This window comes from Variovorax ginsengisoli (genome assembly GCF_030486595.1).
Taxonomy (GTDB): Bacteria; Pseudomonadota; Gammaproteobacteria; order Burkholderiales; family Burkholderiaceae_C; genus Variovorax; species Variovorax ginsengisoli_B.
Window position 1 is genome coordinate 56,401 of the sequence record NZ_JAUJZH010000012.1, and the last position, 111,834, is coordinate 168,234.

At 67.3% G+C, this 111,834-nt stretch carries 107 protein-coding genes (2 of these 107 cut by a window edge); 53 read left to right on the forward strand and 54 right to left on the reverse strand.

Annotated features, from left to right (window positions below; all coding sequences use genetic code 11):
• Both QZH52_RS17570 and QZH52_RS17575 read left to right on the forward strand, forming a co-directional pair.
• Window positions 1-701 carry the 3' portion of an Ldh family oxidoreductase gene (locus QZH52_RS17570; protein ID WP_301811344.1) on the forward strand. It extends 346 nt beyond the left edge of the window, so the window shows 701 of its 1,047 coding nt (coding positions 347-1,047); its start codon lies beyond the left edge, outside the window; its stop codon occupies window positions 699-701.
• A gap of 45 nt (window positions 702-746) precedes the next feature.
• Window positions 747-1,487, forward strand: a complete 741-nt coding sequence (locus QZH52_RS17575) for an ABC transporter substrate-binding protein (RefSeq protein WP_301811346.1) — start codon at window positions 747-749, stop codon at window positions 1,485-1,487.
• Window positions 1,488-1,539: 52 nt separating this feature from the next.
• Here QZH52_RS17575 and QZH52_RS17580 read toward each other — a convergent pair whose 3' ends face one another.
• The 3 genes from QZH52_RS17580 to QZH52_RS17590 form a co-directional block, all read right to left on the reverse strand.
• Entirely contained in the window at window positions 1,540-2,412 is an 873-nt protein-coding gene (locus QZH52_RS17580; protein ID WP_301811348.1) for a tripartite tricarboxylate transporter substrate binding protein, read from the reverse strand.
• Between the two features lie 156 nt (window positions 2,413-2,568).
• A complete protein-coding gene (locus QZH52_RS17585; protein WP_301811350.1) occupies window positions 2,569-3,423 on the reverse strand; it encodes a DeoR/GlpR family DNA-binding transcription regulator in 855 nt (284 codons plus the stop codon).
• Between the two features lie 27 nt (window positions 3,424-3,450).
• Window positions 3,451-4,818, reverse strand: a complete 1,368-nt coding sequence (locus QZH52_RS17590; protein WP_301811352.1) for a homoserine dehydrogenase — start codon at window positions 4,816-4,818, stop codon at window positions 3,451-3,453.
• Window positions 4,819-4,977: 159 nt separating this feature from the next.
• Between QZH52_RS17590 and otnK the strand changes: the two genes are divergently transcribed.
• The 4 genes from otnK to ybgF all read left to right on the forward strand — a co-directional run bounded on the left by otnK (window position 4,978) and on the right by ybgF (window position 8,585).
• The gene (gene otnK, locus QZH52_RS17595) at window positions 4,978-6,264 is read left to right on the forward strand and encodes a 3-oxo-tetronate kinase (RefSeq protein WP_301811354.1); all 1,287 of its coding nucleotides are present in this window, start codon (window positions 4,978-4,980) and stop codon (window positions 6,262-6,264) included.
• Window positions 6,261-6,911, forward strand: a complete 651-nt coding sequence (gene otnC, locus QZH52_RS17600) for a 3-oxo-tetronate 4-phosphate decarboxylase (protein WP_301811356.1) — start codon at window positions 6,261-6,263, stop codon at window positions 6,909-6,911. The genes otnK and otnC overlap by 4 nt, the downstream gene beginning before the upstream one ends.
• Before the next feature lie 62 nt (window positions 6,912-6,973).
• A complete protein-coding gene (locus QZH52_RS17605) occupies window positions 6,974-7,441 on the forward strand; it encodes a ferritin-like domain-containing protein (protein ID WP_301811357.1) in 468 nt (155 codons plus the stop codon).
• A gap of 271 nt (window positions 7,442-7,712) precedes the next feature.
• Complete coding sequence (gene ybgF / locus QZH52_RS17610) at window positions 7,713-8,585, forward strand: tol-pal system protein YbgF (protein ID WP_301811359.1); 873 nt, start codon at window positions 7,713-7,715, stop codon at window positions 8,583-8,585.
• 177 nt (window positions 8,586-8,762) lie between these two features.
• On the opposite strand, the gene QZH52_RS17615 is transcribed toward ybgF, so the two are convergent.
• From QZH52_RS17615 to QZH52_RS17625, 3 genes are all read right to left on the reverse strand, one after another.
• Window positions 8,763-9,437 (reverse strand): nitroreductase, encoded by a 675-nt coding sequence (locus QZH52_RS17615; protein ID WP_301811361.1) that lies wholly within the window; start codon window positions 9,435-9,437, stop codon window positions 8,763-8,765.
• A gap of 3 nt (window positions 9,438-9,440) precedes the next feature.
• A complete protein-coding gene (locus QZH52_RS17620) occupies window positions 9,441-10,418 on the reverse strand; it encodes a tripartite tricarboxylate transporter substrate-binding protein (RefSeq protein WP_301811364.1) in 978 nt (325 codons plus the stop codon).
• Between the two features lie 127 nt (window positions 10,419-10,545).
• Entirely contained in the window at window positions 10,546-11,526 is a 981-nt protein-coding gene (locus QZH52_RS17625) for a LysR family transcriptional regulator (RefSeq protein WP_301811366.1), read from the reverse strand.
• A gap of 117 nt (window positions 11,527-11,643) precedes the next feature.
• Between QZH52_RS17625 and QZH52_RS17630 the strand changes: the two genes are divergently transcribed.
• Together QZH52_RS17630 and QZH52_RS17635 are read left to right on the forward strand one after the other, a co-directional pair.
• Window positions 11,644-12,192, forward strand: coding sequence for a 4-hydroxylaminobenzoate lyase (locus QZH52_RS17630; RefSeq protein WP_301811368.1), 549 nt, complete (start codon window positions 11,644-11,646; stop codon window positions 12,190-12,192).
• Between the two features lie 47 nt (window positions 12,193-12,239).
• Window positions 12,240-12,566 carry a nitroreductase family protein gene (locus QZH52_RS17635; RefSeq protein ID WP_301811371.1) on the forward strand — a complete coding sequence of 109 codons (327 nt, stop codon included), beginning with the start codon at window positions 12,240-12,242 and terminating at the stop codon, window positions 12,564-12,566.
• 41 nt (window positions 12,567-12,607) lie between these two features.
• Here the strand turns inward: QZH52_RS17635 and QZH52_RS17640 are convergent, their stop codons facing one another.
• The 4 genes from QZH52_RS17640 to QZH52_RS17655 all read right to left on the reverse strand — a co-directional run bounded on the left by QZH52_RS17640 (window position 12,608) and on the right by QZH52_RS17655 (window position 19,233).
• On the reverse strand, window positions 12,608-17,434 hold the full coding sequence (locus QZH52_RS17640; RefSeq protein ID WP_301811373.1) for an NAD-glutamate dehydrogenase: 4,827 nt from the start codon (window positions 17,432-17,434) through the stop codon (window positions 12,608-12,610).
• Between the two features lie 593 nt (window positions 17,435-18,027).
• Window positions 18,028-18,465 carry a YeeE/YedE family protein gene (locus tag QZH52_RS17645; RefSeq protein WP_301811375.1) on the reverse strand — a complete coding sequence of 146 codons (438 nt, stop codon included), beginning with the start codon at window positions 18,463-18,465 and terminating at the stop codon, window positions 18,028-18,030.
• Window positions 18,466-18,475: 10 nt separating this feature from the next.
• Window positions 18,476-18,910, reverse strand: a complete 435-nt coding sequence (locus QZH52_RS17650) for a YeeE/YedE family protein (RefSeq protein ID WP_301811644.1) — start codon at window positions 18,908-18,910, stop codon at window positions 18,476-18,478.
• Window positions 18,910-19,233, reverse strand: coding sequence for an ArsR/SmtB family transcription factor (locus tag QZH52_RS17655; protein ID WP_301811377.1), 324 nt, complete (start codon window positions 19,231-19,233; stop codon window positions 18,910-18,912). Before QZH52_RS17655 ends, QZH52_RS17650 begins: the two co-directional genes overlap by 1 nt.
• 88 nt (window positions 19,234-19,321) lie before the next feature.
• On the opposite strand from QZH52_RS17655, the gene QZH52_RS17660 reads away from it, so the two are divergent.
• Complete coding sequence (locus QZH52_RS17660) at window positions 19,322-20,200, forward strand: MBL fold metallo-hydrolase (protein WP_301811379.1); 879 nt, start codon at window positions 19,322-19,324, stop codon at window positions 20,198-20,200.
• A gap of 125 nt (window positions 20,201-20,325) precedes the next feature.
• On the opposite strand, the gene QZH52_RS17665 is transcribed toward QZH52_RS17660, so the two are convergent.
• From QZH52_RS17665 to QZH52_RS38960, 5 genes are all read right to left on the reverse strand, one after another.
• The gene (locus QZH52_RS17665) at window positions 20,326-20,658 is read right to left on the reverse strand and encodes a copper-binding protein (protein WP_301811381.1); all 333 of its coding nucleotides are present in this window, start codon (window positions 20,656-20,658) and stop codon (window positions 20,326-20,328) included.
• Window positions 20,659-20,702: 44 nt separating this feature from the next.
• Window positions 20,703-21,203, reverse strand: coding sequence for a cupredoxin domain-containing protein (locus tag QZH52_RS17670; protein WP_301811383.1), 501 nt, complete (start codon window positions 21,201-21,203; stop codon window positions 20,703-20,705).
• 32 nt (window positions 21,204-21,235) lie between these two features.
• Window positions 21,236-22,603, reverse strand: a complete 1,368-nt coding sequence (locus QZH52_RS17675) for a multicopper oxidase family protein (protein WP_301811386.1) — start codon at window positions 22,601-22,603, stop codon at window positions 21,236-21,238.
• Between the two features lie 9 nt (window positions 22,604-22,612).
• Entirely contained in the window at window positions 22,613-24,019 is a 1,407-nt protein-coding gene (locus tag QZH52_RS17680) for a TolC family protein (protein WP_301811387.1), read from the reverse strand.
• Between the two features lie 432 nt (window positions 24,020-24,451).
• Complete coding sequence (locus QZH52_RS38960; RefSeq protein WP_366919305.1) at window positions 24,452-24,853, reverse strand: DUF2946 family protein; 402 nt, start codon at window positions 24,851-24,853, stop codon at window positions 24,452-24,454.
• A 279-nt stretch (window positions 24,854-25,132) separates the two neighbouring features.
• Here QZH52_RS38960 and QZH52_RS17685 point away from each other — a divergent pair, with 279 nt between their 5' ends.
• Window positions 25,133-25,693 carry a hypothetical protein gene (locus tag QZH52_RS17685; protein ID WP_301811389.1) on the forward strand — a complete coding sequence of 187 codons (561 nt, stop codon included), beginning with the start codon at window positions 25,133-25,135 and terminating at the stop codon, window positions 25,691-25,693.
• 123 nt (window positions 25,694-25,816) lie between these two features.
• Window positions 25,817-28,072, forward strand: a complete 2,256-nt coding sequence (locus QZH52_RS17690) for a copper-transporting P-type ATPase (protein WP_301811390.1) — start codon at window positions 25,817-25,819, stop codon at window positions 28,070-28,072.
• Between the two features lie 87 nt (window positions 28,073-28,159).
• Here QZH52_RS17690 and QZH52_RS17695 read toward each other — a convergent pair whose 3' ends face one another.
• Window positions 28,160-28,510, reverse strand: coding sequence for a copper-binding protein (locus QZH52_RS17695; RefSeq protein WP_301811391.1), 351 nt, complete (start codon window positions 28,508-28,510; stop codon window positions 28,160-28,162).
• 351 nt (window positions 28,511-28,861) lie between these two features.
• Here QZH52_RS17695 and QZH52_RS17700 point away from each other — a divergent pair, with 351 nt between their 5' ends.
• The 5 genes from QZH52_RS17700 to QZH52_RS17720 all read left to right on the forward strand — a co-directional run bounded on the left by QZH52_RS17700 (window position 28,862) and on the right by QZH52_RS17720 (window position 32,317).
• Entirely contained in the window at window positions 28,862-29,056 is a 195-nt protein-coding gene (locus QZH52_RS17700) for a hypothetical protein (protein ID WP_301811392.1), read from the forward strand.
• Between the two features lie 113 nt (window positions 29,057-29,169).
• Window positions 29,170-30,210 carry an L-glyceraldehyde 3-phosphate reductase gene (gene mgrA / locus QZH52_RS17705; RefSeq protein WP_301811393.1) on the forward strand — a complete coding sequence of 347 codons (1,041 nt, stop codon included), beginning with the start codon at window positions 29,170-29,172 and terminating at the stop codon, window positions 30,208-30,210.
• A 153-nt stretch (window positions 30,211-30,363) separates the two neighbouring features.
• The gene (locus QZH52_RS17710) at window positions 30,364-30,621 is read left to right on the forward strand and encodes a helix-turn-helix domain-containing protein (protein WP_301811394.1); all 258 of its coding nucleotides are present in this window, start codon (window positions 30,364-30,366) and stop codon (window positions 30,619-30,621) included.
• 81 nt (window positions 30,622-30,702) lie between these two features.
• Window positions 30,703-31,950, forward strand: a complete 1,248-nt coding sequence (locus QZH52_RS17715; RefSeq protein WP_301811395.1) for a M16 family metallopeptidase — start codon at window positions 30,703-30,705, stop codon at window positions 31,948-31,950.
• A 106-nt stretch (window positions 31,951-32,056) separates the two neighbouring features.
• On the forward strand, window positions 32,057-32,317 hold the full coding sequence (locus QZH52_RS17720) for a hypothetical protein (protein WP_301811396.1): 261 nt from the start codon (window positions 32,057-32,059) through the stop codon (window positions 32,315-32,317).
• A gap of 24 nt (window positions 32,318-32,341) precedes the next feature.
• On the opposite strand, the gene QZH52_RS17725 is transcribed toward QZH52_RS17720, so the two are convergent.
• Genes QZH52_RS17725 through QZH52_RS17770 form a run of 10 tightly spaced genes read right to left on the reverse strand, consistent with a single transcriptional unit; the run spans window position 32,342 to window position 42,258 of the window.
• Window positions 32,342-32,761 carry a DUF3830 family protein gene (locus QZH52_RS17725; RefSeq protein ID WP_301811397.1) on the reverse strand — a complete coding sequence of 140 codons (420 nt, stop codon included), beginning with the start codon at window positions 32,759-32,761 and terminating at the stop codon, window positions 32,342-32,344.
• 20 nt (window positions 32,762-32,781) lie between these two features.
• Complete coding sequence (locus QZH52_RS17730) at window positions 32,782-34,290, reverse strand: amidohydrolase family protein (protein WP_301811398.1); 1,509 nt, start codon at window positions 34,288-34,290, stop codon at window positions 32,782-32,784.
• Window positions 34,287-35,339 (reverse strand): ABC transporter substrate-binding protein, encoded by a 1,053-nt coding sequence (locus QZH52_RS17735; protein ID WP_301811399.1) that lies wholly within the window; start codon window positions 35,337-35,339, stop codon window positions 34,287-34,289. Before QZH52_RS17735 ends, QZH52_RS17730 begins: the two co-directional genes overlap by 4 nt.
• Before the next feature lie 44 nt (window positions 35,340-35,383).
• Window positions 35,384-36,163 (reverse strand): ABC transporter permease, encoded by a 780-nt coding sequence (locus tag QZH52_RS17740; protein WP_286530805.1) that lies wholly within the window; start codon window positions 36,161-36,163, stop codon window positions 35,384-35,386.
• Window positions 36,160-37,050: an ABC transporter ATP-binding protein gene (locus tag QZH52_RS17745; RefSeq protein WP_301811400.1), complete on the reverse strand. Its 891-nt coding sequence runs from the start codon at window positions 37,048-37,050 to the stop codon at window positions 36,160-36,162. Before QZH52_RS17745 ends, QZH52_RS17740 begins: the two co-directional genes overlap by 4 nt.
• Window positions 37,051-37,058: 8 nt before the next feature.
• Window positions 37,059-38,177, reverse strand: a complete 1,119-nt coding sequence (gene atzD, locus QZH52_RS17750; protein WP_301811402.1) for a cyanuric acid amidohydrolase — start codon at window positions 38,175-38,177, stop codon at window positions 37,059-37,061.
• Entirely contained in the window at window positions 38,174-39,634 is a 1,461-nt protein-coding gene (allB, locus tag QZH52_RS17755) for an allantoinase AllB (protein WP_301811404.1), read from the reverse strand. The genes atzD and allB overlap by 4 nt, the downstream gene beginning before the upstream one ends.
• Window positions 39,635-39,651: 17 nt before the next feature.
• The gene (locus QZH52_RS17760) at window positions 39,652-40,443 is read right to left on the reverse strand and encodes an SDR family NAD(P)-dependent oxidoreductase (RefSeq protein ID WP_301811406.1); all 792 of its coding nucleotides are present in this window, start codon (window positions 40,441-40,443) and stop codon (window positions 39,652-39,654) included.
• A gap of 22 nt (window positions 40,444-40,465) precedes the next feature.
• Window positions 40,466-41,509 carry an ABC transporter substrate-binding protein gene (locus QZH52_RS17765; protein WP_301811407.1) on the reverse strand — a complete coding sequence of 348 codons (1,044 nt, stop codon included), beginning with the start codon at window positions 41,507-41,509 and terminating at the stop codon, window positions 40,466-40,468.
• Window positions 41,510-41,511: 2 nt separating this feature from the next.
• A complete protein-coding gene (locus QZH52_RS17770; protein WP_301811409.1) occupies window positions 41,512-42,258 on the reverse strand; it encodes a cysteine hydrolase family protein in 747 nt (248 codons plus the stop codon).
• Window positions 42,259-42,490: 232 nt separating this feature from the next.
• On the opposite strand from QZH52_RS17770, the gene QZH52_RS17775 reads away from it, so the two are divergent.
• Window positions 42,491-43,414: a LysR family transcriptional regulator gene (locus QZH52_RS17775; RefSeq protein ID WP_301811411.1), complete on the forward strand. Its 924-nt coding sequence runs from the start codon at window positions 42,491-42,493 to the stop codon at window positions 43,412-43,414.
• A 34-nt stretch (window positions 43,415-43,448) separates the two neighbouring features.
• Here the strand turns inward: QZH52_RS17775 and QZH52_RS17780 are convergent, their stop codons facing one another.
• The 7 genes from QZH52_RS17780 to QZH52_RS17810 form a co-directional block, all read right to left on the reverse strand.
• Window positions 43,449-43,991, reverse strand: a complete 543-nt coding sequence (locus tag QZH52_RS17780; protein WP_301811413.1) for a M23 family metallopeptidase — start codon at window positions 43,989-43,991, stop codon at window positions 43,449-43,451.
• Window positions 43,992-44,003: 12 nt separating this feature from the next.
• A complete protein-coding gene (locus tag QZH52_RS17785; RefSeq protein ID WP_301811414.1) occupies window positions 44,004-45,020 on the reverse strand; it encodes a L,D-transpeptidase family protein in 1,017 nt (338 codons plus the stop codon).
• Between the two features lie 13 nt (window positions 45,021-45,033).
• Window positions 45,034-45,303 (reverse strand): hypothetical protein, encoded by a 270-nt coding sequence (locus QZH52_RS17790; RefSeq protein WP_301811416.1) that lies wholly within the window; start codon window positions 45,301-45,303, stop codon window positions 45,034-45,036.
• 129 nt (window positions 45,304-45,432) lie between these two features.
• A complete protein-coding gene (locus QZH52_RS17795; protein WP_301811419.1) occupies window positions 45,433-46,560 on the reverse strand; it encodes a PAS domain-containing sensor histidine kinase in 1,128 nt (375 codons plus the stop codon).
• 6 nt (window positions 46,561-46,566) lie between these two features.
• Window positions 46,567-47,373, reverse strand: coding sequence for an alpha/beta fold hydrolase (locus QZH52_RS17800; protein ID WP_301811422.1), 807 nt, complete (start codon window positions 47,371-47,373; stop codon window positions 46,567-46,569).
• Between the two features lie 130 nt (window positions 47,374-47,503).
• Entirely contained in the window at window positions 47,504-49,117 is a 1,614-nt protein-coding gene (locus tag QZH52_RS17805; RefSeq protein ID WP_301811423.1) for an FAD-dependent monooxygenase, read from the reverse strand.
• A gap of 7 nt (window positions 49,118-49,124) precedes the next feature.
• Entirely contained in the window at window positions 49,125-50,126 is a 1,002-nt protein-coding gene (locus QZH52_RS17810) for a tripartite tricarboxylate transporter substrate binding protein (RefSeq protein ID WP_436411598.1), read from the reverse strand.
• Window positions 50,127-50,170: 44 nt separating this feature from the next.
• Here QZH52_RS17810 and QZH52_RS17815 point away from each other — a divergent pair, with 44 nt between their 5' ends.
• Window positions 50,171-51,121, forward strand: a complete 951-nt coding sequence (locus QZH52_RS17815) for a LysR family transcriptional regulator (protein ID WP_301811426.1) — start codon at window positions 50,171-50,173, stop codon at window positions 51,119-51,121.
• On the opposite strand, the gene QZH52_RS17820 is transcribed toward QZH52_RS17815, so the two are convergent.
• The 3 genes from QZH52_RS17820 to QZH52_RS17830 all read right to left on the reverse strand — a co-directional run bounded on the left by QZH52_RS17820 (window position 51,118) and on the right by QZH52_RS17830 (window position 53,859).
• On the reverse strand, window positions 51,118-52,056 hold the full coding sequence (locus QZH52_RS17820; RefSeq protein WP_301811427.1) for a PDR/VanB family oxidoreductase: 939 nt from the start codon (window positions 52,054-52,056) through the stop codon (window positions 51,118-51,120). The two genes, QZH52_RS17815 and QZH52_RS17820, sit on opposite strands and share 4 nt — an antisense overlap.
• Window positions 52,053-53,279 carry a Rieske 2Fe-2S domain-containing protein gene (locus tag QZH52_RS17825; protein ID WP_301811430.1) on the reverse strand — a complete coding sequence of 409 codons (1,227 nt, stop codon included), beginning with the start codon at window positions 53,277-53,279 and terminating at the stop codon, window positions 52,053-52,055. The genes QZH52_RS17820 and QZH52_RS17825 overlap by 4 nt, the downstream gene beginning before the upstream one ends.
• 94 nt (window positions 53,280-53,373) lie before the next feature.
• Window positions 53,374-53,859, reverse strand: coding sequence for a MarR family winged helix-turn-helix transcriptional regulator (locus QZH52_RS17830; RefSeq protein ID WP_301811431.1), 486 nt, complete (start codon window positions 53,857-53,859; stop codon window positions 53,374-53,376).
• 249 nt (window positions 53,860-54,108) lie between these two features.
• Between QZH52_RS17830 and QZH52_RS17835 the strand changes: the two genes are divergently transcribed.
• The 7 genes from QZH52_RS17835 (at window position 54,109) to QZH52_RS17865 (ending at window position 61,031) form a co-directional block, all read left to right on the forward strand.
• Window positions 54,109-55,074 (forward strand): Bug family tripartite tricarboxylate transporter substrate binding protein, encoded by a 966-nt coding sequence (locus tag QZH52_RS17835; protein ID WP_301811434.1) that lies wholly within the window; start codon window positions 54,109-54,111, stop codon window positions 55,072-55,074.
• 154 nt (window positions 55,075-55,228) lie between these two features.
• Window positions 55,229-56,431 (forward strand): Rieske 2Fe-2S domain-containing protein, encoded by a 1,203-nt coding sequence (locus QZH52_RS17840; protein ID WP_301811437.1) that lies wholly within the window; start codon window positions 55,229-55,231, stop codon window positions 56,429-56,431.
• Entirely contained in the window at window positions 56,428-57,492 is a 1,065-nt protein-coding gene (locus QZH52_RS17845; RefSeq protein ID WP_301811441.1) for a Bug family tripartite tricarboxylate transporter substrate binding protein, read from the forward strand. Before QZH52_RS17840 ends, QZH52_RS17845 begins: the two co-directional genes overlap by 4 nt.
• Entirely contained in the window at window positions 57,489-57,986 is a 498-nt protein-coding gene (locus QZH52_RS17850) for a bacteriohemerythrin (protein WP_301811443.1), read from the forward strand. The genes QZH52_RS17845 and QZH52_RS17850 overlap by 4 nt, the downstream gene beginning before the upstream one ends.
• Before the next feature lie 10 nt (window positions 57,987-57,996).
• The gene (locus QZH52_RS17855; RefSeq protein ID WP_301811445.1) at window positions 57,997-59,412 is read left to right on the forward strand and encodes a 3-isopropylmalate dehydratase large subunit; all 1,416 of its coding nucleotides are present in this window, start codon (window positions 57,997-57,999) and stop codon (window positions 59,410-59,412) included.
• The gene (gene leuD / locus QZH52_RS17860; protein WP_301811448.1) at window positions 59,412-60,038 is read left to right on the forward strand and encodes a 3-isopropylmalate dehydratase small subunit; all 627 of its coding nucleotides are present in this window, start codon (window positions 59,412-59,414) and stop codon (window positions 60,036-60,038) included. The genes QZH52_RS17855 and leuD overlap by 1 nt, the downstream gene beginning before the upstream one ends.
• A gap of 39 nt (window positions 60,039-60,077) precedes the next feature.
• A complete protein-coding gene (locus QZH52_RS17865) occupies window positions 60,078-61,031 on the forward strand; it encodes a Bug family tripartite tricarboxylate transporter substrate binding protein (protein ID WP_301811451.1) in 954 nt (317 codons plus the stop codon).
• Here the strand turns inward: QZH52_RS17865 and QZH52_RS17870 are convergent.
• Complete coding sequence (locus QZH52_RS17870; RefSeq protein ID WP_301811453.1) at window positions 61,009-61,986, reverse strand: LysR family transcriptional regulator; 978 nt, start codon at window positions 61,984-61,986, stop codon at window positions 61,009-61,011. The two genes, QZH52_RS17865 and QZH52_RS17870, sit on opposite strands and share 23 nt — an antisense overlap.
• A gap of 114 nt (window positions 61,987-62,100) precedes the next feature.
• On the opposite strand from QZH52_RS17870, the gene QZH52_RS17875 reads away from it, so the two are divergent.
• Genes QZH52_RS17875 through QZH52_RS17885 form a run of 3 tightly spaced genes read left to right on the forward strand, consistent with a single transcriptional unit; the run spans window position 62,101 to window position 65,607 of the window.
• Window positions 62,101-63,309: a CaiB/BaiF CoA transferase family protein gene (locus QZH52_RS17875; RefSeq protein ID WP_301811455.1), complete on the forward strand. Its 1,209-nt coding sequence runs from the start codon at window positions 62,101-62,103 to the stop codon at window positions 63,307-63,309.
• The gene (locus QZH52_RS17880) at window positions 63,306-64,592 is read left to right on the forward strand and encodes a DUF1254 domain-containing protein (protein ID WP_301811458.1); all 1,287 of its coding nucleotides are present in this window, start codon (window positions 63,306-63,308) and stop codon (window positions 64,590-64,592) included. Before QZH52_RS17875 ends, QZH52_RS17880 begins: the two co-directional genes overlap by 4 nt.
• Window positions 64,593-64,629: 37 nt before the next feature.
• Complete coding sequence (locus QZH52_RS17885; protein WP_301811460.1) at window positions 64,630-65,607, forward strand: Bug family tripartite tricarboxylate transporter substrate binding protein; 978 nt, start codon at window positions 64,630-64,632, stop codon at window positions 65,605-65,607.
• A gap of 39 nt (window positions 65,608-65,646) precedes the next feature.
• Here the strand turns inward: QZH52_RS17885 and QZH52_RS17890 are convergent, their stop codons facing one another.
• Both QZH52_RS17890 and QZH52_RS17895 read right to left on the reverse strand, forming a co-directional pair.
• Window positions 65,647-66,750 (reverse strand): AraC family transcriptional regulator, encoded by a 1,104-nt coding sequence (locus tag QZH52_RS17890; protein WP_301811462.1) that lies wholly within the window; start codon window positions 66,748-66,750, stop codon window positions 65,647-65,649.
• Window positions 66,751-66,874: 124 nt separating this feature from the next.
• Window positions 66,875-68,656, reverse strand: a complete 1,782-nt coding sequence (locus QZH52_RS17895; protein ID WP_436411599.1) for a tannase/feruloyl esterase family alpha/beta hydrolase — start codon at window positions 68,654-68,656, stop codon at window positions 66,875-66,877.
• Window positions 68,657-68,977: 321 nt separating this feature from the next.
• Between QZH52_RS17895 and QZH52_RS17900 the strand changes: the two genes are divergently transcribed.
• Window positions 68,978-70,222 (forward strand): branched-chain amino acid ABC transporter substrate-binding protein, encoded by a 1,245-nt coding sequence (locus QZH52_RS17900; RefSeq protein WP_301811464.1) that lies wholly within the window; start codon window positions 68,978-68,980, stop codon window positions 70,220-70,222.
• Between the two features lie 34 nt (window positions 70,223-70,256).
• Window positions 70,257-71,033 (forward strand): SDR family oxidoreductase, encoded by a 777-nt coding sequence (locus QZH52_RS17905; RefSeq protein ID WP_301811466.1) that lies wholly within the window; start codon window positions 70,257-70,259, stop codon window positions 71,031-71,033.
• On the opposite strand, the gene QZH52_RS17910 is transcribed toward QZH52_RS17905, so the two are convergent.
• Entirely contained in the window at window positions 71,030-73,015 is a 1,986-nt protein-coding gene (locus tag QZH52_RS17910) for a helix-turn-helix domain-containing protein (protein ID WP_301811468.1), read from the reverse strand. The two genes, QZH52_RS17905 and QZH52_RS17910, sit on opposite strands and share 4 nt — an antisense overlap.
• 208 nt (window positions 73,016-73,223) lie before the next feature.
• Here QZH52_RS17910 and QZH52_RS17915 point away from each other — a divergent pair, with 208 nt between their 5' ends.
• Genes QZH52_RS17915 through QZH52_RS17945 form a run of 7 tightly spaced genes read left to right on the forward strand, consistent with a single transcriptional unit; the run spans window position 73,224 to window position 79,617 of the window.
• Window positions 73,224-74,015 (forward strand): SDR family oxidoreductase, encoded by a 792-nt coding sequence (locus tag QZH52_RS17915; protein ID WP_301811470.1) that lies wholly within the window; start codon window positions 73,224-73,226, stop codon window positions 74,013-74,015.
• 3 nt (window positions 74,016-74,018) lie between these two features.
• Window positions 74,019-74,960 (forward strand): branched-chain amino acid ABC transporter permease, encoded by a 942-nt coding sequence (locus tag QZH52_RS17920; protein WP_301811475.1) that lies wholly within the window; start codon window positions 74,019-74,021, stop codon window positions 74,958-74,960.
• 5 nt (window positions 74,961-74,965) lie between these two features.
• Complete coding sequence (locus QZH52_RS17925) at window positions 74,966-76,243, forward strand: branched-chain amino acid ABC transporter permease (RefSeq protein ID WP_301811651.1); 1,278 nt, start codon at window positions 74,966-74,968, stop codon at window positions 76,241-76,243.
• Window positions 76,240-76,995 carry an ABC transporter ATP-binding protein gene (locus QZH52_RS17930; protein ID WP_301811478.1) on the forward strand — a complete coding sequence of 252 codons (756 nt, stop codon included), beginning with the start codon at window positions 76,240-76,242 and terminating at the stop codon, window positions 76,993-76,995. The genes QZH52_RS17925 and QZH52_RS17930 overlap by 4 nt, the downstream gene beginning before the upstream one ends.
• A complete protein-coding gene (locus tag QZH52_RS17935) occupies window positions 76,992-77,714 on the forward strand; it encodes an ABC transporter ATP-binding protein (RefSeq protein WP_301811480.1) in 723 nt (240 codons plus the stop codon). The genes QZH52_RS17930 and QZH52_RS17935 overlap by 4 nt, the downstream gene beginning before the upstream one ends.
• Before the next feature lie 17 nt (window positions 77,715-77,731).
• Entirely contained in the window at window positions 77,732-78,673 is a 942-nt protein-coding gene (gene kce / locus QZH52_RS17940) for a 3,5-dioxohexanoate:acetyl-CoA acetone transferase (protein ID WP_301811482.1), read from the forward strand.
• Window positions 78,674-78,696: 23 nt separating this feature from the next.
• On the forward strand, window positions 78,697-79,617 hold the full coding sequence (locus QZH52_RS17945; RefSeq protein WP_301811486.1) for an SDR family NAD(P)-dependent oxidoreductase: 921 nt from the start codon (window positions 78,697-78,699) through the stop codon (window positions 79,615-79,617).
• On the opposite strand, the gene paoC is transcribed toward QZH52_RS17945, so the two are convergent.
• From paoC to paoA, 3 genes are read right to left on the reverse strand one after another with little or no spacing between them, the layout of a single operon-like run.
• The gene (paoC, locus tag QZH52_RS17950) at window positions 79,614-81,836 is read right to left on the reverse strand and encodes an aldehyde oxidoreductase molybdenum-binding subunit PaoC (protein ID WP_301811489.1); all 2,223 of its coding nucleotides are present in this window, start codon (window positions 81,834-81,836) and stop codon (window positions 79,614-79,616) included. The genes QZH52_RS17945 and paoC overlap by 4 nt on opposite strands.
• 3 nt (window positions 81,837-81,839) lie before the next feature.
• Window positions 81,840-82,784 carry an FAD binding domain-containing protein gene (locus QZH52_RS17955; RefSeq protein WP_301811492.1) on the reverse strand — a complete coding sequence of 315 codons (945 nt, stop codon included), beginning with the start codon at window positions 82,782-82,784 and terminating at the stop codon, window positions 81,840-81,842.
• Window positions 82,781-83,443 carry an aldehyde dehydrogenase iron-sulfur subunit PaoA gene (gene paoA, locus QZH52_RS17960; RefSeq protein ID WP_301811495.1) on the reverse strand — a complete coding sequence of 221 codons (663 nt, stop codon included), beginning with the start codon at window positions 83,441-83,443 and terminating at the stop codon, window positions 82,781-82,783. Before paoA ends, QZH52_RS17955 begins: the two co-directional genes overlap by 4 nt.
• A gap of 210 nt (window positions 83,444-83,653) precedes the next feature.
• Here paoA and QZH52_RS17965 point away from each other — a divergent pair, with 210 nt between their 5' ends.
• Window positions 83,654-84,580, forward strand: coding sequence for a YihY/virulence factor BrkB family protein (locus tag QZH52_RS17965; protein WP_301811499.1), 927 nt, complete (start codon window positions 83,654-83,656; stop codon window positions 84,578-84,580).
• Window positions 84,581-84,658: 78 nt separating this feature from the next.
• On the opposite strand, the gene QZH52_RS17970 is transcribed toward QZH52_RS17965, so the two are convergent.
• Window positions 84,659-85,198, reverse strand: coding sequence for a hypothetical protein (locus QZH52_RS17970; RefSeq protein WP_301811500.1), 540 nt, complete (start codon window positions 85,196-85,198; stop codon window positions 84,659-84,661).
• 126 nt (window positions 85,199-85,324) lie between these two features.
• Here QZH52_RS17970 and QZH52_RS17975 point away from each other — a divergent pair, with 126 nt between their 5' ends.
• The 4 genes from QZH52_RS17975 (at window position 85,325) to QZH52_RS17990 (ending at window position 88,035) form a co-directional block, all read left to right on the forward strand.
• Entirely contained in the window at window positions 85,325-86,221 is an 897-nt protein-coding gene (locus QZH52_RS17975; protein WP_301811503.1) for a hypothetical protein, read from the forward strand.
• An 81-nt stretch (window positions 86,222-86,302) separates the two neighbouring features.
• The gene (locus QZH52_RS17980; RefSeq protein WP_301811505.1) at window positions 86,303-86,632 is read left to right on the forward strand and encodes a hypothetical protein; all 330 of its coding nucleotides are present in this window, start codon (window positions 86,303-86,305) and stop codon (window positions 86,630-86,632) included.
• A 114-nt stretch (window positions 86,633-86,746) separates the two neighbouring features.
• On the forward strand, window positions 86,747-87,199 hold the full coding sequence (locus QZH52_RS17985) for a hypothetical protein (RefSeq protein ID WP_301811506.1): 453 nt from the start codon (window positions 86,747-86,749) through the stop codon (window positions 87,197-87,199).
• An 11-nt stretch (window positions 87,200-87,210) separates the two neighbouring features.
• Window positions 87,211-88,035 (forward strand): NAD-dependent protein deacetylase, encoded by an 825-nt coding sequence (locus tag QZH52_RS17990; protein ID WP_301811509.1) that lies wholly within the window; start codon window positions 87,211-87,213, stop codon window positions 88,033-88,035.
• Between the two features lies 1 nt (window position 88,036).
• Here QZH52_RS17990 and QZH52_RS17995 read toward each other — a convergent pair whose 3' ends face one another.
• The 5 genes from QZH52_RS17995 to QZH52_RS18015 all read right to left on the reverse strand — a co-directional run bounded on the left by QZH52_RS17995 (window position 88,037) and on the right by QZH52_RS18015 (window position 93,506).
• Window positions 88,037-88,696: a DUF1488 family protein gene (locus QZH52_RS17995; protein WP_301811511.1), complete on the reverse strand. Its 660-nt coding sequence runs from the start codon at window positions 88,694-88,696 to the stop codon at window positions 88,037-88,039.
• A 120-nt stretch (window positions 88,697-88,816) separates the two neighbouring features.
• Window positions 88,817-89,023 carry a hypothetical protein gene (locus QZH52_RS18000; protein ID WP_301811514.1) on the reverse strand — a complete coding sequence of 69 codons (207 nt, stop codon included), beginning with the start codon at window positions 89,021-89,023 and terminating at the stop codon, window positions 88,817-88,819.
• A gap of 85 nt (window positions 89,024-89,108) precedes the next feature.
• Window positions 89,109-91,577 (reverse strand): response regulator, encoded by a 2,469-nt coding sequence (locus tag QZH52_RS18005; protein WP_301811516.1) that lies wholly within the window; start codon window positions 91,575-91,577, stop codon window positions 89,109-89,111.
• A complete protein-coding gene (locus tag QZH52_RS18010; protein WP_301811519.1) occupies window positions 91,574-93,277 on the reverse strand; it encodes a SpoIIE family protein phosphatase in 1,704 nt (567 codons plus the stop codon). The genes QZH52_RS18005 and QZH52_RS18010 overlap by 4 nt, the downstream gene beginning before the upstream one ends.
• A gap of 58 nt (window positions 93,278-93,335) precedes the next feature.
• Entirely contained in the window at window positions 93,336-93,506 is a 171-nt protein-coding gene (locus tag QZH52_RS18015) for a hypothetical protein (protein ID WP_301811522.1), read from the reverse strand.
• Between the two features lie 276 nt (window positions 93,507-93,782).
• Between QZH52_RS18015 and QZH52_RS18020 the strand changes: the two genes are divergently transcribed.
• From QZH52_RS18020 to QZH52_RS18035, 4 genes are all read left to right on the forward strand, one after another.
• A complete protein-coding gene (locus QZH52_RS18020) occupies window positions 93,783-94,085 on the forward strand; it encodes a helix-turn-helix domain-containing protein (protein ID WP_301811523.1) in 303 nt (100 codons plus the stop codon).
• Window positions 94,085-95,416 carry a HipA domain-containing protein gene (locus QZH52_RS18025; protein ID WP_301811525.1) on the forward strand — a complete coding sequence of 444 codons (1,332 nt, stop codon included), beginning with the start codon at window positions 94,085-94,087 and terminating at the stop codon, window positions 95,414-95,416. The genes QZH52_RS18020 and QZH52_RS18025 overlap by 1 nt, the downstream gene beginning before the upstream one ends.
• A 97-nt stretch (window positions 95,417-95,513) precedes the next feature.
• Window positions 95,514-96,386, forward strand: coding sequence for a carbonic anhydrase (locus QZH52_RS18030; protein ID WP_301811526.1), 873 nt, complete (start codon window positions 95,514-95,516; stop codon window positions 96,384-96,386).
• Between the two features lie 49 nt (window positions 96,387-96,435).
• Entirely contained in the window at window positions 96,436-98,082 is a 1,647-nt protein-coding gene (locus QZH52_RS18035) for a mechanosensitive ion channel family protein (RefSeq protein ID WP_301811529.1), read from the forward strand.
• A 15-nt stretch (window positions 98,083-98,097) separates the two neighbouring features.
• Here the strand turns inward: QZH52_RS18035 and fabI are convergent, their stop codons facing one another.
• The 5 genes from fabI to QZH52_RS18060 all read right to left on the reverse strand — a co-directional run bounded on the left by fabI (window position 98,098) and on the right by QZH52_RS18060 (window position 103,926).
• A complete protein-coding gene (fabI, locus tag QZH52_RS18040; protein WP_301811532.1) occupies window positions 98,098-98,877 on the reverse strand; it encodes an enoyl-ACP reductase FabI in 780 nt (259 codons plus the stop codon).
• A gap of 11 nt (window positions 98,878-98,888) precedes the next feature.
• Window positions 98,889-100,070 carry an acetate/propionate family kinase gene (locus tag QZH52_RS18045; RefSeq protein ID WP_301811535.1) on the reverse strand — a complete coding sequence of 394 codons (1,182 nt, stop codon included), beginning with the start codon at window positions 100,068-100,070 and terminating at the stop codon, window positions 98,889-98,891.
• 61 nt (window positions 100,071-100,131) lie between these two features.
• Window positions 100,132-101,067, reverse strand: a complete 936-nt coding sequence (locus QZH52_RS18050; protein ID WP_301811537.1) for a phosphate acetyltransferase — start codon at window positions 101,065-101,067, stop codon at window positions 100,132-100,134.
• A 61-nt stretch (window positions 101,068-101,128) separates the two neighbouring features.
• The gene (locus tag QZH52_RS18055) at window positions 101,129-103,354 is read right to left on the reverse strand and encodes a TerB family tellurite resistance protein (protein WP_301811539.1); all 2,226 of its coding nucleotides are present in this window, start codon (window positions 103,352-103,354) and stop codon (window positions 101,129-101,131) included.
• Window positions 103,354-103,926, reverse strand: a complete 573-nt coding sequence (locus QZH52_RS18060) for a GNAT family N-acetyltransferase (protein WP_301811542.1) — start codon at window positions 103,924-103,926, stop codon at window positions 103,354-103,356. The genes QZH52_RS18055 and QZH52_RS18060 overlap by 1 nt, the downstream gene beginning before the upstream one ends.
• A gap of 201 nt (window positions 103,927-104,127) precedes the next feature.
• Here QZH52_RS18060 and QZH52_RS18065 point away from each other — a divergent pair, with 201 nt between their 5' ends.
• The 7 genes from QZH52_RS18065 to QZH52_RS18095 all read left to right on the forward strand — a co-directional run.
• Window positions 104,128-104,376 carry an RNA recognition motif domain-containing protein gene (locus QZH52_RS18065; protein ID WP_286520646.1) on the forward strand — a complete coding sequence of 83 codons (249 nt, stop codon included), beginning with the start codon at window positions 104,128-104,130 and terminating at the stop codon, window positions 104,374-104,376.
• Between the two features lie 9 nt (window positions 104,377-104,385).
• The gene (locus tag QZH52_RS18070; RefSeq protein WP_301811549.1) at window positions 104,386-105,432 is read left to right on the forward strand and encodes a hypothetical protein; all 1,047 of its coding nucleotides are present in this window, start codon (window positions 104,386-104,388) and stop codon (window positions 105,430-105,432) included.
• A 25-nt stretch (window positions 105,433-105,457) separates the two neighbouring features.
• Window positions 105,458-105,856, forward strand: a complete 399-nt coding sequence (locus QZH52_RS18075) for a response regulator (protein ID WP_301811551.1) — start codon at window positions 105,458-105,460, stop codon at window positions 105,854-105,856.
• A gap of 154 nt (window positions 105,857-106,010) precedes the next feature.
• Window positions 106,011-108,074 carry an ATP-binding protein gene (locus tag QZH52_RS18080; RefSeq protein ID WP_301811554.1) on the forward strand — a complete coding sequence of 688 codons (2,064 nt, stop codon included), beginning with the start codon at window positions 106,011-106,013 and terminating at the stop codon, window positions 108,072-108,074.
• 43 nt (window positions 108,075-108,117) lie between these two features.
• Window positions 108,118-110,379, forward strand: a complete 2,262-nt coding sequence (pflB, locus tag QZH52_RS18085) for a formate C-acetyltransferase (protein ID WP_301811558.1) — start codon at window positions 108,118-108,120, stop codon at window positions 110,377-110,379.
• A gap of 18 nt (window positions 110,380-110,397) precedes the next feature.
• The gene (gene pflA, locus QZH52_RS18090) at window positions 110,398-111,255 is read left to right on the forward strand and encodes a pyruvate formate-lyase-activating protein (protein WP_301811562.1); all 858 of its coding nucleotides are present in this window, start codon (window positions 110,398-110,400) and stop codon (window positions 111,253-111,255) included.
• Between the two features lie 42 nt (window positions 111,256-111,297).
• Window positions 111,298-111,834 carry the 5' end (the start) of an aspartate:alanine exchanger family transporter gene (locus QZH52_RS18095; protein WP_301811565.1) on the forward strand. Its footprint extends 1,056 nt past the window's final position, so 537 of the gene's 1,593 nt are visible here — the first part of the coding sequence; the start codon lies at window positions 111,298-111,300; its stop codon lies off the right edge, out of view.

Genomic DNA, 111,834 nt, shown 5'->3' on the forward strand with positions numbered 1-111,834 from the left:
TTGCCTTCGCACGCGGCAGCAACCATTTCGGCCCAGTCTCGCCGTACTCGCTGATCGCAGCAGAGGCCGGGTTCGCCAGCATCATCGGCAGCAACGCCACCACCACCATCGCGCCATGGGGCGGCAGCGATGCCCGCCTGGGCAACAGCCCGGTTGGCTTTGGTGTGCCGAATCCCGGCGGCAAGCCGTTCCTGCTCGACATGGCCATCAGCGTTGCCGCCCGCGCCAAGATCCGCAACGCCCTCAAGCGCGGGGAATTGATTCCCGACACATGGGCCACTGACAAGGGCGGCCGGACCACAACGGATCCGGCGGCGGCCCTGGACGGTTTCCTGCTTCCTATTGGTGGCCACAAAGGCTACGGCCTCGCGCTGCTGGTCGACCTGTTCGCCGGCCTCCTGTCCGGCGCTGCCTATCTCACGCATGTGAAGTCATGGGTCGATGCGCCTGACGAGCCACAGAACCTCGGGCACTTCTTCATCCTGATCGACACGCGGCGCCTCGGGTCCACCGGATGGCTGACCGAGCGAATGAACGACTTCGCGGCGATCCTGCATGCCAGCCCCCCCGCAGAGGCGTCGCGACCCGTCCTCGTGCCAGGCGAGATCGAGTTGAACAACCTCGCGCGTCATCGGCGCGATGGCCTTGCACTCGATCCCGCGGTGCTGACCTTGCTCGAAGAGTACGCGGCCAAGGCATAGGCAGTCGGGCAGGTCTGGCGTTCTCACTTTTGAAAGGCCCCTCTGATGACAATTTCGCCTGAGATTCGTTCTGCGCTTGCGCCCACTGGCGTGCTGCGCGCCTCCATCAATCTTGGCAATCCAATCCTGGCACGGTGGGATGCAGGCCAGAACCTGGCAGCCGGTGTATCGGTCGACCTGGCCACCGGACTCGCAGGGCGCCTGCAGGTCGAACTCCGGCTCGTAGTGTTCGACGCCGCCGGAAAATCGGTGACCGCTGTCACTGGCGAGCAGGCTGACGTTGGCTTCTTTGCCGTCGATCCGCTGCGCGGAGAAGGTCTCCTGTTCACGGCACCCTACATCCTGATCGAGGGCAGTTACCTGGTTCGAAATGACTCCAGTATCGAAAGCAACGAGCAGGTGGATGTCGAAGGCGTTCGGATCATGGTCGGCAAGGGCAGTGCATACGACCTCCACTTGAGTCGCGAACTCAAGAATGCCCAGCTCGTTCGCGCAAACACGTCACCTGCCGTTGTGGACGAGTTTCTCGCGCAGAAGGTTGACGTAGCCGCGGGCGTGCGTCAGCAGCTTGCCTCAGACTCAGCGAGGTTGAATGGGCTGCGACTTCTGCCTGGCAGGTTCATGGTGATTCAGCAAGCGATGGGAACACCGCGCAGCAGGGGGATTGAAGCGGCCAACTATCTGCGCGAGTTCGTCGAAGATATGAAATCTTCAGGATTTGTTGCCGACGCCATGGCTCGCCATGACATCAAAGGTGCACTGGTTGCGCCGCCGCAATCGGATTGAGTGCTCGCAGCGTCCCGCGATTTCTCGTCAACCCGGATACTGTCAAACTGTGTCACTCTGGTCGAATATTGCCGTCGCGAACGACCTTGCCCATGCGCTGTGCCTGCTGCTGGATGAAGGTTGCGACGTCACCGGCCCCGCCCGTGAAGGGCTCGCCTCCAACGCTGGCGATCTTCTCCCTCACTTCCGGCGCGTCCAGCGCGGCTTTGAGCGCTTCGGTCAGCTTGACGACGATCGCAGGCGGCACACCCGCTGGCAGGAACATGCCGTTCCATTCGTATGCCTCTGCGTTGGCGACGCCCGCTTCGGCCAGCGTGGGCACATCGGGAAGGGAAGGCGATCGACGCGAGGCCATAACCGCCAGCGGACGCAGTTTGCCCGCCTTCATGTTCGAAAGCGACGACCCGATGTTCGCCACATACACGGGCACGTGGCCGCCCATCACGTCCGCCATCGCCGGGCTGCCCCCCTTGTAGGGCACATGGACCATCTGCACCTTGGCCTGCTGCAGGAACTGTTCGGTCGCCAGATGCTGCGTCGAGCCCGTGCCCGGTGACGCGTAAGAGATGCTGCCTGGCGCCGATCGTGCCTTCTGGACGAGGTCCGAAACGCTCTTCGCTTCGAAGCCCGGCGTGACCACCAGGACCAGGGGGAAGACGCCGAGGATGCCGACTGGCGTGAATGCCTTGGCCGTGTCGTAGGGCAGCTTGGGGAACAGCGATGGGTTGATGGCGTAACCGCCGCCATCCACCATCAGCGTGTAGCCGTCGGGCTTGCTGCGCGCAACGACCGCCGCCCCGATCTGCCCGGCGCCTCCGCCGCGATTCTCGATCACGACGGGCTGGCCCAGCGTGGCCGCCATTTTCGGCGCGACCAGTCGCGCCAGCATGTCGGCTGCGCCCCCTGCGGGGTAGGTGACGATCAAGGTGATCGGCTTGGTCGGCCAGGCATCCTCGGCGTGGCCGGCGAATGGCACCGCGCAGAGCGCGGCCAGTGCGAATGAATGGAGCTTGATACGAAGTGTCATGGTTGCCTCGGTTTTTTGGGGCCGCTCTGCTTTGGCGCTTCGCGGAGTTGGGAGTCAGGAAGGTCTGTCGGGTTCAATGAGCGCGATGTCCAGATCGAGCCCGGTTTCCCGGATTCGGAGCACGGCGGCATCCGACAGCCCGTTGTCTGTCACGACGACATCGAATTCATCCAGCGATGCCACGCGGTAGGTTCCATAGGTCCCGTACTTTGCACTGGTCGCCACGAGGACCCGCTGCGACGCGATCTCCATCGCTGCGCGCTTGACCTCGATCTTGGGCGCGGAAGGCGTCGTCACCCCGCGCTCCAGATCCCAAGAGCTGGCCGACAGGAACGCGAGGTCCGCCACCAGGCGGCGCAGCGTGGCCGCTGCCAACGGCCCGACGCTCGATCGGTTGGAGTGATCCAGGACGCCGCCCGTATGCACGACAGTCACCTGGGGCGAGTCGGCCAGCGTGAGTGCAATATGAAAATCGTTCGTGATCACCGTCATGTCGGCCAGTCGCACGATGTGAGGGACCAGGCAGGCCATCGTCGTGCCGGCGTCGAGGTAGACCGTCATTCCCGGCTTCAGCAATCGGGCGACGTGCGCTGCGATGCCGCGCTTTTGTGGTTGCTCGGTGACGGACTTGGCCTGGTGGCTGGGCTCGGTGACGAGGTGACTTGCAATCCGCACACCACCCGGGATCGCATACACACGACCGGACTCTTCCAGTGCCGCGACGTCACGACGCACGGTCATGTGGGAGCAGCCGAGCAGTTCCGTGAGCTGGTGGACGCTGAGCACCTGGTGCTTGTGCAGTTGCCGCACGATCATCTCTCGCCGCTGGTCGGGAATGAGCGTGGCGCCACGGGCGCTCTTGTCTTCCAGCGCGGGGCTGCGATCGCCGATGTCGAGGGGGAGTTCCATGGTTCGGATCGGGATGTGAGGGGTGGATCACCGCAAGCCGGCCAGCCAGGCTTCGCGCAGCGCCGGGTCATCGCCTGCGATGTCTTCGAGCAGGATCAAATCGCCGGCTCGAACGTCGCGCGCCGTCCGGGCGTGCGCTGCCAGGTAGAGAGGCGCGACGTTCGCGGGCGCGTTGGCGCGCACCAGCAGCACCGGCTTCACGCCGGTCACGTCGTGATGGTGGCCGCCCATGCGCAGCATCGTGCCGGCGGGGATCGTCTCGATGGCGCGCCCGGCCAGGATGGCATGCTGGGCTGGGTGATCACTGCCGGAAGCCCGGCCATGCAGGACGGCGTTGAGCAGGCTGATCGGCGTCTCGACACCCATGAAGTGGTAGGGGAGGTACATGCATGCGTAGCGGCCATTGCGGCTCACCACATGGCCCTTCTGCGCCAGCATCTGCCAGGTCGGGCCGTCGCCGGTGCGAACGACGACGAACACGCCACCGGCGAAGCTGGCTTCGCCGGGCAGGCGCAGCACGTTGAACACGTCGATCACGCCCGGTCGCTCGATGATGCCGCCGTCCGCGCGCAGGGCGTAGATGTCAGCCAGCTCGGCGATGCGGGCGACCGGATAGTGCATGGCCTCCACGTCGGCGACGAGGCCGGTGTTCGACGCCACCACGGCCATCTCGCAGTAGTCGGCCGTGGCGCTGGTCTTGAGCGTCTGCAGCGCCGCGCGGCGCGCGGCAAGCGTGGCGGGGATGTCGTCCCCGAGTATCAGCAGATCGGCCAGGGCCGCGGCGGAAACGGTTTCATCGAGCTGGCGCACCATGCCGGTCTGAGGGTCGAAGACGATGTCGTATTCACCCGACTTCCCCGCAGCGATGATCTCGAGGCCGAGTGTGCGCGCCCAGCTGACCCAGCCGATGAGGTTGGCCGGCTGGTCGCCATCCGCGGTGGTGTAGACCACGCCTCTGGACGCAGCCAGGCGCGATAGTGTCACGCCGGCAACGGTATCCACCTCCTTGCTGACCATCGCGACGTGGCGACCCGCGTCGATCGCTTCGCAGGCGACCCGATAGCCCACCTTGGGATTGCCGGTCGCCTCGACGAGGATGTCGTGCGGCACATCGCGCAGCAGCGCGGCATCGGCGACCAGACAAATGGCATCAGGCGGCGTGGCGGCCACTTCCTCAGCGCTGCTGCATTCGCGCAGGCGGGCGGCGGGGAAGCCGAGCTCCTCGCACAGCGCTCGCAGGCCCGGGAGATCGAGGTCGCACAGCGCGGCCGGCACCAGCCGGGGCATGCGTCGGGTCTGGGCAAGCAAGGTGCGGGCGAAGCCGCCTTTGGCGCCTGTCAGCGTGTAGCGCACTTCGCGATCAGGTTGGTCGGCGAAAAGGAGCTCGAAATTCATGGGTGTGTTCCTTGGAAGAGCAGGGGCGAGGCGCTTGGTGGTCATTATTCACAAAAAATCACAAGACGGAACAGTAATTCCCCGATGTTGTTCAAATTTGTGAATCGTAGTACCATTTCTTCACATTCTTGAATGGCGCGTACCAGCGTGCACAACCACATGGAAAAGCTTCGCCCCCTGCTGGGCTGTATCGCCGATGACTTCACCGGTGCCACCGATCTGGCGAATATCCTGGTCCGCGGTGGCATGCGCACCGTTCAGACCATCGGCGTGCCGTCAGAAGACCTGGCCGCCTCCCTCGATGCCGATGCGATCGTCGTCGCGCTGAAGTCGCGCACCGCGCCTGTCGAGCAGGCCGTATCCGAAAGCTTGCAGGCCCTCCGGTGGCTGCAGGGTCGGGGCTGCCGGCAATTCTTCTTCAAGTACTGCTCCACCTTCGACTCCACGTCCGCCGGCAATATCGGGCCCGTGGCCGAGGCCTTGCAGGCGGCGCTGGCCGCCGATTTCGCGATCGCCTGCCCGGCCTTTCCGGCAGCCGGACGCACGGCGTACATGGGGCACCTTTTCGTCCAACAGCGCCTGCTCAGCGAATCGGGCATGGAGAGGCACCCGCTCACCCCGATGCGCGATCCGGACCTGGTGCGCTTGTTGCAGGCTCAATCCCGGTCGAAGGTCGGGCTGATCGCCCACCCCGACGTGGCCGGCGGGGCCGCGGCGGTTCGCGAGCGGATCGCCGCGTTGCGCAGCCAGGGCGTGCGGCTGGCCATCGCCGACGCCATCTCGGACGCCGATCTGATCACGCTCGGCGAAGCCTGTGCGGACGCTCCCCTCGTGACGGGCGGCTCTGGCATGGCCCAGGGCCTGCCGGCCAATTTCCGTCGGAGCGGGACGCTGCCCGACGCCGACGCCTCGCTCCTGCCGCGCATCGCCGGCCCGGCCGTCGTGCTTTCGGGCAGTGCATCCGTGGCGACCAATGGCCAGGTCGCTGCCTGGCTTCGCGGCGGGCGCCGGGGCTTTCGCATCGAACCGCTCGCCCTGGCGCGCGGGGAATCGGTTGTGGCTGCGGCGCTCGACTTCATCGATGCAGGAGAGACGACGCTCGTCTATGCGACCAGCGGCGCCGATGAAGTGCGCCGGGTGCAGGCGGAACTCGGCGCGGCGCATGCCGGGGCACTGGTCGAGCAAGCCCTGGGGCAGATCGCGGCCCGGCTGCGCGAGCGGGGCACGCGTCGCTTCGTCGTGGCCGGCGGCGAGACCTCGGGCGCGGTTGTCCAGGCCCTGGGGCTGAGGGCGTTGCGGATCGGCGCTCAGATCGATCCCGGCGTGCCGGAGACGCATTCGTTCGGCGCGGGCGAGCCATTGGCCGTCGTCCTCAAGTCCGGCAACTTCGGCACCGAGGACTTCTTCGATAAAGCCCTGCGACACCTAGAGGGACCCGTCGCGTGACCGCAGGGCCGACCGACGAAACCCGCCTTCGGGAAGAAATTGCCGAGGTCGGGGCCAGCCTGCATGCGCGCGGCTACACCAGCGGAACCTCAGGCAATATCAGCGCGCGGCTGGCCGATGGGTGGCTCATCACCCCGACGGACGCTTGCCTCGGGCGGCTCGATCCGGCACGGCTCGCCAAGGTCACAGCGGACGGCGAATGGACGTCAGGTGATGCGCCCTCGAAGACGCTGGGTTTGCACCGCGCCATCTACGCGGGCAATGCGGGTGCGCAGTGTGTCCTGCACACGCATTCGACGCATCTGGTGGCTCTGACGCTGGTCGGCGCCTATTCCGAAGACGCCGTGCTGCCGCCGATCACCCCTTATCAGGTGATGAAGATCGGCCGCGTCCCGCTGATTCCGTATGCCCGGCCGGGCTCGCCCGTTGTGGCCGGCCAGGTCTCGGCGCTCGCCTGCGACGTGCGCGGGGTACTGCTGGAGCGTCTCGGACCGGTTGTCTGGAGTTCGAGCGTCACGCGCGCCGGCGCCGCGCTCGAAGAGCTGGAGGAAACGGCGCGACTCTGGCTGATGCGTGAGCCGCGACCGGCACGCTTGACCGATGCGCAGGTCCACGAACTCGAAATGGCGTTCGGCGTGCGCTGGTAGTCCGGGCGGTGGCGCGGGGCGAGGCGCATAATTTCTCATCCCCACCCTCCACGGGCACTGACATGGAAAAGCTCGATCAAGCGAAGGTCGTCTCCGTGCTTAACCGGCTTCTGGAAGCCGAGCTGGCCGGCGTGGTGCGCTACACCCACTACTCCTTCCTGGTGTTCGGATTCGGCCGGATTCCCATCGTCTCGTGGCTGCGCGAACAGGCCAACGAATCGCTGCTGCACGCGCAGCAGGTCGGCGAGTGGATCACCACGCTCGGCGAGTACCCCTCGCTCGCCATCGGGTCGCTGCTCGATTCGCACCAGCACGACATCGCCGCCATGCTGCGCGAATCGCTCGCCAGCGAGGCGCGTGCACTGGCCTTGTATCGCGAACTGCTGTCGCAGGTGGAAGGGCGCTCCGTGGCGCTGGAGGAGTTCGCGCGCCAGATGATCCACGCCGAGGAGTTGCACGCCGCGGACGTCGACAAGATGCTGCGCAAGCCAGGCGATGTGGCAGCGTTCTCGGCGAAGCCGGTGCCGTAGTTCATCGCCGGCGAGCCGACGTCCGGTTCCGGGCCGATGGTGACCAAAGCCTTCAACTGCGACTTCATGCCGATGCCCGCGATGGCGGCCACCAGGCACCATCGCGAGAAATCGCCCGGCGGCACGTGGGTCCAGTCCCAGTCATGGCGAGAGCGGTTTGTTCGCTGGGTCAACCTCTGCACGCCAAACCTGGAGAAATGGCGTCATGACCCTACTCACCTAAGTCTGTTTCCTTCAGGATCTAATTGACAACCGCCTTGGAGGAACGAATATGTCCCGATCGAGCACGCCCAGCGCGCTCGGCATATCGAGCGGCTTCGCTGGGCTGGGCCCGGCCCCGCTGACTGTCTTGGGGGTGGTTTTCTGGGCTTTGTCAGGCAGCGACTTTCGCCGTCGGGTAGGTGCTGCATTGATGGGCGCGGGCGTGGCGTGCTCGATGGGCTGCACCGTGGGGCATGGCCTGTATGCGCTTTCGGCCGCGAGCGCCATCGAGTTGCGACAAAGGGTTTCTAGTTCCCAGCAGCGCGTCGCAGACGACCTGAGAAAAGCCAACGAGGACAATGTCCAGCTTCGTCGCAGCATGCTCGATCTTTCCAACCAGATGGAGGAGTTGCGCAAAGAAGTCGCGAACGTGCGCGGACAAAACGAGGGGCTGGCCCATGGCATGGCCGATATGCAGCGAGGCCAGACGGGCACGGAACAGAGCGCTGGCGAGCGCAATGTTGCGTCGACCATGGTCTTGGTGGATGGCCAGCGGTTTGTCGTCGGCCCAGCCGAGAAGCATGCGTTTGAAGCGGCGCTTGCCACCCTCCGCGAAGGCGACATTGCCCAGGCACAAGATGGCCTTGTGGCTTTCGTCAAGCACTATCCGCAAAGCAGATACAAGCCTTCTGCGCTGTTTTGGCTGGGTAGTGTCCAGTACGCCCTGCACAACTACTTGGACGCTGAAGTCAATTTCCGGGCGCTGGTGACGGCCGAGCCCAGTCATTTGCGCGCACCCGACGCGCTGTTGTCCGTGGCCGATTGCCAAGTAGAACTCATGAATGTCAAAGCGGCCCGCCGGACGCTTCAAGACGTCGTAGACGCGTATCCAGAATCCGAAGCGGCTGACGTGGCCGAGGAACGCCTGGCCAAGCTCCAATGAGCCAGCACGCGCGGCTGATTGGTGACGCGGACTAAAGCGCTTCCAAGCGACCGTTCGGTTTCGCGAACTTGGTTGTCACCCGTGCCGGCAAGGCCCTCTCAGGTTGTTGCCTCCAAGCCTCCGCGAGCCGATGCTCCATACCCAACGAGCAACGCCAGGACGAAGGCCGCGAAGGCATCAGGGAAAGCCGACGAGCTGCGCGAATTCGAGCGCGCTCGCTCGCGGCATGCGGACCTGGTTCACAGGTGCCGTGTCCTGTGCGAAGCCCATGGACATTCCGCAGGCCGTCACGTGATGCGGCGCCATGCGCAGGTGCGTCGCGATCACGGGATGGAAGCGCGCGAACGAGACCTGCGGGCAGGTGGCCAGCCCACGCGCACCTGCGGCGATCATCACGCCTTGCACGAACAGCCCCAAGTCCAGCCAACTGTGTGCCGTCAGCCGCGAGTCGATGCTGAAGATGAGCCCGACGGGCGCGCCAAAGAAGTGGAAGTTCCGCTCGGTCTGCGCTGACCGGGCCGCGGCATCCAGCCGGTCGATGCCCAGGCACCCGTAGTAGCGGGCCGCGAAGTCCGCCTGACGTGCACCGAAGTCTGGCGGGAGCGGATCCGGAAAATGGGAGGAGGGCGGCAGAAGGTCCTCGCGGAAGCTCTTGACCAGGGCATCCCCTAGTTCGCGCATGGGCGCGCCGGCCAGCACATGCACGCGCCACGGCTGAGTGTTCGAGTTGCTGGGTGCGGTGGCAGCGCAGTCGAGGATGTCGAGCACCGCTCGCGCGGACACAGGGTCCGTTTTGTAGGCGCGCGTCGACCGACGCGATCGCAGGATCTGGTCCACGCAGTGGGTGAACATGTCTCACTCCTCGGAGCGGAACCCGGAGGCGCGAACGATGGGCGCCCAGAAATCCCGCTCGCGCTGCAACTGCTTCGCGTACTCCTGCGGTGCGAGCGTCAGTGGCTCGAGGCCGATCTGCTCGAAGGCCGTGCGCAGCGCAGGGTCCTTGGTCGCAGACACCATCGCCGTGTGCAGCGCCTCGATGGTGCTTTCAGGCGTGCCGGGAGGCGCGAAGATCCCATAGGTCTCGACGCCGCGAACTTTGGGAAACCCCTGCTCGGTGAAGGTCGCCACCTTGGGCAGGAAGGGTGTGCGCTTGTCGCCGGTGACGCCGAGGATCCGGATGCGTCCTTGCTGCAGGTAGGGCAGGAAATCCGCAACGAAGCCGAAGTAGGCCGGGATCTGTCCTCCGATCAGGTCCTGCATGGCAGGGGCGGACCCGCGGTATCCGACGTGCTGCAGCTTCAGCCCTGCCGCATCGGAGAACTGATACCCCAGGAAATGCGCAAAGGAGCCGGCGGCCGGGGAGGCATAGCTGGCGGCGTCTTGTGCGCGACGGACCCAGTCGACATAGGTCTTCACGTCGACAACGCCGGCAGGTGCGGTGCTGCTGACTGCGAATGCACAGGTGGCGGCGACCAGCGGTGACACGGGCCGCAGGTCTGCTGCCGGGTCGTACATGAGTCGCGAATACACGTGCGGGTAGATGGTCAGCGCGGAGGTGTGCGTGCAAAGAAGCGTGCCACCGTCGGGCCGTTCGCGCTTGAGCTGGCTGCTGGCGATGCGCCCGGCCGCACCCACCCGGTTGTCGACGATGTACTGGCGCCCCTGCTTGCGCCAGGCTTCCGCCAGCTGGCGTGCGGTCGTGTCGAGGGTGCCTCCGGCCGGATAGCCCACGAGAAGCTTGCCGACGCCGGCCGTCGCCTGTGAGAACGAGGGCGGGAGCCAGCTCGCTGCCGGCACTGTCAAGGCGATCCGCGCAAATGCGCGACGGTTCATTGCGTTCATTCTGCACCCCACACGGTTGGACGATTCGAAGTGGCGGAATGATGGTGGCCAGACGGGCCGAAGGGAACTGAAGTATTTGCAAGAGCAAGTTGCACGCCGTGCACTTGGGCGGCGCCAGCTAGCCGAGGGCCTCCTCGGTCAACCGCGCTGCGTTGGCAACCATCTCGCGCAGCCAGTTGTGCCCCACGTCATGCTCGTCCCGGCGATGCCAGACTGCGCGGATCGTCGAGGTCCCCGCCGGGTAGGGCGGAGGTCGCCGCAGCAAGTCGCCGTGCTTGGCCAGCGCGACAGCAAGCGACGCCGGCACGATGGACAGCATGTCGGTGTCCCGAAGGAGCTCCGGTATCGCCAGCGAGTGCGGGACGGTCACGCGCGTGCGGGGAACCTCGCTCAATTCGCGCAGAGCCTCTTCGAGCGCCTGCCGATCGAACATCTCGGACTGCCGTGCGAGGCCGCGCTCCAGGAAGAAGCCTCCCACCGCCCCTTCCTCCTGGCCCCCTACCGAGAGGGTGACCAGCGGGAACCTGGTCATGTCGCGCAAGCTGAGCTTGCGGCGCGAGGCAGGGTGCCCCTTGCGCATCAGGATGGCTTCGCCCTGGGACATCAGCGTGCGCGAGTTCAGGCGGCCCGGCACCTGGGCGAAGATGCCGATGGCGAGGTCGATGCGTCCAAGATCGATCTGCTCTGCCAGGTCGAGCCGGGTCGAGGGCCGGATCACGAGGTCCACGCCGGGCGCCGTGTGCTCGAGCTCGCGGGACAGCGGGGCAATGATCACCGCGGTGAGATGGTCGTTCGCCGCGATCACGAAGCGCCGCTTCGATTCCTGCGCAGAGAAAGGCTCCACGCCCAGCGTAGCCTGGATCTGGCGCAGCGCATCGCGCAAGGCTGGCGCCATGGCGGCAGCTCGACCGGTGGGAATCATGCCCTTGCCCGTGCGCATGAAGAGCTCGTCGCCCACCAGTTCGCGCAGCCTTCCCAGCGCGTGGCTCACCGCGGACTGGGTCAGGTTCAGCCGCTTGCCCGCGACGACCAGGTTGCGCTCTTCATAGATCGCATCGAAGACCTTGAGCAGGTTGAGGTCCATGCGGCCAAAGCTCATCTGGCGCTCTCCCGGCAAATTGAACGGCATGCATTATGAGCTTGCAGAAGCATCAGTTCCCTTCAGTGCGATCACGGCCGATGATTGCCTTCAGATCATCGCAGGAGCGCACACACCATGACCACCGAGACCGTTGTCCGAGACCGCGAAGCGCTGATCGAGCGCTCGGCTTCCTTCCTCGAGGAAGTGAAGGACATGACCGCAGGCACGGCTGTCGAACGCTGGCTGAACCAGAAGTACGGTCCGGACAGCGAGCTCTACCAGACCCTCGCCCATCTGGTGAGGAAGGGCGTGGAGGACGGCTGGGCAGCCAACGTCGAGATCGACGGCCCTGCCTACCGTCGCAGCCGCATTGCCGAACCAACCGAGCGCACGCAGCACTTCAGCATCACCGCGGTGTACATGGACAGCACCGGCAACAGCCAGGGTCATGCAGACCACCGGCTTCGGGGCCAGTACCACGGGCACCCCTACGGCGAGTTCAACATGGTCGTGCCCGTCACGCCTGGCGCTGCCCTGAACGGCCCCAACGGCTGGTGCTTCGGCGGGTGGACCGCACCGTCTCCGGGCAGCCAGCACTATCCGGAGGCCAAGGAGGGCGCCGTGATCGCTCTTTTCTTCCTGCCCTCGGGTCGGATCTCCTACCACGCTGCGCCGCAGGAGTGAGCGATGGACAATTCAGCAAGTCAACTGGCGCAGGAGGCCATCGCGCAATGCGTGTCGAGCGTCGTGCGCTCCCGTTGCGCCACCCGGGCTTTCAAGCCGCTGCCGCTCGATCGCAACTGGTCGAAGACATCCTGGAGGATGCCGCGACGGCGCCCAGCGGGGCCAACATCCAGCCCTGGCGCGTCTGCGTGGTCGGTGGCAGCGCCAAGGACGAACTGGCCGACGCGATGCTGGCGGCCTCTCGCGCAGGCTCCGTGCCGGCGCCCGCGCACTTCCCCGATCCGCTGCCGAAGGTGTTACGCGGGCGACTGCAGGATTTCGGCGCGCGCTACTACGCGTCCCTCGGCATCGATCGGAACGACGCGCCCGCGTGATGATCGCTGCGAAGGAGTCTGTCCGCGGCTTTGCACGGACACTACGCCAATGCCCGCAGCTCCCGCAACGCAACGGACAACATCGAGGCATCAGCCACCGGCACCGCACGCAGCTCGCCCATCAACTCTGCCGCGCGTTCGAGCGACCGGCCATTGGTGGCGCGCCATCCCTCGACGAGTACCGCCGGCGACTCGTCGTCGCCCTCGGCGAGCACCGCGCCAGTGATCGAACGCTGCAGGCTCGACAGGTCGTCGAGCATCGCGGCTTTCGCAAGCATTTGCCAGTGCTGGTCCCCGGGCAGCGCCGCGATGCGCTCGCGCAGCCACGGCATGCCGAGTCGGTTCGCGAGGTCGAAGTAGATCACCGCCACGAGTGCCACCGGCCGCCTGGCGCTGCCGGCGATCTCGGCGATGTCGAGCGTCGCATACAACGAGTCGAAAGTGACGACGCGCTCGGCCAGTTCGCGCGGCACGCCGGCGGCCACATAGTGCGAGACTGCGGTGTCGACGAGGGCCCGCTCGTCGGGGGCCAGCAGTTCAGTAAGCCGTGCCGACAGCGCCTCGACGTTCGGCGTGAAATGCGCGATGGTCGATTCCATGTCCTCGTTCAACCGCCGCGAGCGCAGGAACCACTTCGTGCCGCGTTCCAATTGCCGGCTGGTGTCGATCAACAGGCTCGACTGCACGGCGTCGTCAATGCGGTTGTCGAGCGCTTCGATGGACAGCCACAGCGGCACCATGCCGAAGATCTCGCGGCTCATCAGATAGGCACGCACGACCTCGAACGCACGGGCGCCAGTGGTCTCGACCAGGCGATGCACGAAGGTGCTGCCGACCCGGTTGATGGCGCTGTTGGTGACGTGCGTGGCGATGATCTCGCGCCGCAGCGGATGCCTGGGCAAGTAGGCCGCGAACCTCTCGCTCAGCAGCTTCGGAAAGTAGCGCTCCAGCGCCGTCGCAACCCAGGGGTCGTCGGGCAGCGGCGAGGCCAGCAGTTCGTCGTAGAGCCAGATCTTGCTGTAGGCCAACAGGACCGCGCGCTCGGGACTGGTCAGGCCCTGGCCTTGGGCACGGCGCTCGGCCAGTTTTTCGTCGGACGGCAGGTACTCGATCGCACGATTCAACCGTCCGGCCTTCTCGAGGTACTGCATGAACCGGGTTTGCGCATCGAGCAGTTGTGGCGCGATGCGCCCTGTGACCGACAGTACCTGCGTCTGGAAGATGTTGTCACGCAGCACCAGCGCAGCCACGTCGTCGGTCATCTCCGGCAGCAGCGCATTGCGTTGCTTCTCGGTGAGCTCGCCTTCGGTGATGGGCAGGCCGACCAGGATCTTGATGTTGACCTCGTGATCCGAAGTGTCCACGCCGGCGGAGTTGTCGATCGCGTCGGTGTTGATGCGCCCGCCCGCCTGCGCGAATTCGATCCGGCCCAATTGCGTGCAGCCGAGGTTGCCGCCTTCGGCGAAGACCTTGCAGCGCAACTCCCCGCCGTTGACGCGCAGGGCGTCGTTGGCGCGGTCGCCCACCTGCGCGTGGCTCTCGTTCGCGGCCTTCACGTAAGTGCCGATGCCGCCGTTGTAGATCAGGTCGACCGGGGCCTTGAGGATGGCGTTGACCAGTTCGGTCGGCGTGAGCGCGTCGGCGGTGATGTCGAGCACCTGCTTCATCTGCGGCGTGACAGGGATCGACTTGGCGCTGCGCGCATGGATTCCGCCGCCCTCGGAGATCAGCGACGCGTCGTAATCGGCCCACGATGATCGCGGCAGCTTGAACAGGCGCTGGCGCTCGGCAAAGCTCTTCGGCACATCGGGGGTCGGGTCGAGAAAGACGTGCCGATGGTCGAACGCCGCCACGAGCCGGATGTGCGGGGAAAGCAGCATGCCGTTGCCGAACACGTCGCCCGACATGTCGCCGATTCCGGCAACCGTGAATTCGGTTGTCTGCGTGTCGATGCCCATCTCGCGGAAGTGGCGCTTCACTGATTCCCAGGCCCCGCGTGCCGTGATGCCCATGACCTTGTGGTCGTAGCCCACCGAGCCGCCGGAAGCAAAGGCGTCGCCGAGCCAGAAGCCGTATTCCTTGCTGACGCCGTTGGCGTAGTCGCTGAAGGTGGCCGTGCCCTTGTCGGCCGCAACCACGAGGTAGGGGTCGTCATCGTCGTGGCGCCTGACCTGCGTCGGCGGCACGATCGTGTCGCCGACGCGGTTGTCGGTGATGTCGAGCAGGCCGCGCAGGTAGTCCTGGTAGCAGGCCACGCCTTCGCGCAGGTACGCATCGCGGTCGCTCGCCGCGGGTGCGCGCTTGAGCACGAAGCCACCCTTGGAGCCCACTGGCACGATCACGGTGTTCTTGACCATCTGCGCCTTCACGAGGCCCAGCACTTCGGTGCGGAAGTCTTCCGGCCGGTCCGACCAGCGCAGCCCTCCGCGCGCGACCCGGCCGCCGCGCAGGTGCACGCCCTCGAAGCGGGTCGAGTAGACGAAGATCTCGAACATCGGCTTGGGCGCCGGCAAATCGGGCACCTTCGAGGAATCGAACTTGAACGACAGGAAATCGCGCTGGCCGCCTGCCGCATCGCGACGCCAGTAGTTGGTGCGCGTGGTGGCGAGGATCAGCGCGAGGTATTGCCGCAGCACCCGGTCCTCAGACAGGTTGGCCACGTTCTCGAGCGCGGCTTCGATCTCGCGCACCTTCTCGCCCGCCAGCGTGTCGGCGCCGGCCGCCTGTGCTGGATCGAAGCGCAGCTTGAACAGTTCGACCAGCGCGCGCGCAACGGGAGCGTTCGCCGACAGCGTGCTCTCGATGAACGACTGCGACAGCGCGAAGCCGATCTGCCGCATGTACTTCGCGTAGGCGCGAAGCACCACGATCTCGTGCGCGGGCAGGCGCGCTGCGAGAACCAGGCGGTTGAAGTCGTCGTTCTCGACCTTGCCGCCGAGCACGGCGGCGAATGCGTCTTCGAACACCGGCCGCAGCGCGTCGACCTCGATCTCGGCATCGCCCAGCGCACTGCGCAGGCCGAAATCGTGGACCCAGATCGCCGATGCACCCTGCGGTGTGAGCCGGTGCGGATGTTCGTCCAGCACGCTCATGCCCAGGTGTTCGAGCATCGGCAGGCTGGTCGACAGGATGAGCGGTTCGCCGCGCCGCAGCACCTTGAAGCGCAGGGTGCCCGGCGCCGCTTCGAGCGGCCGATAGAGATTCATGCCGATCGGCTGCGCGTCGCTCAGCCGTTCCATCAGTCCGATGTCGTGCACGGCGGTGCGCGCCGCGAACTCGTCGCGGTAGCCGGCCGGGAAGGCGCCGGCGAACTGGCGCAGCAGTTCGTTGCCGCGCGCTTCGCCGGTCGTCTCGATCAGCGCCGACTTCAGGTCGTCGTCCCAGCGGCGGGCGGCGGCGATCAGGCGCTGCTCGACCTCGCGCACGTCGAAGGGCGGGATATGTCCGGGCCGGGTTCGCACGGTGATCTGGATCAAGGCCAGGACCGACTCCGACAGGTGCACATTGAACTCGGAACTGGTGCCGTTGAAGGCCTGCACCAGGATCGCCTGCCATTTCTCGCGCAGCTCGGTCGTGTAGTTCTCGCGCGGTGCGTAGATCATGCACGCCACGAAGCGCTCGAACGGGTCGCGCCGCACGAACAGGCGAAAGCGCTGGCGCTCGCCCAGGTGGAGGATGCCCATGGACGTGGACAGCAGTTGGTCCGCGCTGGTCTGGAACAGCTCGTCGCGCGGATAGGTCTCGAGGATGTTGACAAGCGCCTTGCCCGAGTGGCTGCCGCTCGCGAGGCCGGCGCGCAAGACCACGTCAGCCACCTTGCGCCGCAGCAGTGGAATGTCGGCCGGGCTGGCGCTGTAGGCCGTGGAAGTGAACAGGCCGAGGAAACGGTCTTCGCCGCAGACCAGGCCTTCGGCATCGAAGCGCTTGACTGCGATGTAGTCAAGGTAGCCGGGCCGGTGCACGGTGGAGCGCGAGGTGGACTTGGTGACCACCAGCAACTCGGGCCGGCGTGCGTAGGCGCGGACCTCCGGTGGCAGCGCCGCGAAGGCGGCGGTCGGGTCCTTGATCACCTCGCGCAGGATGCCGAGGCTCGAATCCGGCACCACCTTGAGCGCGTCTTCGCCGTCGATCTTGACCAGTTCGTGGCTGCGGTGCCCGAGGAACGTGAAGTGATCGTCAGCCAGCCAGCGCAGGAAGGCCTGGCCTTCGGCGAGTTCCTGCGGCGGGATCGGCGGGGCGCGCTCGTCGAGGCCCTGGACGATGCCCAGCACGCGCTCCTTCATCGTCTTCCAGTCGGCCACGGCCAGCCGCACGTCGCCGAGCACTCGCGTCAGGTCGGCAGCGAGCGCCTCGAGCCGGCCCGCGTCGGCCACGCGGTCCACCTCGACATGGATGAACGACTCGCGCCGCGCATCGGGCGAAGGCGCTCCTGTCGCCAGCCCCTGGAGCGTGCCGTTGCTGTCGCGGGTCACCGCGACCAGCGGGTGGATGATCAGGTGCAGGGTCAGCCCGTGGCGGTTGACTTCCATCGTCACCGAATCGACGAGGAACGGCATGTCGTCGTTGACGATCTCGATGATCGTGTGCGTCGACTGCCAGCCGTGCTCCGCGATCGTCGGGTTGAAGACGTGCAACCTGGCGCGCCCCGGCTCGCGCTTTCGCGCGAAGCTCCAATGCGAGAGCGCGGCGCCATACAGGTCGGCGATCTGGCGGTCGGCCAGGTCTTCGGGGTCCACCTGGCCAAAGTACTGCCGAACGAACGCTGCGAGCAGATCCGCCTGGTCCGTGTTGACCTTGGCGCGAATCAGGCCAACGACCTCGTCCACGCGCTCGCTTTGGCGTCCAGCCTCGGTTGCATCGGTTTCCATGCTTGCCTCCTGATCGGTGTGTGTCCAGCCACTGTGGAAGCGACTGGGCGGAAAAGCAAGGGACTCCTGCAGCGGACGGCGAAGGCGTTCCTGCCCGGGCGAAGACCGCCTGACCTGGATTCGCCTTCGCCCAAGCGACGAATTCGCGAAGTCGGACCCCGCCCGCAGTCCAGCTTGCAAGGAGAGGGACTGCTGAAATTCGCCAAGGCGCCAGTGCCGTGGTCGGTGTACGTCGTCCCCCTGCTGAAGGCCGCGGTGGGCTCGACCGGGGCTGTGCACTCGGCGTCTACCGGGACCTGGGACTCCTCGTCGCCGGCTTGTTGGCGCTTCTGCTGTGCTTCGTCTCAAGCTCTTGCCAGCAGCGCTCCAGCGATTGCGTGCCTCGGAGCCCACCGGCATCGCACTGATGAAGCCTGCATGGTTGTAGTAGCGCACCGCCATGACCGATGACAGGAGCGAGGTGAACAGCAGCGACATGAGAACGAATTCCAGCGCGAGTCGCACAGTGCCGAGCCCTTCTGCGCCGAGACGGCGGCGAGCCATTCCTCGCGCAGCGCCGCGAGCCAGGTCGCCATGTTCGTGATGGACTGACCTCAGGCGACACGCGGAACCGGCCCACGCTTGCGGTGCTCGAAGAGCTCGAAGACACCCATCCCCACCAGCATCGCGGCCACGAAGACAAACGCCTTGACTTCGCCCATTCCGAGGGAGACGAGCGCCGGACCGGGGCAGAAGCCGGCGACGCCCCACCCAATGCCGAAGAGGGTGCTGCCGAGCACCAGGCGGCGGTCGATGTGGCGGGCCGAAGGCAGCCGCATCTCTGCGCCGAGGAAGGACACCGTACGTCGTCTGGCCACCATGAACGCGACCATGCCGACGGCGATGGCGCCCGCCATGACGAAGGCCAGGGAGGGGTCCCAGTGACCGGCGAGGTCCAGGAAGCCGAGCACCTTGGCCGGATTGGCCATGCCGGACACGATGAGGCCGAGGCCGAAGACCAGGCCGGCGAGAAGCGAAGCGAAAGCAATCACGAAGGACTCCTTAGATACCGAGCAGATGACGCGTCACGAACACCGTTACGAAGCCGGCGCCCATGAAGGCGGCCGTGGCGACGAGCGAGCGGGGCGACAGGCGGGAGAGACCGCAGACACCGTGGCCGCTGGTGCAGCCCGAGCCATAGCGCGTGCCGATGCCCACGAGCAGCCCCGCCAGAATCAGCGCGCCATAGCCGGCGTCAATCTGTGGCTTGGGCAGCGCCGCGAACAGCAGGTAGACCAGCGGCGCCCCGACCAGTCCCAGGACGAAGGCAATGCGCCAGGCGCTGTCGCCTTTGACAGGCCTGAGCAGACCGCCGAGCACCCCGCTGATGCCGGCGATGCGGCCGTTGAGCAGCGCGAACATCGCCGCGGCGATGCCGATGAGCACGCCGCCGGCCAGTGCGGTAAGCGGCGTGAAGTGGTTCCAGTCGATGGACATCATTCTTCCTTTGGACAGTAGAGGCGGTAGAGAAGCTCGAGGATTTCGAGCGTCGACGGGTCGGCCACGCTATAGAAGATGCTCTTGCCTTCGCGGCGCGTATGGACGGCCCCTTCGTTGCGGAGAACACCGAGCTGCTGCGACAGGGTCGGTTGGTGGATGCCCAGCGTCTGCTCGAGGTCGCTGACGCACATTTCGCCTTGGGAGAGCTGGCACAGCAGGAGCAGGCGGTCCTCGTTGGCGAGCACCTTGAGGGCGCCGACCGCCTTGCCGGCGGCGCTGCGTAGGGCCTCGGGGTCAATGACAGGAGAAGGGTGCTTCATAGGTGCGGATTTCAGTATCGATTGACATATTATGTAGAAAAATATAATATGCGTCAATCGATTGAAATTGGCACTGACGGAGGACTCCATGACGACCCGCACGACGACCCAAGGCTTTTTCGATCCCAACACATGGACAGTCTCGTACGTCGTCTGGGACCATGCGACGGAGCGGGCCGCGGTCATCGACCCGGTGCTCGACTACGATTTCAAGTCGGGGCACACGGGCACTGCGTCGGCCGACCGGGTGCTGGCCTATGTCCGGGACAAGGGCTTGCAGGTCGACTGGATTCTGGAGACCCACGCGCACGCCGACCACCTGTCCGGCGCACGCCACGTCCAGGCGCAGGTCGGTGGACTCATCGGCATCGGGGAGAACATCCGTACCGTACAGGCGACGTTCAAGAAGCTCTTCAATCTCGAGCGCAGCTTCCTGCCCGACGGGAGCCAGTTCGACCACCTCTTCAAGGACGGCGAGGTCTTCAGGATTGGCGAGGTCGAGGCCACCGCGTTGTTGGTGCCGGGACACACGCCGGCCGACATGGCTTATCTGATGGACGGCTCCGTCTTTGTCGGCGACACGCTCTTCATGCCCGACGTCGGCAGTGCACGCGCGGACTTTCCTGGCGGCGACGCACACCAGCTCTACGCCTCGATGCGCAGACTGCTGGCCCTGCCGCCCGACACCACGATGTACGTCTGCCACGACTATCCGCCTGCATCCCGGCAGCCCCGGTGGCAGACCACCGTCGCCGAGCAGCGAGCCCACAACATCCACGTCCGCGACGGCATCAGCGAGGATGCCTTCGTCGCCATGCGTACGGCGCGCGATTCAACCCTCGAGGTACCGACGCTCATTCTGCCGTCGATTCAGGTCAACGTGCGGGGCGGGCAGTTGCCGCCCCCTGACAACAACGGGGTCGCGTACCTACGCATTCCGTTGAATGCGCTCCCTGTTCATCCATAGCAACATCGCCGTCCTGGACAAGCAGTATCGAGGTGCACGCCTTGGGGGGGCGTCTCAGCAGTTCGTCCATTGCGTTGCAAACGGCAGCCGCAATAACCAACCGCCACTTGACGCGTGCTCGAGGTCTAGTTGGCCGTCTCTATCCGTGTGACGGCCATCGCGCCGTTGATGCGGTCTGCTGAGAACCGGACCTTGTCGCCTTCCTTCAGGTTTTCGAGAATCTTTGGGTCCGGTGCCTTGAACACCATCGTCATCCCGGGCATGTCGAGATTGGCGATGGGTCCATGACGAAGCGTCACCTTGCCCGCTTCCTTGTCCACTCTTCGGACTTCGCCGTCAGTCATCGGGGCCGCCGCCGTTGCGGCTGCGCCTTGCGGTGTCGTGGAGGTGGCCTGCGCGTGGGCCACCGCGGCAATGGAAAGCGTGATCAGCGCCGCAAGCAGATTGGATCTGGTCATAGAGGTTCTCCTTGGATTGAGGTGTGATGGGTAGGCGCAGGCGCTCACTTGACCGTGACCTTGCCAACCATCCCTGCTTCGAAGTGGCCGGGGATAAGGCATGCGAACTGAAACTCGCCAGCCTTGGTGAACTGCCAGATGATCTCCCCGTCGGTGCTTGGCTTGACGTGAGCCATATTCGCTTCCGAGTGCTCCATTTCGGGAAACTTTCGCATCAGCTCGGCATGTGCCTTGAGTTCCCGAGGAGTACCAAGAACCATCTCGTGCAGCACCTTCCCGTCGTTGTGAACCAGGAACTTGACGGTTTCACCTCGTTTGACGACGACGTCGGCCGGGGTGAAGCGCATGGTGTCGGCCATGCTCAGCTTGACGACGCGGGTGACCTTCGCCGGGTCGCCTTCCTGTCCGAAGGCCTTTGCTTCCACCTTCGCCGAGTCGTATTTCCGCGCGGCGGCGGCATGGTCCTCGTTGCCGTGTGCAAACGCCGCGGCCGTCGCAAACAAGAGAGTCGAGGCTGCGAGATGCAGAGCGAGTCTGGTTTTCATGTCGAGTGCCTTCTAGATAGGTGGGTTCGAAGTCAGTGGCCTTGGTGTCCGGCGGGTTTGCGCGCGTTGAGCGTTTGGGCGTCCGCCTTGGGAGCATTGCCGCGCATCGGTTGTTCGAGGTCGCCCGTGTACTCTTTCGCGAGGGCGCCTGCGGGGTGTTTGAACCATCCTGGGTCCTTGTAGTCACCGGGCTTCTGGTTGTCGCGGACCTTGACCACGCTGAACATGCCGCCCATGCCGATGGCGCCGAAGGGGCCCGAGCCGGTCATCATTGGCAAGGTGTTGTCGGGCAGAGGCATCTCCATCTCCGCCATGTCGTGCATGCCTCGGTCGCCCATGTGCATGTAGTCCGGAACCAGCTGAGTAATCTTCTCGGCGACTCCGCGCGCATCGACACCGACCATGGTCGGGACGTCGTGCCCCATCGCATTCATGGTGTGGTGAGACTTGTGGCAGTGGAACGCCCAGTCGCCGGCGGTCGCGTTGAACTCGAACGCCCGCATCTGCCCCACCGCGACGTCCGTGGTCACCTCGGGCCAACGTGCGGACGGCGGCACCCACCCACCGTCGGTACCTGTGACTTCGAAGTGATGTCCGTGAAGATGCATTGGATGGTTCGTCATGGTCAGATTGCCCACGCGAATGCGGACGCGGTCTCCCGTTCTCGCGACCAGCGGGTCGATGCCGGGGAACACGCGGCTGTTCCAGGTCCAGAGGTTGAAGTCGAGCATCGTGTTCACCTTGGGCGTCGCCGCACCTGGGTCGATGTCGTAGGCGTTCAGCAACAACACGAAGTCGCGGTCCACCTTGTACTGGCTCGGGTCCTTCGGATGAACGATGAACATGCCCATCATCCCCATCGCCATCTGCAGCATTTCATCCGCATGCGGGTGATACATGAAGGTACCGGACCTCGTGAGAGCAAACTCGTAGACGAAGGTCTTGCCCGGAGCTATGGCGGGCTGGGTGAGGCCGGTCACACCGTCCATGCCCGAAGGAATCAAGAGTCCGTGCCAATGCACGCTTGTCGGTTCGGGCAACCTGTTCGTCACGAAGATGCGGACACGGTCACCTTCGACGGCCTCGATGGTGGGCCCCACGCTGGTCCCGTTGTATCCCCACAAATTCGCCTTCATGCCTGGTGCCAATTCGCGCACGACGGGTTCGGCAACGAGATGGAATTCCTTTACGCCTCCCCTCATGCGCCACGGCAATGACCAGCCGTTGAGGGTGACGACGGGGTTGAACGGCCGCCCCGTGTTGGGCGCGGGTGGTGGCTGCATCGTCGGTGAGTTCTGGGTGACAGCTTCTGGCAAGGACGCAGCGCTCACGCGGCTGACGACCGCTGCGCCGAGCGTCGTCGCGCCGGCAGTTCGGAGAAAATTTCTACGGTTGCTCATGGGTGTCTTTCAGTGCGCGGCGTCACCGCCGGCGGCGGAGGAAATCGCAGACGGTCGCGACAGCGACCCGCTTTCTCCAGGTGAGCGGCCGGTCAAGGCGGTTTGGAGGTTGGTCTCCGCAATCCAGTAGTCCCGTAGTGATTCGACGTAGTCCGTGACGCTCCTGACCTGGTCGCGGGAATCTGCGAGAAGTTCGAAGACACCGATGAGCATGCCGTTGTAGCGAAGCAGGTTCTCGTCGGAGATACGCTTCTTGAGCGGCACAACCTCGTCTCGGTTGTGCTTGGCGAGGTCGTACGCCGTCCGATAGGCCGAGTAGGACTCGCGGACCTCCGACTGAGCGTTGACCGCAACCTCAGCCGTACGTTGCAGGGACTGCATGTAGGCCGATTCGGCCCTCGCGGTGCGCGCGGTGCCGAAGTCGAAGATGGGTAGCTCGAGTTCAATCTCGTAGCCGTTCTCGCGCTCTTCCCCAGTCTGGCTCTTGTTCGCGTAGCCCACGTTCAAAACATTGACGAAGCGTGTCGCCCTGGTGAGGCCTAGGGCCTTGGCTGTGGCGTCCGAACTCCGCTTGGCCATCTGAACGTCGAGACGCTTGTCCATCGCGGTTTGCTCGGCGTCCTTGGGCTCCAATGGCCTCGATGGCAAGTCAGGCAGCCGGTCGGGAAGCTTCAACGCGCTCCGATTTGCAGACAGGCCCAGCAGGCGAACAAGACGCTCGCGTTCGGCGGTGGCTCGGTGCTGTGCGCGGGCGAGCTGCGAAGTCGCATCGGCGTAGAACGCCTGCTGGCGCATCTGCGAGAGCTTGTTGAAGTTGCCTGCCTGCACCATGCGGCGAGCGAGTTCGTTGGAAGCGTCCGCAGCTTCCTTGACCCGCTGGTAGTACTTGACGAGGTCCTGCGATGCCACGGCGCTGAAGAACGCCTTTCGCGTGTCCGCAGCGAGGCCCACGGTGGTGGAAGCAGCCTGATACTGCGCTTGCTCGAAGCGACGTTGCTCCACCTCGGTGGCTGCCGGCATCGTGAGAAGACCCAGGATGGTGAACATGACGGAACGGTCGATCTCGGTGATTCCGCCACCGCTTATCCGTCCGAACCTGAACGACGGGTTGGCGAGGCGTCCTGCTCGAACGAGGTCGGCCTCGGCGATGCCAAGTTCGGCGTAGCTGGCCTGCAGGCCTGGGTTGTTGAGCAGCGCAAGTTCGACGGCACCATCAGCGGTCAGAGGCCCATTCAGGATTTCGGCCGAACGCTTGTGAGCGGACTCGGTGTCTGAAGCAGTGCGTTGCCATTTGGCCGCCTGGCCTGTCCTGTCCTTCGTCAGCTCAATGACCTTGTCGAACCCGCCGTCGCTCGAAAAGGAGGCGCATCCGGCCAGGAGCAGTGCAGCGGCGGCAGCGGCAGTGAGGCGCATCATTTTTGACCCCCACCCATCTGGTGTCCGGTGTCCGCGCTTGAGCGCGCCGCGGAGGAAGATTGGGAGGTCATACCCCTGCCGCTGCCAGAGTCGCCACCGATCGCCTTCCCCACGGCGTCGTTGGCAGTTCTCCAATCGCCGGGCTTGATGTCTTTGTAGGCCTGGTAGTCAGCGAACGCCGATTGGTAGTCCAACCGCTCCGGCGCAGGAGTCGGTGTCGGCGTCGCCCGGCTGGCCGGCGCTGTCTCGCTCCGCATGGCCTGCGCCGCTGCCCATGGGGGAACGCCTAGCGTCAAAGCGCCTAGCAAGATCTTGACGTGGTTTTTCATTTTCGAAGCATCTGAGTCGTTGACGAGGGCAGAGCCCGGCCAACCCTTGCCCGTGCGGCGGACGCACGAACGCTATCGGGCCTCTCGCAGAGGCCTGTCTAGGTCAGATGCTTCGTGGGGGGCGCTCCTGTCCCTCCGAGACAAAGCTCGGGGAGGGAGCCGATCGGGCGGGGAAGGACGTCGAGGCGACGCCCTGAGGGACGGGGACCGCGGGCAAGCTGCTGGCCAACGGAGTCACAGAACACAAGTCGCAGCAAAGGCTGCACTTTTCCGAGGCTCCCGAGGTGCCGCCCCGGGCGTCATCAGCTTTCGTCCCGTGTTCGTGTCCCATCTGATGGTGGTCATGCATCCCAGCCGATGCATGGCTGGAGCCGTGAGCGTGCACCTGCAACTCAGCATGGCTCGACGCCCTGTCCGGCTCGCACTGCATGGCGGCAGCAGCCGCACCCCGGATGGGGAGAAGCACTGCGAGCAACAGCAAGAGGAAGATGCGAAGAAACTTCACGGGCGGCAGTTTGGCGGGTGCAATGGGGAGAGCAAGGAGAAACTTTAAAGCTTGCCCCTATGGGAAGGTCAAACAATATTGGAGAGAGATTTGCACTTTCGGGCAAAAGTCCAAATCGACTTGGCCGCACATCGCGTTCAAATCGAGCCGGGGTCTGTGAAAGAGAGCCGGGGGTTCGCGCACCGGCCTTGATTTGCATCAAGAGCGAAGGCGGCCCTTGGAAGCATTGTGGAGCCATCGAGCGCTGCGGCTGGTGCTCAAGTCAAAAGGTGAAGAACAATGAGGCTCATAGGTATCTTGGCTGCGTCCGCGGCGGTCACGCTCGCAGGCTGTTCTTCAATCCCAGGCTCATCGGTCAAGCAGGCCGAAGAGCACGAAACGCATCACCCGGCGGCTGAAACCGCACCAAAGGTCGACCCAGTCAAGTTCGACCAGCAAATGAAGACGATGCAGGAGATGCATCGGAAGATGGTGGCCGCCAAGACGCCCGCAGAGCGTGCCGCGCTGATGAAGGACCACATGAAGGTCATGCAGGACGGCATGGCGATGATGGGTCAGATGGGCGCAGGCCCTGAGATGATGAGCCGAATGGACGGTGGCATGTCCTCGATGCCCGGCGGCATGCACAAGGACATGATGCAGCGCATGGCCATGATGCAAATGATGATGCAGATGATGGTGGACCGCGAGGCGGCAATCCTCCTGCGGCCAAGTAGCAGCCTCAGACAGTCGGGGGCAGCGAGATGGCGGCCCATCCCGCAGCACCTGCCGACCCTTGCGATGTTCCCGGGTCCGGCTCGCCATTTCCGCGCAACACGATTCAGAGCGCGAGTTCGGTGAGCTTTGGCGTGCGTATGCAGCCGTGACGCCACGCTTCATCCCCTGAGGCAAACGAACCGACTTGACCTTTCCATCATGGGAGGGTGAAGACTGCAGCATCACCATTCCGGAAAGAACATGCCAATGACGTCCGACACCTCGTCGAAACTTGACGCGGCCAAGATGCACGAGCACATGGCGCATCACGGTCCTCATGACCATGGCGCGCTCGCCGGCCAGGCGCAATCCCCGTCGAAGGTTGCGCCAAAGGCGGACTCCAAGGACATCGAGTACACCTGCCCCATGCACCCGCAGGTTCGGCAGATGGGGCCGGGAAACTGCCCCATCTGTGGCATGGCGCTCGAGCCCGTGGTGGCCACGACCCAACCCGGCGACAGCCCCGAGCTGCGCGATATGACCCGTCGCTTCCGGGTCGGCCTCGCGCTGACCATTCCGGTCTTCGCGCTGGAGATGGGCGCGCACTTGATGGACATCCATCACCTCATCGGGCAGCAGACCTCCAACTGGATTCAGCTTCTGTTCGGGACCCCGGTGGTCCTCTGGGCGGGCTGGCCGTTCTTTGTCCGTGCTTGGGCGTCCGTCAAGAACCGTAGCTTGAACATGTTCAGCCTCATCGCATTGGGCACCGGCGTGGCCTGGGTCTACAGCATCGTCGGGACGGTGATGCCGCAGGTCTATCCGGCCGAGTTCAGGGGGGCCGACGGTGCCGTGGCCATCTACTTCGAGGCCGCCGCGGTCATCACCGTGCTGGTGCTCCTTGGCCAGGTGCTGGAACTGAGGGCCAGGGAAAAGACATCGGGTGCGATACGCGCACTGCTCGACCTGGCGCCGAAGGAGGCGCTTCGCGTGAAGGCCGATGGCACCGACGAGCGGGTCTCCTTGGAAGCCGTGCAGGTCGGTGAGTTGCTGCGCGTGCGTCCCGGCGAAAAGGTGCCGGTCGATGGCGAACTCACCGATGGCAAGGGTACCGTCGACGAATCGATGGTCACCGGGGAGCCCATGCCGGTGGCCAAGTCGCCTGGCTCCAAGGTGACCGCAGGAACGCTCAACCAGACCGGCGGCTTCGTGATGCGGGCCGAGAAGGTCGGCGCCGATACCCTGCTCTCGCAGATAGTCCACACGGTGGCCGCCGCCCAGCGCAGCCGCGCGCCGATTCAACGCATGGCGGACCAGGTGGCAGGATGGTTCGTTCCGGTCGTCATTGCCGTAGCGGTGCTCGCTTTCGTCGCCTGGTTCGTGTGGGGGCCCAGTCCAGCTTTCTCGCATGCGCTCATTGCGGCTGTCGCGGTGCTCATCATCGCGTGTCCCTGTGCCCTCGGTCTTGCAACGCCCATGTCCATCATGGTGGGCGTCGGGCGTGGCGCGCAGAGCGGCGTGCTCATTCGGGATGCTGAAGCGCTCGAACGGATGGAGAAGGTCGACACGCTGGTGGTGGACAAGACGGGCACCCTGACCGAAGGTCGCCCCAAGGTTGTGGCAGCGCAAGCGGTCGAAGGCTTCGACCCGGGCGATGTTCTTCAGAAGCTGGCGAGCGTGGAGCGCGCCAGCGAGCATCCCCTGGCTGCCGCCATCGTCGCGGACGCGCTGGACCGGAAGCTCTCGCTCTCGCCCGTGACCGACTTCGACTCGCCCCTTGGGAAGGGCGTGCTCGGGATTGTGGATGGCGTCCGTGTCGTCTGCGGCGGTGCGAAGTTCCTGGCGGAGGACGGCATCGAGGTCGCTCCGCTTGTCACGCTGGCAGAGGCCGTCAGCGCCAAGGCGGCCACGGTCATCTTCGTCGGCATCGATGGACGCCTGGCCGGATTCGTCGGCATCGCGGACCCCATCAAGGCAAGCACGGCCCAAGCCATCGCCGCATTGCGAAAGGCAAACGTCCGTGTGGTGATGCTCACCGGGGACGGGAAGACCACGGCGCAGGCGGTCGGTCTGGAACTGGGCATCGACGAGGTCGTCGCGGAGGTCCTTCCTGAGGACAAGGCGTCGGTGGTGCAGCGCTTGAAGACCGAAGGCCGGGTCGTTGCCATGGCGGGAGACGGCGTGAACGACGCGCCGGCACTCGCCGCGGCAGACGTCGGCATCGCCATGGGCACCGGAACCGATGTCGCAATGGAGAGTTCGGGCGTAACGCTGCTGCACGGCGACCTCATGGGAATCGTCAAGGCGCGGCAGTTGTCGAAGGCGACCATGCGCAACATCCGCCTGAACCTCTGGTTCGCCTTCGGCTACAACGTGCTCGGCATCCCGGTTGCAGCGGGCGTGCTGTATCCGTTCTTCGGAATCCTGCTCTCGCCGGTCGTGGCCGCAGCCGCGATGGCGCTGTCCTCGGTGAGCGTCATCGCCAACTCTCTTCGGTTGCGAACGGCCAAGCTAGACGAGTGACGACCGGAAAGGACGTTAACTGGAGGGGGCTGCGCTGAGGGGGCCACAGTGCTCGGGCACCTCGAGCCAGGAAGGGAGCTGTGGTACTCAGCGAATAGACTCGATGTACGTCACTGTTGCTTCGCCGTTCTTGATTTCAGCGTTGAATCGCACCTTGTCGCCAGGCTTCAGTCTATCCAGCATCCGCTTGTCAGCAACAGCGAATCCCATGGTCATCGCCGGCATGCCGAGGTTGGGCAGGTCGCCGTGATCGATGACGACCTCGCCGTGCTCCTTGTCGACCCTTTCCACTTCGCCCTCCGTGAGAGCCATCGAGGGAGGTGTGCCGACGCTCCAGGGTGTGCCTGGGACTGAGGCCGAGCCCTTTGCTGTCTGCGCTTGCGCAGCGGCGCACGCCATGAGCGAGAGCGCGACGATGGTGACTATGCGTTTCATCATGACCTCCGATGCCTGTCGTCTGGGTAGCTCGCCGGTATCCCAGAGGACGCCCGCGAGAGTGCTTGCAACGAGCATCCGATGCAGCTTGAGTGATCCATTCGACTGTGGCAATCAGATGATCATGCCCTGCGTGCTCACTGACGCTTGTGGCAGCCTCCGCTGAAGGCGCCGACATGAGGCTCAAGACGGCCAACGCCGCCGGAATGGTGAGTTCGAGACGCGGCCAGGCACCACCAAGGACTTCGAACGCGATCCCCAGGATGGCTCCATCTGGCAGCTGCTGCGCGACATCGCGCTCGGTGCGCTCGTGGCCAAGCCTTGGACCCGCGGCACAGACGGAATCCAACGCGCATGAACATCGAGTCGACACCTTCCCAGCAAGCCCGCCACGTGATCGAGCGCACCGGTTCCGCCTGGCGGATCGCGCCGGCGTCGCCACGCGAAGTGGCGCGGCGCGCGCCGCGCGGCCATGTGCCGGCGCGGGTCGTGCGGCGCATCCAGGCGGCCGCGGTGGCTGCGGGCCTGCCGATGGCGCATTCCTGGTGATTCGATTTCGCCTGCCGCTTCTCGAGGTGCTCAACCTCGACAACGGCGTCCCGGGATGAAGTCGCGGCCGCTACCCTGGACAATCGATCCTTCTTTTCCTTGAGTTCCTCTCCATGACCTACCTTGCCTCACCCAAGCGCTACGACGAGATGCAATACCGCCGGGTCGGCCGCAGCGGCCTCGTGCTGCCAGCGATCTCGCTCGGCCTGTGGCACAACTTCGGGGACAGCACGCCCCTGGAACTCCAGCGCCGGCTGTTGCGTACGGCCTTCGACCACGGCATCAGCCACTTCGACCTCGCAAACAACTACGGACCGCCCTACGGCAGCGCCGAGGTCAATTTCGGGCGTCTGCTGCGCGAGGACTTCAGGGCGCATCGCGACGAACTGGTCATCTCGACCAAGGCGGGGTGGGACATGTGGCCCGGGCCGTACGGCAAGGGCGGCGGCTCCCGCAAGCATGTGCTGAACAGTCTCGACCAGAGCCTGCAGCGACTGGGCATCGACCATGTCGATATCTTCTACTCGCACCGCTTCGATCCCGAGACGCCGCTGGAGGAGACGGCCGGCGCGCTGGCGCAGGCGGTGCGCCAGGGCAAGGCCCTCTACATCGGCATCTCCTCGTACTCCGCAGGCAAGACGCGGGAAATCGCCGCGTTGTTGCGCGCGTGGAAGGTGCCGCTCCTGATCCATCAGCCGGCCTACAACCTGCTGAACCGGTGGGCCGAGAAGGATCTGCTGGCGGCGACCGAAGAACTGGGTGCGGGCGTGATCGCATTCACGCCGCTGGCGCAAGGCTTGCTGACCGACAAATACCTCGACGGCGTGCCCGCCGACGCGCGCGTCCATCGCCCCGGCGGCGGCTCGCTCAAGCCGGAGCATCTTTCCGAAGCCAACGTGGCGCGTGCGCGCGCGTTGAACGTCATCGCCCAGCGGCGCGGGCAGACGCTGGCGCAGCTCGCTCTGGCCTGGACCCTGAGGGACCCGCGCGTGAGCTCCGCGCTGATCGGCGCCAGCCGGCCCGAGCAGATCGTGGACAACGTCGCGGCGCTGCGGGGCCCGGCGTTCACCGCGGAAGAGCTTGCCGAGATCGATCGCCATGCGGTCGAAGGCGGGGTCAACCTGTGGGAGAAGCCGTCGACGGACTACGCCTGAGGGGCTGACGCGGAACGCGACCGTGGGTGAGGTCGCTGCAATTTACGTGAGTGCTTACTCAGTGAATGAGTTCGAAGAATCGAGGAGCCCGCAGGGCAGCCGGTTTCCGGTGCAAGCACTGAAGCACGCCGCGGGCGGAGCGACAATCCACCCATGACCCAAGGCAAGCGCATCTCTGCAGACATCGGCGGCGACGCCTTGCAATCCATTCGGGAACTGGGGGCGGCGGCCAGGCTGGCCCGAACGGCGGCCGGGGAGGCCCAGGCCGCCGCCGCCGCGCGCCTGGGCGTGCATGTGCAAACCATCGGCCGCATCGAAGCAGGGGAGCCCGGCGTGGCCATCGGGCACGTGCTGGGCCTGCTCGCGCTCTACGGCATCGGCGTCAGGCTGCAGCAGCCGGAGGGCCGCTGAACCATGAATCGGCTGCCGTCGAAGCGCGCCACCGTCGTCCTTCACACGCTTGCGAACGGGGTGAGGCTGCTCGCCATCCCCATGCCACATGTGCAGAGCGCCAGTGTGGGCGTGTTCCTGCGCGTCGGCTCCCGCGACGAGACGCCGGCCACCAACGGCATTGGCCATGTCCTGGAGCACATGGCGTTCAAGGGGACCGCAACCCGCTCGGTGCAGGCCATCAACCTGGACGCGGAACGGCTGGGCGCGGATGTCAACGCGTTCACCGGCAAGGACACCACCGGCTACTTCATGACCGGCCTGGGCCGCCACGCGGAGCATCTGCTGCGCATGACGGCCGACATTGTCCTGAACAGCACATTTCCCGATAACGAATTGCAGCGCGAGCTGGAGGTGATTCGCCAGGAGGCCATCGAGTACGAGGAGGACCCTGAGGATTGCTCCAGCGACCTGCTCGACCGCGCCATCTGGGGCGACGACCCGATGGGCATGCCGGTGATCGGCACCATCGGCAACATCGAAGGCTTCACCCGGAACGACCTGGTCGGCCACGTGCAGTCCCGCTACGTCGCGCAGCAGACCGTCGTCGCCGCGGCCGGCAACTTCGACGTCGACGCCTGGGTGGCGCTCGCCGGGGAACTCTTCGCTGCGATGCCTGCGTCGGCCGACCTGTCCGTCTCGCGACCGCCGGAGCCGGCAAGGTATGTCGGCCAGGCCATGGCCCGGCGCTTCACGCAGGTGTCGCAGGTGTTCCTGAACATCGCCTACCCGCTGGCGCCCGCGCGGCCGGAGGAGATGTCGCAGCCGCGCTGGCGCCTTGCGGCTGCGCTGGCGGCCAACCTGTTCGGCGGCGGGATGTCGGCGCCCCTGGTCGACACTGTCCGGGAGCAGCTCGGCCTGGCCTACACGGCCCATTCCACGGTGGACAGCGGGGACGTCTGGGCCAACTTCGCGGTGCATGCGGTCACGACCCCGGACAAGCTCGACGCGCTGGTGACCGCGACCGGCCGCCTGCTGCGGGCGCAGGCCACGATCATCGATCCGGTGCACCTGGAGCGGGCGAAAAACCAGTTGACCGTGTCCCGCGTGCGCGCCGCAGAGCGGACCTACGCGAGCATGGAGCAGGCCGTCGAAGAGCTCTTCGCCAGCGGATGCGTGACGCCGATGGCCGAAGCGATCGCCATGATCGACGACATCCGGGCGGAAGAAGTGCGGGCGGTCTTCGAGCGGATGCTGGTCCACCCCCCGGCGCTGGCGATCACCGGCAAGGGGGCCAGCGTGCGAGGCGCGCGGCAGTTGGCGGCACGCCTGGTCGACGGCGCCAGCTAGCGGCGGGCACGTCCGGGCTGAGCGGATGCGCCCCGGGTGTGCCGAAACGCACAGACAGCCGGGCGAGTTCACGGAAAAATGGACACCGCTCTTCAGGAGACGGACCATGAACTCCATCGATCGGCAACTGGCGCGGACCACCACACGGGGGCTGCAGAAAGCGCTGATGGCGTTGGGCGTCGCCCTCGCGGCGCTCGTGAGCGCGATCGTGCTGGTCCTGAATCCGCAACCGATTCCCTATCCGTCGCAGGTGCCGCTCGCCTGCAGCGTGACCGACGCGCACGAATCGCCCAAGGTCGCCATGGTGCGGAACATGAGTCCCGTCTCCAGGCGCGCCGATGACATTGCCGATTCCCGGTGTGCGTGAGGCGGACCTGGGAATCCGGGGCACCTAGCCAGGCTGGTCCAGTTCGAACAGCACATCCTGCGCGCCTTCCCACAGCACCTTGGTGCCGAGCGCGCGCAGGTTTTCCTTGCCCTCGACGATAGTCAGGAAGTGATTGCCGGCGAGCTGCCCCATCTTGCTCGCGAAGCTGCAGGCGCCGTAGGCCAGGATGATCTCGGTCTCGCTGTAGCCGCCCGGGTAGAACAGGATGTCCCCCACCGAGGGGTGGCTGGTGTGGTTCTCGAAGCCGACGCCGAGCTGGAATTCGCCCAGCGGCACCCAGCAGCCTTCGCCGCTCCAGCGCACGTGGATGAGCCGCTGCCGATAGGGAAGCAGCTTGCAGAACGCCGCCACGGTGAGTGGTGCGTCGGGATGGGTCTCGGCCACGAAGCCGAAGCCGCCGGCGGTGATCTTGATGCGGGTCATGTCTCGGTGTTTCCTGGAAGTCAGCCGCAGCAGCCGCCCATGCGGCCGTCGCGATAGAAAGGGGCAAGGTCCTGCGCGAGCGCGGCCACGGTGGCGCGCCAGCCGCCGTGCGCGGCGTCGGCGGCCAGGGCGGCGCGCGTGCGCGCGAGCAACTCGGCGCGCAATGCGGCCTCGTCGATGCCGGTCACCCGGCCCGCCTCGACCACGGTCCGGCCGCCGACGATCACGTCCGCGATGTGCGTGCCGTTGCCGCGCGCCAGAAGCAGCGCGAGCGGGTCGGTGTCGGCAAACAGGGCATCGTCATCGAGCGCGTCCCAGTCCAGCAGCACGATGTCGGCCGGTGCGCCGGGGGCGATCCGGCCGTTCGACAGTGCGGCGGCGCCCGACACGCTGCGGGGGCCGTTGCGCGACGCGAAGCCCCAGAGCTGCCCCGGCGTCATCGTCGTGTCGAAGCCCCAGCCGCGGTGCAGCGCATAGGCCAGGCGCGCCTCGCGCAGGGCGTCGTCGTCTTCGTCGAAGGCCATGCCATCGAGCCCCATGGCCACGCGGCAGCCCTGCGCGAGCATCTCGGGCAAGGGGGCGATGCCGGACTTCAGGCCCAGGTTCGAACTGGTGTTGACCGCGATGGTCGCGCCGCGTTCCGCGATCAGTGCCAGCTCATCGGGCCGCGCCCAGGCGCAATGCGCCAGCGTGAGGCGCGGGCTGAGCAGCCCGATGCTGTCGAGGAACTTGACGATGCCGCCGGGATGCACCCGGTCGGCCCATTGGCGCTGGTACCGGGTCTCCAGCAAGTGCATGTGCACCGGCCGGCCGGTGTCGGCCGAAGCCCGCGCAATGGCTTCGAGCAGGGGCGTGCTGCACCATTGCACGGCGGTCGGGCCGTACTGCACGGCGACGTGGTCGCCCCATCCGTCGTCCTGCACCATCGCGGCAACCTCGTCGACCAGCGCGAGCTGCTGCGCGGGCGCCACTGGCTGCACGGCGAGCCGCTTCGCGACCGCGTCGCGGATGCCCGGGCGCAGCGCGCTCAGTACCGTGGCGTCGTCGCAGTAGGCGATGCCGTTGCGGTCGCGCATGGCCACCGCGAAGCCGATCCGCACGCCGACGTCGCGCGCGGCCCGTGCCACGGCGCGCGCTTCGTCCACGTAGGGCATGCCGCCCTGCACCCGGGTGTATTGCACCATGAGGTGGGCGACACCATTGCGCGCCGAGCGTGCGAACGATGTCGCGGCGCACAGGTACGGGTCCATGCCCGGCACCACGCCGAGAAAGGGCAGCCAGCTTTCCAACGGCTGGTTGAACGCGCCCAGCGTGGCGCTGCGGAAAGTGCGCGCATGGTCGTGGGCGTTGGCGAGCGCCGGCAGCGCCAGCCTGCGGCGGCCGCTGCCCGCGCCCGGCCGTGCCTCGATGGAGGCCACGCGCCCATTCGCCAGGCCGACGCGCACATCGCGTCGCGCGGGCTCCGCGCCCGGGTCGGCCAGCAGCCAGTCGCAGTCGAGAAAGGCGGCGTCGGTCGCGGGCGTCGTCATGGGGCCGCCACCTTGCGCTCGGCCAGCGGCGGCAGGAAGCGGCGGTCGAAGACCTCGGCAGCGGTCGGCACGCGAGGCAGCTCGAACGCTTCCTGCACCTGGATGAGAGAGCGCGCGAAGCGCGCATCGCTGACGTCGCCCAGGCCGATGGCGGCGGCTTCGGGTGTCAGCATCACGGTTTTCAGGGTGTACATGAGGCGGCGTTTCTCCAGGTCCTTGTTCAGCAGCGGCTCGCGCTTCATGAGCGCGGCGATGGCGGCGTCGGGGTTGGCGATGGTATCGCGCAGTCCCTTGTGGATGGCGCGCACCAGCCCCGCGACGGCCTGCGGGTTGTCCTTGACGAGCTTCTGCGACACCAGCACGCCGTTGCCATACAGCTCGACGCCGAGGTCGCCGTAGTGGAACCAGCGGATGTCCTTGTCGGGGTCGATGCCCTGCGCCACGAGGTTCATGTAGCTGGTGACCGAGAACACCGCCGAGCCGTCGACGTGGTCTTTCAGCATCATCTGCTCCTGCAGGTTGGGCGCCACGTTGGTCCATTTGACCTTGGCCGCGTCGACGCCGCCCTTGCCCGCGATCACCGGAAACATCCGCGAGGCCGCACCGCCGGCCACCGTGCCGAGCGTCTTGCCTTCGAGGTCCTTCAGCGTCCTGATCGGGCTGGTCGACTTCACGATCAGCGCGAACGGCGCCCGGTTGTAGATCATGTAGACCATCACCGGCGCGGTGCCCGGCTTGGCGACGGCGTTCTGGATGATGGCATTGACGTCGCCGAAGCCGGCCTGGTAGGCACCGGCCATCACCTTGGTCACGGCGGCGGCCGAGCCGTCGCCCTGGTCGATGGTGACCGCCAGCTTTTCCGCGGCGAAGTAGCCCTTGTCCTCGGCCAGGTAGTACCAGGCGTGGATGCCCTGCAGCTTCCAGTCGAGCACGAACTTGATGGGGGTGACGGGCTGCGCCGCGGCCGGGCGAACCGGCAGCCCGGCGGCGAGCGAAGCCAGTGCGGCGAAAGCGAAGGCCGCGGCGCGGCGCGAAAGACGGTGGTGCATGAAAGCTCCAGGGTGGGATGAGGAAGGAAGGGGCCGTGACAAGCTCATGCCATCGCCATGTCGGTCTTGCGCTGCGCCCAGCCGGTCATGCGCTGTTCGACCAGCGAGGACACGGCGTAGAGCGCCACGCCCATCGCGGCCAGCAGGAAGAGCCCGGCGAACACCATCGGCACGTCGAAGTTGCCGCTGGCGATCATCATCACGGTGCCGATGCCCTTGTTCGACGCCACGGTCTCGGCCAGCACGGTGCCGACGAAGGACAGCGTGATCGCGATCTTGAGCGAGGCGAACAGATAGGGCAGCGTGCGCGGCAGGCCGACGTTCCAGAGGATGTCGCGCTTGCGGGCGCCGAGCACGCGCAGCACGTCCTCCAGTTCGGGCTCGGTGCTGGCGAGTCCGGTCGCCACGTTGACCACCACCGGGAATATGCTGATCACCATCGAGGTCAGGATCGCCGGCACCGTGCCGGCACCGAACCACACCACGAACAGCGGCACCACAGCCACCTTCGGGATGCTCGAGAAGCCGACCAGCAGCGGATAGGTGACGTCGTAGGCGAGCCGGGACGAGCCGATGCCGACGCCGATGACGATGCCCGCCAGCACGCCGAGCACGAAGCCGGCGAAGGTGGTGTAGAGCGTCTGCACCGCATGCGGCCAAAGCAGCGACATCTTGTCGATCAGCACGTTCGCGATCTGGCTCGGCCGCGGCAGGATCAGGTCGGACACGCCGAAGGCCAGGCAGGCCAGCTCCCACAGCAGGAAGAAGCCGACCAGCGCGCCGGCGGACAACAGGCGCTGGCGGGTTCGAGGGGAGAGGGTCATGCCGCCACCTCTTCCAGAGAGGCGGCCGTGGCCGTGGCCGCAGCCGGCGGCGTGGCGTCGCCGTCGCGCCGCGCATCGGCAATGCGCATGCGCAGCTGCTGCACCAGCGTGGCGAACTCGGGCGCATAGCTGCTTTCCAGCGTGCGCGGCCGGGCAAAGCCGACCTCGCGTGTCTCCAGGATGCGGCCGGGCCGCGAGCTCATCACGCAGATCCGGTTGGCCAGGTAGGCGGACTCGCGCAGATCGTGCGTCACCAGCAGCACCGTGGGCCGCCGGTCCATCCACAGCGTCTGCATGATGTCCCACAGCTCCTCGCGCGTGAACTGGTCGAGCGCGCCGAAGGGCTCGTCGAGCAGGAGCAGTTCCGGGTCGTGCACCAGCGCGCGGCACAGCGACGCGCGTTGCAGCATGCCGCCCGACAGCTGCCAGGGCCGCTTGTCGCCGAAGCCCTTGAGCCCTACCTGGGCGAGCAATGCCTCGACGCGGTCCTTGTAATCGCCATGCTTCTTCTTGCCGAAGTGCTGGCGGAACGGCTCGACGATCTTGAGCGGGATCATCACGTTGTCGCGGATGGTCAGCCACGGCAGCATGGTCGGGTTCTGGAACGCGAGGCCGATGCGCAGGCGCGGTGCCTGCGAGGCGTGCGCGCCGCCACCGGGCAGCGTGCCGGCCGCACCGACTTCGCGGCCGCCCGCGATCACGGCGCCTGCGCTGGGCCGCAACAGGCCGGCCACCAGCTTCAGGATGGTCGACTTGCCGCAGCCGCTCGGGCCGACCAGCGCCACGAAGTCGCCCTCGTCGATGCCGAGCGTCGTGTGGTCCAGGGCGATGGTGCCGCCGCCGTAGCGCAGCATCACGTCGGAGAGTTGGATGTAGGCGTTGCCCATGGCAGCTTTCAGAAGGAGGGAATGGCGAAGATGGCGGCCACCGGCCCGCCGCCGGGTGGCCCCTGGTGTTCGGCACCGCCCGACACGTAGAGCGCCGTCGACCCGACCACCGAAGCCAGCACGCCGCCGACGGCCGCGCGCGCGTGCCGCGTCGAATGGATGTCGGAGTCATTGAGCATGGTGTGGCGCGCCTCGCGAACGAGTCCGCCGGGACTCGCCTCGGCCTTGGCCAGCAGGTTGACCAGCCGGTCCGCGACGAGGTCGGCATCGGCCTCCGGGTCGAGCCCGAAGCGCTCGCGCAGCATGCGGCGCACGCTGTTGCCGTCGATCGCGTCCTGCATCACCGTGTGCGCGATGCGAAAACGCGAGGCGCTGCCGGCCGCCTCGCCGAGCACGATGACCACGTTGCCGTCGAGTTCGATGCCTGCCGAGCACGAAGCCCGCGCCGAATAGAGCGTGCCGTCGTGCAGGATCGCCGCCTCGTCGACCGCCGCGAACTCGCCCAGGGCGAGGCCGACGCCGAGCGCCGAGGCGCCGCGCGACCAGCCCATCGACTCGTAGGTGTCGCGGCTGACGGTGGCCGCGCCGCTTTGCTGCGCCGCGCGGACCTTGGCCGACGTGAGCAACGGGCACTTGACCTGCACGAAGTGAACGTCCGCCGCGTCTTCGATGCCGGCATCGCGCATCGCGGCCTTCACCGCCTCGGCGGTGGCCTCGACCTGTGCCATGCGCCCGAGCTCTTCCGGGGCGAAGTCACGTGTATGCGCGACCCCGACCACCAGGCGCTTCTCGTGCGTCGCTTCAGCCGCGCCGGCCGGCCCGCGCGCGAACACCGTGAAATGCGGCGACAGCACGCCCTCGGTGCCGCCCGACATCACGAGCGCCACGCGTCCATGCACCTGCGCGGCCGTGCAGTCGAGGTGAGGCGCCAGGAAGTGGCACCAGGCCGTGGCCGCGAAATCTCGCGTGTGATCGTTGACGCAGCCGTTGCCTTCGGTCTTTCCCATCACGGCGATGATCTGCCGGGGGTCGAGGCGCCCCGCGTCGACCAGCGCCTGCACGCCCGACAGGTCGGCCGGCCCGTCGCAGGGAACGCGGAACACGTCGACCTTCTGTGCGGCGCTCACAGTGCGTCCGCCAGCGGTTTGGCGTTCGCCGGAATGCCCTCGGGCGCCTCGACGATGGCGCTGCTGTAGTGCTCCATGTTGCGCGGCTTCGCAGCCGGCATCCGCTGGATGCCCTTGATGGACCGGCCCCAGCCCGCCGCGTCGGTGACGAGCTTGCCGTCGCGCATCACGAAGCGTCCGCGCAGCAGGGTATGAAGCGGATAGCCTTGCACCGCCCGGCCGTTCCATGGCGAGATCTTGCTGATGCTCTGCAGCTTGTTCTGCGACAAGGTGCCGGTGCGCGCCATGTCGACGACCGCGATGTCGGCATGGGCACCGGGCGCGATCACGCCCTTGGTGCCATACAGACCCCAGGCCCGGGCCGGCGCCACCGAACTCCAGCGGACGTAGTCCATCAGCGAGGCGCGGCCGCGATTCACCTCGGTCAGCATCAGCGGCATCTGCGTCTCCACGCCCGGAAAGCCGCAGTCGCATTCCCAGATGCTCTCGCGCGTTTTTTCTTCGGGCGTGTGCGGCGCGTGGTCGGTCGCGATCATGTCCAGGGTGCCGTCCATCAGTGCGTCCCACAGCGGCTGGTTGTGGCGAGGTTCGCGGATCGGCGGGTTCACGCGCATCACGCCACCGAGCTTGCGCATGTGGTCGGTGTTGAGCAGCAGGTACTGGGGGCAGGTCTCGACCGTGACGTCGACGCCGCGGCGCTTGAACTCGCGCAGAAGGTAGAGCGAATCGGCCGCGCTGTGGTGCGCGATGTGCACGCGCGCGCCGGTCCACTCGGCCAGCGTCAGCACGCGGTTGATGGCCTCGATCTCGGCCACCGCCGGGCGAGCCGCCAGGTGTGCCATCGCGTCGATGCGGCTGGCGTCCTGCAGGCGCTTCTGGCGGCGGAAGAGAATCGACGAGTTCTCCGCATGCACCACCGTGCGGATGCCCAGCGGCGCGAGGATCTCGAAGCCTTCGAGCAGCGCGCCGTCGGTCGGTGCCGGCAGGTTGCCGAAGGTGTTGCCGACGAAGGCCTTGAAGCTCGTCACCCCGGCGTCGAGCAGCGCTTCGAGCTGGTCGATGCTCTCGTCGCCCAGCAGGCCGTGGATGCCGAAGTCGCAGTACGACGACTCGGCCGCCTTCAGCTTGATCCGCAGCGCCTCCACGGTGCCGGTCGGCGGGTGGGTGTTGGGCATCTCGAAGACCGTGGTCACGCCGCCCATGGCGGCGGCGGCGGAGCCGGTCTTCCAGGTCTCCTTGTTCGGATAGCCGGGGTCGCGAAAGTGGACGTGGCTGTCGATGGCGCCGGGCAGCAGGTAGAGGCCGTCGGCGCGCATCTCGGCGCGCGCAGGCGGCATGGTGTCGTCGTGGCCGACGGCGACGACGTGCTCGCCGGCAATCGCCACCGAGGCTTCGATGATCTGGTCCGGCGACACCACGCGGGCGCCGCGGATGACGAGGTCGACTTCTCTGGTCATGGGATGTCCTCGCGCGGTCAGAGTGCGGCCCAGCCGCCGTCGACGGGCAGGTCGACACCGGTGATCTGGCGCGACACATCGCTCGCCATGAACAGGCAGGCGTTGGCGATGTCGGCATCGGTGGAGACGCGCTTCAGAGCGTAGTCGGCGGCATGGCGCGTCATGGCTTCTTCGAGCGTGATGCCCAGCTTCGCGGCCATGTTGGCGCACACCTTCTCGCGAAAGCGCGGGCCGTCCACCATGCCGGGCGCGACGTTGTTGACGTTGATGTTGTAGGGGCCGGCTTCGAGCGCAAAGCTCTTGGTGATGCCGCGCAGGCCCCACTTCGAGGCCGAGTAGGCCAGCCGGCCGGCGCGCCCGCGCAGGCCGAAGGTGCCGCCGACGTTGACGATCTTGCCGCTGCGGCGGGCGATCATCGACGGCAGGATGGCGTGGATGGTGTTGAAGCAGCCGGTCATGTTGAGCTGCACGATCTCGTTGAACTCTTCGGTGGTCGTTTCCCAGCCGGTCTTTCCGATCGGGCCCGAGCCGCCGGCCACGTTGACCAGCACGTCCACATGGCCGAAGGCCTCGAGCGCGTGCGCGGCCAGCGCCTCGGTCTGTGCGGCCACGGTCAGGTCGCAGGGCACCACGATGGCCGGCACGCCGAGCGCACGCGCCTCGGTGGCCACGGGTTCGATGGCGGCGGTGTCCCGGCCGGCCAGCACCAGCGTGGCGCCTTCGCGCGCAAAGGCGAGCGTCACGGCGGCGCCCATGCCCTTGGCGGGGCCGGTGATGACGGTCACCTTGTCTTTCAGTTGCAAGTCCATGTTGGGGGTCTCCTGTGCGGGGTCAGTGGGTGGTGGTGGCGGAAGGGCGATCGGCGCGGACCGGCAGGAAGCTGCGGTCGAAGATCTCGCCCGGCTCGGGCGTGCGCGGCAGCGCGTTGGCTTCGACGACGATCGCGATGTCTTTCTTCAGCCGCGCGTCGTCCACGTCACCGAGGCCGATGCGCGCGATCTCGGGGTGGCTCATGTCGTTCTTCAGCGTGGCGAGCAGCTTGTCCTTCTCGACCTCGCGCTTGAGCAGGGGCTCGCGCTGGATCGCATGGTCGACGCCGGCATCCGGGTTCGCGATGACTTCCTTCACCGCGCGGTTGAGCGCCTTCACGAAGCCGGCCACGGCCTTCGGGTTCTCCTTCACGAAGCGCTTCGAGAAGAACACCGTGTTGGCATAGAGGTCCATGCCGTAGTCGCCGTAGCGGATGAAGCGCAAGTCCTTCGCCGGGTCGAGGCCCATGCCCTTGGCGCTGAAGCTGACGGTGGTGACGTAGCCGAAGCCGGCGTCGATCTGGCCGCGCGAGAGCATCTGCTCGCGCAGGTTGGGCGCCATGTTGGTGATGCCGACCTTGGCGGCGTCGATCCCGGCGATCCTGGCGAAGGCCGGAAACAGCTTGAGTGCGCCATCGTTGGCCGGCCCGCCCACCGTCTTGCCTTCGAGGTCCTTCGGCGTCCTGATCGGGCTGTCGCTCTTCACCACGAGCGCGAACGGAGGCGTGTTGTAGAGCATGTAGACGCCCACCGGGGCGTCGGCGGGGCGCCGGGACGCGAGGTCGACCAGCGCATTGATGTCGCCGAAGCCGGCCTGGTAGGCGCCGGCGGCCACCTTCGGGATCGACGCGGCCGAGCCTTCGCCCTGGTCGATGGTGACGTCGAGCCCTTCGTCCTTGAAGTAGCCCTTGTCCTGCGCCAGGAAGAACCACGCCTGCGGGCCTTCGTATTTCCAGTTCAGCACCACCTTGATCGGGACCTGCGCCGCGGCCGGCAGCGCGGCCAGCGCGAGCGCGAGTGCGAGGCCGCAGGCGGACAGCAGGGCGTGCGGGAGAGGGAATTTCATGCTCAAGACTCCTTGGTTCTGGAAGAAGAGGGGGAAGCGACGACTGGAAGCGCGCCGAGCAATGACGCGGCACTGGCGACGAAGCCGTGCAGCAACTGCACGATGTAGAGCACGCCCTTGGTCACGTAGGCCGGCGACGGCGTGCTGCAGGCGTCCTTCAGCAGCACGCAGTCGTAGCCGAGGAAGTTGGCGTCCTGCAGGGTCGAGAACACGCAGCGGTCGGTGTTGATGCCGGTGAACAGCAGCGTGGTGATGCCCTGCTGGCGCAGCAGCGTGTCGAGTTCGTTGTCCCAGAAGCCGCTCAGGCGATGCTTGTGCACGCTGATGTCGGATCGCGCCACGGACAACTCGTCGACGACTTGCGCGCCCCAGGAGCCCTGCACCAGCGAGGGGCCATGGTCGATCGGCGAGTGCTCGGCATAGCCCACGCCATCGGCCGTGCGCTTGCCCTTGAACTGGACCGTGGGGGCGAGGTTGCGCTTGTCGGCGCGGATTCCCCAGTTGAGCCACATCACCGCGCCGCCCGCATCGCGCCAGGCCGGCAACAGCGCTTGCAGCACCGGGATCGGCTTGCGCGCGGCCTGGGTGCCCAGGCCCTTCTGCGCGAACCAGCCTTCGGCGTGGCAGAAGTCGTTCTGCATGTCGACCACCAGCAGCGCGGTGCGCGCCAGGTCGATCTCGACGGCCTGCGGCGCGGCGTCGGCGATCAGCAGCGGCCGCGGCTTGCGTGCCTTGCGCACGAAGCTCACGCGGTTGTCATCCTGCAAATGCCAGGCGTTGTGCGCGGCAGGGCCGAACGATGCCCTCGAAGGAGGCAAGCTGGGCGCCAATCTGGGGCGTGGGGGACGCGGAGGGGCTTTCATGCCCGATGTCATGCACGCGACGTGCCCGGGAGTGCGCCACCACGACGCTTTATCGCGTTCGCTGCGTTGCCGAAACGGCAACGGCCATCGAAGGCACGAAGGTTGCAAGACGGGCCGCATGAACCATTTGCGTCTTCTGCGTTACGTCGATGAAGTAGCCCGCGCGGGCTCGATCCGCCAGGCGGCCGAGCGGCTGCACGTGGCGCCGTCCGCCGTGAACCGCCGCATCCAGGACATCGAGGACGAGCTCGGCACGCCGGTCTTCGAGCGCCTGCCGCGCGGCATGCGGCTGACGGCGGCCGGCGAACTCTTCGTGCGCTACATCCGCGGCCGCGCCGCCGACCTGGAGCGGGTGCGCTCGGAAATCGAGGAGCTGCAAGGCCTGCGGCGCGGCAGCGTGCGCCTGGTGGCGAGCCAGGCGCTGGCGCCGAAGTTCCTGCCGGGTGTGATCGGCGAGTTCCGCAAGGCGCATCCGCTGGTCGCCTTCGACGTCCACATCGGGGACCACGTGCAGGCCGCACGTGCGCTGCGCAGCTTCGAGACCGACCTGGCCCTGGTGTTCAACCTGGCGCCGGAGGCCGACATCCAGCGCGCGATCGTGGTCGAGCAGAAGCTCATGGCGATCCTGCATGCGAGGCATCCGCTCGCCGCCGGCAGCGCGTCGTCACTGCGCCTGCGCGACTGCGCCGAGTACCCGGTGGTGCTGCCGAACCGCGACACCGGGGGGCGTCAGCTGCTGGAACGCTTCCTGGCGCGCAGCTCGACCCGCCTCAATGCCATGGTGGAAAGCAACAGCTTCGAGTTCTTGCGCGGCTGCCTGGACGACCGGCGGTCGATCTCGTTCCAGATGGCCATCGGCGCGGCCTGGGACGACCGCGACATCGTCGCGCGCGATATCGAGGATCGAGGGTTTCCCAGGGGCGAGATGGTGCTGGCGAGCCTGCGGGGTCGACAGCTTCCGGTGATCGCCTATGCGTTCGCGGAGTTCCTGAGGAAGAGATTGGGGAGTCTGGGGGGTGGCGAGCCGGCGGCGGCGCGCTGAACCCGTCCTGGATCGCGGGCGGCCTCGCACCGGCTCATCGAGACGCCCTCATCAGGGCGCTGTGCGGGTTCAACGCTTCGCCCTTCCACCATTGCCTTTCAGGCCCGAGCATGAAGACCGCGAAATGGAGGTGAGGCGCGACGGTCGCAGCGTTTCCGGTCGTGCCCACATAGCCGATCAGGTCGCCGCGCCGCAGCTGCATGCCCTCGTGCAGGCCGTCGGCGTATCGGTCGAGGTGCGCGTAGTAGTAGGCCAATTGCCCTGCGGGGTCGAACTGGTAGATGGTGAGCCCGCCCGGCTTGCTGTCGAACAGCTTGACCAGCTTGCCATCGTCCGCGGCGCGCACCGGCGTACCGAGCGGGGCCATGATGTCGAGCGCCTCATGGCGATGGCCGGGACGGCCGTCCTCGAAGGTGTCGCGCACCGTCTCGGGACGGATGCCGTCGACCGGGAACTGCAACGAACGGGCCGCGAGAAGCGCCGGCCCGATGCGCTCGCCGGCGGATTGCGCGAGCGCGCCGCAGCACGCCACGAGACAGGCGCAAGCCACCGCCAGTCGAGCGCGAGCCACGTGCACGGCAGCCGCCTCTCAGGCCTTGACCTCGACCGCGAAGCCGGCTTTCGCCAGCTGGGACAGGCGGGCCGCATCCCAGTTGGTCAGGTGGATGCAGCCATTGGTTTCCTCGTGGCCGACGCGATCGGGCGCCGGCGTGCCATGGATGCCCCAGTGCGGCTTCGACAGGCCCATCCACACATTGCCGATCGGGTTGTTCGGGCCGGCAGCGACGTCGACTTTCACCGCGTCGGCCGGCGCGTTCTTGAGGATCGACGGATCGTAGGTGAAGGTCGGGTCTTTCACCTCGTTGATGACCTTCATCCTTCCCAGGGGCAGCGGGTCGAGAGGTCCGCCGATGCTGATCGGAAAGCCGGCCAGCGGCTTGCCCGTGCCGTCGAGCACGAACAGCATGTGTTCGCTCTTGTCGATCTCGATCGACTTGGCGGCCTTGACCACGCCGGCATCGGCCGCGCCGGTGATGTTGACGACCACGATCTCGTCGCCGGCCTGGAATTTCGCTGTGCGGTTCAGTTCGGCCAGGGCCTTCGGCGACATGTGGTACTTCTCCGAGAGGGCCTCGCGCAGGTTCTCGTAGCCCATCGACTTGAGCTTGGCACGATCCGCCATCTCCTTCGGCGTCGGTGCGTAGGGACCCGCGACATCCTTGTCGGTCAGCACATGGGTGGTGAACAGCGGCGCGCTGTCGGCCTTGAGCGCGGCCCAGGTCGCGGCGTCGACCTTGCCGCTCTCGGCGAGGCCGAACGAGCGCTGGTAGGCCGCGACGACGCGGCGCATGTTGGCACCGTAGCTGCCGTCGATCTCGCCGGGCGAGAACCAGGCGCGGTCGAGCAGGATCTGCGCCCGCATCACGGCCGCGCCCCGCGAACCTTGCGAGAGCAATGGCGTCTCGTCGGCTGCATTGAGCCGGTCGAGTGCGGCGGCACCCGTGGTCGGGGTGGCGGCGTTGGCGCGCCAGGGCGCGGCGCCGGCGGCGACCATGCCGAGGCAGGCGGCGGCGAGGAGAAAGGATCGGCGTGGAGAAGTGGTCATGGGACGTGCCGGACTACTTGTCCTTGGCAGGGGTCACCGAGACCTTGGGAACCTCGATCACCTTTTCCTCTGTCTTCACCGTCGGGACCGTGATGGTCTTCTCTTCCTTCGTCACTTTCACGTCGGGAGTGGTCACGTCGTACTTGGGAAGCGTCACGTCGCCCTCTTTCGTCTTTTCGTACTTCGGCACCGTGATGTTCCCGTCAGCCGTCTTCTTCACGTCGCAGGCGGCGAGCGTCATGATGGTGCCGATGGCGATAGCGATGGATGCAATGGCTTTCATGGGGTGTCCTCTGAGTTGTTCCGCCCATTCTGAATTGCACGCATCGTTGGCTTGTAAGACCGCGCCGCATGATCGCGGAGGCGTGTGGACTCACGCGATGTGGTCCGTCCTTGGCCGGACGTTCGCCGATCAGCGTTGCGCCTGCGCCGGAAAGCGCAGGGTGAAGGTGGTTCCCTCCGCCGCCGAGGACGCGACCGCCATCTCTCCGCCATGCGCCTTCGCGATCTCCCTGACGATGAACAACCCCAGGCCGACGCTGCGCACGGTGTTGCTGCTCGTGGCGCCGCGCACCATGGGCTCGAAGACGTTGGCGAGCATGCCGGAGGGAATCGGGTCGCCTTCGTTGTGGACCGCCACCAAGGCCGTGCCGGTGTCGATGGCCGATCGCACCACGATCGGCGTGCCGCTGCGGCCATAGGTCGCCGCGTTGCTCACCAGGTTGCCGATCATCTGGGCCAGCCTGTCGGCGTCGGCGACGCACTGCGCCTCTCCCTGCGCCTCATGTGCGATGACGCGGTCGGGGAAGGCGAGCATCAGTTCGTCCAGCGTGCGCACGGTGACCTGGTGGAGGTCGATGCGCTGGAGCCTCACGCTCAGTCCGGCGCCGATCCGCGCCTGCGTGAAGTCCAGCAGCTCCTCGATCAGGCGCTGGGCACGCTCGGCGGAATCGCGCACGTGGCCCAGCACCCGGGTCCGGCGTTCGTTTTCGGTCCGCCCCAGCAGTTGCACGCCCATGAGGATGGCCGACAGCGGGTTGCGCAGGTCATGGCTCACGATGCCGACCATCTGCTCGGCGAACAGCGCCCGGTCTCTCAGCAGGTTCTGTGCATCGAACTCCGCTGCGAGCAGGGTGTCGGCCTTCTTCCGTGCGTTCATCAGCTCGCGCTCGTAGCGGTTGCGGTCTTCCGCCACGAAGGCGGCAATTTCGTCGAAGTCGCCTTCGGCCCGCTTGCGGCGCCGCGCGTTGAGGATCATCGGAATGCCGTGCCCGTCGCGGTGCCGCACCTCGAACTTCACTTCGGCCACGGAGCCTTGCATCTGCAGGGTCGGCGCCCAGTGGGTCTGATGGAAGATGCGGCCACCCATCGTGAACAGGTCCTGCACGCGCTTCGCGCCGACGAGGTCTTCGCGCGGCATTCCGACCCAGGTGCAGAAGGTCGTGTTCACCTTCAGGATGGTGCCGTCCAGCGCGGTGACCAGCAGGCCGCAGGGGGCCTCGTCGAAAAGGTCGCTCGCGCTCGGGACCTGGAAGGTCATCGGCGGCTAGCGCTGGCCGAGCGCGCGCAGAAACTCGTCGATCGCGTCGCAACTCGCGCCCGGCGCACTCAGGTGCGGGCAATGGCCGGTGTTGTCGACGATGCGAAGCGTGCTGTTCGGCAAGGTCCTGTGCATGTATTCGCCCACGGCGACGGGTGCGATGAGGTCTTCCGACGACTGGATCACGAGCGTGGGGGTCTGGAGCCTGGCCACGTCCTGCCGGTTGTCCGACAGGAAGGTCGTCTTGGCGAACCGCTTGGCGATGTCCGGGTCGGTGCGGCAGAAGCTGGCCGTGAGCTCCTCGCCGAGTTCGGGCCGTTCGGGCACGCCCATGATCGCCGGCGCCATGCTGCCGGCCCAGCCGAGGTAGTTGCTCTCCAGCGTGTCCAGCAGCGAATCGATGTCCTCGCGCGTGAAGCCGCCGACATAGTCGCCGTCGTTGATGTAGCAGGGCGACGGGCCGATCATCACGTGGGCCGCGAAAGTGCCAGGCGCTTGCAGGTCGGCCAGCATGCCGATCATCGCGCTCACCGAATGGCCGACGAAAAATACCGGTCCTAGCGCCACGTCGCGCGTGATCTCCAGGACATCGTCCGCGTAGCCTTGCAAGCTGGCGTACTTCGTCACCTCGTAGGCGCTCGGGTCGGAGTTGCCTGCCCCCACGAGGTCGAAGGTGACCACGCGATAGCGTTCGGCGAAATGGGGGGCCATGAAGCGCCACATGTTCTGGTCGCAGCCGAAGCCATGCGCAAAGATCATGGTCGCGGGACCGCTGCCCTGGATCTGTACGTTGTTGCGGTGGCGGATGTTCATTGGGAGGGTCGGGCGGGTCCCGATGGCGCGTGCGGGGCTGAGTCGCCCGCAAACAGCCATTTTGCCCCCTTTCGGCAGGCTGCCCCAAGAAGCATCGGATCGCCCGCAGGACAGCAAGCCCGCCCCGGCTCTACCCCTGGCCCGACGCCACGGCCAGCACGCGCCGCGCGTCGTCGGGTGATGCCGCGTCGGCTGCCCAGGCGACGAATTGGTCCGGGCGCACCAGCACCAGCTTGGCCGCGTAGCGGGCGGTTTCGTCGCTGCTCTCCGCCATCACGATCGACAGGGGCAGCGACAAGTCGAGCGCCGCTTCGCGGAACGCCTCGACTGCCGAAGCCGGCCCGCCCATCACCAGGAGCGTGAATCCGGCGCCGAGCTCGTCGTAGATGTTCTTGCCGGACGCCTGTGCGGCGGGTGCCAGGTGGTGCCCCGCGCGGGCATCGAAGCGGTGGGACCCCTTCGCGCTGCTCACTCGGCCTTCGCTCCCGCATACCACGGTCGAGCCTTCGTAGTGGGGCTCGAAGGCGTGCACCTCGCCGACTGCGCCCTGGGCGCGCGCTTGCCAGGCGGCATCGAACGCCGCCTGGTCGCGGGCCGGATCGTATGCGTCCAGGAACTCCCGGTCGGCATCGATCGACTTGGCGATGAAGTCGCGGATCGTCGAGCCGAACACGGGGCGCCGCTCGGCATCGTAGGAGTCGAGCAGGCCTTCGCCACCCCAGCCCTGCAGCGTCGCGGCGAGCTTCCAGCCCAGGTTTCGCGCGTCCTCCAGCCCGGAGTTCACGCCGTAGCCGCCATAGGGCGGGTGGCTGTGGGCCGCATCGCCTGCAACGAAGATGCGGCCCTCGCGATAGCTGTCGGCCAGCATGAAGCGCAGGTCCCAGAAACCGATGTGCTCGAACTCGACGTCGAAATCCGCTCCGACGGCCTCGCGAAGGTATGCCGCGAAATCGAAGTTGTCCTTGGTGGTACCTGGAGGCACCGGCGCGTGAAAGAACCAGGTGCTGCCCAGATCGACGCGACCGAAGAATTTCCAGTAGCCCTTCAGCGCCGGCTGCAGCACGTTGTAGTAGGACTTGCCCGGGTAGCACTCGAGCAGCCTGTGCAATTCGTGCGACTTGAAGACCAGCAGCACCATCATGCGGTCGTGGTCGGTGCGCGTCTGCGTGATGCCGGCATGCTCCCTCACGAGCGAGCGGGCCCCATCCGAACCGATGGCGTAGGCGGACCTCAAGACGCGCCGGCCGCTTCCTTCGCGCTCGCCGATCGTGATCGACACGCCACTGGCGTCCTGAGTCACTGCTTCCGCGTCCCAGCCGTACAGGGTCTGGACCGAGGGAAGTTCGGCGACGCGTCGTCGCAGCACCGCCTCGGTGGCGTACTGCGGAAGCCTTTCGTTGGACGTGAAGTAATAAGGCTTGACCAGGTCGCGCTGCAGCCAGTCGTAGCTGTGAGGCCCGAGCAGCGTGCCGTAGGCGGTCAGGCCGCCGATCCCGTACGACGGTGGAATGGTGCGCGCGGCGCGCAGTTGCTTTTCCGCCCCCCAGAAGTGGAAGTGCTCCATCGTGCGCTGGGTGAGGTTCTGGCCCTTGGGGATGGGCTGGGGCTGCGGATAGCGTTCGACGACGATGGTGCGAACGCCGCGCTGGCCCAACTCGATGGCGAGGCCCATGCCCACGGGACCTCCGCCGACGATGACGACCTCGGCATCGAATTGCGCCGAGATGGCTGATTCCTTGTTCATGCTCTGCCTACTCCGCGGTGATGCCTTGGGCCTTGATCAGGTCGGCCCAGCGCTTGGCGTCTGTCGCCAGCATTTGCTGAAACGCCTCGGGCGTGCTGTGGGCAGGCGTCATGCCCTGGGTCTCGAAGGCCTTGGCGATGGCCGGCTGCGCCAGGATCTCGCGCAACTCCTTGTTCAGGCGCTCGATGTACGGGCGCGGCGTGCCCGCGGGTGCCAGGACGCCGTACCACATGTCGACGTTCATGTTCCCGAGCTTGAGAACGCTGAGCGGCGGCACCTCCGGGAGCAACGGGCTCGGCTTGTCGGAGCTGATCGCAAGCGCCTTGAGCTTGCCCGCCTTGACGTGCTGCAGGGCGACATGGATCGGCAGGAACATGACGTCGATCTGGCCGCCCAGCAGGTCCGTGACGGCCGGCGCGGTGCCGCGATAGCTGATGTGCGTCAGGGACACCCCGGCCCGGTTCTTGAGCAGTTCCATGGCCAGGTGGTGCGGCGTGCCTGCACCGGGCGAGCCGTAGTTCAGGGCGCCCGGCTTTGCCTTGGCGCGTGCGATCAGATCCTGCAGGGAGTCGATCTTCGTCCCCGGATACGCGACCAGGAGCAGTTGACCCCAACTCGTCTGGCTGACCGGCGCGAGATCGGTCACCGGATTGAATCCCAGCTTGGGATAGAGGGCCATGTTCATGACGAGCGTGTTGACGCTCACGAGCAGCGTGGTGCCGTCCGGTGTCGCGCGAACGACCTCCTGCGTGCCGATGTTGCCGGAGGCGCCGGGCCTGTTCTCGACGAAGAAGGGGCGCTTGAGGCGTTCGGAAAGGCCGGGGGCGATCTGGCGCGCGATCAGGTCGATGCCGGTGCCGGGCGTGAAAGGAACGATCAGGCGAACGGGAGCGTCCGCCGAGCCTTGGGCACGGGCAAAGGGGGCTGCCAGCGCGGCGAGCCCGCCGAGCAGAATGCGGCGGCGGTGCCGGAATGAGGGCGACGGCTGCAAAGTCCTGGAAGTGTTCACGGCGATGTCTCTTTGGGAGTTGGGTGACAATTAAAGCGGTACCTTTGACATTGATCAAACGGAATATTCTGATGAATTCGTCAACAAAATTGATCAATGTGAGCAGCCGTCAGCTGCACGCGTTCCTTGAAATAGCGCGGCTGCAGAGCTTTGCCAAGGCCGCCGAGCAGGTTCATCTCTCGCCTTCGGGCATGAGCATGCTGGTCAAGGAACTGGAAGAGCAGGTCGGCGCGCGGCTTTTCGATCGAACCACGCGGTCCGTGACCCTGACCGGCGCGGGGCGGCGGCTGCAACCCGTGGCCGAGCGCATCGTCGCCGAACTGCTTGCCCTGAGCGCCGTGGTGGGGGGATCCGAGGCGGCGGTACGTTCTCGGCTCCAGGTGGCGGCCACGCCCATGGTGTCGGCCAGCCTGCTGCCGGAGGTGATTCGCGCGTTCGCCGACAGCCATCGGCAGGTGAGTGTCGACCTGGCGGACGTCGACGTGAGCGTCGTCCGCCAGCGGGTGCTGGACGGCGAGGCGGACATCGGCCTGGGCTTCTTCGTCAAGCCCGCTGTCGGCCTGCTGCGCCAGCCCTTGTGCAAGTTCAGGCTGATGCGCGTCAGCCCGCCAGGAGCCGACTCGGGCGGCCTTGCGCCCAGCCAGCCTTGGAGCAGCATCGCGGGCTTGCCGCTCGTCAGCCTGCCGACCGACAACCCGATTCAAGCGCTGATCGAGAAGCACCTGGCCCGGCTCGGCCGGGCGCACGAGGAGCGGCCGCGGATGAACTTGATCGGGACCATCATCGGAATGGTTCGGGCTGGCCGCGGCCATGCCATCGTTCCTTCGTTCGCGATGGAAGAGTGCCTGGGGCAGGGCCTCGGTGTGGCGATGTTGCGCGAGCCCGTGGTTCACCTCGAACTGTTCGTGGTGTCGCGGCGTGGCGCGCAGCCCAAGCATGCGGCACTTGCCTTTGCCCGGGCGCTGAAGGAGGCCGCGGCACGGTTGCCGGGCTAGAGGTCGAGCACCAGCTCGGCAGAACAGGCGCGCGAGCAACAGATCATCATGGTCTTGTTGGAAGCCTTCTCTGCCGCCGTCAGGACATCGTCCCGGTGGTCCGGCCTGCCTTCGAGAACCTTCACCTCGCACGAACCGCAAATGCCTTGCTGGCACGAATAGGGCGCATCGTGACCCGCGGCCAGCAGCGCGTCGATGATTGTCTGGTCCGCGCCGATCGGCAGCGTCGCGCCGCTGCGTGCCAGCCGAACCATGAATTCCTGGCCTCCGCTCGTCGGCTCGGCACCAAAGCGCTCGAGATGAACCTGTTCGCGTGGCAGGGACGCGGTGGCCTTCGAAAAGGCATCGAGCATCGGTGCCGGGCCGCAGCAATAGAAGTGCGTGCCGGCGGGCTGTTGCTCGACGATGCCCGCGATCGAGAGCCGGCATCCTTCGGCCGAAGAGGCGTGAATGCGAAGCCTGTCGCCCAGATCGCGAATGGCAGGCTTGAACGCCACGTCCTCCACCGTGCGCACCGCATAGTGCAGCGTCCAGTCTCGCCCCGATTCTTCGAGGCTTCGCGCCATCGGAAGAAGCGCGGTGATGCCGATGCCGCCTGCGATCAGCACGACGCGGCCGCTTGAAGCGGCGAGTGGAAAGTTGTCGCGCGGGGCGCCAAGGCGCAGCCTGCTCCCGATGCGCAGCGATTCGGCCATGAAGGCCGATCCGCCGCGGCTTTCGGGATCGCGCTTGATGCCGACATGGTAGCTCCCGGTCCCGGCCTGGACCACCGAATACTGGCGCACGAGTCCGTTGGGAAGATGCACGTCGACGTGCGCGCCCGGGGGACACGGGGGCAGCTCGCCCGAGACCGCGCGCAACTCGCAGGAAACCACACCGGGTGCTTCTTCGCGCAGTGCCACGACCCTGACGTCGAACAAGGTCGACCCGGTCATTCGAAGAAGTTCCCTGCCTTGACCGAAACCCTGGATTGTTCCCGGCTCGTGCCTTCCGGGTCACCGCCCTCCTGGACGACGCGGATCTGGCGCGCGAGCAGACGGCGCAGCATCACCAGGCCCTTGTCGCTGCCCGCAAGGTGCTCGTCGCTGTGCGCCGGGATGCTGCCCTGCGTGGACTGCGCCTCGTAGTCGCCCGGAAAGCGCCGGTGCTCGTCCTCGGTCATTTCCGACCACGTCTTGCCCTCGAAAACCGCCATGCGAGATCGTCGCGAATAGAGCCGCTCCTCGTTCTTCGGGACACGTGCCACGCCGAAGCTGCGATGGTGATGGCTGTCCACCGGCACCAGCCAGGCGACCTCCCGGCCTTGACCCGGCGCCAGCTCGATCGAAGGAACGATGCGCACGTTGGGAAGCAGGGTCTGGGTGATGCGCGTGAACTGCGCGCCACCGGTCTGGCGCACCGAGCGGTACATGACGCCGTGGTCGCAGAGTTCCCACTCCACTGTCGGCATCGCAGCCATCTGCTCGCGGAACTGGACGCCGCTGAAACGCGAATGCAGGATCACCACGTGAAAGGGGTCCATCACGTTCTCGAAGTTCTGCAGCCAGCTATAGGGGGCCACCGGGTTCTCCTGCGAGACGCCGCCGCCGATGTAGAAGCTCTGATCTTCCTGTTGCAGTTCCTCGTCCGGGCCCAGGCCCTCCAGGACGTCATACGTCGGCAGGGGGGGCATCGAATCGAGCGGCCCCATGTAGGCGAACACGAGGCCGTAGCGTTCCTGCACCGGATACCACGGTTGGCGGCACTTGTCGCGATGCTGTCCTCCCCCCGGCTCGCAGGGCTGTTCGACACAAGCGCCGTCGACCGCAAACAGCCAGCCGTGGTAGCAGCAGCGAATGCCCTGGTCCTCGACCTTGCCGTAGTAGAGCGAGGTGCCGCGGTGTGCGCAGTTCTCGTGCAGCAGGCCCGGCTTGCCCTGACCATCCCGGAACAGGATCAGGTTCTCGCCGAGGATGCGCACCCGCTTCGGGTCCGACGTGACCTTCGACGACACGCCCACCGGATGCCAGTAGCGGCGCATGAATTCGCCGCAAGGCGTGCCGGGTTCGACCAGCGTGAGGAATTCGTCGGACTGCCCGGGCGGCTTGCCATAGCCGCCGCCTTGCTGGCGTTTGCCGACGAAGCGAATCGGCTGGGACGTCGCACGCTCTTCTTTCATGGGATTGCCTCGCGGAGTTGGCAGGCACCTCGATCGCGGCGCCAATTAATTGCATTATGCAAATAATAGGAGCCTGTCGCAAGACATTCCCCGCCTAGAGATCGTCGGCTTCGGGCGGCCCGGACAGTCCTGCGCTCAGGGCTTGCACCTGGGCGTCGATGCGGTCGAGCATGCTCTCGAGCAGCTTGATTTCCTGCGCCGTCAGGCCCGCGCGAATGAACTTCTCGTTGGCGATGGCGCCCTGAACGATTTCCTCGTAGACCGCGCGGCCCGCGGACGTCAGCTCCAGGCGGGCTCGCCGCCGGTCGGCCGGATCGGGGTTGCGCGTGATGAGTCCGCGCTTGACCAGCAGGTCGATCGCACGCACGACCCGGAACGGATCCGATGAAGTCCGTTGTCCGAGCTCCCCGGCGGAGAGCGGCCCGAAGCGCGCGATGACGGCCAGCGACCGCCACGCGGGCATGGGCAGGTCATGGGGGGCCACGTAGCGGGCGGACATCACGGCCCCGGTGCGCGAGGCGACGAGCCCGAACCGATAGGAGATCCAATGTTCGAGGGAGAGCTTCTTCTTGCTGGCCATGGATGCGAAATGAGTGATGGGCGGCGTGCGGTGCCAGACGAGCATAGCCGTGGCGGTGCATCGCGATGCGAAAACGGGGCCCGCGGCGTACGGGAAAGCGATAGCGACGACGTCGTCGATTCTCGTCCAGGGGCATTGTGAGCGCACGTCAATACTTGCATAATGCAATTGATGTCGCGGCGCGCCGATGCGATCGATGCCGGACGAAGACGAATGATGCGGCCTTCCACGGGGCCAAGGAGACATGCGATGAAAAACAGGATGCGCCTGGCGCTGCCGCTGATTCCGCTGGTCGCGGCCTCCTGGGCGCGGGCGCAGGATGGCTGGCCCAACCGGCCGGTGCGCCTCATCGTTCCGTTTCCGCCTGGAGGCTCGACCGACGCGCAGGGCCGTCTGCTGGCTCAGAAACTCTCGGACCTGTGGGGACAGCCGGTGATCGTCGACAACCGACCCGGCGCCGGTGCGGTGCTCGCGACCAACGTGGTCGCCAAGGCACCCCCCGACGGCTATACGCTGGGCATCGCGGTGTCGTCCCATGCGATCAATCCGACCTTGAGGTCGGACCTCCCCTACGACACGCTGAAGGATCTGCAGCCCGTCTCGGAGGTGGGCGTACAGCACATCATCCTGGATGCCAACCCCTCCCTTCCGGTGCGCAACCTCGCGGAACTGCTCGACCTTGCGCGTCGGCAGCCCGGCAGCCTCAGCTACGCCAGCCCGGGAAGCGGCACGGCGCACCATCTGGTGATGGAGCTGCTGAAGGCAAAGACGGGCGTGAACATCGTCCACGTGCCCTATCGCGGGGGCGCACCGGCGCAGCAGGATGTCATGGGCGGGCAGGTGCCGTTGCTCATGGATACCTACTACGCGAGTGCCGGCCTCATCAAGGCGGGCAAGCTCAAACCCATTGCCCTGTTCAGTCCCGAACGCCCCGCGAGCGTGCCGGATATCCCCGTCGTCGCCGAGACCGTGGCGGGCGTATCGGGCCAAAGCAGCATCGGCGTGATCGCGCCCGCGGGAACCCCGGCGTCGATCGTGCAGAAGATCAGCGCGGACATCGCCCGTGCGGCCCGCACGCCCGAGTTCGCGCAGAAACTCCTTGAGATGGGGCTGGACCCGGTGGGCTCCACTCCTCATGAGTACGACCAGCGCATCCGCGCCGACATTCTGAAGTGGGCACCGGTGATCAGGGCATCCGGCGCCAAGGCCGACTGACTCCCGTGGTCGGCCGCACTCCAGCCTGCGCTCGCACAACCGCAACAACCAACCTTCCCAAGCCATGCTGAGCAAAGAGAACAACGCCATTCTGACGCGTACCGGACCCGAGACCCCGATGGGCAAGCTGATGCGCTCCTTCTGGACGCCGGCGATGCTCTGGCGCGAGATCCCGGCAGCGGACGAGCCGCCGGTACGACTCACCCTTCTGGGCGAGAACCTCGTGGTATTTCGCGATACCGAGGGCCGCATCGGGGTGCTCGACGAGCATTGCCCGCATCGCGCGGCCAGCCTGTTCTTCGGCCGCAATGAAGAAGGCGGCATCCGTTGCGTCTACCACGGGTGGAAGTTCTCGGTCGAAGGCCAGTGCCTCGACATGCCCACCGAAGCGCCAGGCAGCCCCATGCGTTCGAGAGTCCGCGCCCTCGCCTATCCCGCGCGCCTGGCTGGTGGGCTCCTGTGGGTGTACATGGGAGAGGGCGATGCGCCACCGCTGCCCGACTTCGAGTTTCTGGGCCTGCCGGACGATCACATCTACGCGTCGCGCTGGGAGCAGGACTGCAACTACGCCCAGGCGATGGAAGGCGAGCTGGACAGCGCGCACGTGGGCTTCCTGCACAGCCTCGTCAACAAGATCGAGGGCGACGCCCAGACGCTGACGGGCGAGTACTTCCGTGACGACAAGGCGCCGACCTGGAAGATCGTCCCGACACCGGCCGGCTTCATGGCATGCAACGGTCGTCGGACGGCGGACGGGCAGCGCTACTGGCGTTTGAACCAGTTCCTGACGCCGTTCTACACCATGATCCCGCCGCATCCCAACGATGCCCAGCTGGTCCGCATGTGGGTGCCCATGACGGACGAACGCTGCTGGGTGATCTGCGTGACCTTTCGCCCGGAACATCCCCTGGGTGGCAAGGAGCTGGCGGCATGGCGCAACGGGGATGTCGCGCATCGGAAGGTCGTTCCGGGGACGACGGTGCCGACGGAACGCAAGGACAACAACTACCTGATCGATCGCGCTGCGCAGAAGACGCAGTCGTTCACAGGCATCGCGGGGGTTCGTGCCCAGGATGCGATGGTCTGCGAATCGGCGGGTGCCATCGTCGATCGCACACGCGAAAACCTGGGCAGCAGCGACCGGGCCGTGGTGGCGATGCGTCGCACGCTGATCGATGCGGCCGTCGCTTGCGGCGATCGCGGCGTGCGGCCCGAGGGCTCGCTCATGCCGCATCTCTACCGCGTCCGGGCCACCCAGACGGTGTTGCCGGAAGGCGCCGACCCCGAGGACTCGGATGCCCTCATGGCAACGGCCCGGCCCTCACAGACAGTCAATCCTCAAGGAGACAAGCAATGATCCCGACCATCGTCGGGCTGGCGCGTCGCGCCCGCTCCGCCTTTCAAGCGCCGAAGTTCGGCCGGCGCGCGATTTCCTCGCTGCTGATCTCGGCGTTCGCCTGCACGGGCGCTTCGACCGCGCTGGCTGCGGGGCAGGCGTACCCCCAGCAGCCGATCAGCATCATCGTGCCCTTTGCGGCCGGCGGCAGCCTCGATGCAACCGCACGCGTGCTGGGCAAGAAGCTCGACGAGATCCTCGGCCAGCCGGTGTTGGTCATCAACCGGCCCGGCGCAGGCAGTGCAGTCGGCGCACGCGCCGCTGCCACGGCCAAGCCCGACGGCTACACGCTCTTCATCGCTTCCGGCTCGGCTTTCGGCTTCGTGCATCTGCTGGTCCGCAATCACGACTTCTACTTGAAGGACTACGCGCCCATCGCCGGCCTCGGCATCTATACGTCCCTGTTCGCGGTGAGTGAAGCCACCCCCGCGAAGTCCTTGTCCGAGCTCGTCGCCCTGGCCGACAGCAAGCCGAGCGGACTGAGCATCTGCTCCACCGGAGCCAACGGAATCAACCACCTGCAACTTGAAATGCTGAGGTTCGCCTACCAGAAGAAGAATCCCGGCAAGAAGCTCAACATCACCCATGTTCCATACAACGGCGTGGCACCGGCATTGACTGCAATGAAGGCGGGCGATGTGGACGCGTGCGTCTTGCCCTACAGCTCCCTGGTCAAGCAGATGGACGGCGCGGGGCTCCGGGTGATCGCGGTCCAGCGCGAAAAGCGATTGCCTGCGCTGCCGAACGCCGGAACCACGGGCGAGCAGGGCTATCCGGAGCTCGACGGAAACGAGCAGCTGGTGACGATCTCGGCGCCGGCCGGAACGCCGGCACCCGTGCTGCAGCGTCTGGAAACCGCCTTCCGTGATGCGATGAACGACCCCGCCGTCATGAAGAGCCTGAACGAGCTGGAAGTGCAGCCGAAGTTCGTGGGCTCGGCCGACGCGCGAAAGTGGCTCGAGCAGGACGTGAGGAAGCTCAGCAACGTGATTCGCGAAGCAGGGCTAGGGAGCAATCCGTGAGCGGCACCCGGCGCCTCATGCCGCGTCTCGGATGGGACGACGGGTTCGCGCTCGGCGAACAACAAATGGATCTGGCGCACCGCGAATTCGTCGATTGCGTCGACGCGTTGCTCACATCGAATGACGAGGCCCTGGAGGTCGCACTCGCAGTCTTCGAACGACACGCTCGCACGCATTTCGCACAGGAAGAGGAAGCGATGCGAAGCTCGCGATACGATTCGGCGCGCTGCCACGTCGAGGAGCACGCGGCGGTCCTGGAAAGTCTGCGCCAGGTCAAGGCCGCGCTGGTCCAAGGCCGCACCGAAGTGGTCCGTGCGTTTGCCGTCGCTCTCGCCGACTGGTTCCCCGGACATACCGAAGTGATGGACAAAGGTCTGGCCAGCTGGCTTGCCCGTCAACGCTGGGGCGGAACGCCGATGGCCGTCACGCGAGCTATCGGCGCTGCGCCCTCGCGAGTCGGCGGACCTCGGCGGCCCGTGCATGCGGAAGCTTGAGGTCGGGCTCATGGAAACACGCCCTCTGACCTACTTCGAAAAGGTCTGGAACGAACACGCCATCGCTGACCTGGGCGACGGCACCTGGCTGCTGCAGGCCGATCGGCTGCTCCTGCATGACGTGACCGGCGGCGCGATCATGCGCACGCTGGTGGCCGAAGGCCATGCACCGGCCTCGCCCTCGCAAGTGTTCGGGGTGATAGATCACCTGCTCGTGACCAGGCCGCAACCGCAGCGGCGCGATGGATGGACGCCGGTGGCTACCCAGATGATCAGCGAGTCGCGGCATCTCTCGCAGCAACTCGGCATCGAGCTCATCGATGTGGAGGACCCGCGCCAGGGCATCACGCACGTGATCGCGCCCGAACTGGGCATCGCGCTGCCGGGCCTGATGATCGTGTGCGGCGACAGCCACACCTGCACGCTCGGCGGCCTGGGGGCGATCGGCTGGGGCATCGGAACCTCCGAGGGCGTGCATGTGCTGGCCACTCAGACGATCGCCGAGACCCGACCGAGGCTCATGCGCGCCAATTTCGAAGGCCGGCTGCGTCCGGGCGTCTCGGCCAAGGACATGATCCTGCGTCTGATCGGTGAGATCGGCGCTGGCGGGGGTGCGGGCTTCGCGATCGAATTCGCGGGCGAGGCCGTCCGGGCGCTGCCGGTCGAAGCGCGACTGACCCTGTGCAACATGGCCGTAGAGTGCTCGGCCAAGTACGGCTTTGTGGCGCCGGACGACACCGTGTTCGACTACCTCGAGGGCCGTGCCCATGCGCCCAAGGGCGCTGCCTGGGACATGGCGGTGGCGCATTGGCGTTCGCTAGCCACCGATGCGCTCGCGCTCTTCGACCGCGAGGTGTTCATCGACGTGACCACGCTCGAGCCGCAAGTCACCTGGGGCACCAGCCCGCAGCACGTGGCCCCGGTGAACTCGAGCGTGCCCGTGCCTGAAGAGGCCGGCGACGGACCATCGCGCGCGAATGCGAAGGCGGCGCTGGCCTATCAGCAACTCACGCCGGGTACGGCGCTCGAGTCGGTGCGCATCGACGTCGCGTACATCGGCACCTGCACCAACGCACGGCTGTCCGACCTGCGGTTGGCCGCCGAGTACCTGCGGGGGCGCAGGGTCGCGTCGCACGTGACGGCGATCTGCGTGCCCGGTTCGGCCGGCGTGAAACGGGCGGCCGAGGCCGAAGGGCTCGATGCCGTCTTTCGCGAGGCCGGCTTCGAGTGGCATGACGCGGGCTGCGGCATGTGCGGCAGCGGTCGCGGGCGGTTGGAGGATGTACGCGTGATCAGCACGAGCAATCGCAACTTCGAGAATCGCCAGGGCAAGCGCACGCGCACGCACCTGGCCAGTCCCCTGACTGTGGCCGCATCGGCCGTGGCGGGACATATCGCGGACCCACGCAAGGAGGTGCTTGCCTGATGGAAAGCCTGCAACATGTGACCGGCATCGCCGCACCGCTGATGTACGCCAACGTGGACACCGACCAGATCATTCCCACGCGCTTTCTCGCACGGCTTTCGGAAGATGGGATCGGCGAAGGCCTGTTCGCCGAATGGGCCACGTGCAGCGACGGCAGCCCGCAACCGGACTTCCTGCTGAACCAGGCGCCGTGGAACCGCGCCAGCATCCTGCTGGCCGGCCCGATGTTCGGCTGCGGGTCGTCGCGAGAGGCGGCGCCGCGTGCGCTGCGTGAACGCGGCTTCCGTGCACTGATCGCCCCCAGTTTCGGCGACATCTTCTTCAGCAATTGCTTTCGAAACGGCATCGTGCCGGTTCGCCTTCCAGCCGATACGGTGCTGGCGCTTGCCGAACACATGCGTCGCGAGCGCGGCGATGACGGGCGCTGTGTGCTCACGGTCGACCTCGAGCAGGGCACAGTCACCCTTCCGCCGACCGGGGAGGTCCATGCCTTCAGCGTGCCGCCGCTGCTCGGCCGGATGCTGCGCGAGGGACTGGACGAGATCGCGCTCACGCGCACCCACCAGCCGGCCATCGACCACTACCGCCTCGCCGACCGGGAGCGCCGGCCTTGGGCCTACCTCTGAGAGCACGGCGGCCTCATCGAACGACACACAGGAGACAGCATGAAGACCCGTTACCCCCTGGCGGCCCTGATCGCGGCGCTTGCCTTGCCGACGTTCGCACAGGGCGACTTCCCGAGCCGCCGCATCACGATCGTGGTGTCGGCATCCACTGGTGGTGGGCTGGACGGCGTTGCACGGCTGTTGTCCAAGCGCATGCAGGAGACCTGGAACCAGCCTGCGATCGTCGAGAACCAGGGCGGCGCCGACGGGTTGATCGCGACGCAGCGCGTTGCGCAATCGCCGGCCGACGGCTACACGATGCTCCTGACCATTCCCTCGCTGCTGCTGCTCAAGCACAACGCGAAGGATCTTTCCTTCGATCCGGTGGGCTCGCTCGCGCCTGTCTCGGAGCTCGCGCGCACGCCTTCGGCCATCTCGGTCAACGGCAAGAGCGGCATCAAGACCTTCAAGGAACTCGTGAGCTACTGCAACAGCGCACCCACGCCCTGCACGTGGGGTTCCGGGCAGCAGCTGTCGTACCTGTACGGCAAGCGCACCTTCGCGGTCAGCGGCATCAAGGACAGCGTGAACGTGCCCTACAAGGGAACCGGTCCGGTCGTCAACGACCTGCTAGGCGGCCACATCGCGATCGGCATCACCAGCATTGCGGCGCCGCTGCCACAGCATCGTTCCGGCCTGTTGCGCATCCTCGCCGTGAACGCCGAGCAGCGTTCGCCCGAAGCGCCCGATGTGCCCACCTTCCGCGAGGCAGGCCTGAACGTGCCGGCGCGCGGCTCGTGGTATGGCTTGTTCGTGCCGCGCAAGACGCCGCCTGAAGTCGTGGCGCGCATCGAAACCATGCTGAAGGGGCTCGCCGCCGATCCGGAGGCCAGGCAGGTGGTGCAGGCGCTCGGCGCCGAGCCTGTGTTCGGCTCCACCCGCGACTTCGTCGCCGCGGTCGAGGATGAGCAGAAGTTCCTCGATGGCCTGATCAGGCAGTTCCCGCTGAATTGACCTCGAGCCGGCGTCTTGCCGCCCGTCTCTTCGGCGCGGCGACCTGGCTCACGTGGCGTATCGCATCGGCGAACTCCGTCAGGACCAACGGCCTCTCCATCCCGTCCCGCCGGAAGAAAAGGCCGAACGATGGAAGGTCGATGGAGGGCGAGACATCGAGCCTTCGCGCACCGCCCCTGGCGATCTCGTCCACCGCATGCTCCAGCCGTACCGCGCACAGCAGCGAAGCATCCTGGCGAAGGACCGTGCCGATCGTCACCGACGACATGGCCTCGATCACCGGCACGGGCGGCGTCACGCCGCTGTTGAGAAAGGCCGTCATGAAAGCCTGTCGAACCAGCGTCTCCCTGGGCGGCAGCACCCACTTTGCGGCTTGCAGCTCGGCCCGTTGATAGCTTCGTGCGGCGATGCTCCCGTTCGAAGCGGAAGCCAGCACACACAGCGCGTCCTTGAGCAGCACAGCAGGCTCCAGCAAGGGAACCATGTCGCTCGAGAGCAGCTCGGGCGTGATGGCGCCAAAGACGCAGTCCAGTTCTCCTTGCAGCAGTCGATGGATGAGCTCGTGGACGCGGCCCTCCCTCAGCTGCACCGCGACGCCGGGCATTCGCTCCCGCAGCCTGACGATGGCCGCTGGAACGGCCGCAGTCACCGACGGGGCCCCCACACGCAGAACCGCGGTGACGCCGCTCTGCAATGCGTCGACGTCTTCGGTTGCGCGGGCCAGCTCGTTCAGTACAGCTCTCGCCCTGAATGCCGCGCTGACGCCCAGTGCATTCGCATGGATCCCCTGGTGGCTGCGTTCGAACAGCCTGGCCCCGAAGCAGCTTTCGACCTCGCCCAGCATCTTGCTGATCGCGGGCTGGCTCAGATGCAGTCGCGCCGCCGCACCGCGCATCGTGGCGGTCTCGGAGAGCGCGACAAGAAGTTCGAGGTGTCTCAGTCGCAGCGTGCGCACGAGGCGGGCGGTCTTTGTATCCATTTCGGCTGCTCCGGGCTATATCGAATCGTGATCACTCCCTCACGATTATCGAATTTTCAAGAATCGCGGAAGGCGATAACGTCGCGCCCAATGAACACCAGATCCAAAGAGACCTCCGAATCCGCCGCCCCGCTCGAGAATGTGCGGGTGATCGACATGGGGCAGTACATCGCCGGGCCCGGCGCCGCCATGGTGCTGGCCGAACTGGGCGCGCAGGTGATCAAGATCGAGCCGCTGGCCGGTGACCAGGCCAGGCACATCGGCCGCTATGGCGAGTCGATGATCCGCGCCTACAGCCGCGGCAAGCAATCCATCGCGCTCAACCTGAAGAGCGATGCCGGCCGGGACATCGCGTGGCGCCTGATCGGCGAAAGCGACGTCGTCATCCAGAACCTGCGCCCTGGCGCGGTCGACGCGCTGGGCCTGGGACCGGTGGCGGTGCGCGATCGGTTCCCCAGGGTCATCTACCTGTCGATCTCCGGGTTCGGGGACCTGGGGCCTTCGAGCGAGCGGCCCGGCTACGACATCGCCGCACAGGCGGAGAGCGGCCTGATGTCCGTCACGGGCGAGCCGGACCGGCTGCCACAGAAGGTGGGCGTTCCGATCATCGACGCCGCTGCTGCGCATCTCGGTGCGCAGGCCGTGCTCGCGGCACTCTACGGCCGCGAGCGGACGGGTGCCGGCGAGACGCTGAGGACATCGCTGCTCGAGGTGGCCATGCATCTGCAGGCAACCACGTGGTGCGACTATCTCGGAGGTGCGCCCGAGCCCACGCGCATCGGCGATGGCCAGCCGAACAATGCGCCCGCTGCGGAGGTCGTGCCGACGCGGGACGGGCACATCGTCCTGTCCGCCTATGCGGACGAGCATTGGACGCGCTTCTGCGGAGCGATGGGACGCGAGTCGCTCGCGACGGACCCTCGATTCCGAACCAACGCCCTTCGGGTGCAGCATCGCGCCGAGCTCCGCATCGTGCTGCGCGAATGCCTCTCGCCCTTCACCAGCGAGGAATGCGTGGCGCTGCTGAGCCGTCACCAGATCGTTGTCGGGTCCGTCCGCAGCTACCGGCAGGTGCTGCAGAGCAAGGACGTCCAGGCCAGTGGAATCCTGGTCGATGCACATGGCACGACGGGCGAGGGCTACCCGGCCCTGGCGCTGCCCTACCGGCTGGGCGATTCACCCCGCGCCGTGCCGCATGCCGCGCCGGCCTGCGGCGCCGACACGGATCGGCTCCTGGGCGGACTCGGATTCACGGGCCACGACATCGACGAATTTCGCAGCGCCGGGGTGGTGGCATGACGCCGCAGGCGCAGGCCATGGCCTCGGAGGCCGCCCGCATCGCGCAGGACTGCGACGATGCCGTCGTCCAGTCGCTGCCGCTGTTCGAAATGATGCGGATGCGCGCGGCGACGACCGCGCGTCGCCATCCCGCCTTCGGCTTCGCGGCGCCGAACCCGGGCTCCACCGTGCGATGGGTCAACCAGTTCACTCACACGCACCGTCGTCTCGGGCCCGAGGACAGGGAGGTCGTGAGCCCCAACAACGACACGGTCTACAGCAACGCCTGGCTGGACCTCTCAGAGGGGCCGGTCATCATCGAGACGCCCGACATGGGCGACCGCTACTGGACCCTGGGCTTGCTGGATGCGTGGACGAATCCGTTTGCCTACGTGGGCCGCCGGACGACCGGCGGCAGGCCCCAGCGCACGTTGGTGCACGGGCCCGGCTGGCGCGGCGCCGTCCCGGCGGACGTGACGCTGACGATTGCCGCCCCGGGCGATGACGTGTGGCTCATAGGCCGCCATCTGGTGGAGGACGACGGCGAGGATGCTGCGCGTGTTCGCGAGTCGCAATCCTTGATGCGGCTCGTTCGCCCGGATGGCAGCGACGCGGCCATGGCGGTGGACACATGGATCGACGGGCGGGATACCCGCATCCCCTCCGCCGACCTGTATCTGTCGGTCCTGGACGCTGCGCTCCGCCGCAATCCACCCCTTCCGGGAGAACACCTGGCGTGGCCGCCTGCGCAAGCCGACCTCGCGGCGTCCCTGCCGGCGGTGTACGACCGGCTGCGAACAGGCAACCACCCTCGCGACCTGGGCGGCGGGTGGGCGATCCCAGTGGTGGTGAGAACCCACTGGGGCGACGACTACCTGGCGCGCGCCCGCATCGCTCGCAACTTCATCGGCGCCCTGGGCATCGAGGAGGCGATGTATCCCACCGCGGAAGTGGACGCGCAGGGCGCGCCGCTGGATGGATCGCGGCGATATGAGTTGCGGTTCGCGCCGGGCAAGGGACCGAAAGTGGGCGCCTTCTGGTCACTCACGATGTACCGCCGCAGCGACTGCCTCTTCGTCGCCAATCCCATCCACCGGTATTCGATCGGCGATCGCACGCCGGGCTTGCGCCACGACGCCGACGGCAGCCTTGCGATCCGCCTGCAGGCCGAGGATCCGGGCCCAGGCGTCAATTGGCTTCCGGCGCCGAAGGATGAACCGTTCTACATCGTGCTGCGCCTCTATCAACCGCATGCCGACCACCTGGAACTTTGGTTCGACTATCCGCCGGTCCGGCCGGTCTGACACTGTCGAGAAATCTAATCAACGGAGACAAGCAGGAATGACGATGAACCGCAGACAGCTTCTTGCAGCGGCCGCTGCCGGCCTGACACTGCCCTGGAGCGCATCGGGCCATGCGCAGGGATGGCCCGCACGGCCGATCCGCATGGTCTCTCCTTACGGCGCCGGGGGGTCGAACGACATCCTGACGCGCGTGCTTGGCGACTTCCTTTCACGAGGTCTTGGCCAGAGCATCGTGGTCGAGAACAAGTCCGGTGCCGGGACACGCATTGCCAACGAGTATGTGGCCAAGGCACCTCCGGATGGCTACACGCTCCTCCATGCGGCAGCACCGATCGCGATCGGAGAAGCCCTCTACAAGGACTTGCCGTACGACGTGCACAAGAGCTTCACTTCCATCGCGAGCACGGCCATCGCGCCGCTGTTCCTGGTGGTCAATGCCGAGGCGCCGTACAAATCGCTGGCCGAGTTCATCAAGTACGCGAAGGCCGATCCCAAGGGAGTGACCTTCGGCTCGCCCGGCGCCGGCTCCGCGCCGCACCTGACGGCCGAACTCCTGTTGCGCAGTGCCGGTGTCAAAGGCATCGTGGTGCAGTACCGCGGCGATGCGCCGGCCTACACCGAGCTTCTTGCGGGGCGGATCGACGCCACCTTGACCGCCATCTCGACCGCGGTTCCCCACATCCAGGCCGGCAAGTTGCGGGTGCTGGGTGTCGCGACGGAAGAGCGCACGCCGCTCTACCCGCAGGCGCCAACCCTCCGGGAGCAGGGGCTGCCGTCCGTGGTGGGCTATGGCTGGTACGGCATGCTCGCGCCGGCCGGAACACCGGCGAGCATCGTCGAGCGACTGAATGCCGGGATCAACGCGGCGGTGGGCGACGTCGAGGTTCGCCGCAAGGCCGAGGCCGTGGGACTTCAGTTGCGCAGCGGCACCGCGGCCGAATTCAGTGCCTTCATTGCCAGCGAGACCCGCAAGTGGGCGCAGATCATCAAGTCCGCGAACATCACGGTCGAGTGATGCATCGCGTGGCGGCGCCCAACGCGTGCCGCACGCGCCTCACGGTGCGGCGAGCGAGACCGAGGCGTTCTCGCCACGCAGGGTCCACGGATGCGGATGCGCGCGGCGCTCCTGATGCTGCCGTCGGAACTGCGCCGGTGTCATCCCGGTCCAGCGCAGGAAGGCGCGCCTGAAGTTGGCCGAGTCCGAGAAGCCCGTGATCAGGGCGATCTGCTCGACACTGGCATCCGGCCGCTGCAGGTGCTGGGTCGCCACGCTGTGGCGGACCTGGTCGGCAATGTTCGAGAAGGAGGTGCCCTCGCGAGCGAGGCGTCGCCGCAGCGTGCGCTCGTTCATCTTGAACGTCGAGGCCATCGCCTTCATGCCGGCCCCCGGATCAGGCAGCAGGCGCAGGGCCTGGTAGACCTTTCCCGCGAAGCCGGGAGATTCCTCGACCTCAGCCAGCAGCCCCTCGCAGGCCGACTGGAGCACGGCGGCGGTGAAGGCGTTGGCCAGTCGCGGGCGCATCGACAGCACCTCGCCGCCGAGGTGAAGCTCGTTGCGATGCCAGCCGAATACGCAGGGGCACTGCAGCTGCTCCGCGTACATCGCCCGATGTGCCGGCGCGGGATACGCGAAGCGCGCCAAGGTGGGCCGGACTTCGGGCCCGAGCAGGTCGTGCAGCTGGGTGACGAGCTGGGCGAACTGCTGCTCGAGCACGAAGATGCGCAGGCCGTCGGGCAGCTCGCGGTCGCCGCCGTCGCCGAGCACCCAGAGTGCATCACCCCCATCGGTGCGGGCCTCCAGGGCGAGGGCGTTGGCCACCAGCCCCTGGTAGGTCTCGGCCCGGCGAAAGTAGTCGTCCACCGATTCACAGGACAGCAGCATCAGGCCGTAGGTGCCATGGTCGGGCAAATGCAGGCCGCGACCCAGCTCGAACGACAGGCCCGGCACGGCCCCGAGCGCCAGTGCGTTGCGCCAGACCGCGAGGTGCTGCAGGACCGAGGTGCGGCAAGCGACGTCGTCCAGCGCCGCAGCGTCCAGCCCGGTGCCGGCCAGTACCGCGCCTGCCGGCACGTCCTTTCGCTGGAGCAGCCGGACCAGGGCGGTGATTTGGTATGGAGGGTAGTGCCGCCCCCAGGGGGGCGTGATCCGTTGTGACATGCGTCGGACTCGCCAGGGCCATCGATCCTGGCTGCAGTCTCCGGCGCGGCGTGCGCCGCGCCTATGTCGTCATGTCACATAGATCGGGGCGCAACGATGTGAGCACACCAAAGGCCCCGCCGGATCAGAACGTTGCGCAAGTGAAGGATTCGGCGGCGTTCACGTCGCCCGTGCCCTTGTATTTGGGCCACGCGGGGTAGTCGCACAGCGGTCGCTTGCGGCCCGGCACCCCTGCCGTGTCGGTGGTCACCTGCGCCTTGGGCGCGGTGCCGTTCTCTGCCCATTGCTCCAGCGCCGTCAGCGAGTCCCAGGTCGCGTTGAACACGGTGCTGACCGCATGGCCGTAGCCCGCGACTTCGTAGTAGCGCGCGAAGCCGTCGACGTAGTTCGGTCCCAACTGCGCCTGCAGGCGCTGGTAGAACTGCTCGGTGGCGCGGGTGCTCACCAGCACGTCCGACAGGCCGTGCGCCAGCAGCAGCTTCCCGCCCCGTGCCGCGAACGCCGACAGGTCGCTGCTGACGTCGAGCATCGTGCTCAATTCGCTGAGGCGGGCGCCCCAAGGGCCCGGGTTCTCGGGGTCGAGGGACAGGGAATCGAACTGGAGGTCGCGCGTGACGCCGTACTTGATCGTCTGGTCGAGTTGCTTGGTGATGTAGGGCGCACCGGCCGGCACGGGCATCGCCGGCTGCTCGGTGCCGAAGTTCAGGAAGGTCACGGTCGGCTGCAGCGGCGATGGGTTGCTGGTGATGCCCAGGTCCGCACCCCAGACGTTGTAGCCCGGGTACCCGGCGGAGCCGCTGGCGAGGAAGAAGTTGAAACTGGTCGCGGTGTTGATGGTCTTGAGCGCGGCGATCTGCGCGTCCGAAAGGCAGGTGTCGCCTGTGTCGGCGCCGTTGGCACAACGCAGCGGCGCGCCGTTCACCGTGGCCACCGAGGGATCGAAGGTGCTGTTGCACCGCAGCTGGTTGCTGACCAGGCCGTCGGCGACGCCGTCCAGTGTGTCGCAGGCCTCCAGCACCGCCTGGCGCAAAAGCGCCCGCTTGGGCGTGTTCGGGTAGGCGCCCGGCTGGGCCAGGGCGCGGCTCATGCGGTGGCCGCCGAGCATCGCCGAGAGCTGGTTCCATGCCGGATACCAGGCAATGATGCCGTCCCAGTCTTGCGGCCAGCGCTGCGCCACGGACACGGCCTCGCGCCCGCCGGTCGAGCCGCCGGCGAAGTACGACTTCACCGGCGCGCCGGCCGCATAGCGGGCCTGGATCAGATAGACGGCTGCATCGCGCGTCTTCTTGAGCGCGTGGCCGCCGAAATTGCGGAAGGCCTCGTCGTTGAGCTGGAACTGCCCGTCCAGCGAACCGGCGGCGTTGGCCTGGTGGCCGGAGTCGCTGGCGAAAGTGGCGTAGCCGCGGCCGAGGGGCGCAGGCTGGTCGGCCGGACCCGCGGGCACGTTGCCTGCCACGTTGGGGAGCGTGCCGTCGAAGCCGCCGCCGCCGAACATGACCACCTTCTTGTTCCAGGTGGTGGGCAGCGCAAGGCGGAAGTTGATGCTCGGTGCGTTGGGATCCACCGGCGAAATGCTGCCGAGCACATTGCAGTACTCCGGCAGCGCCGCGGCGCCGGTGCCGGTCGCCGCGGTGACGGTCGCCGCGGTGACGGTCGCCGCGGTCACCTTGCCGCCGGTGGTGGGCAGCGCGATGGACGAGGCGGGGATCGCCATCCCGACCAGCTCAGCGCATGCCTTGGGCGTGGGCGCGGCGGGCGGCGAGGCCGGGGGGGATGCGGGCGTGGCCGCCACGGGGGTCGAGGTGGGCGCGGCCAGCAAGCCCGTGCCGCCGCTGCCTCCGCCGCCGCAGGCCGAAAGCGTCGCGGCGCTCAGGCAGCCAAGCAGGAACAGATGTCGTTGTTTCACTGGAGTCTCCATGTTTCGTTGGATGGGGCGCCGTGGTCGGCGACCACACCCAGCGCCTTGGCGGCCGATGTTGATGCGCGGCGTGGCGGCCCGAAAGGTCGTGCGCGGAACGCCAGGAGTCATTTGCGGACAGCGCGGGAAAGCCCCAGGTCGGGTTTTCGAGGGGCGTGCGCGCGCCACCGGGGCGGCGCTTCGCGCGCCCCTATCGACCGGCGAGTCGATGACATCGAGGGGCCTGCAAATGTGTGCGTGCGACACATAGGGCGCACCGCGCGGTTTGCGGAGACTTCCCTCGCATCACCAATGAAGGAGACAAAACCCATGACGGTCGTTCGCCAACTTGTCCGCGCCGCGCTGCCGGCTTCCCTGTTGCTCGCCGCGGCGGCCCAAGCCGCGCCGGTGAAGATCGGCATGGTCGAGACGCTGTCCGGTCCGCAGGCTTCTTCGGGCCAGGCCTACCGCGCAGGCGTGCGCTATGCCATCGACAAGTTCAACGCCTCGGGCGGCTGGAACGGCGAGCCGGTGCAACTGATCGAATACGACAACCAGGGCGGCCCGGCCGGCGCGTCCGAGAAGCTCAAGGCGGCGGTCGCCGACGGCGTGCAGATCATCGTGCAGGGTTCGTCGTCCGCGATCGGTGGCCAGATCACCGAGGACGTGCGCAAGTACAACCTGCGCAACCCCGGCAAGGAGGTGGTCTACATCAACGTCGGTGCCGAGGCGCTCGAACTCACCGGCGAGAAGTGCAACTTCTATCACTTCCGCTTCGCGGGCAACGCCCAGATCCGTGCCAAGGCCCTGGTGCAGGCCATGAAGGAAGCCAAGGCGCTGGGCACCAAGGTCTATTCCATCAACCAGAACTATTCCTGGGGCCAGGACATGGAGCAGGCCATCGTCGACAACGCGGGCGCCGGAGGCTACCAGGTGGTGGACAAGACGCTGCACGACGTCAACAAGATCCAGGACTTTGCACCCTACGTGTCCAAGATCAGCGCCTCTGGTGCCGAGACCGTGATGACCGGCAACTGGTCGAACGACTTGCTGCTGATGATGAAGGCGGCCAAGGCCACCGGCCTCAAGGCTCGCTTCGGCACGGTCTACCTCGACCAGCCCGGCAACGTCAGCAACGCGGGAGATCTGGCGATCGGCAACTTCGTGGTCCATGCCTTCAATCCGGAAGCCGCCGGCGCGGCTGGCGAGCGCTTCGTGGCCGACTACACCGCGAAGATCGGTCACGCGCCGGTGTTCGTCGAGCCGCAGACGGTGTTCGGCCTCGACATGGTGACCGATGCCCTCAAGCGCACCAGGCCCGTCGGCGGCGCGCTCGACGTCAACGCCTTCGCCAAGGCGCTGGAAACCGGCAAGTTCATGACGCCCATGGGCGAAATGAGCATGCGCGCGGCCGACCACCAGGTGCAGATGCCGCTGGTGGTGTCGGTGGTGTCCAAGGACGCGAAGTACAAGGCCGACGGAACCGACATGGGGTTCAAGCCGGTGAAGGTGTTCAGCGCCGAGGCGATCTCGGTGCCTGCGCAGGCGAGCTGCAAGATGCAGCGTCCGGGCTGAGTCCGGTCCCCTTGGCACCCAACGGAGACCAACCATGTCCTCATCTCTCGAAGGCCAGCTCGCCTGGATCACCGGTGGTGGCAGCGGCATCGGCCTTGCCGGTGCCATCGAACTGGCACGTGCGGGCTGCCGTGTCGTGATATCGGGTCGCGACCCGGCCAAGCTGGAGGCCGCGCTGGCCACGGCGCGGCGCGACGGCGTCGATGCCGATGCCGTCAGCGCGATGCCGATGGACGTCGCCGACAGGGAATCGGTTCAGCGGGTGGCCCAGGCTGTCCACGCGGCGCACGGCCCGGTGAGCATCCTGGTCAACAGCGCCGGCATCAACTTTCCCAAGCGCTACTGGGGCGACACGGACGGCGAGACCTTCGACAAGGTGATGGCCGTCAACCTCCATGGCGCGACCTATTGCACGCTGGCGGTCATGCACGGCATGCGCTCGCTCGGGCGTGGCACCGTGATCAACGTCGCCTCGTTCGTCGGCTGGCACCTGACGCACCTGACGGGCCCGGCCTATACCGCGAGCAAGGCCGGCATGATCGCGCTCAGCCATTCGTTCAACATCGAAGAGGGCGTCAATGGCTTGCGCGCCACGGCCCTGTGCCCGGGCGAAGTGGCGACGCCGATCCTCAAGTCGCGCCCCGTGGCGCCGAGCGACGAGGACATGGCGCGCATGCTGCAGGAAGAGGACCTGGGGCGCACCATCCGCTTCATCGCCGAATTGCCGCCGCATGTCTGCGTGAACGAGCTGGTGATCTCACCGGTGTTCAACCGGCTCTACCTCGGGGGGAAGGAGTTCGGGCGGCGCTAGGCTATGTCGGCTGCGGGCGGGGCTTCAGGCTGGCGCATCAGGCTCCACAGGCGCAGTGCCATGTGGATCTCCAGCGCCCGCGCGGCGTTGCCCCAATGTCCCAGCATGTCCTCGATGGTGGCGAGCCGTTGACGCACCGTGTTCACGTGGATGCCCAGGCGCTGCGCAGTGGTCTTGGCGTTCTGGTTGCCGTCGAAGTAGTGCAGCAGCGTGGACGCCAGCTGGGCGTTCTTCTTGCGGTCGTGCGAGATCAGGGGGCCGATGGTTGCCTCGAGAAAATGCGACAGGCTCGCCTGGTCGTGCGTCTCGAACAGCGCCGAGTAGAGCGCCAGCTCGTTCTGGCCGATCACCTGGCCCTGGATGCCCAGCCGTCCCAGCACGCCCAGGGCGCGCCTGAGCGTGGCATAGAGCTGGGGGAGCTCGGCCGGCGACGCTGCCGGCCGGGAGAGCACACCGCGATGCATCGCGCCGGCATTGCGGCGCGCCCAGGCCGAAAATTCCTGTCGCAAGTCAAAGGCCCGTGGTGCGCCGCAGACGATGACCAGCATGCCGTCGATCTCGTCGATCAGCGTCCGCTCCATCGACGCCATGGCGCGGAAATAGCGCGCCGCGTAGCCGGCGCCGGGGCCTTCCATCTCGACGAGCAGGAGGGTCAGCGGCTGTGACAGATCGAGACCCAGGCGTTCGGCGCGGTTGACCAGCACGGCCCATTCGTCCTGGCGCGGCGACACCAGCGTGCGCAGCAGCGCCGAGACATTGCGGCTCTTGGCGGCTTCCATCCGTTCCTGCGACAGCAGCACGATGCCGATCACGCTGGAGCTGCGCTCGAAGGTGCGCACCGCGACCTCTTCGAGCGTGCCTCGATGGAAGAGCGCGATCGAACCCAGCACGTCGTCGCCGCCGATGACCGGCATCACGCGGCAGCATTCGCCGTCCACCTCGAAGGCCTGGACGGAACGGCCCGCCTGGCGGCTCAACCGCAAGGCGTTCACCAGCTCTGCGCTGCGCCCGCCGTGCGGCTCGTAGCCTTGTGCGCCGAGGCCTGCATAACCGGTCGCGGCACCCTGGCTGATCACCTGCGCCGCCTCGTCCAGCACCACCAGGCTGCCACCGAGCAGTTGCGCCACCGACTGGCACAGCGTGGACAGCGATGCGCCGCGGGCCAGCAGCGAGGTCATCTGCTCGTGTGCGTCCGCGGCGGCCTGGATGCCGCGCAGGTGCCGCTCCAGTTCGGCGCGGGTCGCATCGGCCTTGTCCAGCGCTGCGCGCACCGCCTCGAAGTCGCGTGCGTTTTTCAGCGCGACCGCACCGTGGGTGGCCAGCGTGCAGAGGATCGACAGGCTCTGGGTGGTGTGGACGCGGTGGTAGCGGTCGGCCACGAACAGCAGGCCGACGACCCCGCCCTCCCAGATCAGCGGCACGCCGACGAGGGCGGCGATGCCGTCTTCCCGGAAGATCTCGTCCAGCCCGGCATCGTGCGCGAAGCGCGTGTCGTGCAGGTAGTCCGCCGTGGTGAAGGGCAGGTGCGTGGACATGACCACGCCTGCGACACCGCGATCGCGCAGCGTCACCATGTCGGACACCCGCGGCGAGATGGCGCCCTGCGCCACCAGCACGCGGAATTCGTCGCGCCCAGGATCGTGCACCGACAACCACGCCAGGTCGGAGCCGAGCAGCTTTCGCGCGCGCGCCACGATGGCGCCGAGGAGGCTGGCGAGGTCGAGCCGGCTCGAGAGTTCCTGCGCCGACTCGATCACGGCCAGCATGCCGCTTTCGCGTTGCTGGAGCAGTTCGAGGCGGTTGCGCACGGCCATCGCCATGCGCACCGCCTCGACCAGGTTGGACTTGCCGGGCCGGCTGGCGGGCAATGCATCGACCTCGGCCATGCATTGCGCGAATTCGTCGCTGGGCGTCCCCTGGTGCAGCAGGCGAACGAGCTGCAAGGCGATCTGCTCGCCGGTCTCCTCTTCATTGGTTCTCATCGTGCTGTCTCGCGTTCTCGTGCCGTCGGGGAGATGCTGTCCCCGTGACGAGGCTAACAGACGGAGTCGCCGCTTGCACGGGGGGCGATGACATCGAAGCCGGGGAAAAAGTGTGCGCCCGACACATAGGGCGAGACGTGCGCCACGTGGAGACTCGGTCAGACGACGCGGCGCCATGGGTGGCGGCGCGCAAGTGTGGAGGACCCCCATGCCGCTGTACGAATCCCTTCGACCCCTGCCGGAACTGCGCGTGCTCGTGACCGCCGGTGCCAGCGGCATCGGCGCCTGCATCGCCCGTGCCTTTCACGAGGCCGGGTCGCGGGTGCACGTGTGCGACATTGATCGCGCGGCATTGGATCGCCTGGTGACCGAGACGCCCGGCATCACGGGCAGCATGGCCGACGTGTCGGTGGCCGCCGATGTCGACCTGGTGTTCGACGACGTGCGCGGCTGCCTGGGCGGCCTGGACGTGCTGATCAACAACGCGGGCATCGCCGGGCCGACCGGACCCATCGAGAGCTTCGACGCCAGCGGCTGGGAGCGCACCGTGTCGGTCAACCTCAACAGCCAGTTCTATTTCGCCCGCCGCGCCGTGCCGCTGCTGAAGGAATCGACTGCCGATCCCGTGTTGATCGCGATGAGTTCGGTGGCGGGTCGCCTGGGCTATGCCTTCCGCACGCCGTACGCATCCACCAAGTGGGCCATCGTGGGCCTCACCAAGTCGCTCGCCATGGAGCTCGGTCCGCAGGGCATTCGCGTCAACGCGATCCTCCCCGGGGTCGTGGAGGGCGAACGCATGGACGGCGTCATCGCCTCGCGTGCGGCTGCGCTGGGCCTGGGCGTCGAGCAGATGCGCGAGGAGTACCTGCGCAAGATCTCGCTGCGGCGCATGGTCAGCGCGAGCGACGTGGCCGCGATGGCGCTCTTTCTGTGCTCGCCGGCGGCGCGCAATCTCAGCGGCCAGGCCATCAGCGTCGACGGCAACCTCGAGTACCTCTGAGCCATGGACTGGATCATCTTCTCGCTCCTCAACGGCGTGATCCATGGATTGCTGCTGTTCATGGTCTCGGCCGGGCTCACGCTGATCTTCGGGATGATGGGCGTGCTCAACTTCGCCCACGCCTCGTTCTACATGCTGGGTGCCTACTTCGCCTACACGATGCAGGGCATCGTCGGCTTCGCGCCGGCGGTCGTTCTGGCCACGCTGCTGGCGGGCGCGGTGGGCGCGGTGGTGGAGCGTTGGTTCCTGCGCCGCGTGCATCGCTACGGCCACGCGCACGAACTGCTGCTGACCTTCGGCCTGTCCTTCATCATCGCCGAGACCATCAAGTTGTTCTTCGGCAACTATCCGGTGGACTATCGCATTCCGCCCGCGCTCGACACGGCGGCCTTCGTGATCGGCAGCCAGCAGTACCCGGTCTACCGCTTGCTGATGGGGGGCGTGGCGCTGGCGATGTTCGCCGCGATCTACTTGCTGCTGACCCGGACGCGGGTGGGCATCGTCGTGCGCTCGGCCATCTACAAGCCGCGCATGGTCGAGGCGCTGGGGCACAACGTGCAGCTGGTCTTCATGGGCGTGTTCGGCGTCGGCGCCGCGCTGGCGGGCCTGGCGGGTGCCATCGCGGGCGCGTTCTACACCACCAATCCGAACATGGCGCTCGAAGTGGGGGTCATGGTGTTCGTGGTGGTGGTGGTGGGTGGGCTCGGCTCCCTGGGCGGCGCGATGCTCGCCTCGCTGCTCATCGGCGTGCTGACCTCATTGGCGGTCGGCGTCGACCGCAGCCTGGCCGACGCGCTGGCCCTGGTGGGTGCGGGCGAGTGGGCCCGCAGCGCGGGTGGCCTGCTCACGCTCAAGCTGTCGAGTCTCGCGGCCTCGCTGCCCTTCGCCCTGATGCTGCTCGTGCTGCTGCTGCGCCCCTCCGGCCTGATGGGCGAGAAGGCCTGATGACGATGCGTACCCCGCTCCTGCCTGCGCTCGCCGCCGTGGCCGTGCTCGGCGCGCTTCCGGTCCTGCTGCCGGCCGGCCTGCTCAACGCCTCGATCCAGGCGCTGATCGCGGCGCTCTTCGCCTGTGCCTACAGCCTGCTTGCCGGACGCGCCGGCATGCTCTCCTTCGGCCACGCCGCCTATTTCGGCGTCGGCGCCTTCGCCACGGTGTACGCCATGAACGCGCTCGGCGGCACCGGGCTGCTGCCGACGCCCCTGATGCCGCTGGTCGGGGCGTTCGGCGGCCTGGGCTTTGGCCTGATCGCGGGTTGGTTCGCCACCCAGCGCAGCGGCACGGCGTTCGCGATGATCACGCTGGCGATCGCCGAACTGCTGCACGCGCTGGCGCCGCAGCTCAAGGGCTGGTTCGGCGGTGAATCGGGCATCTCGACCATGCGCATGCCGGCCTGGGGTCTGAGCTTCGGTTCGACCACGCAGGTGTACTACCTGACGCTGGCATGGGTGCTGGTCTCGCTCGTCCTGCTGTACTTCCACACGCGCACGCCGCTGGGCCGACTCACCCTGGCGCTGCGTGAAAACGAGCATCGGCTGCGCTTCCTCGGCTACGACGTGCATGGACTGGGCGTGTCGGCCTTCGCCGTCTCGTCGATGTTCTCCGGCATCGCCGGCGGCCTGCAGGTAGTGGGCAACGAGTCGGCCAACTACGTCGTCTTCGACGCCGGCGTGTCGGCGACCGTGGTGCTCAACAGCTATATCGGCGGCGTCGGCAGCTTCCTCGGCCCGGCGCTGGGCGCTGCGCTGATGAGCTTCTTCGGCTACGCGGTGTCCGACACCACGCCGTCCTGGCTGCTCTACCAGGGCGTCCTGTTCGTGCTGGTGATGATGTTCATGCCCGAGGGGCTGACCGGGCTGGTGACCGCGACGCTGAGGCTGCTCGGGCGCCATGGCGTCATGGCGGTACTGCCGCTGGCCTTGAGCGCGGTGGTCGCCGGACTGCTGCTGGCGGGCGGGGCCGTCTTCCTGGTGGAGATGCTGCAGCGGCTCTGCTCGCAGGACTATCGCTCGCTCGCGCGCATGAGCGGGACTGCGCCGCCGGTGCAGCTCTTCGGTCGCGCCTGGTCGGCCGCTGCGGTGGGCACCTGGATCGTGCCGGCGGGCCTGCTGGCTGCGGGGGCGCTGATGGCCGGCGTGGCGCAACGCTGCCGTCGCGGGCTGGCGCTCGCGGCTTCGCCCGAAGTCCCGGAGCGCGCGGCAGCCCTGAGTGAACGAGCCCTGCCATGAACGATTCCATTCTTTCGCTGCGCGGTCTGCGCAAGTCCTTCGGCGCCACCGAGATCATCCGGGGTGTGGACCTCGAGCTTCGCCCCGGCGAGCGGCGCGCGCTGATCGGTCCCAACGGTGCCGGCAAATCGACCCTGTTCCACCTGGTTTCGGGCAACCTCGCTCCCACTTCGGGCGAGGTGATCTTCGACGGCCAGCGCATCACCGGCTGGGCGCCACAGCGCATCAACCGCCTCGGCTTGGCGCGCTCCTTCCAGATCACCAACATCTTCCCCAAGCTCACGGTGTTCGAGAACATCAGGCTGGCGCTGATGCGTCATCACGAGCGGCAATACACCTTCTGGCGCGTCATCGACCGCCTGGCCGGATTGCGCGCGGCCACGGAGACGCTGCTCGAGAAAGTGCGGCTGCAAGCCCAGGCGCAGACGCTGGCCGGCGAGATGTCCTACTCCGAGCAGCGCTCGCTGGAGCTGGCGATGACGCTGGCGTCCGACCCCAAGGCGATCCTGCTGGACGAGCCCATGGCCGGCATGTCCAGCGAGGAGACCCACTACACGATGGAACTGATCCGCGAAGTGACGGCCGGGCGCGCCCTGCTGATCGTGGAGCACGACATGGACGTCGTGTTCGCCCTGGCCGACCGGATCAGCGTGCTGGTCTACGGCGAGGTCGTCGCCACCGGCACGCCGGAGCAGATCCGCAACCACCAGGGCGTGCGCGAAGCCTACCTGGGTGAAGAGGCCGCGGCATGAATGCACCGGCCCCTGCGCTCCTGCGCGTCGACGACCTGCAGGCCCACTATGGCAAGAGCCATATCCTGCGCGGCGTCAGCTTCGGGCTGGCGCGCGGCGAGGTGCTGAGCCTGCTCGGGCGCAACGGCTCGGGCCGCTCGACCACGCTCAAGGCCATCATGGGCCTGGTGCCGCCAAGTTCGGGCCGCGTGTGGCTCGAAGGCCGGGAACTGGCCGGCGCCAAGCCCCATGCGATCTGCCGATCCGGCCTGGCCTATGTGCCGGAAGAGCGCGAGGTGTTCGCCAACCTCACGGTGGACGAGAACCTCAGAATGGGCGAGCAGACGCCGGTGCAGGGTGCTCGGCGCTGGACGGTGGCGCAGATGTTCGAGTACTTCCCCCGTCTGAAGGAGCGCCGGAACACCAAGGCCGGCAGCCTCTCGGGCGGCGAGCAGCAGATGCTCACCATCTGCCGTTCGCTGCTCGGCAACCCGCTGGCCATCCTGATCGACGAGCCGACCGAAGGCCTGGCGCCCAAGATCGTGGCGCAGGTGGGCGAGTGCATCCAGGACATGCGGCGCCAGGGCGTGTCGGTGGTGCTCGTCGAACAAAAGCTGGCGATCGCGCTGAAGGTGTCGTCGAGGGTGTGCGTCATGGGGCACGGCCGCATCGTCTTCGAGGGCTCGCCCGCACAGTTGGAGGCCGACCGGGGACTGCTGTCCCAGTGGTTGGCGGTTTGATGAACAGGAGCAAATCAATGGCCCAAGGCCAAGAGAAAGTCATCATCACCTGCGCCGTCACGGGCTCGGTGCACACGCCGACGATGTCGCCCTGGCTGGCGCTGACGCCGGAGCAGATCGCCACCCAGGCGATCGAGGCCGCCGAGGCCGGCGCGGCCATCCTTCATCTGCATGCGCGCGACCCTCTGGACGGCCGTCCGACTGCCGATCCGCGCGTGTTCGACCAGTTCGTGCCCCGGATCAAGGCCAGCACCGATGCCGTCATCAACATCACCACCGGTGGCAGCACGCGGATGACGCTGGAGGAGCGCCTGGCCTATCCGCTGCAGGAGAAGCCCGAGATGTGCTCGCTCAACATGGGCTCGATGAACTTCTCGGTGCATCCGCTGGCGCGCAAGTACAGCCAGTGGCAGCACGATTGGGAGAAGCCCTACGTGGAGGGCATGGAAGACCTGATCTTCCGCAACACCTTCCGCGACATCAAGCACATCCTCCAGGTGCTGGGCAAGGAGTGCGGCACGCGCTTCGAATTCGAGTGCTACGACCTGGGCCACCTCTACAGCCTCGCGCATTTCGTCGACGAAGGCCTGATCGAGGGGCCGCTGTTCATCCAGGGCGTCCTGGGCATCCTGGGCGGACTCGGCGCCGACCCCGAGAACCTGGTCACGCTCAAGAGCACCGCCGACCGCCTGTTCGGGCGAGGCGGCTACCGCTTCTCGGTGCTCGGAGCGGGTCGACACCAGATGCCGCTGCTGACCATGGGCGCGGTGCTCGGCGGCAACGTGCGTGTGGGGCTTGAAGACAGCCTGTACCTGGGAAAGGGTCAGCTTGCACGGAATTGCGCCGAGCAGGTACGCAAGATTCGACGCATCCTGGACGAGTTGTCGCTGGAAGTGGCGACGCCGGAAGAAGCCCGCGCCATGCTGGGCCTCAAGGGCCGGGCCGCGGCGGCATCCTGAACACTGAAGTTGGAGAAGACGTGATGAAGAAACTCTTGTCGGGCCGGGTGGCCATCGTCACCGGCGGGGGAGGTGGACTGGGTCGTACCCACGCGCTCGAACTGTCGCGCCACGGTGCGCGCGTCGTGGTCAACGACTTGGCCCAAGAGCGCAACGCCGCAGCGGCGAGTGCGGTCGCGGAAGAAATCCGGCGGGCAGGCGGCGATGCCATCGCGCTCGCGGGCGACGTGACGCGCCCCGACGAGATGGAGGCCATGGCGGCGCATGCCGTCGAGCGGTGGGGGCGCATCGACATACTCGTCAACAACGCTGGCATCCTGCGAGACCGCAGCTTTGCCAAGATGTCGCTCGAGGACTTTCGCCTGGTGATGGACGTGCACGTGATGGGCGCAGTGCACTGCACCAAGGCGGTGTGGGCGCAAATGCAGGCGCAGCAGTACGGCCGCATCGTGATGACGACTTCGTCCTCCGGCTTGTACGGCAACTTCGGCCAGTCCAACTATGGCGCGGCCAAGATGGCGCTGGTGGGCCTGATGCAGACCCTGGCCCTGGAAGGCGAGCGCCGCAACATTCGCGTGAACTGCCTGGCGCCCAGCGCCGCCACCGCCATGACCGAGGCCATCCTGCCGCCCGAGGCGCTGGCGCGCCTGACGCCCGAGGAGGTGAGCCCGGGCCTGGTGGCCCTGGTAGGCGAGCAGGCACCGACGCGCATGATCCTGTTGGCCGGGGCGGGCAGTTTCGAGTGCGCGCACGTCACGATGACCCAGGGCGTGCACCTGGCCGACCGAGCGCGCGCCGGAGAGGCGCTGTGCGACCAGTTGCAGGAAGTCAGCTCGCGCTCGGGGGAGGTGGTGCCGGCGACGGGCTGGGAACAGTACGAGCTCGAAGTGGCAAAGGCCTCGGCGAGCCAGCGTCGATCCGCCGGGGCCGTGGCGTCGCTCTAGCTGAATGCGGCGTCCGGCGCCGACTGCATGAGCCCGAAGATGATCTTGTCGAGCGTGATCGGGTAGTCGCGAACCCGAACCCCGGTCGCGTTGTAGACCGCATTGGCCACGGCCGCGGCACAGCCGCAGAGTCCCAGCTCCGCCACGCCCTTGGCCTTCATCGGTGAAGACTTGTCGTCGACTTCGTCAAGGAAGATCACTTCCTGCACGGGAACGTCCGCATGCACCGGCACATGGTATTCGGCCAGGTCGTGGTTGACGAAGCAGCCATATCGCGTGTCCACCACCGCTTCTTCCATCAGCGCCGCGCCGAGGCCCATCGTCATCGCACCGATCACCTGGCTGCGCGCGGTCTTCGGATTCAGGATGCGGCCGGCCGCGAAGACGCCGCTCATGCGGCGCACCCGCACCTCGCCGGTGGCGGCATCGACGGCGACCTCGGCGAAGTGGGCGCCGAAAGTGGCCTGCGCGTAGGTCTTGGCGAGATCGCCGAAATCGATCGCGTCCTCGGCCGACAGGCCGTTGCGGCCGACCACCTCGGCCAACGTGAAGCTGCGCGTGCCGGCGCTGATCCGTCCATCCGCGAATTGCGCGTCGACCGGCAGCAGGCCGGCCTTGCGGGCGATCGCGTCACGCAGCTTCATACAGGCCGCGAAGACGCCTGCGGTGGAGCTGTTGCCGCCCCACTGGCCGCCCGACCCGGCGGAAACCGGGAAGTCCGAATCGCCAAGCCGAACCTCCACTTGCTGCAGCGGAACGCCGAGCATCTCGGCCGCGGTTTGCGCAATGATGGTGTAGCTGCCGGTTCCGATGTCCGTCATGTCGGTGTACACGGTGACCTTGCCGCGCCCGTCGATCGCCACGCGGGCGGCGGACTTCATCGTGAGATTGCCGCGGAACGCGCTCGCCATGCCCATGCCGACCAGCCACCGTCCGTCGCGAACCTGCGCCGGGGTCGCCTTGCGGCGGTCCCAGCCGAAGCGCTGGGCGCCCGTGCGCAGGCAGCCAATGAGGTCGCGGTGCGAGAACGCGCGTCCAGGCTTTTCGGGATCGCTCTGCACGTCGTTGAGGATGCGCAGGTCGACCGGGTCCATCTTCAGCGCCTCGGCGAGTTCGTCCATCGCGATCTCGAGCGCCATCATCCCCGGGGCTTCGCCGGGTGCGCGCATCGCGTTGCCCTCGGGCAGGTCGAGCGTCGCGAGCCGGTGCGAGGTCAGGCGGTTGGCGCCGCCATACAGCAGGCGGGTCTGCATCGCCGCCGTCTCGGGCTGGCCGCCCGGCAGGTCGCCGGACCAGCTTTCGTGCGAGATCGCAGTGATCCGTCCATCGCGCCCGGCGCCGATGCGGATGCGCTGGATCGTCGCCGGCCGGTGGGTGGTGTTGTTGGCAATGTGCGGCCGGGCGAGCGCGACCTTGACCGGGCGGCCTGCCGCGCGCGATGCCAGTGCGGCCATCACGGCATCGCTGCGCACCCACAGCTTGGACCCGAATCCGCCGCCGATGAAGCTGGAGATCACGTGCAGCATGTCGCGCGGGATGCCGAGAATCTCCGACAGGTCGCGCCTTGCCCAGTCGATCATTTGCGAGGAAGTCCACAGCGTGAGCTTGTCGCCCTGCCATGCGGCGATGGTCGCGAAAGGCTCCATCGCCATGTGGCTCTGGTCCGGCGTGGTGTAGGTCTGTTCCACCTTGACAGCCGCCTGCGCAAAGGCGCCGTCGAAGTCGCCCACCGCGGAATCGGGCGGTTCCTCGTCCGTCTTCGGCTTGACCGCCGATTCGCGCCCGCGCGCAAGATCGAACCGTCCGGGCGCCGCCTGGTAGTCGATGCGGACCAGATGGGCGGCCGCGCGCGCCTGCTCGAAGCTGTCGGCGACGACGATGGCCACCGCTTGGTGGAAGTGATCGATCTCCGGTCCCGCGAGGAGTTTCGCGGTGATCGCTTTCGCCTTGCCGACCTTGCCCGCGTTTTGGTGCGTGACGACCGCGATCACGCCGGGTGCGGCGCGCGCGTCGACCGTGTCGATGCCCACGACGCGGCCCTTGGCGATCGCGGCGCCGACGATCACGCCATAGGCCTGGTTGGCCACCACGTCATGTCGCTCATAGGCGTAGGGCGCGGTGCCGGTCGTCTTCAAGGGGCCGTCGATGCGGTCGTGCGGCTGGCCGACGACCTGGAGGCGATCGATCGGGTTGCGGGTGGCGGGTTGATCGAATTTCATGACTCAGCCCTTTGCTTCCGACAGGACCGATGCCAGCATGCGCTCCAGCAATACCGGCTTGAATGCGTTGTGCGCCCCGGTGCGTGCGCCCGCGAGCGTGGCCTGGGCGATCGCCTGCGCGCTGCCGTGCTGCTCCGCCGCTTCGACTCTCCACGGCTTCGGCGCCAGCCCGCCGTAGGCGAAGCGGCCGCGGCCGTCGGGCTGGATGACCGCGGCCACGGAGACCAGCGCGAAGGCATACGACGCGCGGTCGCGAACCTTGCGATAGAAGTGCTTGCCGCCGAGCGGGGCGGGCAGAGTGACCGAGGTGATGATTTCGTCGCGCGCGAGAACCGTCTCGACCTCGGGCGTGCTGCCGGGCGTGCGGTGCAGTTCGGCGATCGGTAGGGTGCGCCGGGAGTTGTCGGCGCGCACCGTCTGGACGGTGGCATCGAGCACGCGCATCGCCACCGCCAAGTCGCTCGGGTGCGTCGCGATGCACTGGTCGCTGGCACCGACGATCGCGAGGTTTCGGTCGAACCCGCCCTGCGCGGAGCAGCCGGTACCCGGCTGTCGCTTGTTGCAGGGCTTGGTGGTGTCGTAGAAATAGGGGCACCGGGTGCGCTGGAGCAGGTTGCCGGCGGTGGTTGCCTTGTTGCGCAACTGCCCGGACGCACCGGCCAGCAGCGCCCGGCTGAGCACCGGGTAGTCGCGGCGCACGCGCGCGTCGGACGCAAGATCGGTATTGCGGACCAGCGCCCCGATGCGCAGGCCGCCGCCGGAATCGGCCTCGATCCGATCGAGCCCGAGGTGGTTGATGTCGATCAGGTGCGTGGGATTCTCGATCTGCAGCTTCATCAGGTCGAGAAGATTGGTGCCGCCCGCGATCACCTTGGCCCCCGGGTGGCTGGCCAGCGATGCGGCAGCGGCAGCGGGCGATGCCGCGCGTTCGAAGGTGAACGCCTTCATGGCTTCGTGCCCCCGACTTCCTGGATCGCCATGAGAATGTTGGAGTAGGCGCCGCAGCGGCAGAGGTTGCCGCTCATGCGTTCGCGAATCTCCTCGGCGGTGGCTTGCTGTCCGGCGTTGAGGTCGGCGCTGACGTGGCTCGGGATGCCGGCCTTGATCTCGGCCAGCGTGCCCAGCGCCGAACAGATCTGCCCCGGCGTGCAGTAGCCGCATTGAAAACCGTCGTGCTTGACGAAGGCGGCCTGCATCGGATGGAGTTTATCGGGCGTGCCGAGACCCTCGATCGTCGTGATCTCGTCGCCATCGTGCATCGCCGCCAGGCTGAGGCAGCTGTTGATTCGCCGGCCGTTGACGATCACGGTGCAGGCACCGCACTGGCCGTGGTCGCAGCCCTTCTTGGAGCCGGTGAGATGCAGGTGCTCCCTCAGGGCATCGAGCAGCGTGGTGCGGGTGTCCAACGTCAAGGTATGCGTCTGGCCGTTGATCTTCAGCGTCGACCTGACGGCCGGCGGCATGGCTGGATCTTTTTGGCTTGATGTGGTCATGGCTTGCGCATCGGATCGCGCGGTCGGCATCAGCGCGCCGGCCGCCGTCGCAAGGCTGCCGACAAGCACGCCGCGCCTGCGCACTTCCAGAAAGTCACCAGGGGGCGGTGCCATCTTCGTATCTCCGCGCCCCGAATTCAATAGCGGTACGGGCTGTCGGGGCGAGCGCGGCAGAGCCGGTCAAGAGGAGGAACGGCGAGTACTTTCATGCGGGCAAATCTGCGCCTGCCGGAGCGGCTCGTCCGTCGGCGCGTTGGCCCGTTTTCAAGTAGGCGCATGCCGCACGCCTACCGGAGGCCCGGGGACGCAACGTATTCTTCAGCCATGAATGATCCCGCCGCAAAGCGCGAGCAACTGGCTGCCAGCTCCTGGCAACGGTTTTCCCTGGCCTGGAGCAGCCTGCGGCAAGCCGCGCTCTCCACCCCGGGCCTGCGCGTTGTGCTGCTGGCCATCCGCAACTACATCCTTCACCAGAGCGCGAACCAGGCCGGGAGCCTGGCGTTCTCTTCGGTGCTGGCGATGTTTCCGCTGCTGATCCTCGTGTCAGCCGCTGCCGGCTTCTTCGGCCAGCCCGGCGATGCGGCGGCGCTGGCCGCCCGCGTGATGGGCTATGCGCCGCAGGTGGTTCGCGACGCGGTGCAACCGGTGATCGACCAGGTGCTTGCGCAACGCAATCAGGCCCTGCTGACGATCGGCGTGATCGCGACGCTGTGGACAGCCTCCTCGGGCCTTCAGGCGGTGCGCACGGCGCTCAATCGCTCGTATGGCATCCAACGCGGGCTGCCCTTCTGGAAGGCACGCATCAAGGTCACGCTGTTCACGGTGGTCGTGGGGGCTGGCGTCCTGGCAGCGTTCAGTTCGGTGATCATCATGCCGATCGTGTGGCAGGTACTGGAAGCCAACCTGGGTGCGGGGAAAGAGGTTCTCTGGCTGCGCAACAGCGTGCGCTACGGCTCGGCCTTCCTGGTGCTGAGCGTGCTGTACGCGCTCCTGTATGGCTGGCTGCCGGACGTCCGCCAGCGGCTGAGCTCCGTCCTGGCCGGCGCAGTGGTCGGTGCGTCGCTATGGGTTGCTGCCGCCGCGACGCTTTCCTACACCTTGCACACCGCGGGCAAGCTCGCGTTGATCTATGGGAGCTTCGCCGGCGTGGTGGCGACGCTCGTCTTTCTCTACATCAGCGCCACCACGCTGATCTTCGGCGCGGAGGTCAACGCGGTGCTGCGTGAATGCGCGGAGCCGTCGCAGCGCTGAGCCCGAGTCCACGCACATGCTGATGTGGCGCGGCGGACGCCGACGAAGCCGTCACGGCCGGCGGTCGGCCTTCAGGCGCTACGCGAAGCTTCTGACCTTCCCCGCGACGAACTCGTCCCTGGCGGCCAGCAAGGGGTTGCGGTGTCCGTCTGTCTCCAGCCTGCAAAGGGCATGGCGGGCGATGTCGTCGGCGCTGACGCTGCCGTCGGCGATTCGGCGCAACTCATGCGAGAAGGCCAGCAGCCACGCTTCTTCCGGTGTCGGCATTCGCGGATCCCAGAGCGCGTCTTCCGGACCGGGCACCGGCGCCCGGGCGCGCTTGTTCGCGTCCCTGGCGGCCGACGTGCGAACGGAGGCAGCGAACGTCCAGGCTTCCCGCTGTTCCGGATCGAGTTCGGCGGTCGGCTCCGCTCGCTCCTGCCCTCGACTGGCGACGATGGCCTCCAGATCCGCCGACGTGAAGCCGCCCGCTGCCTTGCTGCGGCCGGCCAAGGCCACATCGAGGGCAAACGCCCAGTGAGAGGGGACCCGGGGATCCTTGCACAGCATCCGCGAAGCCAGCTTGGCGGCCTTCGGACTCATCTGCTGGATCTTCCCGTAGCATTCGCTCCAGAGCATGGTGAGAGTTCTCCGCTTACCGGCTGGAGCAATTGACGTGCCCGATGGCGTCCCCCCGGGGACGCTGCGATCAGGAAGCACGGCGGCAACATTTGCGGCAAGTATTGCCAGTGGAGGATCCGTGGGATGCCCGTTGAAGCCCAAAGGGAAGAAGGTGCGTTCGCGCGTGGCGAGCGGCGGTTGAGCGTGTCGGCGTACATCGGTCTGGTCGCTTCCTGCCAGTCTGCCCTGAACGTCGGGATGGCTCGGCTCAGCCCGGCGAGCCAGGTGGCGATCTGGAGTTCTCTGCAGCCCGATGCGCTCCTGCCCTCCAGTGGGAGACGCACGTTGTGGGCGTTGCGGCGAGGCGTATTGGACGACCTGGCGCCCCTGGCCCAGAGCATGCTGCCAGCCGAACGGCAGTGGGTCCCCACGAAGGACGAGCAACTGGCCTTTCGCGCCGTGCTCGAGGCCCTCGCGACCGGCCGGCAAACACAAGGCGAGATCTGCGGTTTCTGCAACCTGATCCATGACTGGCCGACGGTGTTGGGCGTGTCGGAGTACCTCAAGGGTGAGCTTGCGGCCGCTGTACGCCTGGCGACGCTGGAGATCGTGGACAACGACCAGCCGAGGCAGGTGCGATTGCCCAGCTGGGGCCTGGTCGGCGCGTTGCTGGACCCGGTCCGTGCCGCCGGGCGCCGGTCGGAGGTTGCCATCGGCGCATTCACGGCGGCGCTCGCATCGCTGCTGGGGCCGGCGAGTGCGGTGCTCACCGAGGTCCACGCGCACCTGCTGGTTCGTCTCTACGGGGCCACGCGGGCAGGCCGCAAGGCTTCGGCGCCGGAAATCGCGCTGCGCACCCTGCCGCTGGTCACCAAAAAAGGCGTGTCCCTGTCGCCGCAACTGGCCGACAGGCTTCCGCAGGTCGTGCAGGATTTGGAGACCCTGGGCCTTGTCCAGCGAACCGAGACGCAACAGATTCGCTGGATTCCGCTCACCCTCGTCCACTTGCCGCCGGGCCAGGGCGCCGCGCCGCCGACTTGACGGCGTCGTCGGTCACCGGCCGTCGTGCAAAAGCCGCGCGCCTTGGGTAGTATTTCCGGACGTTCGATCAGGAGCATTCCAATGAGCAAGCGAACCATCGCAGTCAAGCCTGAGTCCGAGCCTCGTCCCGCGCGGCAGGCGGATTGGGAAATCGTCGAGCCCGGAGCCCCTGCAAACTTCGCAAGCTTCTCCTGGTCGATCACCGAAGTGGCGAGCGTGGGCGGCCGGACTCGGATCCGGTCCCGGACGACCCGCTGGACGGATGGCAAACTGGCGTCGGAGCGCTTCGAGGGCGAACTCGAGAGCGGCGCATACCAGCGGTTGGCGGCGCAGGCCCAGGCCCAGTTCGCCGAGCAAGTGCGCGCCCTGATGCAGCCCATGCGCTGGCTGTGGCCATCGTTCAAGGAATAGCCGCTTGCCGGACGGCGACAGCGGTTGCCGAAGCGAGGCACAACCACGAGCGTGGCGCGGTTCCGTGCGGCACGGTCACTACACTCTTCGGTGTGCCCCACGAAACGCAACCCCATGTCCCTGTCCGACCAACTCCACATTCCCGCGCCGAACCCGGACGGCAGCTTCGCCGCGCCGGCGGCTCCGCCGGCCGATAGCGCCGCCGACGCGCTGCGCGACGCGCAGGCGCAGCACGCCGCGCTGGCCGAGCAGCTCGACGCGGTCAACGAGCTGCTGGCCAAGCCGCTCAACGAGATCCTGGCGGACCGCGAGCGCTTCAAGGAATCGGCCGCCGCGTGGGACGCCTTCGGCGCCATGTGGATGCTGTCGCAGCGCGCGATGAAACGCGTGGCGGTCGACCTCGCTGCGCAGCTCGGCGTGAGCGAGGACGAGGTGGTGGCCCGCGCGATCGTGCACGCCAACGAGGTGCTCAACGGCGACGGCGTCGATCTGGGCGGCCTGGTTGCCGAGGCGCAACTCGCGCACATCGCCAGGCACAAGTCGTTGCTGCGCAAGCAGTTCCGCTGAGCGCGGCGGCCATGGACGACATCGCTTCGCTCGCCGACTTCGCCGCGCGCCACCGCCGTCTCTTCGTGCTGACGGGCGCCGGCTGCAGCACCGACTCGGGCATTCCCGACTACCGCGATGCCAACGGCGACTGGAAGCGACCGTCGCCGGTGACTTTCCAGGCTTTCACCGGCGACGAACTCACGCGCCGCCGCTACTGGGCGCGCAGCCTCGTCGGCTGGCCGACCATGGCGACAGCCAGGCCCGGCGCCTCGCACCGCGCGCTGGCCCGGCTCGAGGCCTCGGGCCGCGTGGGACTGCTGCTGACGCAGAACGTCGACGGCCTGCACGATGCCGCCGGCAGCCGTCAGACCATCGACCTGCACGGCCGCATCGACACCGTGCGCTGTCTCGGCTGCGAGACGCGCACGCCGCGTGCCCGATTGCAGCAGGCGCTGCGTGCGCGCAACCCCGCGTGGGCCGCACAGGAAGCCCGCGCTGCGCCCGACGGCGATGCGGATGTCGAGGGCAGGGATTTCGCAAGCTTCGACGTGCCGGCCTGTCCGCTCTGCGGTGGCATGCTCAAGCCCGACGTTGTCTTCTTCGGCGAGAGCGTGCCCCGCGAGCGCGTGCAAGCCGCCTACGCGGCGCTGAGCGAAGCCGATGCCGTGCTGGTCGCCGGATCGTCGCTGATGGTGTATTCGGGTTTCCGGTTCGTACAGGCGGCCGTGGCCGCAGGCAAGCCGGTGGTGGCGATCAACCTCGGACGCACGCGGGCCGACGATCTGTTGGCGCTCAAGGTCACGCAGCCGGTGGGCGACGCATTGACCGCCCTGGCCGAGCAGCTGGCGGCATGATTCAGAAGTCGGAAGACCGGACGATGATCGGTTCGCGGCGCGTGGCGTCATAGCGCGACCAGGCGGCCACGTTGATCGCCACGTGGTTTTCCTCGTAGGCGCTCACCGCGCGGCTGGCGCCATCCGAGGCATGCACGTAGGCCCCGAAATGGGCCGCGAGCGCATCGTCCGTGATCAGGGCTTCGATCTCGCGGCCTTGCACCGGGAGTGCGAAAGCCACGCCATTGCCGACCCAGCGCGCGCCGCGCGCGCCGCCGATGCGATGGCCGCTGGCATCGATGCCCCTGGGGGGTTCCAACGGCGCCCGCGCGGTTTCCACGGCTTCCTCGACGGGTTCCGGCTGCGGATCTTCGATGACTTCGGCGGACGCGAAGTCCCGGTCCAGATACATCATTTCGTAGTTGCAGATCTGGATCACGTCCCGGTCCAGCAAAGGCCGCAGCGCCACGTCGTCGCCGTTGACGAGTGTCCCGTTGGTGCTGTGAAGGTCGTGCAAGGTGACGAAATTCCCGAGCCTCGTGAGAACCGCGTGGGTCTTGCTGACGGTGGTGTTCGGGAGCACCAGGTGGTTGCTCAGGCTGCGACCGATCCTGAACTCGCCTTCGAGCAGCCGCACATTGCGCAGCGCCACACCGTTCTTCGTCACGATCAGAGTCGGCATCGCTCGGGCTCCCCTTTTTGGCGATGGTATTTCGTCACGGGCGTGGCCGCCCAGGATCGTCACAAGACGAGAGCAATGAGACGAACTGATACGGCAGGCGGCAGCCTGGCCGTGTTTGCGTCAATAGCGATACGGGTTGTCCGGACGGCGGTCGTAGCGGTCCGGCACGCCGTCGCGGTCGTAGTCACGCCGCCCGCCAGCGTGGGGTGGCGGCGGGGCAGGGCGGCTGTTGTAGTACGTGCCGGGCGGCGGACCGGCATCATAGGGAACGGCGACGCAGCCGGTGAGTGCGGCACCGGCCAGCAGGAAGGGAATGAGTATTTTCATGCACCCAAGTTGCACCGATCCGCCGCCTGTGACCACCGGCGCATCCACCCGTGTCCAAGTAGGTGCATGCCGCGTGATGCGCCCTTCAGGCTGCTTCCCTGCGTCCCGCGAAATATTCAACCAGCCGCGTCTGTTCCTGCTCGAACGCCGGCATTCCGGCGAGTACCGCCTTCCAGTCCCCGTTGCGGCTGGCGCGGTCGATGGTCTCGCAGGCGGCCGCGAACGCGAGCGCACCGACCATCTTGCCGGCGCCGGCCATGCGGTGGGAAAACTGGGTGGCCTGGGCGGCGTCGTCGGCCGCCACCGCCTGCCGGAGTCCGGCCGAGTCGTCCTCGCAGGTTCGCCGGAACGTCGCCAGAACCTCTTCCACCATCGAACCGTCGCCGCCGCATTTCGCCGCCAGCAGCGCCTCGTCGATCGGGCCGGCCGTGGGCGTGATGGCCGGGCCTGCGCCACCGGTCGCGGCGGGCGTCGGCGGCGCCAGGGGAAGCGGCAGCCATCGATCCAGCTTCTCGGTCAGCCGCGCCAGTTCGACCGGCTTGACCAGGAAGTCGTCCATGCCGGCGGCGAGACAGGCCTCGGCTTCCCCCTGGAGCGCGTTCGCGGTGCAGGCGACGATCGGGATGCGCCCGCCGGTCCCCGAGGCGGCTTCCTCGCTGCGGATGGCGCGCGCCAGCTCGTAGCCATCCATGTGGGGCATGTGGCAGTCGGTGATGACGAGGCCATAACGGCCCGCTTGCCACATCTTCAGGGCCTGGCCGCCGTCGTCGGCGGTCTGGGCGGCATAGCCAAGCGTTCGCACCTGGCGCAGGAGCAGCATGCGGTTGACGGGATGGTCGTCCACCAGCAGCACCAGCGTGCCCTCGGCCGCTGCCTGCGCCGCGGCGGGCGCAGCGCGCCGCGTGGCGATGGCCGTCGAAAGCGCACGCACGCTCCCGGCGCTCTCCGGGAGGGCGTCGGCCATGGGCAGCGACAGCTCCAGGGCGATCGTCGTGCCGCTTCCCGGCCGGCTGTCCATGCTGATCGAGCCACCCATCAGCTGTGCCAGCTGGCGGGAAATCACCAGCCCCAGTCCGGTGCCGCCGGGCCGCCGCCGCGCCTGCTCGCCGACCGCCTGGCTGAACGGCTGGAACAGGCGTTGCTGGTCCTCGGGCGAGATGCCGATGCCGGTGTCCTTCACCTCGAAGCGCAGGCGCTCCATCCCTTCCGATCGGCCCAGCCATTGGACGTTGATGTCGATCCAGCCCTCGGAGGTGAATTTGATCGCGTTGCTGACGAAGTTGTTGAGGATCTGGCGCAGCCGCACCGGGTCGACCGTCAGCGCCGGACTGACGCGCGGATCGACCATCCGGCGAACGATCAGGCATTTGCTGCTGGCATTGCCGAGGTAGATGCTCTGCACCTCCTCGACCAGGCGCTTGACCGAGGCGACTTCGGGGCGGATCTCCAGCTTGCCGGCCTCGATCTTCGAGAAGTCGAGGATGTCGTCGATGATGCGCAGCAGCGACCGGCTCGATTCCCGCACCAGACCCAGCGTCTCGCGCTGCTCGGGGTCCAGCTCGGTCAGGCCGAGCAGTTCAAGCATCCCCAGCATGCCGTGCATGGGTGTCCTGATCTCGTGGCTCATGGTCGCCAGGAAGGTGCTCTTGGCGCGGGTGGCGGCCTCCACCTCGGCGCTGCGCTGCGCCAGGGCCGCGTTCAGCCGCTCGATTTCGCGCTCCCGCTTCTTCCTTTCCGTCACGTCCTCCGAGATCGTCAGCAGGTAGCGCGGCTGGCCGGCCTCGTCGAGGATCGGGATCTTCTTCGCGTGCAGCACGCGCACGCTGCCGTCGTTCGCATGCAGAGTCTCCTCGGGGATGTCCACTTCCCGGCCCAGCGCCAGCGCTTCCTTGTCCTTGGCCGTGAAGAAGGCGGCCTCGGCACTGGAGCTGACGAAGTCGTCCACCGTCTTGCCCAGCAGTTCCTGCTCGCTGCGGCCGGTCAGCTCCTCCATGCGGCGGTTGACCCGCACCAGCTTCAGGTCGGCCGCGTCCTTGACCATGACCTGATAGGGAATATGGTGGATCACCGAGTTGAGGAACGCGTTGGCCGTTTCCAGTTCGGCCGTGCGCAGGTGCACGCGCGCCTCCAGCTCGGCGTTCAGGGCCCGCAGCTCGTCTTCGGCCCGGCGCAGCGTCGCCTTCTGCCGCTGTTCGGCGAGCGCTCGACGGACCGAGTAGAACAGCCGTCGCACCCGCTCCTTGAAGACGTAGTCCGTGGCGCCCGCCTTCATGCATTCGACCGCCTCCTCTTCGCTGATCAGGCGGGTCGACAGCACGATCAGGAGTGCTTCCGGCTGCTGCTGGCGCACCGCGTGCAGCATCTCCAGGCCGCCGGCTTCGTAGTCGGACAGGACCAGGTCGAAGGCTTGCCGATGCAGGGCGCGGACGAAGTCGTCGCGGGTCTGCACCCAGACGATGTCGCAGACCAGGCCCTCGTCCTGCAGCGTCCCGCGGATGCGCTGCGCGTCGGCCGGGTCGTCCTCCAGCTGCAGCACGCGAATGGCGGCGGTCATCGCGCTGCGTCCTGCTCGCCGCGCAGCGACTCGACGACCTCCTTGAACTCCTCGCGGTTGCGTTCGCTCAGCGCGGAGAGGGCCTCGTGTGCCTGCAGGATCCGCTGCTGCACGGCGGCGCGGACGTCTCCCGTTCCCAGCGCGTAGAGAGGGGGCGCGGCGGGACCGTGCTCGCGGATCGCGGCCAGCACCTGCGCCATGCTCAGTTCCTCGAACAGGGCGCGCACCGCCGGCGTCACCCCCGTCAGCACCACGCCGCCCCGGTCGACCAGTTCGTGGACCGTGCCGAGGCAGGTGCTGTCCATGTACTCGCAGCCGGAGAGGTCGAGGACCAGGGGTCGTCCGCCGTCCAGCACGGCGAGGGCCGTTTCATGGAAGGCATCGCAATGCAGCCAGGTGGCCCTGCCGCGCAGCGCGAGGTGCGCGGCATGGTCGGATTCGCCGTAGAACACCACCTCGCTCTCCGGGCGCGGCGCGCCGGACGCCGTCGCCTCGGGCATCCCGGCGCCATTGTCGAACCAGGAGGCACCCGCGTGCGCGTCGATCAGCAGGATCGTCACGTCGTCCCGTTCCGCTCCTGCCGGCGCACCGGCGTGAAGCCGGGTGATGACCTCCTGCGCGCTGGCGACCGGGCTGGCGAGCACCTGCTGCAGCAGGTCCAGGTCGCGTTCCGACCCGGAGGGCAGGAGCCCGTCGGTGTAGAGCAGGATCCGGTCGCCCGCCAGCAGCTGGAGACGCTCCTGCAGGAAGTGCGCGTCCGGTGCCAGCCCGAGCGCGGGCCCGGTGCGGCGGACCAGGCGCGCCGGCTGGCCGTCGCGGGCGTGCAGCACCGGCGGATGGCCTGCCGATGCCAGCGTGAGGCTCGCGTCCGAGGTGTCCAGCAGGCCGAAGACGGCCGTGAGGAACAGCCCCGGCGCGGCATGAGCCTCGCAGATCGAGCGGTTCACCGCGGCCAGCACGTCCGCCGGCGGCAGCGCGAGGCCGGTCGCCGGGTCCACCAGCACCAGCCGCTGCTTGAACAGCACCGAGAGCATCGCCGAGGTCACGCCGTGGCCGGTGGCGTCGGCCAGGTAGAAGGCGAGGTGCCGCTCGCCCAGCCGGACCACGTCGTAGAGGTCGCCGCCCACGTGCTGCCCCGGGCGGTACAGCGCCTGGATGCAATAGCCCTCCATCGGGGGCGGGCTGCGCGGCAGCAGGGCGCGCTGGATCACTTCCGCCCGCTCGAGGTCGCGGCGCAGCACTTCGGAGGTCTCCTCGAGCTCGCGGACCTTGCGCTGCAGTTCCCGGTGCAGACGCTCGCGTTCGGCCAGCAGTTGCCGCCGTTCGAGCGCGTTGCGCACCGCCACCCCCATTTCCTCGGCGCGCGGCGACTTCGGCAGGAAGTCGAACGCGCCCAGCCGGATGGCGGCCACCGCCGAGTCGAAGGTCTCCAGCCCCGACAGGACGATCCACATGGCGTCCGGCACGGCCTGACGTCCCCAGCGCAGCAGCTCCAGGCCGTCCATCCGCGGCATCATGATGTCGGTCAGCACCAGGACGATTTCGGGGTGCGCGCGCAGGACCGCCTGGGCGGCGATGCCGTCGACCGCCTCCAGGACCGGGGCGCAGCCGAGGCTTTCGAGGGCGCGCTTCACCAGCAGGCGAGTCACCGGCTCGTCATCCACCACCATCGCGACGGGAGGGGCAGCATCGAGGTTCATCAGGTCCGCCAGCGTTGCCGTGCAGACAGGGGATTTTCCGAGCCGGCGGGCGGGTTGTCTAGAAGCGGCCCGTTGCCCTTCGGATGACCGTCTTGTCCTTGGCCGGCGGCTTGCCGCCCGCGGGCGCTGCGGCCGACCGCGGCGCGCGCTTGGCGGGCTTGCGCCGGCCCTTGAGCGACTCGATCAGCGACAGGGCTTCCTTGTCGAACTTCGCTTTGTCGTCGGGCATGGCGGCCCTTGGTTGTTGAGATTCTCTCTAGGGAAATCTCGTCGTTTTCCGGAAAACGAGGATGTTGATATTTTTGACTATTGTTGAGAGGTTGAGCAAGTTTCCGGCTGGTCTGGGAAGTGCTCGGGCAACCTGAAGGATGAGGCCGAGGAACGCATTGTTCCGCCATACCGAAACAAGCATCTTCCTTGCAACGATTACGCTTTTGTTCCGTTATAACGAAACTAATGGAGGGTTTGTGGCTTTCGGGGTATAGTTTCGGAAACCCGGAACAATATGGCCCGCACACTTCCTGAATTTCAGAAAAACCTGAGTCCAGCAGCGGCGACACTCGCGCAACTCGGGAAACTGGTGCGGAATCGACGCGCCCAGTCTCGCATGCGCATCGACGATGCGGCGTCCCTCAGCGGCGTCTCCAGTGACGTGCTTTCGCGTTTGGAGAACGGCAAGCCGGTGACCGCGGACAAGCTCATCATGGTGCTGGAGAGCCTGGGCCTGTGCATCCTCGTTGTGCCCAAGACGGAAATTCCTGCCATCGAAGCGGTGCTTGGCCAGAGCGCTCCGAGCGAGGGCCGGTGATGGACGGGTACATCCTCGACGTGTACGCGGGCGGCGTGCGGGTCGGGACGCTGGGGTACGACCAAGCTCAGGATAGCTTCCAGTTCAGCTACGCCTCCGCATGGCTCGCGTTGCCAAGCCGGTACCCGCTCTCGCCACATCTGCCCTTGGAGGGCGGCGCGGCGCCGCTCGCCATTCGCCGTTTTCTGGAGAACCTGCTCCCTGAAGGCGAAGCGCTGGTCGTGGCGGCCAATGATGCCCGCGTGGCGCGCAACAACGTCTTCGGGCTTCTTCGCCACCTCGGGCATGAGACCGCTGGGGCGCTGAGCTTCGTGGCCGCCGGCCAGGTGCCGGCTGAGCAGGAGCGGCTGCGCCGGCAGCTGCCGTTCGAAGAGCTGCAGGCACGTATCGACAACCGCGCGAACGAACCCTTCAACCGGTGGGACGGCAAAGTGCGCATGTCCATCGCGGGGCACCAGGACAAGCTTCTGGTGGCCATCGACGATGGAGAACTGTTCCTGGTCGACGGGGCGCTGTCGTCCACGCACATCCTCAAGCCGGAGCCGGCGCGCGAGGCGGCGCCTTGCATGGTGGCCAACGAGCATTTCTGCATGCAGCTGGCCAATCGCATCAGCATGCGGCGCTGGAAAGCGCCTTGCGCCGCGCAGGTGAACATCCTGCGGGTGCCGTCGCCGGTGTTGAGCATCGAGCGATTCGACCGGCGCGGGACGCCGGCCGGAGTCGAGCGGCTGCACATCATCGATGGGTGCCAGGCGCTCGACTTGTCGGTGAGTGCGAAGTACGAGCGCAACGTGGGGGAACAACCGGACGTGCGGCACATTCGCGATGGGGCCAGTTTCGAAAAGCTCGGCACGCTCAGGCCCGGGTTCGTCCAGCCGGCGCTCGCGATGCAGCGGCTGGTGCTTTGGGCCGTCACAACCCTGCTCTTCGGCAACAGCGATTCGCACGGCAAGAACATCTCTTTCTTTGTAGACCGAACAGGGCTCACCCCGACGCCGCTGTATGACCTGGTGAGCGTCGTTCAGTACGAGGCGTTCCATCACGACCTGGCGATGGCATTCGGGGACGAATTTGAACTGGATGCCGTGCTGTCTTTCGCAATCGCCGACTTCTGCGTGCGCATGGGCGTTGACCGCAGGTACTTTGCACGCGAGTTGACGCGACTCTGCGAGTTCGCGCTTCAAGAGGCGCCGGCGCAGGCGGCGGACCCCGCGTATACGGGAGACGAAGTCGCCTTCGTTCAGAACCTTGCCCAGTTCGTGGACACGCGAGCGCGGGCCTTGTTGGCCATGGCGCGCGACATCCCCAAATTCGCTGCGGACAGCTTCTAGGGACGGTCGAGACGGCGCCGCGGCGTGCACGGGGCAGTCCCCCCGCCTAGAATCGAAGCCCGCCCGGCCGCCATGTTCGTTCGCCAAGGGAGACCCGATGAGGCAAGTCGAGATCACCTACCGGTACGACGCCGACAACACGGTCTCGCGGCCGCGGCCATCGGATGCGGACGAGGCATGCCGGCGCCTCGACGAGGGCAACCAGGCCTTCGCCACGCTGTTCGACAGCCTGGTGTCGGGGAGCGGCATGGCGCGACGAGTCATCGCTGTCGATTCGCGCGACCTCGGCATCCTGCCCGGCGACCATGGGCCGCCCAAGCAGCGTCCTTACGCGGCGGTGCTCGGCTGCTCCGACGCCCGCGTGCCGATCGAACTGATCTTCAACGAAGGGCCGAACGATCTCTTCGTCGTCCGGGTCGCGGGCAACGGGCTGGGCGGCGAAGTGCTTGGCAGCCTGCGATACGCCGCCGACCACCTGGGCGACAGCCTCAAGCTCGTCGTGGTGCTGGGCCACAGCGGCTGCGGCGCCGTGTCGGCCGCCGTCGACGCCTTCCTCCAGCCGGCGACCTACATCTCGCTGGCCCCGGACCATTCCCTGCGCGCGATCCTCGATCGCCTGCTGATCGTCGTCCACGCGTCGGCGACCCGGATCCAGGCGATCCTCGGATCGGAGGTCACCCGCCGTCCGGGCTACCGCGATGCCCTCATCGAGGCCTCGGTCGTGCTGAACGCCGCGCTGACCGCCTACACGGTCCAGAAGGAACTCGGCGGCGTCGGGCAGGGCGACCTGCAGGCGACCTATGGCGTCTACCTCCTGTCGACCCGGCAGATCTGGGCCCCGCGCGGCGGCAGCGCCGAATGCGCCGGCCTCGCCCGCTGCCCCGTCGATCTGGCAGACTTTGCCGCCCTGGCCGATGCCGTGGCGCGATCGGATCGATTCACGAAGCTGCTCGAGGAGGGTCCGGCTTGAGCCGCCGGGCCGGCCCGGGCCGGCACCTTGGCGTGCGAGAGGAAAGACCATGGGACGCATGAGCGGGATGTTGGCGAGCGCGCTGCTGGGCGCGCTGCTCGCGCTGCGCGCCGGCGGCGCGGCGGCGGCGGACACGGCAGCCACGACCCACCCGCCGACCTCCGGCGCGGTCATTGCCGAACAGGTCGACGAGCCCGCCACCCTGCGCATCCTGAATCGCGAGGTGCTGACGATGCGCGCGCGCCTGGCCGGCCTGACCCCGCAGGCGCGCGTGCAGCGCGCCCGCGAGCGGATCGGGGTGCTGCCGGACGAGGCCGTGGACCTGCCGCTGAACCAGATCCAGTTCAACCTCGGCGAGGTGCACGGCGTGCAGTTCCTGCTCGGCGACCTGCCGCTCTTCTCGGTGCTCGAAGGCGACGCCGACATCGAAACCAAGCAGGGCTTCGATGCGCTGGTGCTGCAGACGCGGGCGCGGCTGGAGGAGGTCCGCACCGCCTGGCGCCAGGCCCGCAGCAAGCCGCTGCTGCTGCAAGGCCTGCTGAGCACGCTGGTGGCCACCCTGGCGCTCGGCGTTCTGGTCTGGATCGTCTATCGGGTCAGCGCCAAGGCGGTCGAATGGATGGAAAAAAAGCGCGACGTGCTGGCCGGACGCTTTCCCTACGTCGACTGGCGGGAGTTCCTGGCCCGGCTCGCCGTCGGGATTCTGCAGATCGTGCAGTGGGTCGTCCTGCTCGCCATCGGCTACTTCTACGTGTACTACGTGCTCGACAGCTTCGTCGCCACCGAGCCGATCGCCAAGAGCTTGGGCAACTGGCTGCTGGGCAAGGTCGAATGGCTGGCCGAAGGCTCGCTGGAAAGCCTGCCCGGCCTGGTCACCGTCTTCATCGTGCTGATGCTGACGCGCGCCGCGGTCGACGTGCTCGGCTACTTCTTCGATGCGCTGCAGAAGGGCCGGCTGCGCCTGCCGATGGTCCACTCGGAGACCGTGCCCGCCACCCGCCGGATCTTCACCCTGCTGACCTGGGCGCTGGGTGTCGCCATCGCCTACCCCTTTCTCCCGGGCTCGAGCAGCGATGTGTTCAAGGGACTCTCCGTGCTGTTCGGCCTGATGGTCACGCTCGGCTCGTCCGGGCTCGTCACCCAGGCCATGAGCGGCCTGGTCGTCGTCTATTCGCGCTCGCTGCACAAGGGCGACTTCGTCGACATCAACGGCGTGCAGGGCGTGGTGACCGAGGTGGCCTCCCTGGCGACCAAGATCGTCAACGTGCGCAACGAGGAGATCACGATTCCGAACTCGGTCCTGATCTCGAATCCGATCCACAACTTTTCGAAGCTCGCAGGCAGCCAGGGCACCTTGCTCACCACCCGGATCACGATCGGCTACGACGCGCCCTGGCGCCAGGTCCACGAACTCTTGCTTGGCGCCGCGAAGAAGACCGCCGGCGTGCGCGCCACGCCCGTCCCCTACGTCTACCAGCGCGCGCTGTCGGACTTCTATGTCGAGTACGAACTCTTCGTCAGCATCGACAATCCGCTGGAGCGCGTTCCGATCCTGTCGGTCCTGCATGCGAGCATCCAGGACGAGTTCAATGCCTACGGCGTGCAGATCATGTCGCCGCATTTCCTCGGCCAGCCGGACCGGGCCGTCGTGGTCGAAAAGGACCAGTGGTATGCGGCGCCTGCGCGCCAGCCCTGAGCGCCGGGCGCAGCCTCAGCCCATGATGTTCACGCCGCCGTCCACGAACAGCGTCTGTCCCGTCAGCCTGCGCGCATACGGCGTCGCCAGGTAGGCGCAGGCGAAGCCCACGTCGTCGATGTCGACCAGTTCGCCCACCGGCGCCCGGCTCGCGGCCTCGTTCAGCAGCAGGTCGAAATCCTTCAGGCCCGAGGCCGCGCGGGTCTTGAGCGGGCCGGGCGACACCGGGTGCACACGGATGCCCTTGGGGCCGAGTTCGTACGCCAGGTAACGGCACACGGCCTCCAGCGCGGCCTTCACCGGACCCATCACGTTGTAGTTGGGCACCACCTTCTGCGCGCCGAGGTAGCTCATGGCGATCATGGTGCCGCCCTCGGTCATCAGCGGCGTCGCCAGCCGCGCCATGCGAACGAGGGAGTGGCAGGAGACATCCATCGCGCGCTGGAAGCCCTCGGCCGAGCAGTCGAGCAGGCCGCCCTGGAGGTCGGCCTTGGGCGCGAAGGCGATCGAGTGCACCAGGATGTCGAGCCGGCCCCACTGGTTGGCGATGGCGTCGAACACGGCCTCGAGCTGCCCGGGCTGCTCGACGTCGAGCGGCATGAAGATGGGCGCATCGAAGGCCTTCGCGAGGGGCTCGACGTGCGGTCGCGCCTTCTCGTTCAGGTAGGTGATCGCCAGTTCGGCGCCGAGGCTGCGAAACGCATTGGCGCAGCCGTAGGCAATGGAGTGCTCGTTGGCGACCCCCACCACCAGCGCCTTCATGCCGGCGAGGACGGGGTTGTGCGGTGGCGGCATGGGGTGCGTCCTCAGGCGAGAAGATCGCGCGTGTGGCGGGCGATCATCAGTTCTTCGTTGGTCGGTATCACCCAGGCCGCGGTGCGGCTGTCCGACGTGCTGATGCGGGGGCCACCCCTGGCATTCGCCTCGGGGTCGAGCGCGATGCCGAGCCAGGCGGCCTGGCCGCAGATGCGCTCGCGCACGGCGCTTGCGCGCTCGCCGATGCCAGCGGTGAAGACGATGGCGTCGAGCCCGCCGAGGGCCGCGGCCAGCGAGCCGAGTTCGCGGCCGATCCGATAGACGAAGAGGTCGACCGCCACCTGGGCTTGCAGCTGGTCGGACGCCAGCAGTTCGCGCATGTCGCTCGACACGCCCGAGACGCCGAGCAGGCCGGACTGGCTGTAGATCAGCTTCTCGACGGCGCGGGTGTCCATGCCGTGTTCGTCCATCAGGTAGAGGATCACGCCGGGGTCGAGCGCGCCGCAGCGCGTGCCCATCGGCAGTCCGTCGACGGCGGTGAAGCCCATGGTGCTGGCGACGCTGCGGCCGGCATCGAGGGCGCACATGCTGGCGCCGTTGCCCAGGTGCAGCACCACGGTCTTGCCGCGCGCGGCGCGTTCGTCGAAGCGCGGCAGCACCGAGGCGATGTATTCGTAGGAAAGGCCGTGGAAGCCGTAGCGCCGCACGCCGGCATCGGAAAGCGCCTTCGGCAGCGCGAACATCTGTGCCAGCGCCGGGTTGGAGCGGTGCATGGCCGTGTCGAAGCAGGCCACCTGCGGCAGGCCGGGCGCCTGCTGCAGCAGCGCCCGGATCGGCGCCAGGTTGTGGGGCTGGTGCAGCGGCGCGAGCGGGATCAGCTTTTCGAGCCGGGTCACGATGTCGCCGTCGACCCGTACCGGCGCGGCGAAGTCCATGCCGCCGTGCACGACGCGGTGGCCGACCGCACTCAGGTGGTGTTCGTGGCCGTAGGTGGCGCGCAGCCATTCGACGATGTGCCCGATCGCGCCGTGGTGGTCGAGCCGGGCCTCGGCGTCCCAGCGCTTCTCGGCGATCGCGTTGCCGCCGGTGTCCTTCGCCACGAAACGCGGCGCCGCGGTGTAGAGGCCCGAGACCTGGCCGCCGACGACGAAGGGCAGGTCGTCCGCGCCCGCGAACACCGAAAACTTCAGGCTCGACGAGCCGGCGTTGAGGACGACGATCGCGTCGGTCATGAGGCAACCTCCGTGCTGCGCACTGCGGTGCGAGCCCCTTTCGGAGCGGTCGGGCGGGGGCTCATTGAATGGCCTTCGCCGCGCTCTCGCGCCGGGCGTGCGCGACCATCACGGCGACCGCGCAGGAGGCCAGCCGCGCGGTCACCGAGTCGGCCCGGCTGGTGAGGATGATCGGCACCTTCGCCCCCAGCACGATGCCGGCAGAATCGGCCTGCGCCAGGAAGCTGAGGCTCTTGGCGAGCATGTTGCCGGCTTCGAGGTTGGGCACGATCAGCACGTTCGCGCGGCCGGCCACCGGCGAGACGATCTTCTTGATGCCGGCGGCAGCCATGTCGATGGCGTTGTCGAGCGCCAGCGGTCCGTCGAGGATGGCGCCGGTGATCTGGCCCCGATCGGCCATCTTGCACAGCGCCGCGGCCTCGACGGTCGACGGCACCTTCGGATTGACCGTTTCCATCGCCGACAGGATCGCGACCCGCACCTCGGGCTGGCGCAGCGCGTGCGCCAGGTCGATCGCGTTCTGCACGATGTCGACCTTCTCCTCCAAGGTGGGCGCGATGTTCACGGCCGCGTCGGAGATGATCAGCGCGTCGTCATGGCCGGGCACGTCCATCACGAAGCAATGGCTGATGCGGCGCGCGGTGCGCAGGCCGGTGTCCTTGCGCACCACGGCGGCCATCAGTTCGTCGGTGTGCAGGCTGCCTTTCATCAGCGCCTCGGCCTGGCCGCACTGCACCAGTTCGACCGCCTTGGCGGCGGCGGCGTGGCTGTGCGGCGCATCGACGATCTCGAAGCCGCCCAGGTCCTGGCCGCATTCCTTGGCCGCCGCCTCGATCTTGGCGCGGGGGCCGACCAGGATCGGCCGGATCAGGCCCAGCCGCGCCGCATCCAGGGCGGCGGACAGCGAACTGGCGTCGCAAGGATGCGCCACGGCGGTGGGGATGGTGTCGAGGGCCTTCGCGACCTCGATCAGGCGGTCGTATTTCTCGTGGCTCATTCGGTAACCTCCGTGCTTCGCACTGTGGCGCGAGCCCCCTTCGGAACGGCCGGGCGGGGGCTCATGCTGCTCTCCTCGGGCGCACCGGCGTATCCAGGGACAAGACGCTCGCCAGGCGCCGGAAGCGCTCTTCCTGGTGTGCCGACAGCTTGCCGCGCGCGCCCGCCACCTTGCGCGCAGCCTCGACGCCCTTGCGGCGAAGATGCATCTCGGGCACCAGCGCCGGCAGCGCGGCGATGGCGCGTTCCTCGTCGAGCGCGAGGACGAAGGCCTGCCGCTTGATCGCCGCCTTGACGGCGGCCAGCGCGGGCCGGTGCTCGGGATCCATCTCGTCGATCATGCGGCGCATCAGGTTGTAGGGACGTTCGTCGACCACGTTTTCCTCGCGCCGCACGTACAGCAACATCCGTGCCCATGCATCGAGCACCGAGCCGGATTCGAACTGCGATTCGATCTCCTGCCGCTTGAGGCGTTTCAGCTCGTCCCGCTCCCAGGTGGCCGAGGGCGGCCCGCGCCGGCCCAGCGCGTCGGCGCCCAGGCCGACGGCCGCGGCGAGCCAGGGCGCCTCGTAGATGGCCTTGAACATGCGCTCCGACATTGCATCCTTGGCATCGCGCACGCGGTCGAGCGATTGCTCGATGCGGCCGGACACCTCGCGCTCGGCCTTGGTGAAGGGGTTGTCGGGCGCGGCCGCGCGTCGATTCGCGCGCACGTTCTCGGCCATGGCCTGGACCCAGAACATCCAGGGGTTGAGGTTGGAGAAGCCCCAGCGCTCCATGCGCGACGGATTGGCGGCGCGCGACACCTCCGCACTCGCTTCGCTGCTCATGGCCTTGACCAGCGGCGAGGCGAAGGTGTCGTAGAGCCCCTGGTTGATCTGCGCCACGCGGTCGACCACCTCGAAGGCCTTCTCGTCCTCGCGGCCGTCGTCGAAGGCCAGGATGTCCTCGATGGTGCGCGGCACGAACTGGATCAGGTAGCGCCCTTCCAGGTAGGCCAGGCCGGGCATGTCGGGCTGGGTGTCCTGTATCACGGCCTCGTAGAGGCCGGGCGGCAGGGTTTCGATGAGGTCGAGCGCGCTCGCCAGTTCCGAGGTTTCGCGCTTCGCCACGCCGGCCGAGACGAAGATGCCGAGGTGGCCGATCTTCTCGTGCAGGCAGTAGACGATGGTCTGCTCGTTGAGCCGGATCTCGTCCACGCTCGCATAGGCGTCCGGGATCCAGTTCAGCGCCTGCTGCGGCGGCGTGATGTTGTCGCCCCAGGAGGCGAACACGACGATCGGCGTGCGGATGTTGCGGATGTCCACGCGGTGCTTGCCGTCGAAGGATTCGACCTCACCGGCCGAGAGCTTGTTGCCGACGAAGAGGTTCTTCGTGATCCACTCCATCTCTTCCTTGTTCATGAGGAAGAGGCCGCCCCACCACTTCTCGAACTCGAGGAAGCGCTCGCGCTCGGTGTCCACCTGCGCGTAGAGGTTGTAGAGCTTGCTCCAGTAGGTGTTGGCGGGATTGAGGCCCTCGAAGTTGTTGACCAGGTAGGCGCCGTCGAACTTGCCGTGCCCGAGGTCGCCGGCCAGCGAGGCCAGCCAGGTGCCGCCGAGCAGGCCGCCCGAATAGCGCATCGGGTTCTTGCCCTCGACACCGGCCCAGTAGGAGACCGGCGACCCGGCCAGCAGCAGCGGGCCCACATGCTGCGGCGCCAGCGCGGCGAGCATGATGAGCGCCCAGCCGCCCTGGCAGTTGCCGATGACGAAGGGCTTGCCGTCGGCGTCGGGATGCAGCTCGTTGACCTTCTTCATGAAGGCGATCTCGGCGGCGCAGACCGACTCGATGGTCTGGCCCGGCATCGGGTACGGAAAGAACATCACGAAATAGCAGGGATGGCCGTGCTGGAGCGCGATGCCGATTTCGCTGTCCATCTTGAAGCCGCCGATGCCCGGGCCGTGGCCGGCGCGCGGGTCGATCACCACGAAGGGCCGCTTCTTCGCGTCGGTCTTTGCATGGCTGGCATCGGGCTTGATGCGCACCAGCGCGTAGTTCGCGGGCTTCGGGAAATCGCGCGCGTCGAGCACCGTGTCGTAGTCGAACACCAGCACCGGCGGCTTGCCGGACTTGGTGTGTTCGAGGTATTGGTTGCCGCGCTCGCGCAGCACGTCCATGGTGAGGATGCTGCGCTGCCAGGCATCGATGCCGTATTCGGCGGCGGCCTGCGCGGCCTGCATCGGCCACAGCGGGGACAGCGGGGAAGAAGGGAAAGAGGCGGAAGGGGGAGAGGCTTTGTTGGCCATCAATGCGCTCCTGGTGGCGAAGCCCAATCGTCCTCGCCCTTTGTTTCAGATTCATGGCGGCAATCCATGCGCACCAGCGTCACGCCGCCGTCGCGCGCCAGCGTGATCGGCAGCCCGCTGCGCCTGAACACGGCAAGCATCGGCGCGTTGTCCGCCAGCACTTCGGCCTTCAGCGTGTGCAGCCGCGCCGCCTTGGCGATCAGCGCCAGGTGGCGCATCAGCAGCGTGCCGATGCCGAGTCCGTGGTGCGGGTCGTCGACCGCGAAAGCCATCTCCGCGCAGCCCGGCGCCGAGACGATGAAGCGGCCGCCGCCGGCAATCACCGGTTCGCCGTTCTCCTCCAGTTCGGCGACGAGTGCAACGTGGCTGACGAAATCCACGTTGATGTAGTAGTCGATCTCGGTGTCGGTGAAGTGGTGCTTGGGCGAGAAGAAGCGGCGGTAGAGCGAGGCGTCGCCGATACGGTCCACCGCCTCGAGCATCGACTCGCGGTCCGCCGGCTTCAGCGCGCGGATGCGAACGGGTCGGCCATCGCGCAGGGTTTCTAACGCAAGGTACTCGGCTGCATTCATGAATCGGTCCGCTGGGATTCGCGCCGCGGCAGGCTGTCGCCGGGCAGGTTCGGGTGGCTTGAGCTTGCGCCTGCGCCGCGCGGCGTGTGAATCCAACCAAAGTAGGATTTTCGGCCCGTCGGGCAGGGACTAGCGTAGGGCCTCCCATTCGTGCGGCCACCTCCCGGTCGACCCGCTGCCGCTTGCATCGAAGGACGACACATGCAACAACAAGTGCACATCGTCATCGGAAACCTCCCCGACGACGTCACCGAGGAAGGCATTCGCGAGGCGCTCAGCGCCTTCGCGCAAGCCGACAAGATCCGGCTGGTCAACGAGACCGGCACGCCGAGCGCGCTGATCGACGTCGACATGCCGCGCGCGCAGGTCGAGGCCCTGGCGCAGCGCATCAACGGGCGCTCCTACCAGGGCCGCGTGCTGCGCGCCTGGGTGCCCAAGATGGACTGGTAGCGCGCCGCCATGGACCTGAGCGCGCTGTTCGATCGCGTGGCCTCGGCCCTGTTCGGGCGCGATGGCGCGCCGCCCGACGAGGCGGCCGAGAAGCAGCTGGTCGCCGACATGACCGAGCTGGTGGTCGAGACGGTGGATGCGCGGATCCGCCTGCAGTCGCGCTACGCCGAGAAGCTCGAAGGCTGCGTGCGCAAGACCATCGCCCACCTGCGCGAGATCGGCCGCCAGCCCCTGGAGCCGCTGCTGCTCTCCCGCGCGAGCTGGAACGACGATCCGCGGCTGAACGCCTTCTTCGCCTCGGCCGACGACGTGCCCGCGTTCCTGGGCCGCAGCAAGGAGCTTCGCGCCTTCTTCGGCGTGCCTTCGCAGCGCGAGCTCGGGGAGGCCTATGCGCTGCTGGCGATGAAGAAGGAGGAGCGCACCGTGCTGGCGCCCAAGCAGGACGGCGACCGGGTGCAGCACGAGGTGCCGCAGGTCACGGTCAGCTTCTCGGGCCACCGGCTGTTCGCGCCCTCGGCCACGCTCGAAGCGACGCGGCTGGAGGTCGGGCGCCGCATCATCCGCCGCCTGTCCCAGCAGGCGCTCAAGCGCATCGTGGACCTCGACATGAAGGCGGCCGATCTCGGCGAGCGCAAGGCCTGGCTCGCCGCCCGGCTGCGGCTGGTGAAGCTGGCGGTGGATGGCGCGGCCGGCCTGCTGGAAGACACGGTGGACACGCGCTCGAAGATGGCCGCGCTGGAGCGCGAGCTCAACGAGACGGTGCACGACTACATCGAGACCAAGGCCAGCGTCGCCACGATGGCCAGCTACACCGGCCACATCAAGGCCATCCTGGATCACCCCGAGCAGCATGTGAGCCTGCAGCGCACGCCGATGCGGCTGAGCCGGATGGGGGTGCGCGTGGACGACGCCCACTCGGGGCCGGTCAACGCATTCACGCTGTCCGAACTCGCCATCGGCGAGGGCGTGGTCGCGGTGATCGCCATCGTACGCTGCCCGCTGGCCGAGCTGCCCGCCGAGGCGGACCCGCTCGCCAACGCCGAGCGTTTCCTCTAGCTGCCGACCAGGGAGGCGACGGCCCATGTCGAAGTCAGCCAGCGTCCGGATCGTCTATGTCGTGGATGGCGACGCTTCCGTGCGCGAAGGCATGTCGCGCCTGATGGACTCCGCGGGCCTGGAGGCGCGGCCCTGCGCCTCGGTGCCGGAATTCCTGGACCAGGCGCGCGGGATGCGTGTCGCCTGCGTGCTGCTCGACGTCTGGGGGGCGCGGCAGTGCGAGCTGGCGGTGCGCAATGCGCTGCTGGCGGTCGCCAAGGTGCTGCCTGTCATCGCCCTGTCATCGAGCGACGATCCGACGGCGCGGCAGCTGGCGCGGGAGTTGGGGGCCCAGTCTTTCTTCCGCAAGCCGGTCGATGCGGCGGCCCTGCTCGATTCGATCGAATGGGTGATGCAGGGCGATGGCCGAAGTGCGCCGAACTGAGTGCGGCACGGGCCCTGCTCTTCGCTTGACAGGGATCGAGGTCGGGAATCATCATCGTGCGGAATTCCGGCCCTCGGCACGCCTGGCGCGTTGCGGGTGGCGCTGCGACAGGCTGCCATGTACGACAACCCGCGATCCACGCGAGGAGGAATCGATGCGCCAGGCACAGGCCAGTTCGGCTACGGGCGTCCACGCTGCCCAAGGGCGGGCGGAAGCCGTTCTGCTGGAGCGGCACGCCTTCGAGCGCCTGCTGGCCCAGCTGTCCGAGCGCATGGGCGACATCGCGGAGCCCGATGTCCTGGCCCGCACCGAATGGGCGCTGAGCCGGCTGCTCGCGTTCCTCGACTGTGACCGCTGCACCTTCTCCGAGTTCGTCGCCGGCGACTACCTGAACGTGCTGTGCTCCGTGGGCTCGGTCGATTTCGGTGCCTTGCCCCGCGGCCGGTTCCAGCAACCGTTCCGGTGGTTCATCGACGCGCTGCGAAGCGGCCGCATCGTGGCGCTGTCGAACCTGCCGGACGAGCTGCCGCCCGAGGCGATCGAGGAGGCCGAGCACTGCCGGCGCACCGGCCTGCGCTCGCACATCTCGATCCCGGTGCGCATCGGCGGGCGCGTGACCAGCGTGCTGTCGTTCGCCGCCGTCCGCAGGGAGCGCAGCTGGCCTCCCGAGATGGTCGACAGGCTGCGCATCGTCGGCGACCTGATCGGCAGTTCGGTCGCCCTCGCGCGCGCGGAGGAGGAAGTGCGGCAGCTGCGCCATCGCATCTGGCATGCCGACCGCGTGCAGCGCGTGGGCGCGCTCACCGCGGCGATCGCCCACGAGGTCAACCAGCCGCTCGCGGCCATCCTCAGCAACGCCCAGGCCGGGCTCCAGTACCTCGCGCGCGGGGATGCGGCGCCCGAGGCGATCCGGGACATCCTCGGATCGGTGGTGCGCGAAGGCAAGCGCGCGGCCGAGACCATCCGCACCATGCGGGCCCTGATCCGCCGCGACGAGACCCGGCGCGAGCGCATCGACCTCGCGGCCGCACTGGGCGAGGCCGAGCGCCTGCTGGACAGCGAGTTCGCAGGCCACGGCGTGCGCCTCGAGACCGCCTTCGACCCCGCCTGCTGGGTGCTGGCGGACAAGGTGCAGATGGAGCAGGTGGGCCTCAACCTGCTGCTCAACGCGGCCGCGGCGGTGCGGGACGCACCGCCGGCGTCGCGCCTGGTCCGGCTGCAGGTGTCGCGGGGCGAAGAGGGCAAGGTACGGATGTCGGTGCGCGACGCCGGCAAGGGCATCGCACCGCAGGACCTGGGTTCGATCTTCGAGCCCTTCTGGACCACCGGGCAGGAAGGACTGGGCCTCGGGCTCGCCATCTGCCGCTCCATCGTCGAGGCGCACGGCGGCCGCATCTGGGCCGAGTCGAACCCGGAAGGCGGCGCCACCTTCAGCGTCGAACTGCCGGCGGCCGCGCTCGATCGCGATGCGTCGCAGCCGGCGCGCGACGAGCCCATGGCCGCCGCCGCCGTCCCCGCGAGCCAGGCCGGCGGGGAGGCGGTGGTGTGCGTCATCGACGACGACCCCGAGGTGCGCGGCAGCCTGCTGCGCCTGCTCGACGGGGCCGGCTGGCGCGGCGTCGGCTATGCCTCGGCCGAGGAGTTCCTCGGCAACCCTCCGGCGGGCGAGCCGGCCTGCATCCTGCTCGACGTGCAGATGCCGGGCCTCTTCGGGCCGCAACTGCATCGGCGCCTGCTCGAAGGCGGCTGCGCGCCGCCGGTCATCTTCATCACCGGGCGCAGCGATGTCGCGGCCGGCGTCGACGCGATGAAGCGCGGCGCGGCGGACTTCCTCGAGAAGCCGGTGGACGGCGAGGTCCTGCTCGCGGCGCTGCGCCGCGCGGTCGAGCGCCACGCCGGCGAGCGCCGGCAGGCGCTGGCGCAGGACGCGGCCAAGGAGCGGATCGCCCGCCTGTCGCCGCGCGAGCGCGAAATCATGCGCCATGTGGTCAGGGGGCGCCTGAACAAGCAGATCGCGGCCGACCTGCTGATCGCGGAGCAGACCGTCAAGCAGCACCGGGGGCGCGTCATGGAAAAGGTGGGCGTGCATTCGGTTGCCGAACTCGTGCGGATCTGCGAGGCCGCCGGCCTGGCTGCGGAGCCGCCGCTGCTGCAACAGCCGGCAGGCCCCCTGGAACCGGTCGACGACCCGACCAGCGTGACAGCAATACCGCGATAGCGCGGAACAAAAAGGCGCATCCAGCGCCAGACAGGAGACAACAATGGAAACCCAGTTCGCATTCGACTTGTCGAGCCGCAAGGCCGAGGGCCCATGGCGCGGCTTCACGCCCGGCATGTGGCAGGACCGCGTCAACGTGCGCGAGTTCATCCAGCGCAACTACACGCCCTACGAGGGCGACCACGCCTTCTTGCAAGGCCCGACCACGCGCACCAAGGCCATGTGGCAGACCTTGGCGCCGCTGCTCGCGAAGGAGCGCGAGAAGGGCATCCTCGGCGTCTCGCAGGTGCCGTCGGGCATCCTCGCGCACGCGCCGGGCTACATCGACCGCAACAACGAGATCATCGTCGGCCTGCAGACCGACGCGCCGCTGGTGCGCGCGATCATGCCCTTCGGCGGCTGGCGCGTGGTAGAAGACAGCTTGCGCGCCTACGGCTACGAGCCCGACCCGGCGCTGGTCGACGTCTTCACCAAGTACCGCAAGACCCACAACGCCGGCGTCTTCGATGCCTACACGCCGGAGATCCGCAAGGCGCGTTCGTCGCACGTCATCACCGGCCTGCCGGACGCCTACGGACGCGGGCGCATCGTCGGCGACTACCGCCGGGTGGCGCTCTACGGCGTCGACTTCCTGCTGGCCGACAAGGCGCGCGAGAAGCACGAACTCGACGAGCGCCATTCGACCGAGGAGACCATCCGCCTGCGCGAGGAACTGTCCGAGCAGATCCGCTCGCTCGAGGAGCTGAAGGAGATGGGGTCGCGCTACGGCTTCGACATCTCGGTGCCGGCGAACAATGCGCGCGAGGCCGTGCAGTGGACCTACTTCGCCTATCTCGCCGCGATCAAGCAGCAAAACGGCGCCGCGATGTCCGCCGGCCGGCTCTCCACCTTCTGGGACATCTACTTCGAGCGCGACCTGCGCGAAGGCACGCTGACCGAAACCCAGGCCCAGGAGATCATCGACGACCTGGTCATCAAATGGCGGCTGGTGCGCTTCCTGCGGGCGCCGGAATACAACCAGCTGTTCTCCGGCGACCCGGTGTGGGTGACGGAAGTGGAAGGCGGCATGGGCGAGGACGGCCGAACGCTGGTCACGAAGTCGGCCTTCCGCATGCTGCACACGCTCAACAACCTCGGGCCGGCGCCGGAGCCGAACCTCACGGTGTTCTGGTCGCCGCGCCTGCCCGAGGGCTTCAAGCGCTTCGCGGTCAAGATCTCGATCGACACCAGCTCGATCCAGTACGAATCCGACGACCTGATGCGGCCCAAGTGGGGCGACGACTGCGCCATCGCCTGCTGCGTCTCGGCGATGCGGCTGGGCAAGCAGATGCAGTTCTTCGGCGCCCGGGTCAACCTGCCGAAAACGCTGCTCTACGCGCTCAACGGCGGGCGCGACGAGCTGACCGGCGAGCAGGTCGGGCCGATGCTCGCGCCCATCACCGGCGACCTGCTCGACTACGACGAGGTGATGAAGCGCCTGGACCCGATGCTGGACTGGCTCGCCAAGACCTACGTCAACGCGCTCAACGTCATCCACTACATGCACGACAAATACTGCTACGAGGCGATCGAGATGGCGCTGCACGACCGCGACGTGCTGCGCACGCTGGCCTGCGGCATCGCGGGCCTGTCGCACGCTGCGGACAGCCTCTCGGCGATCCGCTACGCGCAGGTGCGGCCGGTGCGCGACGAGCGCGGCCTGATCGTCGACTACCAGACTACGGGCGAATTCCCGTGCTTCGGCAACAACGACGACCGGGCCGACAGCATCGCGACCGAGCTGGTGTCGATGATGATGAACAAGATCCGCATGTACCCGAGCTACCGCAACGCGGTGCACACGCAGTCGGTGCTCACGATCACCTCGAACGTGGTCTACGGCAAGGGCACGGGCAACACGCCGGACGGCCGCAAGAAGGGCGAGCCCTTCGCGCCGGGCGCGAACCCGTCCAACGGGCGCGACACGCACGGCGCACTGGCGGCGCTGATGTCGGTCGCGAAGATCCCCTACGACGATGCGGAAGACGGCATCTCGCTCACGCTGTCGGTGGTGCCCTCGGCGCTCGGCAGCGAGGAGGAGCGCCTCACGCGCGGCACCGGCGCGCTCGACGCCTACTTCGCGAGCGGCGGCTTCCATGTCAACATCAACGTGCTCAACCGCGAGACGCTGCAGGACGCGATGGCCCATCCGGAGAAGTACCCGCAGCTCACGATCCGCGTCTCCGGCTACGCGGTGAACTTCATCAAGCTCACCAAGGAACAGCAGCTCGACGTGATCAACCGCACCTTCCACGGCGCGATGTAGGCCGGCCCGGAGCACCCCATGAGCCAGTCACTGAGCGGCAGCCGCTACGAGCTGCACGTCGCGCGAAAGTGGGCGGCGGACACCAAGTCGCAGGACTACTACACCATCCACGCGGCGGATCTCGAGCAGGCGCCGGACACCGGCGAGGACATCGTCGGCTACGTCCACTCCTGGGAGGTGGGCAGCACGGTCGACGGGCCGGGCATCCGCTTCGTCGCCTTTCTCACGGGCTGCTTCCTGCGCTGCCAGTACTGCCACAACCCCGACACCTGGCACCGCCAGAACGGCAAGCCGGTGACGGTGGCGCGGGCGATGCGCGAGATCGCCAAGTACGCCAAGGTGCTCAAGATCAGCCGCGGCGGCATCACGCTGTCGGGCGGCGAGCCGATGGTGCAGAAGGCGTTCGCGATGCAGATCTTCAGGCGCTGCAAGCAGCTCGGGCTGCACACCTGCATCGACACCTCCGGCCGCCTGGGCGAGCGCATGACGGACGAGGAGCTGAGCCAGATCGACCTGCACCTGCTCGACATCAAGTCGGGCGACCCGGCGATCTACCAGCAGGTCACGGGGCAGCCGCTGCAGCCGACGCTCGACTACGCGCGCAGGCTCTCCGACCTGGGCCGGCCGATGTGGGTTCGCTACGTGCTGGTGCCGGGCCTTACCGACGGATTCGACAACGTTGAGAAGGTGGCCGAGGTGTGCGCCGGGCTGAAGTCGCTGGAGCGGGTCGAGATCCTGCGCTTCCACCAGATGGGGCGCGACAAATGGCAGCGGCTCGGACTCGACTACCCGCTGAAGGACGTCGAGCCGCCGTCGCCGGAACTCGCCGAAAGGGTGCGCGGCCAATTCCGCAGCCGCGGTCTCACGGTCTACTGAAACGAATCCCGGACCAGAACCAAGAAAAACGAGGAGAAGACCTTGGAGACATTGAGCAACATACTCGCGCAGCAGCCGATGATGGCGCTGTTCCTCACCGTCGCACTGGGCTACCTGCTGGGCGAGGTCAACATCAAGGGCTTCTCGCTCGGCGTCGGCGCGGTGCTGTTCGTGGCCCTGTTCATGGGCTGGCTGGCGCCGAAGTCGGCGCCCGCGCCGATGGTCGGCACCCTGGGGCTGGCGCTGTTCCTCTATGCCGTCGGCGTGCAGTACGGCAAGCAGTTCTTCGTCGGGCTGACCAGCACCAGCGGCCGCCGGGCCAACCTGATCGCGCTCTCCGGCGTGCTGCTGTCCGGCATCGTGAGCGTGCTGTTCATGAAGCTGTCGAGCCTGCCGCTCGGGCATGCGCTGGGACTGTTCGCGGGCGCCGGCACCAGCACGCCGACCCTGCAGGCGGCCATCGTGCAGCTGGGCAACGACGATCCGGCGGTGGGCTACTCGGTGGCCTATCCGCTGGGCGTCGCGGGGCCGATCCTCTTCCTGTACATCTGCTTCATGGTCCTCAAGCCGAAGATCCAG

Bases quoted from the DNA above. Each gene is read 5' to 3' on its own strand.
- QZH52_RS17575 (WP_301811346.1), top strand. From the start codon at position 747: ATGACAATTTCGCCTGAGATTCGTTCTGCGCTTGCGCCCACTGGCGTG.
- QZH52_RS17585 (WP_301811350.1), bottom strand. From the start codon at position 3,423: ATGGAACTCCCCCTCGACATCGGCGATCGCAGCCCCGCGCTGGAAGAC.
- QZH52_RS17590 (WP_301811352.1), bottom strand. From the start codon at position 4,818: ATGAATTTCGAGCTCCTTTTCGCCGACCAACCTGATCGCGAAGTGCGC.
- otnK (WP_301811354.1), top strand. From the start codon at position 4,978: ATGGAAAAGCTTCGCCCCCTGCTGGGCTGTATCGCCGATGACTTCACC.
- QZH52_RS17605 (WP_301811357.1), top strand. From the start codon at position 6,974: ATGGAAAAGCTCGATCAAGCGAAGGTCGTCTCCGTGCTTAACCGGCTT.
- ybgF (WP_301811359.1), top strand. From the start codon at position 7,713: ATGTCCCGATCGAGCACGCCCAGCGCGCTCGGCATATCGAGCGGCTTC.
- QZH52_RS17615 (WP_301811361.1), bottom strand. From the start codon at position 9,437: ATGTTCACCCACTGCGTGGACCAGATCCTGCGATCGCGTCGGTCGACG.
- QZH52_RS17620 (WP_301811364.1), bottom strand. From the start codon at position 10,418: ATGAACCGTCGCGCATTTGCGCGGATCGCCTTGACAGTGCCGGCAGCG.
- QZH52_RS17625 (WP_301811366.1), bottom strand. From the start codon at position 11,526: ATGAGCTTTGGCCGCATGGACCTCAACCTGCTCAAGGTCTTCGATGCG.
- QZH52_RS17630 (WP_301811368.1), top strand. From the start codon at position 11,644: ATGACCACCGAGACCGTTGTCCGAGACCGCGAAGCGCTGATCGAGCGC.
- QZH52_RS17635 (WP_301811371.1), top strand. From the start codon at position 12,240: ATGCGTGTCGAGCGTCGTGCGCTCCCGTTGCGCCACCCGGGCTTTCAA.
- QZH52_RS17640 (WP_301811373.1), bottom strand. From the start codon at position 17,434: ATGGAAACCGATGCAACCGAGGCTGGACGCCAAAGCGAGCGCGTGGAC.
- QZH52_RS17650 (WP_301811644.1), bottom strand. From the start codon at position 18,910: ATGTCCATCGACTGGAACCACTTCACGCCGCTTACCGCACTGGCCGGC.
- QZH52_RS17655 (WP_301811377.1), bottom strand. From the start codon at position 19,233: ATGAAGCACCCTTCTCCTGTCATTGACCCCGAGGCCCTACGCAGCGCC.
- QZH52_RS17660 (WP_301811379.1), top strand. From the start codon at position 19,322: ATGACGACCCGCACGACGACCCAAGGCTTTTTCGATCCCAACACATGG.
- QZH52_RS17665 (WP_301811381.1), bottom strand. From the start codon at position 20,658: ATGACCAGATCCAATCTGCTTGCGGCGCTGATCACGCTTTCCATTGCC.
- QZH52_RS17670 (WP_301811383.1), bottom strand. From the start codon at position 21,203: ATGAAAACCAGACTCGCTCTGCATCTCGCAGCCTCGACTCTCTTGTTT.
- QZH52_RS17675 (WP_301811386.1), bottom strand. From the start codon at position 22,603: ATGAGCAACCGTAGAAATTTTCTCCGAACTGCCGGCGCGACGACGCTC.
- QZH52_RS17680 (WP_301811387.1), bottom strand. From the start codon at position 24,019: ATGATGCGCCTCACTGCCGCTGCCGCCGCTGCACTGCTCCTGGCCGGA.
- QZH52_RS17685 (WP_301811389.1), top strand. From the start codon at position 25,133: ATGAGGCTCATAGGTATCTTGGCTGCGTCCGCGGCGGTCACGCTCGCA.
- QZH52_RS17690 (WP_301811390.1), top strand. From the start codon at position 25,817: ATGACGTCCGACACCTCGTCGAAACTTGACGCGGCCAAGATGCACGAG.
- QZH52_RS17695 (WP_301811391.1), bottom strand. From the start codon at position 28,510: ATGATGAAACGCATAGTCACCATCGTCGCGCTCTCGCTCATGGCGTGC.
- QZH52_RS17700 (WP_301811392.1), top strand. From the start codon at position 28,862: ATGAACATCGAGTCGACACCTTCCCAGCAAGCCCGCCACGTGATCGAG.
- mgrA (WP_301811393.1), top strand. From the start codon at position 29,170: ATGACCTACCTTGCCTCACCCAAGCGCTACGACGAGATGCAATACCGC.
- QZH52_RS17710 (WP_301811394.1), top strand. From the start codon at position 30,364: ATGACCCAAGGCAAGCGCATCTCTGCAGACATCGGCGGCGACGCCTTG.
- QZH52_RS17715 (WP_301811395.1), top strand. From the start codon at position 30,703: ATGCCACATGTGCAGAGCGCCAGTGTGGGCGTGTTCCTGCGCGTCGGC.
- QZH52_RS17720 (WP_301811396.1), top strand. From the start codon at position 32,057: ATGAACTCCATCGATCGGCAACTGGCGCGGACCACCACACGGGGGCTG.
- QZH52_RS17725 (WP_301811397.1), bottom strand. From the start codon at position 32,761: ATGACCCGCATCAAGATCACCGCCGGCGGCTTCGGCTTCGTGGCCGAG.
- QZH52_RS17730 (WP_301811398.1), bottom strand. From the start codon at position 34,290: ATGACGACGCCCGCGACCGACGCCGCCTTTCTCGACTGCGACTGGCTG.
- QZH52_RS17735 (WP_301811399.1), bottom strand. From the start codon at position 35,339: ATGCACCACCGTCTTTCGCGCCGCGCCGCGGCCTTCGCTTTCGCCGCA.
- QZH52_RS17740 (WP_286530805.1), bottom strand. From the start codon at position 36,163: ATGACCCTCTCCCCTCGAACCCGCCAGCGCCTGTTGTCCGCCGGCGCG.
- QZH52_RS17745 (WP_301811400.1), bottom strand. From the start codon at position 37,050: ATGGGCAACGCCTACATCCAACTCTCCGACGTGATGCTGCGCTACGGC.
- allB (WP_301811404.1), bottom strand. From the start codon at position 39,634: ATGACCAGAGAAGTCGACCTCGTCATCCGCGGCGCCCGCGTGGTGTCG.
- QZH52_RS17760 (WP_301811406.1), bottom strand. From the start codon at position 40,443: ATGGACTTGCAACTGAAAGACAAGGTGACCGTCATCACCGGCCCCGCC.
- QZH52_RS17765 (WP_301811407.1), bottom strand. From the start codon at position 41,509: ATGAAATTCCCTCTCCCGCACGCCCTGCTGTCCGCCTGCGGCCTCGCA.
- QZH52_RS17775 (WP_301811411.1), top strand. From the start codon at position 42,491: ATGAACCATTTGCGTCTTCTGCGTTACGTCGATGAAGTAGCCCGCGCG.
- QZH52_RS17785 (WP_301811414.1), bottom strand. From the start codon at position 45,020: ATGACCACTTCTCCACGCCGATCCTTTCTCCTCGCCGCCGCCTGCCTC.
- QZH52_RS17790 (WP_301811416.1), bottom strand. From the start codon at position 45,303: ATGAAAGCCATTGCATCCATCGCTATCGCCATCGGCACCATCATGACG.
- QZH52_RS17795 (WP_301811419.1), bottom strand. From the start codon at position 46,560: ATGACCTTCCAGGTCCCGAGCGCGAGCGACCTTTTCGACGAGGCCCCC.
- QZH52_RS17800 (WP_301811422.1), bottom strand. From the start codon at position 47,373: ATGAACATCCGCCACCGCAACAACGTACAGATCCAGGGCAGCGGTCCC.
- QZH52_RS17805 (WP_301811423.1), bottom strand. From the start codon at position 49,117: ATGAACAAGGAATCAGCCATCTCGGCGCAATTCGATGCCGAGGTCGTC.
- QZH52_RS17820 (WP_301811427.1), bottom strand. From the start codon at position 52,056: ATGACCGGGTCGACCTTGTTCGACGTCAGGGTCGTGGCACTGCGCGAA.
- QZH52_RS17825 (WP_301811430.1), bottom strand. From the start codon at position 53,279: ATGAAAGAAGAGCGTGCGACGTCCCAGCCGATTCGCTTCGTCGGCAAA.
- QZH52_RS17830 (WP_301811431.1), bottom strand. From the start codon at position 53,859: ATGGCCAGCAAGAAGAAGCTCTCCCTCGAACATTGGATCTCCTATCGG.
- QZH52_RS17835 (WP_301811434.1), top strand. From the start codon at position 54,109: ATGAAAAACAGGATGCGCCTGGCGCTGCCGCTGATTCCGCTGGTCGCG.
- QZH52_RS17840 (WP_301811437.1), top strand. From the start codon at position 55,229: ATGCTCTGGCGCGAGATCCCGGCAGCGGACGAGCCGCCGGTACGACTC.
- QZH52_RS17845 (WP_301811441.1), top strand. From the start codon at position 56,428: ATGATCCCGACCATCGTCGGGCTGGCGCGTCGCGCCCGCTCCGCCTTT.
- QZH52_RS17855 (WP_301811445.1), top strand. From the start codon at position 57,997: ATGGAAACACGCCCTCTGACCTACTTCGAAAAGGTCTGGAACGAACAC.
- leuD (WP_301811448.1), top strand. From the start codon at position 59,412: ATGGAAAGCCTGCAACATGTGACCGGCATCGCCGCACCGCTGATGTAC.
- QZH52_RS17865 (WP_301811451.1), top strand. From the start codon at position 60,078: ATGAAGACCCGTTACCCCCTGGCGGCCCTGATCGCGGCGCTTGCCTTG.
- QZH52_RS17875 (WP_301811455.1), top strand. From the start codon at position 62,101: ATGAACACCAGATCCAAAGAGACCTCCGAATCCGCCGCCCCGCTCGAG.
- QZH52_RS17880 (WP_301811458.1), top strand. From the start codon at position 63,306: ATGACGCCGCAGGCGCAGGCCATGGCCTCGGAGGCCGCCCGCATCGCG.
- QZH52_RS17885 (WP_301811460.1), top strand. From the start codon at position 64,630: ATGACGATGAACCGCAGACAGCTTCTTGCAGCGGCCGCTGCCGGCCTG.
- QZH52_RS17890 (WP_301811462.1), bottom strand. From the start codon at position 66,750: ATGTCACAACGGATCACGCCCCCCTGGGGGCGGCACTACCCTCCATAC.
- QZH52_RS17900 (WP_301811464.1), top strand. From the start codon at position 68,978: ATGACGGTCGTTCGCCAACTTGTCCGCGCCGCGCTGCCGGCTTCCCTG.
- QZH52_RS17905 (WP_301811466.1), top strand. From the start codon at position 70,257: ATGTCCTCATCTCTCGAAGGCCAGCTCGCCTGGATCACCGGTGGTGGC.
- QZH52_RS17910 (WP_301811468.1), bottom strand. From the start codon at position 73,015: ATGAGAACCAATGAAGAGGAGACCGGCGAGCAGATCGCCTTGCAGCTC.
- QZH52_RS17915 (WP_301811470.1), top strand. From the start codon at position 73,224: ATGCCGCTGTACGAATCCCTTCGACCCCTGCCGGAACTGCGCGTGCTC.
- QZH52_RS17920 (WP_301811475.1), top strand. From the start codon at position 74,019: ATGGACTGGATCATCTTCTCGCTCCTCAACGGCGTGATCCATGGATTG.
- QZH52_RS17925 (WP_301811651.1), top strand. From the start codon at position 74,966: ATGCGTACCCCGCTCCTGCCTGCGCTCGCCGCCGTGGCCGTGCTCGGC.
- QZH52_RS17930 (WP_301811478.1), top strand. From the start codon at position 76,240: ATGAACGATTCCATTCTTTCGCTGCGCGGTCTGCGCAAGTCCTTCGGC.
- QZH52_RS17935 (WP_301811480.1), top strand. From the start codon at position 76,992: ATGAATGCACCGGCCCCTGCGCTCCTGCGCGTCGACGACCTGCAGGCC.
- kce (WP_301811482.1), top strand. From the start codon at position 77,732: ATGGCCCAAGGCCAAGAGAAAGTCATCATCACCTGCGCCGTCACGGGC.
- QZH52_RS17945 (WP_301811486.1), top strand. From the start codon at position 78,697: ATGAAGAAACTCTTGTCGGGCCGGGTGGCCATCGTCACCGGCGGGGGA.
- paoC (WP_301811489.1), bottom strand. From the start codon at position 81,836: ATGAAATTCGATCAACCCGCCACCCGCAACCCGATCGATCGCCTCCAG.
- QZH52_RS17955 (WP_301811492.1), bottom strand. From the start codon at position 82,784: ATGAAGGCGTTCACCTTCGAACGCGCGGCATCGCCCGCTGCCGCTGCC.
- paoA (WP_301811495.1), bottom strand. From the start codon at position 83,443: ATGGCACCGCCCCCTGGTGACTTTCTGGAAGTGCGCAGGCGCGGCGTG.
- QZH52_RS17965 (WP_301811499.1), top strand. From the start codon at position 83,654: ATGAATGATCCCGCCGCAAAGCGCGAGCAACTGGCTGCCAGCTCCTGG.
- QZH52_RS17970 (WP_301811500.1), bottom strand. From the start codon at position 85,198: ATGCTCTGGAGCGAATGCTACGGGAAGATCCAGCAGATGAGTCCGAAG.
- QZH52_RS17975 (WP_301811503.1), top strand. From the start codon at position 85,325: ATGCCCGTTGAAGCCCAAAGGGAAGAAGGTGCGTTCGCGCGTGGCGAG.
- QZH52_RS17980 (WP_301811505.1), top strand. From the start codon at position 86,303: ATGAGCAAGCGAACCATCGCAGTCAAGCCTGAGTCCGAGCCTCGTCCC.
- QZH52_RS17985 (WP_301811506.1), top strand. From the start codon at position 86,747: ATGTCCCTGTCCGACCAACTCCACATTCCCGCGCCGAACCCGGACGGC.
- QZH52_RS17990 (WP_301811509.1), top strand. From the start codon at position 87,211: ATGGACGACATCGCTTCGCTCGCCGACTTCGCCGCGCGCCACCGCCGT.
- QZH52_RS17995 (WP_301811511.1), bottom strand. From the start codon at position 88,696: ATGCCGACTCTGATCGTGACGAAGAACGGTGTGGCGCTGCGCAATGTG.
- QZH52_RS18000 (WP_301811514.1), bottom strand. From the start codon at position 89,023: ATGAAAATACTCATTCCCTTCCTGCTGGCCGGTGCCGCACTCACCGGC.
- QZH52_RS18005 (WP_301811516.1), bottom strand. From the start codon at position 91,577: ATGACCGCCGCCATTCGCGTGCTGCAGCTGGAGGACGACCCGGCCGAC.
- QZH52_RS18010 (WP_301811519.1), bottom strand. From the start codon at position 93,277: ATGAACCTCGATGCTGCCCCTCCCGTCGCGATGGTGGTGGATGACGAG.
- QZH52_RS18015 (WP_301811522.1), bottom strand. From the start codon at position 93,506: ATGCCCGACGACAAAGCGAAGTTCGACAAGGAAGCCCTGTCGCTGATC.
- QZH52_RS18020 (WP_301811523.1), top strand. From the start codon at position 93,783: ATGGCCCGCACACTTCCTGAATTTCAGAAAAACCTGAGTCCAGCAGCG.
- QZH52_RS18025 (WP_301811525.1), top strand. From the start codon at position 94,085: ATGGACGGGTACATCCTCGACGTGTACGCGGGCGGCGTGCGGGTCGGG.
- QZH52_RS18030 (WP_301811526.1), top strand. From the start codon at position 95,514: ATGAGGCAAGTCGAGATCACCTACCGGTACGACGCCGACAACACGGTC.
- QZH52_RS18035 (WP_301811529.1), top strand. From the start codon at position 96,436: ATGGGACGCATGAGCGGGATGTTGGCGAGCGCGCTGCTGGGCGCGCTG.
- fabI (WP_301811532.1), bottom strand. From the start codon at position 98,877: ATGCCGCCACCGCACAACCCCGTCCTCGCCGGCATGAAGGCGCTGGTG.
- QZH52_RS18045 (WP_301811535.1), bottom strand. From the start codon at position 100,070: ATGACCGACGCGATCGTCGTCCTCAACGCCGGCTCGTCGAGCCTGAAG.
- QZH52_RS18050 (WP_301811537.1), bottom strand. From the start codon at position 101,067: ATGAGCCACGAGAAATACGACCGCCTGATCGAGGTCGCGAAGGCCCTC.
- QZH52_RS18055 (WP_301811539.1), bottom strand. From the start codon at position 103,354: ATGGCCAACAAAGCCTCTCCCCCTTCCGCCTCTTTCCCTTCTTCCCCG.
- QZH52_RS18060 (WP_301811542.1), bottom strand. From the start codon at position 103,926: ATGAATGCAGCCGAGTACCTTGCGTTAGAAACCCTGCGCGATGGCCGA.
- QZH52_RS18065 (WP_286520646.1), top strand. From the start codon at position 104,128: ATGCAACAACAAGTGCACATCGTCATCGGAAACCTCCCCGACGACGTC.
- QZH52_RS18070 (WP_301811549.1), top strand. From the start codon at position 104,386: ATGGACCTGAGCGCGCTGTTCGATCGCGTGGCCTCGGCCCTGTTCGGG.
- QZH52_RS18075 (WP_301811551.1), top strand. From the start codon at position 105,458: ATGTCGAAGTCAGCCAGCGTCCGGATCGTCTATGTCGTGGATGGCGAC.
- QZH52_RS18080 (WP_301811554.1), top strand. From the start codon at position 106,011: ATGCGCCAGGCACAGGCCAGTTCGGCTACGGGCGTCCACGCTGCCCAA.
- pflB (WP_301811558.1), top strand. From the start codon at position 108,118: ATGGAAACCCAGTTCGCATTCGACTTGTCGAGCCGCAAGGCCGAGGGC.
- pflA (WP_301811562.1), top strand. From the start codon at position 110,398: ATGAGCCAGTCACTGAGCGGCAGCCGCTACGAGCTGCACGTCGCGCGA.